Origin of the sequence: Chryseobacterium panacisoli (assembly GCF_008274625.1) — a bacterium.
Taxonomy (GTDB): Bacteria; Bacteroidota; Bacteroidia; order Flavobacteriales; family Weeksellaceae; genus Chryseobacterium; species Chryseobacterium panacisoli.
Map to the genome: position 1 here is coordinate 461,369 of NZ_VTRU01000002.1, position 115,276 is coordinate 576,644.

Sequence of the window (115,276 nt, forward strand, 5' to 3'; positions counted from 1 at the left end):
AGAATTCTGTCTCTGATTGGTTTGCTTTAATTCCTGGAACTGAATGTTTAAAGAAGAATATTCGGCGGAGATTTTAGAAAATTCACTTTTAAGATCATCCAGAAGATCCTGCTGCAGCATATTGGCTTCTTTCTCTTTGCTGATATTCTGCTGAAGTTCCTGAATCTTCAGGTTTGAATTTTCAAGATCAGACTGGGTTTTTATAGATAAGGTGTTCAGCGAATCATAAGAACTCCTTGAAACCATTGACGATTTCAGTGCAAAATATAATATAACCGCGCCAAGTATACCGCCGGCAATCAACCCAATAATTAAATAAATCATCTCCATCTTCCAAAATTATGAAAAAAGGCCGGAAACTTTATGGGCAATAAGAGTTGTTTGTTCTACTATTTTAAAATATAGATGAAATGTCTGGCCACTATTTGATAGAGCTCCATTACTTCTCTCTTCCAGCCTCCGGCTTCCCTTCTTAATTAGAATACTTATATTTATAGGAAATTTCAGAGAATTATGAATATTTTGTTGGTAGAAGATGATCAAAGAATCAGCAATTTCCTGATTAAAGGCCTTTCCGAGGCCGGATACAATCTCACCCTTGCAGATTCAGGGGAAAAAGCGCGCGAATTTCTTCATACCTATGATTTCGATATTATTTTAATGGACATCATGCTTCCCGGATTGGATGGGATGCAGCTTACGCAAATTATAAGATTTAAAGGAAATTATACTCCGATTTTAGTTTTAAGTGCATTGAACAGTCCGGACGATAAAATCAAAATGCTGGACATGGGAGCTGACGATTATTTATCAAAACCTTTTCATTTTGAAGAACTCATTTCAAGAATTAAAGCTTTAACAAGACGGAATAAACTGAGTTATCAGAAGGAAGATCAATATTTATCTTGCGGAAATATCGTCATTGATACAGACCTTCACAAAGTAACACAGAACGATAAGGAAATTGAACTTTCTCCCACAGAATATAAGCTTTTTACTTTCCTGATGGAGAATAAAAATAAAGTGCTGAGCAGAACCCAGATCTTACATAAGGTGTGGGGTATTGATTTTGATAATACAACGAATGTAGTGGATGTTTATATTTCCTATGTCCGTAACAAGATTGACGAAACGGAACAGAAAATTATTCATACGGTAAAAGGAACCGGATATTTGATCAAAGACTGAAAATGACTCTCAGAAGCAGATTTACCCTTATTTCAAGCCTTTCATTCGGCATTGTTTCTATCATCACATCTGCGGTGATATTCTTTGCCTATTACGATAGCACTAAGATCTTTTATTTTGAAAAGCTTAGAAATACGGCTCTTATTTCTGCCATTTATTATCTTGAAAAAGATGAGCTTCCAAAAGATAGACATGCCCAGATCAAAAAAGAGTATAATCATCTTATTCAAAATAACAGGGTAGCGGTTTACAATCAGAATAACGAAGTTACTTTTGGACATAATGTGAACGATAAGAATATAAAGCTTTCTCATTTGCAGGCTGTGCGCAATAATAAAGGAATACAGTTTATGTCTGATAATCAATTTTATTATGGAATTTTTTATCCGGACAATCAGGGAGACTTTGTTGTTTTTGTAAAATCATCAAACGATTCTTTTCAATCACAGATCCTGAGACTTGCCATTATTATGCTTTCTGTATTGGTGGTTGGTTTGCTGGCGATTTATTTTCTGAGCCGGTATCTTTCAAAAGTGGTTTATAAACCCATTTCCAATGTCGTAAAGCGTATCAATAAAGTAGATTACAATAATATTTCTACGGCAATTACTTCTACCAATACGAATGATGAGATTGAAGATCTTATAAAATCATACAATAAACTGCTGGGTAGAATTTCTGAAAATGTTCTTTTACAGCAGAACTTTATCAATTATGTTTCTCATGAATTTAAAACTCCTCTGGCAGCGATCTCTGGTAATCTGGAAGTTTTTGGGCAAAAAGATCGTACGCCGGAAGAATATAGAGAAGTAGTAAAAGAGTCATTAGAAAATGTTTACGAGATTGAAAATATTTTAAACAATCTTCTCCTGATGTCCGGGATGTCCAAACTGGAATCTTCCCACAAGCTAACGAGAGTAGATGAACTGATCTGGAAAATCTACGAGAAATTAGAACCTAAGGCAAAAGAAAACAATTCATCAATCAAAATACAGCTTCAGGTAACAAAACCTGCTTTGCTGGAATTTCCGGGAAATGAAACGCTGCTATATTTAGCACTATATAATATCGTTGAAAATGCAGTCAAGTATTCCTATGAAAAACCTATAACGGTTGTATTATCAGAGAAAAATAATCAGTTGTATATTGAAGTAAGAGATGAAGGGAGAGGAATTCCGTCAGATGATCTTATGAAAATATCTGAGACTTTCTACAGAGGAAAAAATGTAGATACCGTGAAAGGAAGCGGAATTGGCCTATCGCTTTCAAAAAGTATCTTTGACCATCATCATATTGTTATGAAAATTGATTCTGCTGTGAATCTCGGAACCAATGTTCTTCTGGAATTTCCTGCTCATTCCTGATTTTTTCTCTCGCAGATTTTGCTGATTGAGCAGATTCATGAGCTTAGATTAATTTAAAATCTTATTAAGAACATATTCATAATAACGAAATCTGCGTCATCTGCAAAATCTGCGGGAGTATAAAAGATTCTATAGGAGCGGGTTTTAACCCGCTTACAAAATATATTCAAATCTTCTGGCTTTAGCCAAAACATACCGAATCAAACAATTACCCAGAAATAAAAGACATTCTAATCAAACTCTAATGTTGAACTAACCGAATTTTAATTTTGTTTAAAATTCCCTCTAATATTAGACAAATAGCTTTGTGGTCTTAAATAAGAGACCCTTGAAGAAGCTATTTTTTACACTATTTTATATTCATTGTTTCAGTTTCTTTTCAGCACAGATTTCAGATACTCTGAAAATCGGAAGAAAGGAAGCTGAAACTATTTTTCTGGCTAAAAACCTAGACCTCATTGCACAGAAGCTTGAAATTTCACAGGCTGAAGCAAGAGCTGTCCAGGCTAAATACTGGCCCAATCCCAAATTAAGCATCAGTGAAGTTAATCTGTGGAGAACCTATGATATTGAAGAGCAGCCTGCGCTTATCGGAAACTGGGGAAAAAATACTCAGATTTCTGCTGAGATAGAGCAGGTGATTCAGACTGCCGGTAAAAGACGGAAAAATATCGAACTGCAGAAAATAGAAGTGGAAGGAGAGAAGTACGAGCTGCAGGAAGTTTTGCGTGAGCTTAAAAAGACACTCAGAAATACTATTACTGAGATCCTTTACAATCAGGAACAGCAGAAAATCTATCAGGGGCAGATTGCTTCCATTGAAAAATTAACAAAATCCTATAATAACCAATTAAATCTTGGCAATATCAGCAAGGCTGAATATGTCCGGTTAAAAGCACAGGAAATTGAATTCAAAAAGAAACTGGTTTCCTTAAAACAGGAAATCGAAGATCAGCAGGTTGAGCTTAAGGCTTTATTAATGCTGCCATCCCAATCTTATCTGGTAATATCAGATTCATTTGTGATGCCGGAAAAACAGCTTTCAGAGCTGGAAGTGACCCAGTGGATAGAAAAGGCAAAAGAAAACCGCCCCGATATCATGATCACTAAAAATAAAGAGAAACACGCCGCCAAGAACCTCGAAATTCAAAATGCCATGAAAACTCCAGATGTTGCAGTTTCTATAGGATATGACCGTGGAGGAAATATCATGAAGGATTTTATAGGGCTGGGTGTTTCTATGGATCTTCCCATTTTCGACCGCAACAAAGGAAATATCCAGGATGCTAAGCTTGAAATTGAGAAAAGCAAACTTGAAACCCGAAAAAATATGCTGAAATCCGAGAACGAAATTATCTCTGTTTTCAGAAACTATATCCGTACACAACAGGTTTCAGAAGAAATAGACGGCAATTATGAATCCACACTGGACAGTTTGCTGATAAGCCACGAAAAAAACTTCAGATTAAGAAATATCAGCATGCTGGAATATATGGATTTTCTGGACACCTACATCGGAAATAAAATGATCATCCTGGATACTAAAAAAGAACTTAATCAATACTACGAAAACCTGCAGTATGTTGTAGGACAAGATTTATAAGATATGAACAAGAATACTACTAAATACATTGCTGCCATCTCCCTGTCTGCCTTAGTGATTTTTACAGGATGTACCGGAGAAAAAGAAAATAAAGAAGCTGAAAAAAGCTACTGCATCAGTAAAGAGCTGAAAAAAGATATCAAACTTGTAAAAGCCGAAATGCTTCCCATAGAAGAAAGCATTACCCTCACCGGAGAGGTAGAAAGTAACTCGGATAAAACGGTTCCTTTTGTAAGCCTTGTGGACGGAGTGGTGATAGATACCTATTTTTCTCTTGGCGATTATGTGAAAAAAGGGCAAAGTCTGGCCAGTGTAAAAAGCACCGCTGTCAATGAAATGCAGGATGATACCCAAACTTTACAGGCTCAGCTGGCAGTCGCAAAAAGAAAGCTGTCTTCTGTAGAAGCGATGTACAAAGATGATATTGCCTCTCAGAAAGATTTGCAGGAAGCCCGTTCCGAAGTTGCCATCTTACAATCTAATATTTCCAAGACACAGAAAAACATGCAGCTTTATTCCGCGGGCGGAAATACCATTCAGATTAAAGCTCCTGCAGACGGATATGTTATTTCAAAGAATATTTCCAAAGGAATGCCTGTTACTGCTGGAGGAGATCAGCTGTTTACCATTTCCAATCTGGATAAAGTCTGGGTAATGGCCAATGTATATGCTACCAATATGAGACATGTCTATGTAGATCAGCCGGTAGTGGTAAAGACTCTTGCTTATCCGGACGACAGCTTTTCAGGAAAAATAAATACCATTTCACAGGTTTTCAACGAAAATGAAAGAGTGCTCAAAGCCAAAATCATTATGGATAATAATGGAATGAAACTAAGACCGGGAATGTCTGCCGATGTTGTATTGCCCATTAATTCACAAAACAAAAGTGCACTGGCTATTCCTGCGAAAGCTTTAATCTTTGATAACAACCAAAGCTATGTAGTGGTTTATAAAAAAGACTGTGAGCTTGAGATAAGACCGGTAACGGAGATTGCTTCCAATAGCCGGTATATCTATGTAGAAGGTAATTTAAAGCCAGGTGAAAATGTCATCGCTTCCAATGGGCTGCTGATTTATGAAAACCTGAAAAACCAATTAAATAATTCCACGAAGTAATGCGAAAATTTGTACAGAATATTGTTTCCTTCTCTTTAAAAAACTCATTGATTGTTCTTTTGGGAACTTTTCTTTTGCTGGCCGGAGGAATCTATTCCTATATGCATACTCCTATTGAAGCATTTCCGGATGTTACCAATACCAGAGTAAGAGTTATTACCCAGTGGCCGGGAAGAAGTGCTGAAGAGATCGAAAAATTTGTCACATTACCTATTTCCAAAGAAATGAATGCGATCCCGAACAAAACTTCGGTGCGTTCTATTTCTTTATTCGGATTGTCTGTGGTGACGGTTATCTTTGATGATCATGTCGATGATTTTTATGCTCAGCAGTATGCTTCCAATAAACTCGGAAATGTAGAGCTTCCCGCTGGAGCAGAGTACAGTATTGAACCTCCCTCCGGTGCTACAGGCGAAATTTACAGATATATTATCAAGAGTAAACTTCCGATCAAAGAAGTAACAGCCATTCAGGATTGGGTGGTAGAAAGAGAATTGCTGGCAGTTCCAGGTGTGGCTGATGTAGTGAGCTTTGGCGGAGAAGAGAAAACATATGAAATAAAAATTAATCCTACGGAATTACACAATTATGACCTTTCCCCCTTGGATGTGTATGAAGCGGTTTCCAAAAGTAATATCAATGTAGGAGGAGATGTAGTGGCAAAAGGAGACCAGGCTTATGTAGTGCGGGGGATTGGTCTTTTGGAGAAAAAAGAAGATATTGAGAATATTCAGATCGAAGTAAAAGGATCTACGCCAATTTTGGTGAAACACGTGGCTGAAGTAAAAATTTCAGCAAAACCGAGGTTGGGGCAGGTAGGATACAACAAAGATAATGATGTCGTAGAAGGAATTGTCATCATGCTTCGTGGCGAAAACCCAAGTGAAGTGATTGCAAGGCTGAAAGACAGGATAGAAGAACTGAACGGAGGTGAACTTCCCGGTGATGTGCAGATTGTTCCGATCATAGACCGTACGGAGCTTGTAAATACTACCGTACATACCGTTTCCAAAAACCTTATTGAAGGAGTAATCCTGGTTTCTATTATTGTATTTATTTTCCTTTACAACTGGAGAACAACTTTCATTGTAGCATCTGTAATTCCTTTGGCTTTCCTGTTTGCTATTATTATGCTTAAAATACAGGGATTGCCGGCCAACCTGATTTCTATGGGAGCTCTGGATTTCGGATTGCTTCTGGAAGGAACACTGGTGATTGTAGAACACGTCTTTGTTGCTCTCGAGCTTAAAGCGAAAAAGATAGGCGTGCGGAGATTTAACAAAATTTCAAAACTAGGGATTATTAAGAAAAGTGCTGGAAGTGTAGCAAGTTATATTTTCTTCGCCCTGTTGATTCTTATCGTTGCCCTGATGCCGATTTTCTCTTTCCAGAAAGTAGAAGGAAAAATGTTCTCCCCATTAGCATTTACGCTGGGATATGCATTATTGGGATCATTGATCTTAAGTTTGACCTACGTTCCGGCAATGTGTAAACTTTTATTGACTAAAAACATTGAAGAGAAAGAAAACTTTATCTCCAGATTCTTCAGAGTGAATATCTATAGAATTTACGAATTCAGCGACCGTCACAAAAAAGGATTTATTATTGGTTTTGTTGCTTTACTTACCATTTGTGGATGGAGATTCTCCAATTATGGATCTGAATTTTTGCCCAAACTGAATGAAGGTGCAATCTATGTAAGAGCAACCCTTCCCAACAGTGTCAATCTGGATGAATCTGTACGATTGACCAAAGAGATGAAAGAGATTCTCATGAAATACGATGAAGTAAAATTTGTCATGACCCAGACAGGCCGTCCGAATGACGGAACAGATCCCACAGGTTTCTTTAATATCGAATTTAATATTCAGCTGAAACCGGAAAATGAATGGAAGAAAAAAGTATCCAAAGAAGAGCTCCTTGAAGAAATGAGGGTTTCCCTTGAAAAATATCCGGGAATCAACTTCGGATTCAGTCAGCCCATACAGGATAATGTGGAAGAATATGTGGCAGGAGTAAAAGCTCCGCTGGTCATTAAGATTTTTGGAAATGATCTTTTCGAACTTGAGAATTATGCCAATAAAGTTGCTAATTCCATAAGAACTGTTCCGGGAATATCAGACGTAAATGTTTTTAAAAATATCGGACTTCCGGAATTGAGAATACAGCTTCATGATTCCAAAATGGCAAAATATGGAGTCTCCACAGCGGATGCACAGGCTGTTATCGAAATGACAATCGGAGGGCAGGCTGCTACCAAATTTTATGAAGAAGAAAGAATGTTTGACGTAATGCTTAGGTTTGAAAAAGATTACAGGGATACTCCTGAAAAGATGGGAAACATTCTCATCCCGACTCAGGATAATAAGAAAGTGCCGTTGAAAGAAATTGCCACTATTGATTATCACACCGGACCGTCATTTATTTATCGTGAAGGAAACAGCAGATATATCGGAGTTGGATTCAATATTGAAGGTCGTGACCTGGGAAGTACCATTAAAGAAGCCAAAGCTAAAGTAGAAAAAGAAGTAAAGCTTCCGAAAAATCATAAAATGACCTGGGCCGGAGAATTTGAAAGCAAAGAAAGAGCTGCAAAACAGCTGGCAATGGTAGTGCCGATTTCCTTAGTTCTTATTCTTATGCTTTTATATTTCAATTTCGGAAATATAAAAGACACGCTGATTTCTTCCATCACACTGGCATTTGCATTTATCGGAGGATTTTTATCCCTTTGGTTTACGGGAACCATCTTCGGAATCTCAGCCGGAATCGGGTTCATTATCCTTTTTGGTGTTGCAACCATAGACGGTATCGTCTTGATAGGAGTTATGAAAGAAAATCTCCAAAACAGAATGTCCCTCAAAGAATCCATTGAAGAAGGAGTGAAGAGTAGAATCCGCCCGGTAGTGATGATCGCCCTGATGGGATCTATGGGACTTCTTCCGGCAGCAATGTCAAACGGAATGGGTTCCGAAATTCAGAAACCTTTAGCCATTATGATTGTAGGCGGGCTGATCGTCTGTATGCTACTGTCATTTACAATACTACCTATCATTTTCCATTATGCCTATCGTAGAAAGCATAAGGAAGCAATATAGTTTCTTTTATTTTGTTCATTATGAGGCCGGGATCCGTGAGGAAGATCCCGGCCTTTTTTGTTAGGAGTTTTTTGTAGATTCTAAAATTTCAATATTCTTCACCACATCACTGCTTTCACATTTTTTAAGTTCTTTTAAAAGAGCAGGAGTAAGGATCTTCGGATTTAGTATTTGGGTAGCAACTTTTGCAGCCGCATAATCTACTATGCCGATCACAGATTCTCTTAAGAAATTCGGAGTATTGGATGCTATGACTGCCGTCGCCCAGGAAGTATCTCTTGCTTTCGAAATAGCAAAATCAAGTACGGCATTATCCTTTCCGTTAGAGAGTTGGTCAACAAGATCTACCGGATAACAGATTTTGTTCAGAGAGTCCTGAACGTTCTGATTAATGGAAGCAATGACGTTATTAATGGTTTCAAAATCTTTTTTCAAAGGATTTATTTTCCGGTAAGGCATGACAGCTGCTGCGGAAATACCAAGATCCAGATTAATGTGAGCGTTCATCCCAAGGAAGATATGTTGTAATATCAACAGGTTTTTATTTTTAGCTGCTTCAAAGGCAATATACCAGGAATTGGTACATTTTTCTCCTTTGCTGTAGCTTTCCCATGCCTGAAGATATCTCTGTGCAAAAGCGAGATCAAGCAAAGTCATTCTGGGATTATCTTCAAACTTTTTCTGTTGGATCCCTTTCAGAACCTGCGCGGTCATGATCCTGTATGTACAGGCAAAATAACCTGCCGGACTTTGATTTTCTTTACACCAGATGATGATTTCATCCAGTTTTTTAAGAACTTCTTCAATGGTTTTCATGGTGGTTTTTGTTTATTTAAAGATAATAAAAAAGTGAGCTGGAAAGCTCACTGTATGTATTGTTCATTCAGATTATGGAGTGATTATAATCGGATCCGGAAAAGGTTCAAGAACCAGTGGTTTGCACATTGCTGCCGGTTGACAGGTTCCTCCCATGCATATAAAATTCGTCATCGTGGTGGTGCCGTCAGGACATCTGATCATGCCTTCACCGTGGCATCCTCCGGGACATTCTGCCGGATACAAAGTTCCTCCAAGGACATCTTTCAAATCTGTTCTTGAAAGTTTTGTTAAGTTCTTTTTCATGGTTTAATTTTTTTTGTTTAGTAAATTAATTTATTCTTAACACTCTTATAATTAAATAAGTAGGTTTGAAAATATTAAACTAAAGTAGTAAATTATTCTATGATAATTGAATTATTTATGATAAATATTAAAATGAAGGTTGGATTTTGTTACAATGCCAAATAAGTTTAAAATAGAAGAATGTCAGTTGGATTTGAGATCTGACTATGAATAGTATCTTGAAGCGCTTTCTGTTTATTTGTGCTTTATTTTTGCCTCCAGTTCAGGCAAGTCTTTTTTATATTGTTCAGCATCCCATTTCATTTGCCAATTTTTTACATACTCTGCCAATGGGGGAAGGCCAACGTCTGCACGTCTTTTATCTACATTTTCAGGATCTTCTAGCGGGGATACATAATATATCTGTGTTTCAGGATCACGTCCGATCTGACTGCCGTAAATTTGTCTTTTACCTTGTCTCAGGGCCACCCTGTCCTCGAGAAGGGCCAGACTGCTGCTTTGTGCTTTACCATTTTTTACAGCATCTCTCATCATGGGTAAATATTTTTCCTGTGTTGCCTGATCTGCATGTTGGATAACAAGAAATAATGTAACGCTTCCCTGTCCGCCCACAACATCAGGACCCAGCCAGCCATATTTATCAAGAATGGCTTTTACTTCAATAAGATTTAGTGAATCTTTTTTATTGATAAGCTGCCAGTGATCATTCATTTCTTTTGAGTTTCCACCGTATTTTTTTTCAATATCAGCGATTTGTTGTCTGTACTTTTGATCTTCATTATAAATGGTACCAAGCTTTGCGACCAAGGGTTTGTTCAAATTTGCTTCTGCTTTCTCCTGATTCTGTTTGATTTTTCCGATGAGAGGCTTCCATCGTTTATCATTATGTAAAGAGCTAAGATCTGTATCTGTTGTTATATGGTTATAATTACTGAATTTTACTGCAATCCTTTCAAGCTGGGAAAATGCACTGTCGGGCCCTGATGCCATTGCCCAAGAGCATGCTGCGTTGTACCTGTCATTTACAGACGCTTTCCAGCCATTAGATTTAAATGCTTCTGAATAGTTGCTGGCAGAGTTTTTGAAATCCTTGGCCTGGTAAAGTGATTCAGCCGTTTTTACTTTTTCAGTGTATTCTTTGGGAACAGTTTGTCCGAAGAGCAGTTTTGTTGATGCTAAAAACAGCAATACAAATAGTCTTATTTTCATGGTTGATTTTGTTTATTTAAAGATAATAAAAATGTGAGTCAGAAGCTCACCTTATTTATTTTTTACTTTTTGTATAAGAAATAAACTTGATTTTATTTTCTTTAATTTCAATAATTCCTGGCTTGGGCTGCTGGAGATAAATTTTCTGATAAGTTTCTGATTCCTTTATAATTAATGGATGTTCAGAAAAAAAATCTTTATCCATTTCCTTTATTGTATAGAATTTGTTGTCCCGAAGTTCTGAAATTGTAGCTTTAGTATTGCTGTAATTTAATAGAATTGAATATAGCTTTTGTTTATATACAAAGCTTGACATGATAACGGCTCCAGCAGTATCTATCAGTTTTTTTGCTCCCTTTGAGGAATGAGATTCGTATTCCCTTGTAATAATACCAGGGTGATAAAGAGGTATTATAGTAGTCTGGCTCATTTTTTCAGGATCAGTAATTTCTAGAATATCTGAACTTCCAAAAAGATGTGACAAAGAATTGGATATATAATACTTATTATTAATTTTATTGACAGAAACAGGACAAGTTGCTTCTGCATAATATATTTTTCCCGATTTCTTATTTTTAAAATAAACAGTTCCTCCCCATTCTCCGGAACAGGTTTTCCATACTTCATATTTTGTATCATTATAAAGTAATCCGGGATGAGGTAACACTTTTATTTTTTTGATGTCATCAACAATATCCCTGTCAACCTTCTCGGTACTAAATTCAAAAAGGGTTTTCTGTTTTCCACAGCTTATTATTAATAATAAAGATAAAAGCACAAATAAAATTTGTGCTTTATATTGATTAAGGATTTTCTTTTGAGATTTCATCGTGGTGTTTAAGATACAAAGGCAGTGCTGCTGAACCATACCAAGGAAAAATTTCATAACTAAAGACTCCGGCTTGTACAGCGGGATCTGTTTTTACCCATTGTTCAGCTTCTTCCTTAGACTTGGTATTGAAAATAAACATACCACGGTAGTTTTCTTTATTCTTTTCAAGGAAAGGTCCGGCAACAACAATTTTACCCTCATCGGCCAGTTTCCCGATATTGGCCATATGACCTTTCATCAATTCACTCATTTTGGCTTTGTCTTCAATCTTGGCAGAGCCTGTTGTTAGCATGACAATTGTATAAGGTTTCATCCCATATTTGTCAGCTCCCAGTGATGTGGCCAATTCCTGATTGTACTTAGGTTTTTCTACTTTCTTTTCCTGTGCAAAGGATAATGCTGATATGAGGAGACATGCGGTTAGTAATATTCTTGATTTCATCTTTTTTTATTTTGATAAATATAATAAAACCTTAAAGATTTCGGAGAGCTGAATTTCAAAAATGATATGATACAAAAAAACCTCGATGGTTACGAGGTTATATTTAATTGTTCTGATGAAGTAATATTAATCCTTTATTCTTAAAAACTCTTTAGCCAGTTCAATCATCTTAGGATCTCCTGTGTATTTACCATGTTCATCTGAAAGTTTTACCGTTGGAATCCATTCTTTATTAGGAGCCTGTACACCAATAAGTTTCATTACGATGTTCATTGGCTTCAATCCGACATCATTGGTAAGGTTGGTTCCAATTCCGAATGAAATGCCAATTTTTCCTCTGCAGTAATTGGTGATTTCCTCTACTTTTTCAAGATTTAGCGCATCTGAAAAAATAATATATTTAAACATAGGATTGATGCCATTTCTTTGATAATGGGCAATAGTTTTGTCTGCAAATTCTAAAGCATCCCCGCTGTCGTGACGTACACCATCGAAAAGCTTCGCAAATTTTTTGTCAAACTGCTGGAAGAAAACATCTGTAGTATAAGTATCAGATAAGGCAACTCCAAGATCACCTCTGTATACATCTACCCAATGTTCCAGTGCCATTTCATTGGCCATTTTGAACCCATATTCGGCAGCATGGAACATAAACCATTCATGGGCATGCGTTCCGATAGGTTTTACACCATACTTCATAGCAAAATGAACATTTGAACTTCCAATAAAAGTTGATTCTCTTTTTTGAGTCAATGCTTCCATCACCAGGTTCTGTACCTTATAAGAATGTCTTCTTCTTGTTCCAAATTCGGCAAAGGTTACTCCAAGTCTGCCTAATGAGTCTGCTTTTTCTATCGTTTTGCTCATCACCACTTCATTGGAGTCTCTTTCCATATGGTTCATTTCATAATGCAGCTCACTGATCAAGGCCAATAAAGGAACTTCCCAGAGAATTGTTCTGTACCAAAGTCCTTCTACAACAACGGAAAGATCACCTCCTTCCTGATGTATTTTCACTTCAGAAGGATCATAATGGTATCCTTCCAGGAAATCCAGATAAGGAAGATCAATATAAGGACATGTTCTTGCCATGAACTTTTTCTCGTCTTTCGTAAGTTTAAGTTCAGCCATTTTATTAACGGCTTCCCTTAACGCAACATCAAATCCTTCCGGAAAGTGGTGTTTCCCTCTGTTGATAAATTCATATTTTACAATAGAACTAGGGAATAGCTTTACCACTGCATTCTGCATGGTTATTTTATAAAAGTCATTATCTAGGATAGAGTTCAGTCTTACGTCGTTCATGATATGTGTAATTTTAACGCAAATATAAATATAAAAAATAAAATCGCCTAAATGTAAGGCGATTTTTTTGAATTATTTCCATGCTTATGATGGAGTTATTTTCCAAGATAAGAATTGTACATCCAAACTTCTTTCTCCTGTTCGGTAATATAATCGCTCATTTGCGAATTGGTACCTTCATCTCCTGCTTCATCCGTAATATCTAAAAGTTCTCTCTGCAGATCAATGACTACTTTGAAAGAATTTAAAATCTGCTCAACACTTTTGGTGCCGTCAGTAACTTCTTTGCTTTCTTTAATGGTTGCTACCTTTAAATAATCTGAATAGTTGTGTGCAGGAGTAGCTCCCAGCGTAAGAATTCTTTCTGCAATTTCATCAATCTTTAAAACAAGACTGTTATATAATTCCTCAAACTTTGGATGAAGGGTGAAGAACTGTTCTCCTTTGATATTCCAGTGAGAACCTCTTGTATTCTGATAAAATACAGAATAGTTAGCTAAAAGTACATTTAATTTTTCTGAGATTTTTTTGCAATCGGCTTCTTTAAGGCCAATAATACTAGCATTTTTCATATGTATATATTTATTTTTTTAAGATTAGATACCATCACCGGATTCAGTTGAGATACTGTAGAGTTCCATTAAGGTGACAGATGTGTTTATCATTTTGTATACCCAAATTTACGAAATATCGTGCCGAACTCCCTTGATTATTAATAGATGATAACTATACGAAAGTTTTTTAAAATAGTTTGGATGTATCAGATGAGATCTTCAGACTTGCTTTCAAAATGAAGAATTACGCGGTCATCTTTTAGAATGTAAATTTCATAATTATTTAATACTCATTTTTTCAGCGGATAAATTTCTGTTTTTCTGTTCCTTTTCCGCATGTATATTATGCTTCTTTGATTGTCATATAGAAACATGTACGATTTCGGATGTAAGTATTTGATTTTAATTTTTATATAAGTGTTTGCAGATTAAAAAAATATTACTATTTTTGCACCCTAAAATAAAAAGCAATTAAATGCCTACTATTCAACAATTAGTAAGAAAAGGAAGAGCCACGCTTGCCAAGAAGAGCAAATCGGCTGCCCTTGATTCTTGTCCACAAAGACGTGGTGTATGTACGAGAGTATATACAACTACACCTAAGAAACCTAACTCTGCACTTAGAAAAGTTGCAAGGGTAAGACTTTCTAACGGTAAAGAAGTGAATGCCTATATCCCGGGCGAAGGACATAATCTACAGGAGCACTCGATAGTATTGGTTAGAGGCGGAAGGGTGAAAGACCTACCGGGAGTACGTTACCACATCGTAAGAGGTGCATTAGACACAGCTGGTGTAAATGGAAGAACTCAGAGAAGATCTAAGTACGGAGCTAAGAGACCTAAACCAGGACAAGCAGCTGCTGCTCCTGCAAAAGGAAAGAAAAAATAATCATTAAATAAGGTACAAAAGCAATGAGAAAGACAAAAGCGAAAAAAAGACCGTTGTTACCAGATCCGAAATTTAATGATCAATTGGTAACGAGATTCGTAAACAACTTAATGCTTGACGGTAAGAAGTCAATTGCATTCAAAATTTTCTATGATGCATTAGAGATCGTAGAAACTAAAAAAGGAGATAACGAAAAAACTGCACTTGAAATCTGGAAAGATGCACTTACAAATGTAATGCCTCACGTAGAAGTACGTTCTAGAAGAGTAGGTGGAGCTAACTTCCAAATCCCTATGCCAATCAGAGCTGATAGAAAAATTTCTATGGCAATGAAATGGTTAATCAAATATTCTAAAGCTAGAAATGATAAGTCTATGGCTTTGAAATTAGCTAACGAAGTTGTAGCTGCTTCAAGAGAAGAAGGTGCTGCTTTCAAAAAGAAATCTGATACTCACAAAATGGCGGAAGCTAACAAGGCTTTCTCACACTTCAAATTCTAATCTGAAATGGGAAGAGATCTTAAATTTACAAGAAATATTGGTATCGCTGCTCACATTGATGCAGGTAAGACTACCACTACAGAAAGGATTCTATTCTATACAGGGGTAAACCACAAAATTGGAGAAGTTCACGATGGTGCTTCTACAATGGACTGGATGGAGCAGGAAGCAGAAAGAGGTATTACCATTACTTCTGCAGCTACCACTTGTTCTTGGAACTTTCCAACAGATCAAGGAAAAGCTTTACCTGAAACTAAGCCTTACCACTTCAACATCATTGATACACCGGGACACGTTGACTTCACTGTAGAAGTAAACAGATCTTTAAGAGTATTGGATGGATTGGTATTCTTATTCTCTGCAGTAGATGGAGTAGAGCCTCAGTCTGAAACAAACTGGAGACTTGCTGACAACTACAAAGTTGCAAGAATGGGATTCGTAAACAAAATGGACAGACAAGGTGCTGACTTCCTTAACGTGGTAAACCAGGTTAAAGAAATGCTAGGATCTAACGCAGTTCCAATCGTTTTACCAATCGGTGCTGAAGAAGACTTCAAAGGTGTAGTTGACTTAATTAAAAACAGAGCGATCATCTGGGATGAAGCAGGACAAGGAGCTACTTTCGAAGTAGTGCCAATTCCTGAAGATATGAAAGATGAAGTTCTTGAATATAGAGAGAAACTAGTAGAAGCTGTTTCTGAATATGACGAAACTTTGATGGAGAAATTCTTCGAAGATCCGGATTCAATTACAGAAGAAGAAATCAATGCTGCATTGAGAGCTGCTACTATCGATTTATCTATTATCCCAATGACTTGTGGTTCTTCATTCAAGAATAAAGGAGTACAGTTTATGTTGGATGCAGTATGTAAATACTTGCCTTCTCCATTGGATAAAGATGATATCAAAGGTACTGATCCAAGAACTGACGCTGAAATCACAAGAAAACCATCTGTAGATGAGCCTTTCTCTGCATTAGCATTTAAGATTGCTACTGACCCGTTCGTGGGAAGACTAGCATTCTTCAGAGCTTACTCAGGAAGACTAGATGCAGGTTCTTATATCTTGAACACTCGTTCAGGTGATAAAGAAAGAATCTCAAGAATCTATCAGATGCATGCTAACAAGCAAAACCCAGTAGAATATATTGAAGCTGGTGATATTGGTGCAGCAGTAGGATTTAAGTCTATCAAAACTGGTGATACGATGTGTGACGAGAAAAACCCAATCGTTCTTGAATCGATGGTTTTCCCTGATCCGGTAATTGGTATCGCTGTTGAGCCTAAAACTAAAGCTGACCAGGATAAAATGGGTAACGCTTTAGCTAAATTGGCTGAAGAAGATCCTACGTTTACGGTTAGAACTGACGAAGCTTCTGGACAAACGATTATCTCTGGTATGGGTGAGCTTCACTTGGATATCATTGTTGACCGTATGAAGAGAGAATTCAAAGTAGAAGTAAACCAAGGACAACCTCAGGTAGAATACAAAGAAAACTTAACAAAAGTTGCCAGCCACAGAGAAGTTTACAAAAAGCAATCTGGAGGTAAAGGTAAATTTGCTGATATCGTATTTGAATTAGGACCTGCAGACGAAGGTAAAGTTGGTTTAGAATTCATCAATGAGATCAAAGGTGGTAACGTTCCTAGAGAATTTGTTCCTGCAATTGAAAAAGGCTTTAAAGCTGCAATGAAGAACGGTCCTTTGGCTGGTTTCGAAGTTGAAGGTATTAAAGTGACTCTTAAGGATGGATCTTTCCACGCAGTGGATTCTGATGCTCTTTCGTTTGAAATGGCTGCTAAATTAGGATTTAAAGAAGCGGGACGTGCTGCTAAGCCAGTAATTATGGAGCCTATTATGAAACTGGAAGTTGTAACTCCAGAAGAATATATGGGTAACATCATTGGTGACCTTAACAAAAGAAGAGGTACTATCAGTGGTCAGGAAGAGAAAAACGGTGCTGTTGTAATCAAAGGTTCTGTTCCACTTTCTGAAATGTTTGGATATGTAACTACTCTAAGAACACTTTCATCAGGAAGAGCTACTTCTTCTATGGAATTAGAGAAGTACCAAGCTACTCCACAAAACGTTGCTGAAGAAATCATAGCTAAAGCAAAAGGTTAATTTTTAAATTAAAGAAATGTCACAAAGAATCAGAATAAAACTAAAATCTTACGATTACAACTTGGTAGACAAGTCTGCTGAGAAAATCGTAAAAACGGTAAAGGCTACTGGTGCTGTTGTAAACGGTCCAATTCCATTGCCAACGAATAAGAGAATCTTCACAGTGTTGAGATCTCCGCACGTAAACAAAAAAGCAAGAGAGCAGTTCCAATTATCAGCTCACAAGAGACTAATGGATATCTACTCTTCTTCTTCTAAAACTGTTGATGCTCTAATGAAATTAGAACTTCCTTCAGGTGTAGACGTTGAAATTAAAGTGTGATAAATGCATACTTTGCAATGATTATACAATCCGTTCCTTTTTAGGGACGGATTTTTTTGTGCATATTTTCGATACATGAGATCAAAAGAAGAAAATCAGATTTGTAAACCAGCAGATCTGATTTTTTTGGATTGTACTTTCTATAATCATATAAAGGCTTAGGGGTATTACTCTTAATGATAGAGTAGATCTATTTAGGCATTTTAAAGAGTCCTTAAGTTGAATTAATGATCTGATATTAATACTTCTTTTCAGGGTGACATATGTCACACTTGTTTATTTATTTAGAATTAATAAAAATAATAATTTTGCCAAAAATTATCAGATGAATAAAGTAGTATCCTTTTCTCTGCTGTTGTTGGGTGGAGTTCTGGCCAATGCGCAGAAAGTAAATGATTCAGTTAAACACAAGAAAATTGAAGAAGTAGAACTGTTTGGTGAAAAAAAGAAACAACCACAAGGGTTGGATGCAATTACCAGATTGCCATTGAAAACCAGAGATCAGATTCAAAGTATTTCTGTGATTTCCCATAAAGCAATTGAAGAATTAGGAGCACTTACAGTCACTGATGTTGCCAAAAATGTTCCGGGAGTAACCTTATTTTCAAGCTATGGCGGAGGAAACGAAAGTATGTCTATCAGAGGGTATCGTGGAGTTCCAGTATTGAAAAACGGAGTTCAGCTGGATTCGGATTTCCGTACTGCAGGGATGATCACTGATATGCAGGGAGTAGAAAGTATTCAGGTTATCAAAGGATCAGCTGCTATTGGTCAGGGAATAGGTAATGGTTTGGGATCTGCAGGAGGTGTGATCAATGTTGTAACAAAAAGGCCACAGTTTATTGATCAGACTAATGTAGGATTTCGCTACGGAAGCTGGGATTTTTACAGACCTACAGTTGATTTCCAGAGAGTATTGGATTCTCAGGGAAAAGTAGCGGTGAGATTCAATGGAGCTTATCAGAATAACAATTCATTCAGAAGCCATGTACAGGGAGAAAGAATTTATGTAAACCCATCCGTCGCTTTCCGTCCGGATGATAAAACATACATCAATGTGGAAATGGATTATCTTCATGATAAAAGAACACCGGACAGAGGAACAATAAACCTTGCACCGGGAACTGTTGAAGCATTATATCATATGCCAAAAGGAAAATTTTTAGGATATACATCTGATTATTCAAAAACTGAGGCATTCAACTTTGCGACTACAATCGTACGTAACCTTACGGATAAATTAAAAGTGAGAGCAGCTTTTGTTAATTCCATAAGCAATACAGATTCTGAGGCTTCATCTGTGTCATTGCCGGCTGGAGAAACCAACTATAATATCAGACAGCGTACCATAGGAAAATCACAGGGAGAAGATATTAACAAAGTATTACAGTTAGACTTCATTGGAGAGAAAATAAAGACAGGATTTATTAATCATACATTTCAGGTTGGTTTTGACTGGAGAGAAACAGAAACATCTTCTACAACCTTTGAAGCATACAAAAATTCAATTGCACCAGAAAATTTAATTACTGCACGTGCCACAAAAATCGGAAATACAACTTATGCTGCCAATCCACTTGATATTGTTGATGTAGTGAATGGAAGCATTCCCAATCAGCTTCCTGTGAATGTCATCTATAAAAATCTGGGAAGATCAAACGCGGTATTGACGCCAAGTATCGGAGCAATGGCTCAGGATGTGATGACGATCGGAAAATATGTAAAAGCTCATTTGGGACTTCGTTACAGCAGACTCAATGGTTCTGCCAATGAATCTGTAGATACATGGAATCCTAATTTTGGATTGATTGTTTCACCACTTCCAAATGTTAATGTATTTGGATCATATACTACAACAACGTCTTTAAGGTCTTCTAATAATTTCCTTTTAGACGGTGGAAGAGTAGGTCCATCAATGACTAAACAATGGGAAGCTGGAATTAAATCAGATTGGTTTAATGAACGTTTAAGATTTAACGTAACTGTATTTGACATTAAAACAGATCACCTTTCTTTCACTATTCTTGACGAAAATTATAACCCTGTTGTGATTGACAAACAAACCATGTACGGTCTTGCGGGAAACCTTAGAAGAAAAGGAGTGGAAGTAGAATTGATCGGACGAATTCTGCCAAACCTACAGGTAATGTCTGGATGGGCATATCTTGATGCTCAGTATCAGGACAGCCCAGCGTACATGAACGGATCTGCACCAATGAACGCTCCTAAACATACTGCAAACGGATGGTTAAATTATAAATTCAATAAAGGTACTTTATCAGGACTTGATGTAGGAGCAGGAATTTATTACGTAGGAAAAAGACCGGTTGATGAATGGACTCAAAAGACATTTACAGCAGGTCACCTTAACAGCGTGAAGCCTGGAGACAAACCTTTTGATATGCCGGAATATACAACAGTAGATGCTCAGGCAGGATATACACTGAAAAATGGAATGGGAATAAGAGTATTCTTTAATAACATCTTTGATAGTGTAGGATATAGCTCTTATTTCAGAGGAGGGTACATCGATCAGATTCAGCCTAGAAACTTTGCTGTACAGGTAAACTATAAATTCTAATCAACAAAATCATACATTATGAAAAATATCAAAACTATATTCTTAGCATTGGCTCTTGGTGCAGCGGCTGTGTCATGTTCCGGAGACAAAAAGAAAGGAATAGATTATAACCAGTTTAAAACAGAAGTGAAACTTACTCCTGAACAGGAAAAGAGCTTTAACGAGATTACTGCAAAATATCAGCAGCTTCAGGAGCAGAACTTTCAGGCAGCAAAAGCTCAGGGTGGTAATATGGACCGCGTAGCTTTAGGAATAAAAAATGAAGAACTGAGAGCGCAGCAGTCTATTGAAATGGCTACCGTTTTAGATGGTCCTCAGATGGAAAAGTTCAATAAGTTTGTAGATGAAAATTCCAGAAAAAGACCAAGATATGACAATGTATTGTTAGAAAGAATCAAAACGGAAGCACAGCTTTCTGAAGATGAGTTCAAAGTAGTAAATGCTGCTAATGATGCCTTTGAAAAAGCATTCAATGATGCGCACGATGTATATCATGGGAACAACGATCTGGCTAAAGAATACTGGGAGAAATTTGATGCCCAAAGAAAAGCTGCTATTCAGAAAGCACTAAGTCCTGAGCACTATACGAAGTTTGAAACAATCGTAAAAGAAGTTCAGTTCAAAGGAAGAAAATAAACGACATTGATACCAGTGAGGGCTGGAAGCAGGAAGAAGGAGATGGATATGATATTGGGCTAAAAGTTCTTACTACTTTTAAGAAAACGTATTCAATTTGGTGAATGTAGATTAAAGTTTGGTCAGTAATCTTTTAGACTAAATAACTTCCATCAAAAGCTTCATGCTTCCTTTCCCGAATTTGTATTAACTTTTTTTAATTTATTCATATCAATTTTAATTTAAAACATTAAGACGGTACAACTGTCTTAATGTTTTTGCTGTTAAATAATGAGAGTATTACTTAAAAGCCTTTACAGGAAAAGAAGAAAAAACGAATCGGTTACAAAATACCTGATGTGGATCATCCATCTCTGGCTGGGACTTTTATCAAGTACCATTGTTTTTGTTATGTGTCTTACCGGCTGTCTCTATGCATTCAAAAATCAGATTATTGATTTTAGCAACAGGGATAAAGTATACATAAGCCCGGATTCTGGAAAAGCAATGAACCCTGACCTGATCCGGGCAGAATTATTAAAACATAATAAAGAACTTACTTCTCTGATGATTCCCGATGATAAAGGGGAAAGCTATGTAATCGGTTACCGTGAAAATAATTTGGATAAAAGTACTTACTATAACCAGTATACAGGAGAAGCTCTTGGGCAGCCTGATGTTGGTTCCGGCAGATTCTTTGAAATTGTTCTTGATCTTCATAGAAATCTGATGATGGGAAATGCAGGAAGACAGATTGTAGGAGCTTCAGTTCTTATGTTTTGCATGCTGCTGATTTCAGGATTTATTCTTTGGCTCCCAAAGAAACTGAAGTTTGTGAAACAAGGGCTCACCGTTATGATCAAAGCAAAATTTCAAAGGGTCAATTATGATCTGCACAATACACTGGGGTTTTATACTTTTCTGATGCTTTTCTTTATTGCCGTTACCGGATTATATGTGACTTATCCTTGGGTGAAAAATATGCTTATCATAAGTCTGGGAGGAACGTCAATAGAGAATATTTCAAAAGGAAAAGACAGTGGAGATGATGCGTTCGGAGGACTTCTGGAAGATATGCTTCAGAAACAGGACGAAAAGAAAAACCTGAAAGACATTACTTCCGCTTCTGTGGATAAGATTTTAAAGCTGGCAGACCACCATCTTCCTTATACTGCTGTTACAAGTATAGAGCTTCCCAATAAAGAAAATCCGCGGTATGTTGTGATCAAAACCAACAGGCAAAACTTCCTTGGAATGATGTTTCCGGATGAAGTGACATTTGATAAAACCGGAGTTTTCAAGACAAAAGAACTGTTTTCGGACAAACCTTTGAACAAACAGTTTACATCGTTAGCAAAACCCTTGCATACAGGAGAGATCATGGGACTGCCCAGTATCATTCTTTACTTTGTTGTTTCTTTTATCGGCTGCTCTCTGCCGGTGACCGGATTTCTGATCTGGTGGCACAGATTCCGAAAAATGAAATAAGAATAAATTCAGTCTGAAATATTTAGATACCTCAAATTCATCATATTTTTCCGTTTTCAGATTAATTTTTTATACATTTATTATTAAAACAACATTATGGGGCATAAGGGAAATTCTTTTTTTGAAAAATTTTCAAACTGGGCTGTAAAATTTACAGGAAGTCCATACGCTTTTATGGGAGCTTTCCTTATTGTAGTAGTGTGGGCCGTTTCCGGACCTTTTTTTGACTATTCAGAAACCTGGCAGCTGGTCATCAATACGGGAACCACTATTATTACCTTTCTGATGGTATTCCTTATTCAGAAAGCCCAGAATAAAGATTCAAAAGCTATACAAATCAAGCTTAATGAAATTATTGCTGCCCACGAAAAAGCAAGCAATCGAATCGTAGATATTGAAGATCTTACGGAAGCAGAATTGGACCAGCTTCATATCTATTATGAAAAACTGGGTGAGCTTGCTAAAAAAGATGCAGATATTCATACTTCCCATTCCATTGACGCAGCGCAGAGAAATCAGGATTACAAATACGAATTCTTCAAAAGGAAACATGAAGAATGGATGCAGAAAAAAGAACAAAAAAAGGAATCAATTTGATTCCTTTTTTATTTAATTAAACTGGTTACTTCATAAAATAGCTGAAATAACTACAGCTTCCCATCAGGCTTTTCGTTGTTTCAGTATCGGAATACTGTGCTTTCAACTGAGCAAAATAGGTTCTGTATTTTTGATTTTTAAGATTGTCCATTTCCTTTTGGCGGGCGTCTTCTTTTTCAGACCATTTCGGATCAGAATAATCAAAATCTTTTGGAGCCTTGGCTTCGTACTGATAATATTTACCCTGTTCAGCACTTGCCATCTGGAATAAGATTCTTGCTTTTTCTTCTTTATTGTTGGAAAGCTTAAGTGCCTTTTGATAATAGCTGATAGATAGATCAAAATTATCAGGTTCAATATAAGAAGTGTCCAGGAAGTTTTTATAATAATACTTGTAAGGATTCTTTCTGTCAGTATTCCAGAAGTCATATTTACCTCCGTTGCTGTTGTCAATATCCATTACAAACAGTTGACGATAGTATCCTAAAATAGAGGTATTATACAATAGGTTTCCGATAAGCTGGTTGGCTTTTGCTGCTTTTTCACCCGTTCCGTTTCCGATCTTTTTAAGCTGAATCAATACATCAGCCAGCTCAAGTTTATCCATGCTGGTTGTAATAAAAGGGAAATCGGTATAGCTCTCAGCTTTCATACTTTCCGCATCTGGACTTCCGAAACTTTCCCAAACATTATGCCCGAATACAAGATTTGATATATTTTTAAATCCATCATATTCAGTAGAAGTGTATTGCTTAGCTGTGATAGTCTGTCCATTCTTTTCAGTCCATTCATAATTCTGTCTTGGAATACCGGCAAAGCTTTTTGCTTTTTCATAATAAGATTTAGCCTTTTCAAAATCGGCAAGTCTCATGGCTCTGTCACCGTAAATAGTACTGAAGAATGCGTCTACATTTCCTACACTATCCATGTTTTTAGCAATAATCTGCTGTTCAAACTGGGTTTTGTTTGGCTTTCTGTAAAATTCTTCCACACTTTTCACGAGGCTGGAGTTCGGGTTGTACTGAAGATCTGAAAGCTTATTGTTCATCAGGAATGATTTTCCGTCTTCACCCTGAAGAAAATAACGGTTTGCCATAACATCCTTTAAGAAATCAGCAGTAGATGGCACTTCACCATAATAATCGAAATTATCTGTAGTGGCTGTGTCTTTTTCTACCTTTTTTTCCACGAAATACTCAGCATATTCTTTCATCAGATGATCTTCATAATCGGCGTCAATCCTTGGCTGGGAAACAATGTCATTCAGAACTTTCATTCGTTTGATTTCTTCCAGATATTCAGGATTTGTTGTTTTAATATCTTCCAGAATTTCTGTACTTCCTTTATAATCTTTTTTCAGGAATTTAAGATAAGCATCTGCAATCTGCCAATATTCATCCTTAGACTTTTCTTTTGTTTTATCAGTGAATTTTTGAAGGTCGTCAAGATAGTCCTTCATTTTATCATCATACCCGTAGCCGGAAGTAGTATAGAATGGAATTCTGTTTGGATTATCCAGCAATTCGTCATCGCTTTGATCCGTTTTCTTTCCGTCAGCAGATTCTTTAGATTTTGAACCTCCGAACAGGTTTTTAAAGAATCTTACAATTTTTTGCCAGAAAGAAAGCTTCTCCTCCTTTACTTCAGTGGTGGTAGCGGCTTGAGTATCTTTTGTAGCAGTATTATTATCCGCTTTTCCTCTTTGTACATAAGGATTATTGGCAGCGTCTGAAGTGTAATAATACGTAGGCAGATAACTTCTTTCCAGTTCATTGATGCTTCTTGCGGCCATTACCTTCAGGATCTCAGAATCAGGATTGATCTCATACATCTTTTCCATGGTAGGAATCGGATTGTTGAAGTCTTCATATCCTAAAAGGAAATATGCCATATTTTTTTCTTCATTGGTATTGGCTCTTTTCATAATATTGCTGAAAGATGCCGTATCAGAAAGTTTCATAGAAACAAATGCAGATTCCTTGCGGTCTTTGCTGTTCATGAATACCTGAAAGAAATTCCAGTTGGCATCACTGTTCATTTCCAATCCTCTCTGTGCTCCTGCTAATTGGTCCAGAGACATGAAGTAAACTGTTCCTTTTAATTTGATTGGGGCAACATAGGTTTTGAAAGCCTGTACTGCAGAATCATAGTTTCTGGTATAATGATTAAGACGCACCAGCTGGTATCCGTAACGTTGCTTGATCTCGGGGTTTCTTGCCGCATTGTACAAAGACGTTAAAGCAGCAATGGTTTTATTATAATCAAGAGCTGTAGCATTTTTCCTGTTGGCATCTCTGTCGTAATAAAATGAATTTTCATTTTCAACATAATTGATGCTCATGTAAGGTTCCAGATACTTAGCTTCAATCAAATAATCAAGACCTTCCTTGTATTTTTGGTAAAATCCTGTTCCTAGCTTTTGTAGAAGAGGATTTGTTGGACTTCCGTTCTTTAAGGCATTCAGGTCGTTCATACTCATCTTATACACCAGATTCTGAGTCTCGGTATAGCTAAGCTGATTGTTAAAGAATTTTTTCCATGTTTCAATATTATCATCAGGAATCAATGCCGGATTGTAACCTCCATAAAATCTGCTGGAATAATTATGCAGAAAAGGAAGATAAGCCTTGTCTTTGATGATGGTTTGCGTAAAAAGGTTGAAGTAATCATAATCAGGATCTGACCATGCGCATGCGTCAGATTTTGTATAGAAAAGTGATACAACCGCAAGTGAAAGAATATACTTTTTCATAGGGTTTGTAGTTTTTTTAGTTTCTTAATAGTTTATGTTTTGGTCTTGGCAATAGTGTACCTCAATCTCCGGGAGATTTAAAATTTTCGATCTAACACAAATTTACTATCTAATTGATAATAAATAATATTAAAATGTGGGATTTTTTTCTGTAAAAAAGAGATCACCTCTTCAAGCTGTTCTTCTGAGATTTCCTCTACCTTTATTTTGAAGCCTTTGTTTAAATAACTTCCAAAATAGAATCCATCTTTCAAAACCTGAATTTCATGATCGGATATTTTTTTGAAATTTGAATTTTCAAGATTTCTTTTGGATAAAGCATTGATCAGTTTGTGTCTGCCCAAATGATTGGTGACAATTCCCCATGAATAAATAGGAAGTGCTACTTCAATTTTTTTGATAGGGTAGTCTTCCATTTTTGAAAGATAGCTTTTTAGGATGTTGATATCCAGAATCGAGTTCTTGTCAGAATTTTCCAGTGGTGATGAAGTGGAGTAGCACATCAGATACACTTTTTCAACAGGAGGAATTCCGGTCTGCTTTTTATCTTTTACCTGATGAAGACGGAGCGTGCATGTGATTTCCTTTCCGGAGATTTTTTTGAGTTCTTTCAGAAATTTAAAATAATCATTTCGTGTCCCGGCTGTCCAGTCGCAGTCAATCTGAATTTCATTGTTGGTTTTCAGATGATACTCTTCCGCTTTCTTTTGAATCAATAGATGGATGCTTTCCGCAAGAAACCTGATCTCTTCTGCAGAAATGCCCAATAGAGTCTGATTAGTAATGAAAACGGTGGGAACAATCTGTTTATCTGTTTGGAAACTTTTGTCTTTTGTGATAATGGCTACCGGCTGAAATTTTCCGTTCACTTTATCCACATCAAAAAATCTGGTGTATAAGTAAGGAACAGTTGCTTGATCTACTGTTTTCCTTTCTTCGTGGTCCAGCTTCAGGTTGGTTTTCCAGTAATAAAATGTGTAAGGATGATTCTCTTTCCTGCCGCATGATGCAACAAGAAAAAGAAGAAATACAAATAAAATTTTAAAATGTCTCATTGATACAAATCACTCTTGAAGCCACAATTCATTGTAGCTGTATGTTTTTTTTCAAAAATAAAGATATTTAAGTAAAATGTAAACCGTAAAATCCGGTGATTAATTTTATGGGATCACTTTTCACAACAAGAAAGCCGCCCTGATGGAGCGACTCTCTTTATATACTATTTTACTACTTGTAAAGTTCACTTTCGCATTTACAGGTTTCCTGATCAATGCTCTCACTGGAAGAACAGCATCCATCAAGGTGTAGAATATTTCCCCTTTCATCGGTAAGGTAAATTTTGTCTTTGTCGAATTTCACCAAAAATGTTTCGTCATATTCTTTGAAGACTACTTTCATTACTTTATTAGGAGCATATTTTCCGGCATTGATTTCCTCTGTGGTTTCTTTTCCGTCGGCCTGATTCACCTGAATATATCCAAAATGAACGTCACCGTTTGTTTTTATATCCAGATAATAGTGAGGAGTACCGGTGCCGCTGTATCCTTTCATGATATCAAAGCTTCTGTGTCCGGTAAAAGGCACCTTTACCTGCTGGGCTAAGGTAAAAATACTGATACACAGGATCATTAAACTGAAAATCTTTTTCATTAATCTTTTTTTTCAAAAGTAAAGATATTTAAGCAAAGTGTTCTCCGTAAAAACCCGGTTATTATCGGGATTTTTACCGTATTTTAAATTTACTACATCATTCTCCTTTTAGGAAGTACAATGTAGCAAAAAACCACCCTAAAAGGAGTGGCTTATCTATAATTTAGTTTGATTCAGATTAAAAAACAGTTGCAGCAAGCTGAATTCTGGCATATTTATTAGATGGATTCCACATTGCCATCATGGATACAGGAAGACTGTAATGATCTGTGATCTTAACCACTTTTCCTGCTTTTACCCCTATATTTACAATGTCGAAGCTGTTTTTGCCATTACCATACAAAAAGGTTTTGTCGTTAAGAGCAAATCCGGCTCCTACAAAAGCATCCAGGTTTACTTTCTGTCCACTGATGACAGGATAAGTTGCCTGCACATAAGTAGAGTATTTGTTTTTCTTATAAGTTCCGTCAGCTTCCAGAATGACTTCTCCCGCATTGGCTCCTCCATACAGCATGATATCTGCTTCAATATTGATCGGAAAAGAAGGTCCGAAAGTATAATTTGTTCTTAAATCAATAATATGGGCGGTTCTTCTCTGTGAATAGCTGAAGATATCATCAGCGGCCACTGCAGTATTGATATTCCTGGAGTTATAAAGATCCCATAATCCAATATAAAAACGACCGTCGGAATATTGAATATAGTAATTGATCTCCTTATAATGGGTGTTGTCCTTGTCATCGGCTAATGCAGAAGCTCCCCAAATTCCCACTTTCCATTTCTTCTCCGCATCCAGAGCATATGACAGATTTCCCATCACAACAGGTTTATCTGTAATAATAAGACCTCTCCATAAGTGATTGTTCTGAATGTTGGCGGTAAAATCAAGTCTTCCTTCTTTGGTATCCTTAGCTTCACCATTTTCCTGTGAAAATAACCTTCCTGTGCCTATAGCAAGAAGAAAGATTCCCTTTAAGATTTTTTTCATCATTTGTTTTATTTTAAAAATCCATATATAAGTGCTGCGATAATAGCCCCTATAATAGGGCCTACAACAGGAATCCAGGCATACCCCCAATCACTGCTTCCTTTTACAGGTAAAATAGCATGCATGATTCTTGGTGCAAGATCTCTTGCCGGGTTGATGGCATATCCTGTAGTTCCTCCAAGAGATAAACCAATTGCCCAAACTACAAATGTAACAGGGATTGCTCCAATAGAACCAAGTCCTACTTTAGCGGCTGGATCTGCCTGTAAAGAAATACTTGGATCCGCAAAATAGAATACACAGAATACCAGAACAAATGTTCCGATAATCTCACTGATCAGATTAGAAGATGTTTTCCTGATAGCCGGGCCAGTACTGAAGCAGGCTAGTTTAGCTCCTTCATCTTCCGTAATTGCAAAATGATCTTTGTGGAACAGCCACACTAAAAATGCTCCCAGCATTCCTCCAATCATCTGAGCTGCGATATAAGACGGAACAAGATCCCAGGAAAATTTCCCTGCAGTGGCTAGTCCAATAGTTACAGCTGGGTTCAGATGGGCACCACTTATTGGCCCCGCAACGGTTACTCCCACAAAAACGGCTAGTGCCCAAGCGGTAGTAATAACAATCCATCCGGAATTATTTCCTTTCGTATCTTTTAAGACAACATTGGCTACAACACCGTTGCCTAGCAATATAAGAAGCATCGTCCCGATAACTTCTGCAATAAATGGGGTCATATAAGTTTTTTTATAAGTGAATTAATCTTCTATCCAGCTTTGAGAACGTGATACAGCTCTTCTCCAGGAGTGTACCATTTTATCAACATGTTCTTTTTCCAACTGAGGATGGAAATCTTTATCAACAATCCATTGAGACTGGATTTCCGCTATATCTTTCCAGTACCCTACAGCAAGGCCGGCAAGGTAGGCTGCTCCCAATGCCGTTGTTTCAAGAGTTTTAGGTCGTGTAATTTTAAAACCGAAAAGGTCAGACTGTATCTGCATCAGAAGATCGCTGGCAGAGGCACCTCCGTCTACTCTTAATTCAAGGCTTGCTCTTCCGGAATCTGCTTCCATTGCTTTTACAATATCATACACCTGAAATGCAATTCCTTCCAATGTAGCTCTTGCAATATGGGCATCGGTAGTACCACGGGTGATACCTACAATAGTACCACGGGCATATTGATCCCAATAAGGGGCACCAAGACCCGTTAATGCAGGAACGAAATATACGCCGCCATTATCTTCTACAGAAGCTGCCAGTTCGTTCACCTGATCAGAAGAATGAATAAGTTTGAGACCATCTCTTAACCATTGAATGGCCGCACCACCTACAAATACACTTCCTTCTAATGCATAGTTCACTTCTCCATTGATTTTCCAGGCTACTGTTGTAAGAAGGTTGTTTTTAGAAGAAACAGCTTCTGTTCCCGTATTCATTAATAAGAAACAACCTGTTCCATAAGTGTTTTTCACCATTCCCGGAGTGATACACATCTGGCCAAATAAGGCCGCCTGCTGGTCACCTGCAATTCCGGCGATCGGGATTTTGGTAGAGAACAGAGTAGTGGCAGTTTCACCGTATATCTCGCTGCTCTGTTTTACCGTAGGCAGAATGGTTTTTGGAATATCGAATAATTCTAATAAATCATTGTCCCATTCTAAAGTATGAATATTCAGAAGCATTGTTCTGCTGGCATTGGATACATCTGTAATAAACATTTTTCCACGGGTAAGTTTCCAGACAAGCCAGGTATCAACAGTTCCGAAACATAGTTTTCCTTCTTCCGCCTTTTGTCTAGCTCCTTCTACATTGTCAAGAATCCATTTTAGTTTGGTCGCTGAAAAATAAGCATCCAGAACAAGCCCTGTTTTTTCTTTGATCATTTCAGCATGCCCTTGTTCTTTCAGTTCGTCACAGTATTTTGAGGTTCTGCGGTCCTGCCATACAATAGCATTGTAGATGGGTTCTCCGCTTTCTTTGTCCCAAACGATTGTTGTTTCACGTTGATTCGTAATACCGATCGCGGCAACTTCCAGTCCGGAGATACCTGCTTTCGCTATACTTTCTGCAGCTACAGAGATTTGTGATGACCAGATTTCATTGGGATCGTGCTCTACCCAGCCTGGGGTAGGAAATATCTGTTCGAAATCTTTTTGCGATACATATTTGATTTCTCCACTGTGGTTGAAGAGAATCGCTCTGGAGGACGTTGTCCCCTGGTCTAGAGCGAGAATTAGTTTTTCATTCATGTATATAATGCTAATTTAGGTTGATAACTTTAGGTGAATAAGGAGTTAATAAGTACCCTTTTGCTAATTCAATAAATTCATTTTCCTGCTGCTGAGCCCATTCTTCGGAATATCCCTTTTCTTCAGCAATGATTCTTGCTACATTATGAGCGCTGTCTATAGCGGCTCTTGCATCAAGAAACAGTAAACGTACTCTTCTTGCCAAGATATCTTCAATAGTTTCTGCCATTTCCGTTCTTACAGCCCAAACTATTTCTGCCACTGTAAAAGGATGGTCCGGGTGAATTTTTTTGGCATATCGAGGATTGCTTTCCTGCAATGTTTTTATGGCTGGGATGTCAGATCCGTAAACGTACAGGTGATTCGTTCTGTCTACCTGTTCTGGTTTTACATTTCCATGGATAGACAAATGCTCGGTTTTGGACGGGCTATTACCCAATCTATGGATTTTCATGGCTTCGTTTATAGTATCTTCTGCCATTTTACGGTAGGTAGTCCATTTTCCTCCGATAATAGAAACCAGTCCTGTTTCTGAAGTAATCACTTTGTGACTTCGGGAAACTTCTTTTGTGCTTTTACTTCCGTCTTTAGGAGCGGCAAGAGGACGAAGCCCGGCAAAAACAGATTTTACATCTTCACGGGTCGGTTTTTTAGCTAAATATTGTCTTGCTGTATTTAAAACAAAGTTGATTTCTTCTTCTAAGGCACGGGGCTCGAAACTTTCATCTTTTAAAAGAGTGTCTGTAGTTCCTACTAAAGCTCTGTCATGCCATGGAACAACAAATAAGACCCTGCCATCTGAAGTTTTAGGAATCATGATGGCATCATCACTTTTCAGGAAAGATTTATCCAGTACAAGGTGAATTCCCTGGCTTGGTACAACGAGTTTACCATGCTTAGGATTGTTCATATTAAGGATGTCATTCGTAAAGACACCGGTTGCATTGATGACCACTTTACCATGAATCTGATATTGCTGTTTAGAAAACTGGTCTTCTGCAACAACACCGATTACTTTATCGGAAGCATCTTTTAGAAGGTTGATGACTTTTACATAATTGACTGCACTTCCTCCTTTTTCAATAATGGTTTGGGTAAGGTTAATCGCAAGTCTGGCATCGTCAAATTGTCCGTCCTGGTAAACAACACCACTCATCAAGTGATTTTGTTCAATAGTAGGAAGCTTTTCAACAGTTTTTGATTTGCTGATGTATTTTGTTTTTCCCAAACTTAATTTTCCGGCAAGGAAATCATAAACGGACAGTCCTATTTTATAGTAGATTCCTCCCCACCATGTATAATTTGGAATAATGAAAGACTGATTTTTTACGATATGTGCTGCATTTTTTGCTAAGAGACCTCTTTCTTTTAATGCTTCTTTTACCAATCCGACATCTCCCTGGGCAAGATATCTTACTCCGCCGTGTACCAATTTGGTACTTCTGCTGGATGTTGCTTTTGCAAAGTCATGAGATTCAATTAATAAAGTTTTGAATCCTCTGCTTACTGCGTCTAATGCTGAACCTAAACCACTGGCTCCTCCTCCTATGACTATAAAGTCCCATTCTTTTACATTGGTTAACTTACTGAGTTCTTCGTTTCGTTTCATAAATGTTTCGTTTATGTTTCGTTTTCAAATATATAAATTAAAAATGAAAGCAAAAAGAAAATAAATGAAATTTTAAGAAGTGAAAAAAAAACGGTAATTTTGATGAAATGAATAAAATGGAAAAGCTAATACCAAGACAGGATGAAATATTGAAAGAGCTTGATGAAAAAGGACATGTTCTTGTTCAGGACCTGTGTGAAAAGCTTAATGTTTCTTCAGTTACGATTCGAAAGGATTTGAACTATCTTGAAAGCCTGGGACTTCTGTTCAGAAATCATGGAGGGGCAAGTAAGCAGGTGAGGTATGCTTATGAAAAAAATGTAGTAGAGAAAGAAAGTATCAATGTAGAGGCGAAACAGGCTATTGCAAGAGCTGCTTTGCAGTTGATTCAGGAAAATGACTGTATTATTCTGGCTTCCGGAACTACGATGCATTATCTTGCCAGAATGCTGATGAATTTTGGTCCGCTTACGGTACTCACATCTTCTTTGAGGGTAGCAATTGAACTTTGCAATAATCCTAATATTAATATTATACAATTGGGTGGGGAAGTGCGAAAAAGCTCAACTTCAATAGTTGGGTCTATTTCTGAAGGAATTCTCAAGCAGTTTTCCTGTAATAAGCTTTTTCTGGGTGTTGATGGAATTGATATTGATTTTGGAATCAGCACATCCAATGCTGCGGAAGCCCATCTGAATCAGCTTATGATAGAGTGTTCCGAAAAAGTGGTCATTCTGGGTGATTCTTCAAAACTGAATAAAAAAGGTTTTGGAAAGATCGCTTCTTTGGATAAAGTGGATTATCTCATTACGGACAGCGGTATTTGTGATGAGAATAGAGTGGAACTGGAGGAAAAAGGAGTTACGGTAATTGTGAAATAGCTTCGTAGAGCTAAAGAACTTACTATATTAAAATAGAGACATTCTGTTTCCGGAAGGTCTCTATTTTAAATAAGGATTACTTGATTTATACTTTCCAGAAAAATCTTTCTTTGGTTTTTCTTTCTGCTCCGAGACGGCTATAGAATTTAATTGCTTTTGTATTGAAGCCCGGCGTTTGCCATTGAATAATTGAGCAGCCTACTGTTTTTGAATAACCTCTCACCATTTCCATTATTTGCTTGCCTATTCCGTTTCCTCTTGCATTTTCTTTTAAAAACAGACAGTCGAGATAAATGTAATAGCCTGCATCCCATGTTGAAAACTGTCTGAAAAATGTGGCATACCCAATAATTTCAGTATCGGATTCAACAATCAGACATTTTAAATTGGATTCTGATTCAAAGAGATGTTTGGAGAGTTTTCCCTTTTTGTTACCTTCATTAAAATTGCTTTTTTCGTAGAAGGCGTGAGCTTTACATAGCTCAATAATAGAATCAAGGTCTTTCTTTTCTGCAAATCTTATTTTCATGTTTTTTTGAATTAACAGGCGCATTCAAATTGGCTTCCTTTTGTAGGGTTGGTTCCTTCTGTGGCATAACCATCAAATTTCCACCATTCAATTCCTCCCATCAGCTCCATTACTTTAAATCCTAACTGTGTCATTTTTAAAGCTCCTTTTGTAGAAGCGTTACAGCCAATGCCGTCACAATAGCATACATAGATTTTGGATTTGTCGAGATGTTGAGTATTCTCTTCTGTTATTTCTCTATGAGGAAGATTAATTGCAGAAGGAATATGTTCCTTATCATATCCGTTTGATCTTCGGGTGTCTACTGCTACATAATCTGTACTATTCTGAAATACATCATATAAATCTGACGGATCCATTTCATACTTTAATTTTCTTTGGTAGAATTCAGTTTGTTCTTGCATAATTTTAAATTTGTTTATGATGCAAAGCTATACTCATGGTTCTTGTTTTTCTAAAATTGAAATTGAATGCTTTGCGGTTTTAATTGAAATATTTTCAAATATCAATTCTCATCAGATTGCTAACTTTGCGTTATGGAAATCAAGTTTTTAAGGCTTATTAAAACAATTGCAGAAGAGGGAAGTATTGCCAGTTCTTCTGAAAAACTTTTTTTAACCCAATCAGCATTGAGTCACCAGCTTAAGGATCTTGAGATTCAGCTTGGTTTTAAAGTGTTTTACAGAACCAGGAACAAATGGGAGTTGACTGAAGAGGGGGATGTGCTTTACAGAACTGCATGTACAGTGATTGACAGTATAGAGAGTGGATTGAATTCTATTCAACAAATAAGGGCTGGAGCAGCAGGTAAAATCAAAGTGAGTACAGAATGTTATTCATTCTATCAGGGACTGCCTTTCTTTATTCAGAAAATGGGTGTTCTGTATCCGGAAATTGAAGTGGACTTGGTATTGGAAGCTACTCATCAACCTGTTTTAAAAGTGATGGCTAACGAAATTGATATTGCAATTGTTACTTTAAAGCCCTCTGATAAAGAACTCATAAGCATTGAAGTTTTTGAAGATGAAATTTTTGCTGTTATTCATCAGGAGAATCTCTTGAATAATTCTGAATACCTGGAGGCTCACGATTTTCTGACTATTCACCTAATTATTCATTCTTTCCCACTAAAGACGGTTTCGGTCTATGAACAGTTTCTGGGCCCAAACGGAATAATGCCGGCGAAAATTTCTGCAGTTCCTTTAACGGAAGTCGCTTTAGAAATGGTGCAGGCTAATATTGGTATAACTTGTATGCCGAAATGGGCATTGAAATCGTTTAAGCTATCTGATGAGCTATATTTTAAAAAAATTGGAAAACATGGTTTAAAAAGAAAACATTATCTGGTGGTGAGGAAATCTGATACCGAAAAAAAATACGTTAATGATTTTCTTTTAAACTTCAAAGAGCATTTTCAAAATTTCAAATAGTTTTTGATATCAAATCGCTAATTGATTAAAAATCAAAATATTTTACTTGAAATATTTGTCAGTTATAAAATAATTCATAAATTTGCACACTCATTTTAGGAGCGTAGTATGCCTATATCAAAAGTAGAAATTACTTCAGACTTCCGAAAAATGGGGATAAATAAAGGATAAATTTTATTATAATATAAACAATGTCAGGTATTATTGGTAAAAAAATCGGTATGACGTCTTTGTTTAACGAAGAAGGAAAAAACATTCCTTGTACAGTTATTCAAGCTGGTCCATGCTCGGTTTTACAGGTCAGAACCTTAGAAAAAGACGGTTATAAAGCTGTTCAATTAGGTTTCGATGACAAGAGTGAGAAGAACGTTGGTAAAGCGTTAGCTGGTCATTTTAAAAAGGCTGGTTCTGCTCCTAAAGCTAAATTAGTAGAATTCTACAGAGAATTCGTTGATGAAGTAAAAGTAGGAGAAGAAGTAAAAGTTGATCTATTCACTGAAGGTGAATATGTTGACGTAACAGGAACTTCAAAAGGTAAAGGCTTCCAGGGTGTTGTTAAGAGACACGGATTTGGAGGTGTAATGCAGGCAACTCATGGTCAGCACAACAGACTTAGAGCTCCAGGTTCTATCGGTGCTGGTTCAGACCCTTCAAGAGTATTCAAAGGGATGAGAATGGCTGGAAGAATGGGAGGTGAGCAGGTAACTGTTCAAAACCTTCAAGTGTTAAAAGTTGATCAAGAACAAAATCTTTTAGTAGTAAAAGGTGCTGTTCCGGGAGCTAAAAATTCTTATGTAATTATCAGAAAATGGAACTAGTAGTATTAAATACATCAGGAAAAGAGACCGGAAGAAAAGTAACTCTAGACGAAACAGTATTCGGAATTGAGCCAAATCAGCACGCGGTTTACTTAGAAGTTAAACAGTATCTTGCTGCACAAAGACAGGGTACTCATAAAGCTAAAGAAAGAAGCGAAATTACTGCTTCTACTAAAAAGCTTAAGAAGCAAAAAGGATCAGGATCTGCTAGATATGGTGATATCAAATCTCCAACTTTCAGAGGTGGAGGTAGAGTATTCGGACCAAAACCAAGAGACTACAGATTCAAATTGAACAAAGCTCTTAAGAGATTAGCTAAGAAATCTGTTTTATCTCAGAAAATGAGAGACAACAGCATCAGAGTTTTGGAAGATATGAGCTTAAGCGCTCCTAGAACTAAAGATTTCATTACAGTATTAAATGCTTTGGCATTAAACGACAAGAAAGCTTTATTTATCCTTCCTGAAGCTAACAAGAATGTATATTTATCTTCAAGAAACTTACCTAAAGCTAAAGTAATGAACTTCAACGAAGTTAGTTCTTACGATTTAGTAAATGCAGGTGAAGTTGTATTCTTCGAAGGTGCAGTTGAAAAATTCCAGGAAAATTTAAAGAAATAAGTCATGTCTATTATTATTAAACCAGTTATCTCAGAAAAGGCTAATTACCTTACAGATTTAAGAGGTTCTTATTCTTTCTTAGTTGAACCTAAGGCGAATAAAATCCAGATTAAAAAAGCTGTTGAAGCAGCTTACGGTGTAAAAGTAGCAGACGTTAACACAATGATTTATGCTCCGAAGGTTTCTTCAAAGTACACTAAAAAAGGTCTTCAAGTAGGAAAGACAAACAAATTGAAAAAAGCGGTAATCAAACTTGCTGAAGGTGAGGTTATCGATATTTTTGCTGTAAATTAATTATTAATTATAAATAATAGTAATGTCTGTTAGAAAATTAAAACCTATCACCCCGGGACAGAGATTCAGAATTGTAAACAATTTTGAAGAAATTACTACCAACAAACCAGAGAAATCTCTAACAGTTGGTATTAGTAAGTCAGGTGGACGTAACCAAACTGGTAAAATGACCATGCGTTACACCGGAGGTGGACACAAAAAGAAATACAGAATTATTGACTTCAAGAGAAACAAAGCAAACGTTGAAGCCACTGTAAAAACTGTAGAATATGATCCAAACAGAACTGCATTTATCGCTTTACTAGAGTATGCTGATGGAGAGAAGAGATATATCATCGCTCCAAACGGTATCAAAGTTGATCAGAAAGTAATTTCTGGTGAAAGCGTAGAACCAAATGTAGGGAACGCAATGAAATTGAAAAACATTCCATTAGGTACTGTAATTTCTTGTGTTGAAATGAAGCCTGGTCAAGGTGCTATTTTAGCAAGAAGTGCTGGTTCTTCAGCTCAATTGACTTCAAGAGACGGAAAATATGCAATCATCAAATTGCCTTCAGGAGAATCTAGAATGATCCTTACTGAATGTATGGCAATGATTGGATCTGTTTCTAACTCTGACCACCAGTTAACTGTATCAGGTAAGGCTGGTAGAAGCAGATGGTTAGGTAGAAGACCAAGAACAAGAGCAGTTGTAATGAACCCAGTAGATCACCCAATGGGAGGTGGTGAAGGACGTTCTTCAGGAGGTCACCCAAGATCTAGAAATGGTATGCCTGCTAAAGGTTACAAAACCAGAAAGAAAAATAAAGCGTCTAACCGTCATATCATATCTAAACGTAAATAATTATGGCAAGATCACTTAAAAAAGGACCATTCATTCATCATACTTTAGATAAGAAGGTTCAGACAAATATAGAGTCTGGTAAGAAGACAGTTATCAAAACTTGGTCTAGAGCATCAATGATCTCTCCGGACTTCGTAGGACAAACTATTGCAGTACACAACGGGAAATCTTTTATCCCTGTTTATGTTACAGAAAACATGGTTGGTCACAAGCTAGGCGAATTTTCTCCAACAAGATCTTTCAGAGGTCATGGTGGTAACAAAAACAAAGGAAGTAGATAATCATGGGATCAAGAAAAAGAGAAAGTGCATTAGCACGTAAATTGACAAACCAAGATGTAGTAAAAGCAATACACAATGATTGCCCATCTTCTCCAAGAAAAATGAGATTAGTAGCTGATATCATTAGAGGAGAGCAGGTAGACAAAGCTTTATACATTCTAAAATATTCTAAAAAAGACGCATCTAACAAGTTAGAAAAAGTATTGCTTTCAGCAATGGCTAACTGGCAGACTAAAAACGAAGGTGCTGATATTGAAGAAGCAAACCTTATCGTTAAAGAAATTTTTGTAGACAGTGCAAGACAATTGAAGAGACTGAGACCAGCTCCACAAGGTAGAGGGTACAGAATCAGAAAAAGATCAAACCACATTACATTAATCTTAGGTAAAAAAGAAAATTAATCAAGGTATGGGACAGAAGACAAATCCAATTGGTAATAGATTAGGTATCATCAGAGGATGGGATTCTAACTGGTTTGGTGGAAACGATTATGGAGACAGAATCGCTGAAGACTACAAAATCAGAAGATACCTTGAGGCTAGATTATCTAAAGGTGGTATTTCAAAAATTTATATTGAAAGAACATTAAAATTAGTAACAGTTACAATTACTACTGCTAGACCGGGACTTATCATCGGTAAAGGAGGTCAGGAAGTTGATAAATTGAAAGAAGAATTGAAGAAACTTACAGGTAAGGATATTCAAATCAATATTTTCGAAATCAAAAGACCTGAATTAGATGCTGTACTAGTTGCTGATAGTATTTCTAAGCAAATTGAAAACAGAATTTCTTACAGAAGAGCTGTTAAAATGGCGATGGCAAGTACTATGAGAATGGGTGCTGAAGGTATCAAAGTTCAAATCTCTGGTAGATTGAACGGTGCTGAAATGGCAAGATCAGAATCTTTCAAAGAAGGAAGAATTCCATTATCAACTTTCAGAGCAGATATTGATTACCACTGGGCAGAAGCTCACACTACTTACGGTAGACTAGGTGTAAAAGTTTGGATCATGAAAGGTGAAGTTTATGGTAAAAGAGAACTTTCTCCACTAGTGGGACAACAGAAAAAAGGAGGTCAGTCAGACAGAGGAAACAGAGGAGGAGACAGAGACAACAGAAGACCTAGAAAAAACAACAACAATAACAATAATAATTAAAATTTTAGATTAGAAATTTTGAATTTTAAATTACCGTTACTTTTTTAAAATTAAAAAAAATCTAAAATCTAAAATCTAAAATCTAAAATTTAGAAATTATGTTACAACCAAAAAGAACCAAATTCCGTAGAGTTCACAAGATGAAGATGAAGGGGAATGCCCAAAGAGGTAGTCAACTTGCTTACGGAACTTTTGGGATCAAAGCAACGGAAGGAGCTTGGATCACTGCAAGACAGATTGAAGCAGCTCGTATCGCTGCGACAAGATATATGAAGAGAGAAGGTCAACTATGGATCAAAATCTTCCCAGATAAGCCAATTACTAAGAAACCAGCGGAAGTACGTATGGGTAAAGGTAAGGGTGCTGTTGAATATTGGGTAGCTGTAGTAAAACCAGGTAAAATTATGTTCGAAATCGGAGGTGTACCTTACGAAATCGCTAAGGAAGCTTTAAGACTTGCTGCACAAAAATTACCAGTAGTTACTAAATTCATCGTTGCTAACGATTTTGTTAAACCTCTATAATCTTTGAATACAATGAAAAATGCTGATATTAAAAATTTAAGCGCGGGTGATATTCAAGCTCAATTAACTGAAGCAAAAGCTCAATATTCTAAATTGAAATTAGCTCATGCAATCAGCCCAATTGAAAACCCGATTCAAATCAGAGATTTGAGAAAAACAATCGCAAGACTAAACACTGAGTTAACTAACAAACAATAATTTCATTTTACAATGGATAGAAATTTAAGAAAAGAAAGAATCGGAGTGGTTTCCAGCAATAAAATGGAAAAAACTATTGTTGTTAGTGAAACTACAAGAGTAAAGCACCCGATGTACGGTAAATTCGTTTTGAAAACGAAAAAATATACTGCACACGACGAGAACAACGAATGCACAGAAGGCGATACAGTTTTGATCCAAGAAACTAGACCTATGAGCAAGAGCAAGAGATGGAGATTAGTAAGAATCATTGAAAAAGCTAAGTAATAATGTTACAAACAGAATCAAGATTAAAAGTTGCTGATAACACAGGTGCAAAAGAAGTACTAGTTATCAGAGTTCTGGGAGGAACCAGAAGAAGATATGCTTCAGTTGGTGATAAAATCGTTGTTACTATCAAGGATTCTACACCATCAGGAAACGCTAAAAAAGGTCAGGTATCTAAAGCTGTAGTAGTAAGAACTAAAAAAGCAGTAAGAAGAAAAGATGGTTCATACATCAAATTCGACGACAATGCTTGTGTATTACTAAACGCAGCGGGAGAAATGAGAGGAACGCGTGTTTTCGGACCAGTTGCTCGTGAGCTGAGAGACAAAGAATATATGAAAATCATTTCATTAGCTCCTGAAGTACTTTAATTTTAAAAATTTTTAAAAGAAATGTCAAAGTTAAAAATAAAAAGAGGAGATAACGTAATCATTACTACTGGTAAGAAAGATATCAAAGGTAAGACTGGTGAAGTTATTGAAGTGATCAAGAAAGAAGGAAAAGACCCTAGAGTAATCGTTGCAGGACTTAACATCGTTAAAAAACACGTTAAGCCTTCAGCTTCAAATCCTCAAGGAGGAATTACTGAAAAGGAAGCTTCTATTCATATCTCAAACGTAGCTTTAGTTGGTAAAGACGGAAAAGCTATCAAAATCGGTTACAAAATCGAAGGAGATAAGAAAGTGAGAGTTAACAAAAAAACGGGTGAAACTTTATAATTTGAATTAACATGGAATTTATAGCAAGACCCAAAAAAATATACAAAGAGCAAATTGTTCCTGCAATGATGGAAGAATTTGGGTACAAGTCTATCATGCAAGTACCTAGATTAGAGAAAATTGTTGTATCACAAGGTTTAGGAGATGCTACTGCAGATAAGAAAATTATTGATTATGCTGTAGAAGAATTGACAAACATTACAGGTCAGAAAGCAGTAGGTACAATCTCTAAGAAGGATGAAGCTGCATTCAAACTAAGAAAAGGAATGCCTGTAGGAGCAAAAGTAACATTGAGAGCTCACAGAATGTATGAGTTCTTAGACAGACTTACTTCTTCTGCTTTACCACGTATCAGAGATTTCTCTGGTATCAAAGCAGATGGTTTCGATGGTAGAGGTAACTACAACTTAGGTATTACTGAGCAAATTATCTTCCCTGAAATCGTAATTGACAAAGTGAAAAAAATCCAAGGGATGGACATTACTTTCGTTACAACTGCGAAGACAGATAAAGAAGCTAAAGCATTATTAACTCACTTCGGTTTACCATTTAAAAAGAACTAAGAAATGGCTAAAGAATCAATGAAAGCGCGTGAGCGCAAAAGAGAAGCACTTGTTGCTAAATACGCTGACAAAAGAAAAGCTTTAAAAGAAGCAGGTGATTACGAAGGACTTCAAAAATTACCAAAAAATGCTTCTCCTGTAAGATTACACAACAGATGTAAACTAACAGGTAGACCAAGAGGATACATGAGAACGTTTGGTATTTCCAGAGTAACTTTCAGAGAAATGGCAAATAACGGTCTTATCCCAGGTGTAAGAAAAGCTAGTTGGTAATAATTACTAATTAAAAATCGGGACAATTAAGTTGTCAGGATACTAAAGAACAATAATATCAGACTGAAGTTTTCTGAAGTCTGATATTTTTCTCTTCAAGTCTTTTCAATACTGATTGTCTTTAACCAATAATTTATAAAAGAAAAATGGTAACAGATCCAATTTCAGATTTCCTAACAAGAGTAAGGAACGCACAAAGCGCAGGCCACAAAGTGGTGGAAATTCCTGCATCGAAAATCAAAAAGGAGATTACTAAGATCCTATTTGATCAAGGGTATATCTTAAACTTCAAGTTTGAAGATAACGCTGTTCAAGGAGTGATCAAAATCGCTTTAAAGTACGATAAGCAAACTAACAAACCTGCTATCAAGTCTATTCAAAGAGCTTCTAGACCAGGTTTGAGACAGTACAAAGGTTCTACTGAACTTCCAAGAGTACTAAACGGTTTGGGTATTTCTATCATCTCTACTTCTAAAGGAGTAATGACTGACAAGAAAGCTAGAGAAGAGAAAGTAGGCGGTGAAGTAATCTGCTATGTTTATTAATTTTTAATCAGAGGAAAATGTCAAGAATTGGTAAAGCAATTATAACAATTCCAGCTGGAGTTACAATCACTGAAAATAACGGTGTAGTAACTGTAAAAGGAGCAAAAGGAGAACTTTCTCAGGAGCTTACGGCAGGAATTACTTTAGAACAAAAAGATGGTGAGCTTAATGTAAACAGACCATCTGATTCTAAACAACACAAAGCGCTTCACGGTTTATACAGAGCGTTGATCGCCAACATGATCGTAGGTGTATCAGAAGGTTTCGAAAAGAAACTAGAACTAGTAGGGGTAGGATACAGAGCTTCTCACGCAGGTCAAAAACTTGAGTTAGCTTTAGGATTCTCTCACGGTATCGTATTAGAACTTCCAAGTGAAGTAAAAGTTGATACATTGACTGAAAAAGGTAAAAACCCAATTATTACTTTAGCGTCTCACGACAAGCAACTTCTAGGAATGGTTACTGCAAAGATCCGTTCTTTCAGAAAGCCTGAGCCATACAAAGGAAAAGGTGTAAGATTCGTAGGAGAAATTGTTAGACGTAAAGCTGGTAAATCTGCTTAATAAATTATAAGTATTATGGCATTAAGTAAATTAGAAAAAAGAATAAGAATCAAAAGAAGAGTAAGAGGGAAAATCTCTGGATCTTCTGAATTGCCAAGATTATCTGTATATAAAAGTAATAAGGAAATTTACGCTCAGTTAATCGACGATAAAAATGGTAAAACTTTAGCATCAGCTTCTTCTAGAGAAAAAGGTGTAGACGCTAAAGGTACTAAGACTGAAGTTTCTGCTGCTGTTGGTAAAGCTATCGCTGCTAAAGCTATCGCTGCAGGAATCGAAAGTATTGTATTTGACAGAAACGGTTTCGTATATCACGGTAGAGTAAAAGCTCTAGCTGATGGTGCGAGAGAAGGTGGACTTAAATTCTAATCATTAAATTTCGGAAAATATGTTAGGACTAGATAATATAGAAAGAGTAAAACCGGGAGGATTAGAATTAAAAGATCGTCTCGTAGCTGTTAACAGAGTAACAAAAGTAACTAAAGGGGGTAGAGCTTTCGGATTTTCTGCTATTGTTGTAGTAGGTAATGAAGAAGGTATTATCGGTTTTGGTTTAGGAAAATCTAAAGAGGTAGCTTCTGCAATTGCTAAAGCAGTTGAAGATGCTAAGAAAAACCTTGTGAAAGTTCCTGTAATGAACCATACTATTCCTCACCAAACTACTGCTAGATACGGTGGTGCAGATATCTTCTTAAGACCTGCTTCTCACGGTACAGGACTTATTGCCGGTGGTGCAGTAAGAGCGGTATTGGAATCTGCTGGTATTCACGATATCCTTTCAAAATCTAAAGGATCTTCTAACCCTCACAACGTGGTGAAAGCTACTTTCAAAGCGTTATTGGATATCAGAAGACCTGAAGAGATCGCAAGAATGAGAGGAATTTCTCTAAGTAAAGTGTTTAACGGTTAATATTAAAACAATGGCAACAATTAAAGTAAAGCAAGTAAGAAGCGCTATTGGTAGAACAAAAACCCAAAAGAGAACGCTTGAAGCATTAGGATTAAAAAAACTTCACCAAGTTGTAGAACATGAAGCTACTCCTTCTATCTTAGGAATGGTAGCTGCAGTAAGCCACTTACTTGAAGTTCAAAAATAATTTTATAAAAGAGAATTAAAATGAATTTAAACAATATACAACCTGCTGCAGGATCTACTTTCAACTCAAAAAGAATTGGTAGAGGTCAAGGTAGTGGAAAAGGAGGTACTTCAACAAAAGGACACAAAGGTCAGAAAGCTAGAGCTGGTTATTCTCAGAAAATCGGTTTCGAAGGTGGACAGATGCCTTTACAAAGAAGATTACCTAAATTCGGATTCAAAAACGTAAATAGAAAAGAGTTTAGAGGAGTTAACCTTGATACTATTCAAACTTTAATCGAGAACAAATCCATCACTGGAGATATCACGAAAGAAGTTTTAGTAGAAAACGGGATAGTTTCTAAAAACGAATTAGTGAAAATTATGGGTAGAGGAGAATTGAAATCTGCGGTTTCAATCTCTGCTGACAAATTCACTAAATCTGCTGAAGAGCTTATTGCTAAAGCAGGTGGAAAAGCAATTACCTTATAATACTTACTAATGAAAGAATTTATACAAACACTTAAAAATATATGGAGCCTAAAGGAATTAAGAGATAAAATTCTCTTTACGTTAGGTATTATCCTTGTGTATAGATTCGCATCTTATATCTCACTTCCTGCAATTAACCTTGCAGAGGTGGGAGATCTCTTAGAGCATTATAAAAATCAAGGCGGTAACAAGCAAGGAGCAGGTCTCCTTGGCTTGCTTTCGTCGTTTACGGGGGGAGCTTTCAGCCACGCTTCCGTAATGGCGTTGGGAATCATGCCTTATATTTCTGCTTCTATTATTGTTCAGTTGATGGGAATGGCTATTCCTTATCTTCAGAAGCTTCAGAAAGATGGAGAGTCAGGTAGAAATACATTGAACCAAATTACAAGATGGTTAACAATTGGAGTTTGTCTGGTACAGGCACCTTCTTATTTAACTTCTATTACTCAATTATTCTTACCGTATGCTCAGTTCCAATCTGCATATTTTGTAGAGCCAAATTCTATCATGTTCTGGTTACCAAGTATTGTTATCCTGGTTGCTGGTTCAGTATTCGCAATGTGGTTAGGTGAAAAGATTACCGACAAAGGAATCGGAAATGGTATTTCCATTCTTATTATGGTAGGGATCCTTTCAAGATTACCTGAAGCATTCGTACAGGAGATGGCCGTGCAGAACGGAAAAGGAGGAATGGGATCTATCATGATCCTTATTGAAGTATTATTCTGGATGGTAGTTGTTCTTCTAGCCGTGATTTTATCTGTGGCTGTTAGAAAAATTCCAATTCAGTATGTAAGCAGAGCTCAAGCAAGAGGAGGTGTAAACAAGAATCTTATGCAGGGCGCAAGACAATGGATTCCGTTGAAAGTAAATGCTGCTGGTGTAATGCCGATTATCTTTGCTCAGGCATTGATGTTCGTACCAGGATTATTAACAAAATTCGATGAGTCCAACACTTTTCTTGCAGGTTTCAAGAATGTTTTTAGCTGGCAGTACAATGTATTGTTTGCGCTATTAATTATTATCTTCTCGTTTTTCTATACTGCAATTACAATTCCGGTAAACCAGATGGCTGATGATTTGAAGAGAAATGGAGGTTTAGTACCGAAAGTAAGACCAGGGAAAGAGACAGCAGATTACTTAGATGATATTTTATCAAAAATTACCTTGCCAGGTGCAATTTTTTTATCTATCTTTGCAGTCCTTCCAGCAATTGTGCATGGAAGCTTTGTTCAGACAGATGCGTTTGCCTTATTTTTCGGGGGAACGTCACTATTAATTATGGTAGGTGTAATTTTAGATACTGTTCAACAGATTAATACATATCTGCTGAATCATCACTATGATGGCTTAATGCAGTCTAAACTGTCTAGAACGACTGGATATTAATTTATGGCAAAACAAAAACATATTGAACAAGACGGCGTTATAACGGAAGCACTTTCGAACGCTCAGTTCCGTGTAGAACTTGAAAATGGGCATATTCTTATTGCTCATATTTCCGGTAAAATGCGAATGCACTATATTAAACTTTTACCTGGTGATAAGGTAAAACTAGAAATGTCTCCCTATGATTTAACAAAAGGGAGGATCACATTTAGATATTAAAACAATTAGCCAAATGGAATACACTTTCCATTTGGCATTTGTAAAAAATAAATACTATCAAAATGAAAGTAAGAGCATCAATTAAAAAAAGAAGTGCTGATTGCAAAATCGTACGCAGAAAAGGTGTACTATTCGTAATCAACAAGAAGAACCCAAAATTTAAACAAAGACAAGGCTAACATTAAATTATGGCGAGAATTGCAGGTATTGATTTACCAAAAAACAAAAGAGGTGTTATCGGTTTAACTTACATCTATGGAGTAGGAAGAAATACTTCTTCCGAAATCCTTAAAGCTGCCGGTATCAGCGAAGACAAGAAAGTCAACGAATGGAATGACGATGAATTGGCTGCAATCAGAACATATATCTCTGAAAACGTAAAAGTAGAAGGAGAATTAAGATCTGAAGTGCAATTGAACATCAAGAGATTGATGGACATAGGATGCCAACGAGGAATACGTCACAGACTAGGATTACCTTTAAGAGGCCAGAGAACGAAAAACAACTCTAGAACCCGTAAAGGAAAGAGAAAAACAGTTGCTAACAAGAAAAAGGCAAGTAAATAATCGTTAGGAATTATGGCAAAACAAAGTAAAGTAGTTAAAAAAAGAAAAGTAAAAGTTGAAGCTATTGGTGAAGCACATATTCAAGCTTCTTTCAATAACATCATCATTTCTTTAACAAATAAAAGTGGAGAGGTTATCTCTTGGGCATCTGCCGGTAAAATGGGATTCAGAGGTTCTAAAAAGAACACTCCTTTTGCTGCTCAAATGGCAGCTGAAAATTGCTCTGCTGTAGCTCATGAAGCTGGATTAAGAAGAGTAAAGGTGTTTGTGAAAGGTCCAGGTGCAGGTAGAGAATCTGCAATCAGATCTATTCACAATTCAGGAATTGAAGTTAGCGAAATCATTGATGTGACTCCAATGCCGCACAATGGATGTAGACCACCAAAAAGAAGAAGAGTTTAATTTTTAGAATTTACCCATTATGGCAAGATATATTGGACCTAAAACTAAGATTGCTAGAAAGTTTGGTGCTGCAATCTACGGAGATGATAAAAACTTCGAAAAAAGAAAAAACCAACCGCCAGGACAACACGGTCCTAACAAAAGAAGAGGTGCTAAAAAATCAGAATATGCAGTTCAGTTAGCTGAAAAACAAAAAGCTAAATATACTTACGGTATTTTAGAAAGACAGTTTGCTAACTTATTTGAAAAAGCACACAGAAGCAAAGGAGTAACAGGTGAAGTTCTATTACAACTTTGCGAATCAAGATTGGATAATGTAGTGTACAGATTAGGTTTTGCTAAAACCAGATCTGGTGCAAGACAATTAGTTTCTCACAGACACATCACTGTGAACGGAGAAATTCTTAATATCCCTTCTTACTTGGTAAAAGCTGGTGATGTGATCACTGTAAGAGAAAAGTCTAAGTCTCTTGAAGTTGTTACCAATGCATTGGCTTCTAAGTCAAACTATGAGTGGTTACAATTCAACGATGAGAAGAAAGAAGGTACTTTCATTTCTGCTCCTGAAAGAATCCAAATTCCGGAGGACATTAAGGAGAACCTTATCGTGGAACTTTACTCTAAATAATTTTTTAATCAAATTTTTGCTCAACCCAATAATATGGCAATTTTACAATTCATAAAACCCGATAAAGTAATTTTACTTAACTCTGATGAATTTAAAGGTCAATTCGAATTCAGACCTTTAGAACCAGGTTTCGGGCTTACAATCGGTAATGCTTTGAGAAGAGTGTTGCTTTCTTCTCTGGAAGGATACGCTATTTCATCTATCAAAATAGAAGGTGTAGAGCACGAATTTTCAACTATTCCAGGAGTAATCGAAGATGTTACCGAAATTATTCTTAACCTTAAGCAGGTAAGATTAAAAGCTGCAGCAGAAGGCCAGGCTAACGAGCAGGTTGTTGCTAAAGTTTCAGGTCAGACGGTTATTACTGCTGGTGATTTAGGAAAGTCTATCAATGGATTTGAGGTTTTAAACCCAGATTTAGTGATTTGCAACCTAAACAGTGATGTAACTTTCGAAATTACTTTCAATATTGAAAAAGGTAGAGGGTATGTGCCTTCTGAACAAAATAAGTCAAACAATGCTCCTGTAGGAACTATTGCTATCGACTCTATTTTTACGCCGATCAAGAAAGTACAATATAGCATTGAAAATTATCGTGTAGAGCAAAAAACAGACTACGAAAAACTTGTATTAGATATAGAAACTGATGGGTCTATCAGCCCTCAGAATGCTTTAACTGAAGCTTCTAAGATATTAATTTATCACTTCATGCTATTCTCTGATGAGAGAATCACGCTTGAAACTGAAGCTGTAAAAGCATCTATCCAGTACGATGAAGAAACTCTTCACACAAGACAACTTCTTAAGTCTAAATTAGCAGATATGGATCTTTCTGTAAGAGCCCTTAACTGTCTAAAAGCAGCTGAAGTAGAAACTCTTGGAGAATTGGTTTCTTACAGTAAGTCTGATTTGATGAAATTCAGAAATTTTGGTAAAAAATCTTTGACAGAACTAGAAGAATTAGTGCATTCAAAAGGTCTTAACTTCGGTTTCGACGTTGCAAAATATAAGTTAGACGCTGATAAATAATTAATAATGAGACACGGTAAAAAATTCAATCACTTAGGAAGAACAGCTTCTCACAGAAGTGCTTTACTTTCTAATATGGCTTGTTCTCTAATTGAGCATAAAAGAATCAACACTACTGTAGCTAAAGCTAAAGCTTTAAGAGTATATGTTGAGCCTCTATTAACAAAAGCAAAAGAAGATACTACACACAACAGAAGAATAGTATTCTCTTACCTTCAAAATAAATTTGCGGTTGCTGAATTATTCAGAACTGTAGCTCCTAAAATCGCTGAAAGAAACGGTGGTTATACAAGAATCATTAAGACAGGTTTCAGACCAGGTGATGCTGCTGATATGGCTCTTATCGAATTAGTAGATTTCAACGAGCTTTACAACCCTAATGCTGAAGAGAAAAAAGCTACAAGAAGAAGCAGAAGATCAACTGCTACTACAAAAAAAGCTGAAGCAGTAGTTGCTGATGCTCCTGTAGTAGAAGAAAAAGTAGAAGAAGCTAAAGCTGATACTACTGAAGAAAAAACTGAAGAATAATATTCATTCAGATATATAAAAAGCCATCCGGAATCCGGATGGCTTTTTTATTTTCTTTACATAGAATAATTTGGGCCATCATATTCTTGTTGATAGGAACGGCAGCTCAAAGATGTAAAGTGTATGAAAATAAAATGTCCCTCAATATTGAGGGACATTGCTATTTTAGATCTTTGTTCTTTTCAATTCAATAAGATTATTACCCTGTTCAAGATGAAGGCTGTCCCCTTTTACCCTGGCTGTCATATCATCTTTCTTGTAAATCGTTTCATCACCTTTGGTCTCTGTTTTAGGTAATGTAAAAGTTTTCTTGTTGCTGGTAATGGCTACTGTACTTTCTTTCGGATCGTTTTTGAATACTACTTTCACCAATGTTCCGTCTGTTGCCTTATAAACAAAATCTGTTTTTTCAATTTTCTGTCCGTTTATATCTACTGTTGAAGAACCTTGTGTTACCGAGTCTATTTTTCCATTGTTATCCGTAACTACAGTTGTTGAGCTGTCTGTTTTAATAACACTTTTATTTCCACTTTCACTTTTTTTACAGCTTACAGCCGTTAATGCAAGTACAGCACCTAGTGCTAAAAGACTTTTTTTCATGATTATATTATTTGATAGTTACAATGATTTTGTTCTTTAAATTTTACAAAAATCATGCCTGACAATATCAGAAATTTCTGTTGATTTTGAAATATATTTTTCTTCTTTTTCTCTTCAAGTAAAGTTGTTTTTCAAAAAAAGAAATATTAAAAATGAAATGAATATTATCTTATAAATGAATATTCATTTAGCATCTGTTCAAACGAAATAACTTTTCTTGTATGAATATCTGATTTTTAAATATTAAATTATCATATGTTTACTGTTTGTTTTATTATGTTGATATTAATTTAAATTAATATTGGTTTTTAAATGAAAAATTGATTAAATTTAGTAAAACTTAAAAGACTAAACCACACTATAAACTCAAATGTCAATATTACCCAAAGGTGTAATTGATTTCAATTCGTTTTCTGTTGAAATTTGCTAGAAACAAACAAAGTCATGAATATTTCCATCGCCATAGTAGAAGACGAAAAAAACTACAACAATGCGTTGAAGAAAGTAATCAATTACCAACAGGATATGAAGGTAATTGCTCAGTTCTTTGATGGAAATGATGCCATGCAAAACCTTCCCGCCATTTCACCGGATGTTGTGATGATGGATATTCAGTTGCAGGATATGCTCGGAATCGAAATCATCGAAAAGCTGCGAAAAGAGATGCCCAATACACAATTTATCATGTGTACCAGTTTTGATGACGATGAAAAAATCTTTAATTCCTTAAAAGCCGGTGCAATGGGTTATCTCGTAAAAGGAGAAAGTATGGACAAAATCCTCTCTTCTATCCGGGATGTATACCAGGGCGGAGCTCCTATGAGTTTTTCCATTGCCCGAAGAGTTCTCAGACATTTTGAAAGAAAGCTTCCGGAAATTAAAGGTTTCGATGAACTTACAGAACGTGAAAAGGAAATTCTTGAACTTCTTTCAGAAGGACTCCTTTACAAAGAAATTGCAGACAAAAAATGTATCAGTATTGATACGGTAAAAAAACACGTCGGAAATATCTACAGAAAACTTCACGTAAACAATAAAGTGGAGGCTATTAATAAATTTAACCAATCAAAAAACTAAGAAACAATGGAAAAAGAACTGCATGATTTTAAATGTGCTTTGGAAGCTGAGATTATTGCTAAGCAAAAGGCAGGAGCAATTAAGGATTTCTATGAAATGGAAGAGTTTACAGAACGTGAGCAATGGATAAAGGATTATATTACCAAGAACGGTGTGAAATTTTTCGTAACACATCCTATAGGAGATGAAGAATTTTTAAGAAACAGAGCGTTGTTTGAGCAGCGGGCTCCTGATATTACTCAAGAATTGTACATAGATTTTAATTTATTTGAAACCCTTGTCAGAGACCATTTGAATGAGGGGTATACAATAATGAAGATCTCTTTTAGACAACTTCCAGAGAGTAAGATTAGTGAGTTTTCCAGAATGATGCCTGAAAATCAATCATCACTGAAAAATATAGAAGGATATTTATATGCAAGCCTTTCCTTCCATGAGGCATCAGATACAACCAAACTGGATAAACACTATTTTGTTTTTAACCTGGATAGATATTATGAGGTAGATGAAAACCACTTGGGACGCTTTGATAGTACAGATTTAGGGAGAATCCTCACTAATGTATCCAATGACGCTTATGTAGCAAACTCTATACGCTATGAGTTGATTCTTGTAAAACAGTACATTGATAGAATACACATGTATTTGGAAGGTTGCCTTAAAAAAAATATTTCTAGACTTGACTTCATACCATGTATTGGAAGAAAAAAGACGGTAAGTTTTGGAAGTGGGAAACAGTCAATATATCTTGCAACTATGCCATCAGATAATAATAAACAATTACTTAGTGCAGATTTTCCATATTACGATCAGGGAAGTTTAGAGCCATAAGATGCTTATTACAGCTTACTATATAATTTCTTTTATTGTTTTAATAAAAGGTCTAATAGTTTTGAGAGGAAGGAAATTATCCTCTCAAGACTATTTTTTGTTGTATCTGGGTGTAAATTTTTTTGTAGATTTTTTTTCAGAAATTAATATTATTTCAACCAGATCAATTCAGTATAATTATCTGAATCTTTTCAATACTTTCTATTTTATCATTTTTTATTTTCGACGTATTAAAAACAAGAAAATAGCTTTTATATTATCTGCCATCGCTTTAATGGTAATACTATTGAATATCGAGCTTTTTTATGTTGATAAATATAATTTGAATATTGCTATCATGTATTGTGTTATCAATATACTACAGGTATTGTATTGGTGCAGTTACAAATTAAACAATATTAATAAATCGAAAATTACAGACGATCCTGTCTTTTGGATCTCAACCTCGATACTTCTATGGAGTTGTTTTTTTCTTTTCAGAATTATTCCCATGTACCTGCTGAATGAAATTGATAAGCCATTTCTAAAATTGCTGAAACAAATATTAAATGTAATCAATATTGTATGCAGTGGTTTATTTTATATTGCTTTACATAAATATAACCCAATGGATAAAAAATGAAGTCCTTACCTTCAGAAATAAAACTTATTTTTTTAATTGCATTACTTTTAGTTGTGCTTTTGGCTGCTTTTACAATTTTCGTTGTATTAATGTACAACAGAAAACAGCTTTTGTATCTGAAAGAACAACAGCTTAAAGAAGCCGAACATCAGAACCAACTCCTTCAGAAAGAGCTTGAAAAGCAAAAAGTTCTTGAACAGGAACGCGAACGCATTTCCCACGATATGCATGATGACCTCGGAGCAGGGATTTCAGCATTAAAACTTCAGGCAGAATTTTTAAAACAGAAAGCAGAAGATGGTGATCTGCAAAGTGATATTGATGAACTTCTGAAAACTTCTGAAGAAATGAATATTTCTATGCGTGAAATGCTCTGGAGCCTTAATTCAGGGAATGATACACTAGGCCGTTTTATTGACTATGCAATACTATATACCGGAAACTTTTTAAAGAAAACAAAAATAGTATTGCATTCGGAATGTAATGATATCATTGCTGAAACCTCTGTTTCCACAGAAATGAGGTGTAATCTTTTTCTCTGTTTAAAAGAAGCGGTGAATAATGTATACAAACACAGCCATGCAGATCAATTGAAACTTTCATTTTCACAGGAAAAAAATAACTTTTCTATGAAAATATCAGATAACGGAATCGGAATTCCGGATGACCAGCCAAAAGGAAATGGCCTCAGAAATATGAAAAGAAGAATGAATGAATTATCCGGTGAATGTCATATTTCATCCGAAACCCCTGGAACATGCCTGGTTTTTAAAATAACAGTATAAAAATTACCCCTTTGTGTAATTGACTGGTGTGTTTTTTAGAGGGAAATTTGATCTATAAAAACCAAAAGCCATGAAAACTCTTATTAATGACAGTATTGGAGATTTGGAAGCTGCTTTAAAAAACAACACTGATCTTCAGGAGAAATTTAAAACCAATCCTATGGAAGCTATAAAAAATGTAGAAATAAAAAATCCTAAAGACACAGATTACTGGATCTACAGAATTATAGTACTTATGCTCGGCCTGGCAGTGATTGGTATAATAGCAGGACTTATCCTCATTGCTTACTGGAATGATGGTGCTGCTAAAGATAATCAGCTGGTAACAATCTTTGCTACCATTTCGTCAGGGGCTATAGGAGCCTTAGCGGGGCTTTTATCTCCTTCACCGAGAAAATAAACAACTTAAAAACTAGATATTATGAAAACTATAACATTGAATATTACAGTAACGGGCGGAGCTTCAATTTTAGGAATTATTTATAAAATTTTTAAAAAAGGAAGCACAGTCCCTCTTTTTGAAAAAACAGAAAATGGAACTTTTTCTGAGGAATTTGAGTTAAAAGAGGAGACAGAATATGATCTTTATATAATTGGATCGAATCCTTTATCAGCAGAAAGAAATACAAGAATAAAAATCGATGGAGATATTACTCTTAGTGAAGATTCTGATTTAAATCCTGCAAATAGAAAAGGGAACGGGTATCTGTTAACGTATCATTTTAAAGTAAATAATAAAAAAGGATCATGAAAACACTTATATATAAATTAGGGATTATTCTGGTTTTCTTTAATGCATTATTGGTTTGTGCCCAAAATGCAGGTTTCGCAAAAAAAGATTTAAAATCAGATGGTTTTTATAATAAAATAGAAGAAACAAAATCAGGAAACTGGAAAGACGTATTGACTGATTATATGCAGGCTTCTTTTAAAGGATTAACAAGTGAAAACAAATCTTTTCAATTTAAAGCAAACATTTTTTCATTGAGATCAAAAGTTGATAGTACTTTATTAATTGATTATAACTATACAAGTAAACGAGAGATCTTTTATAGGAATTTTCAAGTACAAATAGGATTGAACCTTGATAATGATTATAAATTTAAGGGATTTAATTATGGCTTTGACTGGGCAATCATTAACAAAAGAGATACAACCATAGCCAGTTTAGCCAGAGAAGAGTATGAATCCGGTAAATATTTTGCCAAGTTAAGTTCTGCTTTAATTTTTGCTTTACAAAAATATAGAAACGTAGCAACTTCTACAGACTATCAAAAAATTGAAAAACTAGCAAAGGCTTCTATTGAAAAACAATATTACTTGCCCATAGATAATCTGCCGGAAGATTTTAAAAAGATATTGCTTGAAGAGCAGGATGGAATAGAAGCTAAAAAATTTTTAGATACTTTTCAAGATGAATTAGGAAAATTAAAAAGGCGACCTTTACTAACTGTAGGATTCCATAGTAATTTTCAAAAGGATTCTAAATTTTTAGACGAGTTTGATGCCAATTTGGTTTATCTGCAAGGATTGAAATCTAAGAAGGGAAGTAAATTGGAAATAGACTTCCGAAATCAGTTTAAAGCAAAAGATAGCATCACAACATCGGTTATAAAACGGAAAGAATTTTCGTCACAATTAGGATTGAATATTTCGATTTGGGAAACTAAAGAGAGATCTATCGTAGAACTTAAACCTAATTTTGAATATAAGAGAATTGTTTCAGGAATAATGACAGATGAAAAAAATGACCAGTTCTTAGCTAATGCAGATTTAAGAATAAGAATTTTAAAAAACCTTTGGGTTCCATTGATTTTAAAATATGATATTAAAAACAATAATCTTTTTGGGTTCTTAAATGTCAGTTTCAATTTTGATGCAATGAAAAAAGAATAGCATAATAATTAGATAATGAAAACTCACCTTTACAATTTTAAAAGGTGAGTTTTTTTATCATTCTTTCCCTATTTTAAATCTGCAATTCTGCATAAAGAAATTGTGGAATTATCATAATATAAATTAACTAAAATTTAACTTGGATTTATTTCAAAAAAATCCCTCGAAATACCCCTAAAAGTTAAATTTTGATTAAATTTGTCTAAACTAAAAAAAATAAAAAATGAGTGCAATTTCTTATATAGAAGCAAGACAGATTTTAGATTCCAGAGGTAACCCTACCATTGAAGTAGATGTATTTACAGAAAGCGGTGCAATGGGCCGTGCTGCTGTACCTTCAGGAGCATCTACAGGAGAACACGAAGCGGTAGAATTACGTGACGGTGGTTCAGAATATCAGGGGAAAGGAGTTCTGAAAGCTGTTGAAAATGTAAAAGAAGTAATTGCAGAGAATTTAGTTGGACAGCCGGTTTTTGAACAAAACTATATCGATCAGATTATGATTGATCTTGACGGAACGGCTAACAAAGGAAATCTTGGTGCTAATGCTATTCTTGGTGTTTCTTTAGCCGTAGCAAGAGCTGCAGCTGCAGAATTGGGAATGCCGCTTTATAAATATGTAGGAGGAGTGAATGCAAACACACTTCCTGTTCCAATGATGAATGTAATTAATGGTGGATCTCACTCAGATGCTCCTATCGCATTCCAGGAATTCATGATCATGCCGGTAAAAGCAGATTCTTTCTCTCATGCATTGAGAAAAGGAACTGAAATTTTCCACAATCTGAAATCTATTCTTCATTCAAGAGGTTTATCTACTGCTGTAGGTGACGAAGGTGGTTTTGCTCCTACTTTCAAAGGAACTGAGGATGCTTTGGATACCTTACTTCAGGCAATTGAAAAAGCAGGTTATAAGCCTGGTGACGATATTATGTTAGCGCTTGACTGTGCGGCTTCTGAATTCTATAAAGACGGAATTTATGATTACAGAAAATTCCAGACTCCGGATGCAGCTCAGTTTTCAAGCAGCGAGCAGGTTTCTTACTTAGCTGAACTGGCTGCAAAATACCCAATCATTTCCATTGAAGACGGTATGCAGGAAAATGACTGGGAGGGTTGGAAAATGTTAACTGATAAAATCGGTGACAGAGTACAGCTTGTAGGTGATGATTTATTTGTGACCAATGTAGAAAGACTATCCAGAGGAGTAAAAGAAAATATTGCGAACTCTATCCTTGTAAAAGTAAACCAAATCGGTTCTCTTTCTGAAACAATGGCTGCTGTACAAATGGCTCAGAACAACAGGTTCACATCAGTAATGTCTCACAGATCAGGAGAAACTGAAGATTCTACAATTGCTGATTTAGCGGTAGCAATGAACTGCGGACAAATCAAAACAGGTTCAGCTTCAAGATCAGACAGAATGGCTAAATACAACCAGTTATTAAGAATTGAAGAAGCTCTTGGTGAAACCGCAATTTTCCCAGGGTTAGAAGCATTTAAAATAAAAAGATAATTGAATTTATAAATAACGGCAAGCGATAATTTTTGTTTGCCGTATTTTATGGAAAGTGGTATATTTAAAAAAAATAAATAAATAATGTCAGACAACAAAGTAATATTGAATTACGACGGTAATTCATATGAATATCCTATCGTGGATAGTACTATCGGAGACAGAGGGATTGATATTTCAAAATTAAGAGACCAGACAGGTTTGATCACTCTGGATTTAGGTTACAAAAATACAGGAGCTACTATTAGTGACATCACTTACTTAGACGGAGATAAAGGAGAATTATTCTACAGAGGTTATCCAATTGAGCAGATTGCTGAAAAATCTAACTTCACAGAAGTAATGTATCTTTTATTACATGGAGAATTACCTACTCAGGATCAGTTTACTTCATTCGACAACAATATTAAAAAATATAACTTCATCGCAGACGAAATGAAAAAAATCATTGATGTTTTTCCTCGTTCTGCTCACCCTATGGGAGTTTTATCTTCTTTAACTTCTGCTTTGACAGCTTTCAACCCGAAGGCAGTTAACGTAAATTCTAAAGAAGAAATGGATCATGCTGCAGAGCTGATGATCGCTAAGTTCTCTCACCTTTGTGCTTGGACTTACAGAAAAACTCAAGGTTTACCATTGAACCACGGGGATAACAACCTAAACTATGTAGAAAACTTCTACAAAATGGCATTCAGATTACCAAACGCTGATTTCGAAATCGATCCGGTAGTTGTAAATGCTTTAGATAAATTATTAATCCTTCACGCAGACCACGAACAAAACTGTTCTACTTCTACAGTAAGAATGGTAGGTTCTGCGCACACAGGTCTTTTCGCTTCTATCTCTGCTGGGGTATCTGCACTTTGGGGACCACTTCACGGTGGTGCTAACCAGGCGGTAATCGAAATGCTTGAATTGATCGAGAAAGATGGAGGTGACGTATCTAAATATGTTGCTAAAGCTAAAGATAAGAATGATAGCTTCCGTCTGATGGGATTCGGACACAGAGTTTACAAAAACTTCGACCCAAGAGCGAAAATCATCAAGAAAGCTGCTGACGATATCCTTACTGCACTAGGTATTCAGGATAAAGCTCTTGACATTGCAATGCAGTTAGAAAGAGTAGCACTTGAAGACGAGTATTTCATCGAAAGAAAACTATATCCAAACGTAGATTTCTATTCAGGAATCATCTACAGAGCGTTAGGAATTCCTACAGAAATGTTTACAGTAATGTTTGCATTAGGAAGACTTCCGGGATGGATTTCTCAGTGGAAAGAAATGAGACTGAAAGGAGACCCGATCGGAAGACCAAGACAGGTTTACCAAGGTGCTCAGGAAAGAAATTATATCGACATCGCAAGCAGATAATATTTGCTTTCACCATACAAAAAAAATCCCAAAGCTTGCTTTGGGATTTTTTATTTTACAGCTTATCCCGTAATGATTAAAGCGGTAATAAGGCTGTCATCAGTTCTGAAATAAAAGTTAAGTAATGCCGGGCTTCCATCGAAGGAACCGGAAATGTTGATCTTTAAAAGAATGGTATGCTCTCTCGTTGAAAAATCCTGTACTTCAAATAACGTTTGAAATTCATTATTGGACTTCTCGTTCCAATGTTTTATTTCCTCCTTTCCTTTATAGATTTTTCCTTCATCAAAAACGGTCGCCTGATTCGAAAAACAATTGGAAAAAGCTGTACTGTCAAAAAGCTTCTGTGCTTTTAAAAATTCTTGTAAAATGTTAGGTAGGTTCATATTGTCATTTTAAATAATTAAATAGTAGGAATGGTACCACCGTCTATTACATATTCGGTTCCTGTTAAATATTTTGCTCTGGGAGAAACCAGAAAGCCAACAAATTCTGCAATATCTTCGGGTTGTGCCGGCTTCCCGATAGGAATTCCTCCCAGTGCATCCATCACACTTTGCGTAGCCTCTTCAACAGTGATTTTTGAACTGTCAGCAATTCGTTCCATCATTCGGTTTGCAGATGAAGTCATGATCCAGCCGGGAGAAACCGTGAGTACGCGAATCCCTTTGGAAGAAACTTCTTTCGACAGGCCTTTACTGTAGTTAACTAATCCGGCTTTGGCAGCTGCGTAAGGAAGCGTAGAATCAAATAATGGTAATCTTCCCTGAATAGAGGCGATATGAATGATTACTCCATTTTTCCGTTCCAGCATTTGGGGCAAAAATCCTCTGTCTAAACGGACTGGTGCCAGAAGATTCGTCTGAATAGTGTTTTCCCAATCTTCATCACTCAGTACTGCAAAACCACCGCCAGGTGTCTCTGAGCCCCCCAAAGTATTAATCAGAATATCCAGCCTGCCAAACCTGGAAAGGACTTTTTTTACCAGTTTTTCAGTTTCTTTTGCCTGGCTCAGATCGCCTGCGATAAAATGAAGCTGACTGTTAATATTTTCAGGTTGATTCCTTGCAGTGACAATTACAATGGCACCTGCAACTAACAATCTTTCGGCAATTGCTTTTCCGGTTCCTTTTGTTCCGCCTGTTACCAAAGCTATTTTACCTGATAACTCATGATTGAAATTGAATGGCTCTGTCATTATTTCTTTTTTGTACAAATTTCAGGAGTATGACAGGCTCGTACAAGTACGGATGTACGAATCACATAGGGATAAATTAATCCCCTATTGTGTTCTCATCTCATTGTGTTACATTTGTTTTTATGTATGAAAGAAAAATCCCACCCAATCTGAATTGCGGGCTGGATCTTATTGCTGAAGTGCTTTACGGCAAATGGAAAATCCGTTTGCTGTGGTTTATTAATGAAGGAATTCAAAGACCAAGCGAGCTGCAGCGAAAAATTCCTGATGCTTCCCGCAGAGTTTTGAATGTGCAGTTGAAAGAACTGGAAGAACATGAACTTGTTATGAAGAAGATTTATCCCGTTGTACCTCCAAAGGTAGAATACAGTCTTACAGAATTGGGTCAGACCTTAATTCCGGTCATTGCAGCACTGGGAAAATGGGGTGATGATCATGAACAACGCTTACGGGTACTAATTCTGAAAAGGCTGGAAGGCATATCTCGAACAGGAATAGAATAAATATTGTTACTAGAATTTTGATATTTACAGATATTTTCCAAAATTGAATATAATAATTTGATTAAATTTACTGTGTAAAAAATTAATACTCAATGACTTTTGGACAACAGATGCTATTTTTCTTCAGCGCAGTAGGAGCATTCAACGGACTTTTGCTGGGAATTTATCTGCTGTTTGTTAAAAAACTAAAATACCTTCCGGATTTTTTCCTTGGAATTCTTCTCTTAATGCTAAGCTCAAGAGTAATGATTTCAGTATGCTTTTATTTTTATCCAGATTTACCCAGAATTATCGCGCATTTAGGGCTGTCAGCCTTATTTTTTACCGGACCGGCTTTATATTATTATGTGAAATCTTCCTTCCAGCAGGATCAGTTTGATTGGAATGACTGTCAGAAATGGTTTGGGATATTAACCCTTATTTTAGGAGTTGTTGGTTTATTGTATCTGGTGTTTCCCATCACATGGGATAACTATTTTGGTACTTTTATCTATACCATTTGGTCTGTATTTATATTTCTTACGGTCTATCAGTATTATATTTTGCTTAAGCGGAACCATAAAAGTCCAAATAACTTTGTACTTCCGATTCTGGTCAGCAATGTGATTATCTTTTTGACTTATCAGCTGATTTCAACGGGTTGGGTACAGATATACTGTGCAGGAGGAAGCCTGGTGTTTTCATTTGTGTTATATGCCAACTTTTTGATTTTATTTAACAAAAAATATCAGCAGCTTCCGGTAAAAGAAACAGAAAAATATTCCAATAAAAAGATTTCCGGAGAACAGGCGGATACTTTTGTAACAAGATTAGAAAGGGTAATGGATACGGAAGAGCTCTATAAAAATCCGAATTTAAAATTGAGCGATCTTGCTTCAAGAATGAATATGCCTGCTCATCAGCTTTCCCAGCTTCTGAATGATAATTTGGGAAAAAGTTTTGCGACCTGCATCAATGAGTACAGGATCAATGCAGCTTGTGAAAAAATAGAAAACGGGTCTTATTTAAAGATTGAGGAGATCGGGTACGAAGTAGGATTTAATTCCAAATCAACTTTCTTTTCAACCTTCAAGAAAATAAAAAATACAACTCCTCTTTTGTATAAACAATCTCAAACCCTTACTGAACCTAGGTTTCAGAGTTCAAATTTATAATTCAGTACTGCGGAATTTCAATTTCAAAACCGCTTTTTTACGACAAGCCTATACTTTTGATTTCATAAAATTTTAAATCTATGATCATCAAATTGTGGCTTTTGTTATTCCTGCTATTTCTCTCAGTTTTTGGAAAAGCACAGGAAATGGTAAAAAGAAAAGTTCCGGATTCTCTGGCTCAGGCAACATCTTCCACCACGAATATTTCAGAAGTTATTCTTCAATCAGCTCCGCGAAAGATGAAATTGAACGATGGAAACCTGGTGGTCTCTGTTGCCGGAAACAGAGACTTTAAAACCTCTACCCATCTTCTTGATGTTTTAAGAAAAACACCCGGTGTTACAGTAGATCAGGAAGACGGAATTTTTATTGGAGGGAGAATTGCTCCGGCTGTGCTTATTGATGGAAAACCTGTTGTGATGAGCAATCAGGAGCTGCAGGCCTATTTGCGGTCTTTATCCCCGGATATGGTGGAATCTGTAGAAGTGAATACCAATCCGTCTTCAAAATATGATGCAGAATTTAAAGGAATTATTGATATTAAATTAAAAAAGAATACCAGTCTCGGCTGGAAGGCAAGCTATAATGGGAATGTGTATATTAATAAATTCAACTACAGGGAAAATGCATTCAATACATCTTATCATACGGGAAAAGTGACTTACAGTCTTCAGGCAGGCTATAATGAAGGTATTTCAACCTATCGTTATCAGGCTTTGCAGCGATTGGCAAATACGAATATGATGCGCACTCATACCTATCAGGAAGATTTTGGAAAGGTGTACAGTATTCAGACGGGAGCAGATTTCAGACTGAATGATAAAAACAGATTGGGAATCAATCTGAGAGGGAATTTCAGGAATAATGACCGTTCACGAAACGGATCACTTTTTACTACCGATCAAAATGAAACCCAAACAGTATTGAATACCGCCAGTGAAAATCCCACCCGTTATTCACAATATAATTATGGAATTACCACCGATTATTCTTTTCAAAATAAAGGTTTTAAACTCAGTTTTTTAGGAAACTATCTTTCAGTTAAAAATAAACAGAAGGATGATTTTATCAATAGAGATCAGGCTGTAACAAATCTTCTGTCTTACTGGAAATCTGACTTGATTAATAAAATAAATATCTATACTGCCCAAATAGATGTTTCGCAGAAAATTGATCATGCAGATCTTGAAGCAGGAGTTAAATACAGCAGTTCAGACACTCAAAATAATATCAGGTATGATACATTATCTGCCGGAAGTCAATTTGTCTTTGATCCTGCGAGAAGTAACGTGTTTTCATATAAAGAAAAAATATGGGCAGGCTATCTGGCGTACAGACAGAAAATGGGAAACTTACAGATTAATGCAGGATTAAGATTTGAAAATACAAACAGTATTTCCAATGCAATTACTGTGGATTCTGTTGTTGCAAGAAACTATCTGAAATGGCTGCCTTCACTAAGTGCAAACTATACTTTTAACAAGTCCAGTGAATTTTCCCTTTCCTACAGCAGGAAAATAACGAGACCGGTATTCTCTCAGCTTAATCCGTTCCGATTTTATTTCAGTCCGTTAAATTACTGGATAGGAAATCCTTATCTGCTTCCTTCCTTTACAAGCCAGATCAAAGCAACCTACCGCTACAAAAACTGGATCACAAGCTTTACAGTCGGAAAGGAAAAAGATGTGATGACACGTTATCCTCTGTACAATCCGGAAACGAATGTATTAGAATATCTGGGAACGAATCTTCCGTACCGGAACTTTGCTGTTCTGGAAACCAGTTTTCCAATCAGAATTACAAAATGGTGGAATGTTACCAGTCAGATCACAGGATATTATAATTACGAATTCAGGCCTTATTTGGATGAGGTTTTTGCATTGAAAATCTACAATTATGAGGTCAGGCTCAATCAGGTATTTTCCCTTCCAAAAGGATTTACGGTGAATGTATTTGCCAATTATGAATCTAAAACGGGGAACAGTCTTTACATTATCAAACCAAGATATACCATAGATGTATCGGTTCAAAAGTCATGGCTTGATCATAAACTGAACACTAAATTGGGTTTTAATAATCTCTTAGATTCTTACGAACAGAGGCTGGAATTCCGTCATAAACAGATCATGGATAATCGGTTTACCCATTGGTGGGACAGCAGTAGATTGGTATTTTCACTCAGTTATACTATGGGAAGTTCAAAATATCAGGTAAAAGAAACCCAGAAAACAGAAGAAGAAAACAGAACGAGATAAGAAAGCCTGCTTGAAAAGCAGGCTTTCGTTTTTATTATGGACATTGGCATCTGTCGCATGTCCAGATATAACAGTTTCCTGCATCATCCCACTCACAGCATCTTCTGCCTGTTGAGATTGGTGCACCTCCCATTACGGATTTTTGTTGCTCTCTTCCTAATTTTTGTGCGTTTTTCAGCACCGGATTGTTCTTGTTCATAACTTTGATTTTTGGTGTTAATAGTTAAGTTTTAAGATTTATAATTTCGCGAAAATTATATCACTAATATAGGAAATTAAATAATAGGATTATCTGTTTTTTTGTTCTTATGTAGATGGAAAATAGTAAGTTGTAGATGTTTTTGGAACTATTCACTACAGTTGGCAGTGCAGGCAAGGAAATTTTGTTGAAGGGTGTTGATTTTGGATGTCAAATTTAATGCATAAAATAATCCAAAAGTTTTATAGGTAGAGACCTTTACTTATATTTGTAGTATTGCATAAATCTTTATGAGACTAAACATTAAAAATGAAACGGGTAGGCTGAAGTCAGTAGTTCTAGGCCAGCCTAATTCACTGGGAGCAGTTCCTACACTAGAGGAAAGTTATGACGCAAAGTCATATTACTCAATCGAACACAATATTTATCCTAAAGAAGAGGATATTATCAATGAAATGAACGCTTTTGAAGCGGTTCTAAAAAAGTATGACGTTGAAGTACTGCGTCCAAGTATCATCAAAGACTACAACCAGGTTTTCTCAAGAGATGTAGCCTTTGTGATTGATGACAAGATGATCATTTCCAATGTGATCGCAGACAGAGCAGACGAGCAGGAAGCATACAAAAGCGTTTTTGAGAAAGTAGCATGGAGAAAGATCATTAACCTTCCGGAAACAGCACATATTGAAGGAGGAGATGTGATCGTATGGAATGATTTTATTTTTATCGGAACCTGCTTTAGCGAAGATTACAGAAACTATAAGACGGCAAGAACCAATGAGTATGCCATTGAAATCTTAAAAGAATATTTTCCAAAGAAAAGAATTATCGACCTGGAATTGAAGAAAAATGATAAAGTTCCGTTTGAGGGAATTCTGCATTTGGATTGTACATTTAATCCCGTAGGAGAAGACAAATGTATCATTTATAAAAACGGGTTCGTAGACGAGAGTGACTACCGCTTGATTATCGACATTTTCGGAGAAGAAAACTGTTTCCATATCAATGATGAAGAAATGTTTGAAATGTTCCCGAATATCTTCTCTATTGCTCCTGATATAGTAGTTTCAGACAAAGCATTCACCAGAATGAATGATCACTTAAGAAACGAATGGGGAATGACCGTTGAAGAAATTCCTTACAGAGAAATCTCTAAAATGGGTGGTTTGTTGAGATGTTCCACAATGCCGCTTGTGAGAGAATAATCAGGTGGGAGAGTTTTTAGTGTTTGAGAGTGAGAGAATTCTTAATCTTTCAATTTTTTAATTTTTCAATCTTTTAATCAAAAAAAATGCAGACAACAGATACAGTATTAATGATAGAACCGATTGCATTCGGTTACAACGCTGAGACAGCAAAAAACAATTACTTTCAGGTAGAACAGACAGGTTCCGATATCCAGCTCAAAGCTTTGGCTGAGTTCAACACCTTTGTCGGAAAGCTGAGAGGAAAAGGAATTAATGTGATCACCATAAAAGATACATTGGATCCACATACTCCGGATTCTATTTTCCCGAATAACTGGGTGAGTTTCCATAAAGACGGAAAAGTGGTATTATATCCGATGTTCGCTTCCAACAGAAGAGTAGAAAGAAGAGAAGATATTATTGAAAGCATCAAAGAGCAGGGCTTTGAAGTTGCTGAAATTGATGACTGGTCTTTTCCTGAAACTCAGGGGCATTTTCTGGAAGGAACGGGAAGTATGATTTTCGATCACGATAATAAAATTGCTTACGGTTCTGTTTCTTTGAGACTGGACGAAAAACTGTTCAGAGAATTCTGTGCAAAATTCGGATTTACTCCCATTGTTTTCCATTCATTTCAGACAGTAGGAACAGAAAGACTTCCTATCTATCACACTAATGTTATGATGTGTGTGGCAGATAAATTTGTAGTGATCTGCCTTGATTGTATTGATGATGAGCTGGAAAGAGAAAAGGTAGTTGAAACCATTAAAGGTTCCGGAAAAGAAATCATCGAAATTTCAGAAGACCAGATGCAGCAGTTTGCAGGAAATATGCTTCAGGTTCAGAATAAAGATGATAAGAAATTCCTGGTGATGAGCCAGACAGCTTACCAGTCTTTAACTACAGAACAGGTAGCCGCTATTGAAAAATACTGCGAAATTATCTATTCAGACCTGAATACCATTGAAGTAAATGGAGGAGGAAGCGCAAGATGTATGCTTGCTGAGGTTTTTCTTCCAAAAAAATAATATATTTACGAAAAAATTAATTGAACCCATTATCAAGTAAAGGTTTACATATTCTTCTGACTTTGGAAACAGAGTCAGAAGATTTGTTATTAGACAGCAAAGGTTTTCTGGCGTTTACAGAAGAGATTCTGAAAACCAAAGAGGTGGAAATTGTAGGCGTTACCAATCATATTTTTGAGAATGATAGCTTTACTTCTGCAGTGATCCTTAAAGAGTCTCACCTTTGTATCCACACGTGGCCGGAATTTAAACAGCTTACTTTTGATGTTTTTCTTTGCAATTATACACAGGATAATACCGGAAAAGTAGAGCAGATTGCAGATGAGGTGGTTCAGTATTTTAAAGCTAATACCATTCAGAAACACAAAATTTACAGATAAAAATGCATTATGTCTGCCCAGCATGCGAATCAGAAAATAAATTAGATCTCACCTTTCCCGTAGAAGAATATGTTTGCCAAACCTGTTCTCATCTCATTGATGCAACAGGAAACAAACAAATCAAACATTTGAAGGTTCCAACGGAAAACGTTGTGTTAGATGTCGGACAAAAAGGAAAAATTAAAGGTGTAGAATATACCGTCGTGGCAATTGTTGTCAAGAAATACGGAAACAGTATTTTCTGGCGTGAATACTCTTTAAAAGACAGTAAAGGAAATGATGCTTTCCTGAGTGAGAGTGACGGGCATTGGGTTTTCCTTATCCCGATACATCCTGACGATTTTAAAAGTAAAAACTCAAAGTTACCAACCTATGCCGGACGAACGTATCGCTGGTACGAAAATTCTCAATGCAGTATTGATGCAGCAGCTGGTTTTTTTGATGAACATCTGGATTTCAGCATTGCTACCTATAAAGAATACGTCAATGGTACACGCATGATCTCCCAGGAGAAAACCAGCAAAAAAAGCCAGTACTTTTATGGGGAACATATTTCAAAATATGAGGTGAAAAGAGCCTTTAAAATAGCTCATCTGCCTTATTATACAGGAATAGGGATTGTGCAGCCTTATTATTTCGATACCAGACAGGCTTTAAACATCTTTTGTGTGGCAGCATTAATGATATGCCTGCTTCAGTTGTATGTGTATACCTCAAGAACAAACGAAACCGTTTTTGAGCAGTCTATTAATTTTACTGATGTAAAAGACAAGGAACTGGTCAGCAAAAGCTTTACCTTATCAGGAGGCTCAGCACCATTAAAAGTAAATGCTTTTTCAGCTGTTGATAATTCATGGGCGAATGTTCAGCTAAGCCTTGTGAATGAGAGTACCAACGAAGTTGTATATACCTCAAAAGATATTGAACAGTACCATGGCTATGAAGATGGCGAAAGCTGGTCAGAAGGAAACCAGTCCGAAGACTTTAATCTTTGTGGAGTAACTTCCGGGCAGTATCACTTTCTTATTTCTGCAGAGAAGGATGGTACTTTACCTAGCTTTTCCGGTCTTATGTCTCCGGATTCAAAGGTTACGGTATCACGGGATAGATCAGGAATTATAGGGATTACCGACCTGCTTAGCGGGCAAACCACAACTTTTACAGATGGAAAGATACTGGAAAAAGATTCATCGGAAGTTGCCAGACTTGCTAAAACGTCTTTCGGTACTCAAAAGCTGGATTCCCTGATTAATGCTGAAGCACTTAGACTCACTTCAGATCCCATTTCAAGCAATACTTATGTACAGCTCAAAGCAACATGGCTTCCTGTTTCATTCTGGAACTTTGGGTTTATTTTATTCATTATGGTTGCTCTCTTTGTAGCTATGTGGATAGGAAAACATTTCTTTAATGTGAATAAATGGAAGAATAGTTCAAATACCCCTTATACCACATCATGATAACTAATATTTTACATTACATAAGACAAAACTGGATTCTCTGTCTGATCGGAGGATTTTTCATGACCTGGTTTGTATATCTTACTTATCAGGGAAATCAGGTCTGCGACTGTGCCAAGACAGAAACATACCGTGACGGAACTACAAAAAGCCACTCCAGAGGAGGAGTAGGATTCTACAGATACTATCACAAATAAAAATATAAAACTATGGACAACATCAATTTCTTACCCATATTAAACTCGGTTCTTTATTCATTCTTAGGAATCGCGATTCTTATCGTGTGCTATTTTATCATCGAAAAACTTACACCGGAAAAAACATGGCATGAGATCGCTCAGAACAAAAATATAGCACTGGCTATCGTCTTCGGAGCATTTATCATCGGAATTTCAATGATTATAAGCGCGGCAATTCATGGATAAGAAGAGGATTCCTCTTGAGCTGCTTTTATTGTTTTCGGTATTCGTCATTGCTACATGCGGATTGATTTATGAATTGGTGGCTGGAGCCTTGGCAAGCTATCTTTTAGGAGATTCTGTAAAGCAGTTTTCATTCATTATTGGGGTGTATCTGTTTTCCATGGGAGTAGGTTCCTATTTTGCGAAATTCATCAAAGGAAATCTGATTGATAAATTCATTGAGATTGAGATCCTGGTAGGAATCGTAGGCGGAATCAGCTCTGTTGTGCTCTTTACTTTGTTTAATACACTGGCACATTTTGAAAGCGTTCTCTATCTCTTTGTCTTCTTCACAGGATGCCTCGTTGGTGTGGAAATTCCGCTTTTAATGAATATTCTGAAAGACAGGGTACAGTTTAAAGATTTAGTTTCAAATGTCTTTGCATTCGATTATATCGGAGCCTTGCTGGCATCCATTCTATTTCCGCTGGTTTTGATTCCGAAGCTGGGGATTGTAAAAACCCCATTGTTTTTCGGACTCATTAATATTTCTATCGCGATATTCCTGTGTTATTACCTCAAAAGAGAATTGTCAAAGCCGCTTTCATTAAAAGTAAAATCAATTTCAGCGTTTATTCTATTGGTGGGACTTTTTATTTTTTCTGATACTATTTTGTCTTATTCTGAAGAAAAACTATATGGTGAGAATGTGGTTTATACCAAAAGCTCACCCTACCAAAGGATTGTTCTCACCAGAAATACCCACGAATTTCGTCTCTATTTAAATAACAACCTGCAGTTTTCTTCTACCGATGAATACCGTTATCATGAAGCTTTGGTACATCCTGCTATGTCTATGGCCAAAAATATTGATAACGTTCTGATTCTGGGAGGAGGAGACGGTTTTGCAGCAAGAGAAGTATTAAAATACAAAGACGTTAAAAAAATAATGCTCGTAGACCTCGATGGGGAAATGACGCAATTTTTTAAGACCAATGAAACCATGCGAAGGCTGAATCAGGGATCTTTCTCCAATCCTAAAGTGGAAGTGATTAATAAAGACGCTTACATTTGGGTAAAAGAAAACAAAAAAAAGTTTGATGTCATCATTATAGACTTTCCGGATCCATCCAATTACAGCCTGGGAAAACTCTATTCACTGCAGTTTTATAAAGAACTGGAGAAGCTGACGACGCTGGACACTAAAATAGTGGTTCAGACCACTTCTCCTTATTTTGCTCCCAAATCGTTCTGGTGTATAGAAAAAACGATCAATCAGATTTTTCCTTTCACAGCAGCATACCATACCTATGTTCCGTCTTTTGGAGAATGGGGATTTTCTATGGCTTCATTTGAACCTGTCAACAACAGAATCTACAGAAAGCTTCCGGGTTTAAAATTTTATGATTACAACTTTTCACAGATGTCTTATTTTAATAAAGATATGAAAGTGAAAGACGTAGAAGTTAACCGTCTGGATAACCAGATACTAGTTCGTTATTTCGATGAAGAGTGGGGGAAAGTACAGTAGAAAAGAATTTATTAAAACTATATTTTTAGGTAGTCTAATGCTTCCTTTTTTGCAGTATTGCAGAAAGAAGGCAAAATCATTGTTACTAATAATCACCGGTACCAATTATGTTCTCGGACATCGGCTGTGGGCAAAAGATTTTCCACCGTTTTCAGAAGTTATCCACACAAAGTATCTTATTGTCGGTGGTGGTATTTCCGGGCTTTCTGCATGCCGGTTTTTTAATTTAAATAATGAAAATGATTACCTTCTCCTTGAAATGGAAAATCATCTGGGGGGAAATTCTTCCAACGGGCAGAATTCATTTTCGAAGTTTCCGTTAGGTGCTCATTATTTACCGTTACCCAACAAAGAGAATACAGAAATCATCGAATTTTTGAAAGAATGTGAGATCTGCTTAGGAGTTGAGGATAACGGAGAACCCATTCTTGATGAGTACCAAATGACTTTTCCGCAACAGGAAAGATTGTTTTATAAAAACTCCTGGCAGAATGATATTGTTCCTCAAAAAGGGGTATCAAGAGAAACCCAGCAGGAACTTAACCGCTTTTTCAAGTTGATGGATGAGTTTCGTACAAAGAAAGATGCACAGGGAAAATATTGGTTTGCTATTCCGGTGCATGATTCAAGCAGAGAAGATGAGGTTTTAAAACTTGAAAGGCTCATCTTTAAAGACTGGCTCAAAGATAATAACTATCACTCTGAAGAACTTCTCTGGCTGCTAGACTATTCCTGCAGAGACGATTTCGGATTAGGGATAGACTACGTTTCAGCATGGGCGGGAATTCATTATTTCGCCGGAAGAAAAAATAACTGGAGTACACAATATAAAGATCAGGTATTTACATGGCCGGAAGGCAATGCAAGGCTGGCAAAACATTTTTCAAAATATACCGAAGGGAAACATATGTCCGGTAATCTTGTCTTTGATGTAAAACTTAATGATAACGTTGAAGTACTGAGTTTCGACAATACCGAAAAGAAAACCAAAAAAATTATAGCCAATAAAGTACTGTTTGCATCACCACAGTTTGTAAACGAAAGGATTTTTAATCATAAAAAAGCATCCTCATTCAATTATGTGCCCTGGCTTTTAACAACCATTACTTTGAAAAATGAGTTCGGAGGAGATGAAGAACTGGCCTGGGATAATGTAATTTATGGATCTTCCGGATTGGGTTATATTTTTGATCAGCATCAGAATCTTAACCAGATTATGGGAGAAAAAGTGATTACCCATTACAAAAGCTTTTCAACCGGAGACTGTAGAAAAGCAAGAAAAAAGCTGTATGCGATGAAAGATGCTGAACTGAAAACTTTAGTTTTGGATGATCTTAAGAAGGCACATCCTCTGATAGAAGATTTTATTCTGGAAATGCAGTTTCATAAAATAGGACATGCGATGATTGCGCCGGTTCCTGACCAAATCTTTGGAGAAAAAACCAGAGCAGCAAAAGAACCTATTGATGATAAAATTTTCTTTGCCCATTCTGATCTTTCCGGAATATCTATTTTTGAAGAAGCCTTTTATCAGGGAATCCGGACTGCAGAAAAAATGATATAAAATAATACAATGAAGCAACCCTGGATACATAATGCAAAAACAGACTGGTGGTTTATTCTATCACCGCCTTTTGTTATATTGTTAATTATTTTTCTCTTTCAGAAACAGATTCAGGGGCTGGAAAATCATTATTCTTTTTATACATGGCTTTTCCTGATTGTTTTTGTGGATGTGGCTCATGTTTATTCTACCTTGTTCAAAACCTATTTTGTAAAAGGTGAAATCCAGAAAAATAAACTGCTTTATCTCGGAATTCCTGCCTTAAGCTGGGTTTTGGGTATTGTTCTGTTCCAATTCGGAAATCTGACATTTTGGTCGGTACTTGCTTTAATAGCCGTATTTCATTTTATACGCCAGCAATACGGATTTATGAGGATTTATGCACGTTTTGAACCGAATAACTTGAGCAAGAAAATAGATGAGGTGGCCGTTTATTCGGCAACAATCTTTCCCATGTTATACTGGTTCAGAACACCTCGTGCCTTTACCTGGTTTGTCAATAATGAGTTTGACTGGCTTCAAAATCTTCCCAACTACATTCCTCTGATTACTGTAATATATTTTGTAATTCTTATCGTTTGGCTTTTTAAAACTGTAATTGAAGTTTTTAAAACAAAAAATATTAATATCCCGAAAACGGCATTGATCACCGGAACTTTCCTTTCCTGGTATTTCGGAATTGTGTACTTTAACAATGATCTTCTTTTTACTTTTCTGAATGTAGTCTCCCATGGAATCCCTTATATCGCATTGATCTATATCCGGGAAATACAGCAGAAAGAAAATAGTATGTTGAATGGAATGCTGATTTTTAAATCTTTTTCCGGAATAGTTTTGTTCATAGGAGTTATTTTAGGATTTGCTTTTGTAGAAGAATTTTTGTGGGAAACTCTGGTCTGGAACGAGCATTTTTCCCTGAATGTGATGATCTCAGAAAAATGGTTTCAGTTTCTGGTTCCGTTATTAGTCGTGCCACAGCTTACTCATTATCTCCTGGACGGCTTTATTTGGAGAAAACCCAAAAAAGTTAGCTAACTTTGCGGTAATCTTTAAAATCTAAAAATGAGACAATACTTTCTGGCATTAGCAATCTTTCTCGGAATCTTTGCAGGAGCACAGCAGAAGACGTTCTGTAATCCTATTAATATTGATTATGGCTATACTCCTTTTGAAGTTTTTTCTAAACAGGGAAAACACCGTGCTACGGCAGATCCGGTGATTGTTAATTTTAAGAATAAATTGTTTCTTTTTTCTACAAACCAAGAAGGGTATTGGTACAGTGATGATATGCTGGACTGGAAGTTTGTAAAAAGGAAATTTTTAAGAGACAATAAATATACCCATGACCTAAATGCTCCGGCAGTTTGGGCCATGAAAGATACTTTGTACGTTTATGGTTCTACCTGGGAACAGGATTTTCCGATCTGGAAAAGTACAAACCCAACCAAAGATGACTGGAAAATTGCAGTAGATACTTTAAAAGTAGGAGCGTGGGATCCTGCATTCCATTATGATGAAGATAAGAATAAATTATATCTGTACTGGGGCTCCAGTAATGAATGGCCATTGCTGGGAACAGAAGTGAAAGTAAAAAACCTTCAGTCCGAAGGTTTTGTAAAACCGATTATTAAACTAAAACCGGAAGACCACGGATGGGAACGTTTCGGTGAGTACAATGATAATGTTTTTCTTCAGCCTTTTGTAGAAGGAGCTTGGATGACAAAGCACAACGGGAAATACTATATGCAGTACGGTGCACCGGCAACAGAATTCAGTGGATATTCTGATGGAGTATATGTCAGCAAAAATCCTTTAGAAGGTTTTGAATATCAGCAGCATAATCCATTTTCCTATAAACCGGGAGGTTTTGCCAGAGGAGCGGGTCACGGAGCTACGTTTGAAGACAATTATAAAAACTGGTGGCACATTTCAACCATTTTTATTTCCACTAAAAATAATTTTGAGAGAAGACTGGGAATCTGGCCGGCAGGTTTTGATAAAGACGATGTGATGTACTGTAATACAGCTTATGGTGATTATCCTACATACCTTCCGCAGTATGCACAAGGCAAAGATTTTACAAAAGGTCTTTTTGCCGGATGGATGCTGCTGAATTATAATAAACCGGTTCAGGTTTCATCAACTTTAGGTGGTTATCAGCCCAATTATGCTGTAGATGAAGATATCAAAACATACTGGAGTGCCAAGACGGGAAATTCAGGAGAATGGTTTCAGACAGATCTTGGTGAGGTTTCTACTATTAATGCCATTCAGATCAATTATGCTGATCAGGATGCAGAGTTTATGGGGAAAACTCTAGGAAAGATGCACCAATACAAAATCTATGGTTCCAATGACGGAAAGAAATGGAATGTGATTGTGGATAAAAGCAAAAACGCGAAAGACGTCCCTCATGACTATGTAGAATTGGAGCAACCTGCAAAAGCCCGTTTCCTTAAAATGGAAAATCTGAAAATGCCTACCGGGAAATTTGCACTGAGCGGTTTCAGGGTATTTGGAAAAGGAGCAGGGAAGCAGCCCGCCAAAGTAGAAGGTTTTGTACCTCTAAGAGCTGACCCTAAGAAATATGGTGAAAGAAGAAGTATCTGGATGAAATGGCAGCAGAATCCTGATGCAGACGGCTATGTAATCTATTTCGGAAAGTCTCCTGATAAATTGTACGGAAGTATTATGGTCTACGGAAAGAATGAATATTTCTTTACAGGTGCAGACAGAACAGATGCTTACTACTTCCAGATAGAAGCTTTCAATGCAAACGGTGTTTCAGAAAGAACAGCTGTTGCAAAATCTGAATAAATCAAATTAAGAAATAAAAGAATGACACGTTTTGAATCATCAGAACGTGTTATTTTTTGTCAAAATTATTATTTCTTAAACAAAAAATCCGCTGAAAAGAATCAGCGGATACTGTAAGAATAATTAATTGAATATGAAGAAAGATAATCTTTTATCTTGTTCTGCTTTTGATAGCATCTGATGCGCCTTCAATGTCTCGTACTTTTTTCACTTTCTGATTTCCGAAATTATAGGTAAGGCTTACCATTACATTTCTGTTGTACCGGTTTTGGTGGATATAATTATAATTGCCATTATCCTGGAAGTCTTCAATCTTCACGATATTGGTATTAAGAATATCATTGGCATTAACTGCGAAGGTCCATTCGTTCCACACTTTCTTGATACTGAGGTCTAAGCTCATTAAACTTTTCAGTAATCCAAGTTCGATCTGCTGCTTATCTACGAAGAAATAATTAACACCAAAGAACCAGGTTTTCTTTTTATCAAGACGGATCGTGTTGTTGGTCTGAATCAAAAGACTGGTAGAATTTGTTTTGTTGGTATAAACAATATCCTTACCCTCCTGATTTCTGAATCGGTCTCCGGTAGTAGGATCCATATCAAGGCTTCCGTTATTGATATTATGCTGTACTCCGATATTGAAGTTGGTGGTCCAGTATTGCTTAAAGAATGATTTCTGAATACCTACCATTGCAGACATTTCCTGTTTATTCCCGAAATTGGTTCTGATATACCTCAATACAGGATTGGGACCTACCGTACCATCAGGAGATACCGGATATCCCTGCAGCGGAACTTGAGTAATGGCATCCTGAATATATGAATGGTTTAAAATCAGGAAGTATGAATTTCTGTACATATAAGTCAACTCCTGATTATAGGTGGATGAAGCCTTTACAAAAGGATTGTTCTGAGTATAATTATCATCTGTCAGAATGTTTCTTACCGGATTGATTTCCCAGAAACTAGGTCTTCTCATTCTGCTTGAAAAGGAATACGAAATGTTGTTTTTATCATTGATTGCATAGTTGAAGCTCAAATAGGGAAGAAGGTTGTTATAATTTCTTTCAATCCTTTTAAGTTCGTCTGTAGGAGCATTGTCTGAAGTTCCCAAGCTGTTTGTAATTTCATATCTTGCTCCGATTTTTCCGGAAATTTTATCCGATAGCTTCTTTTCTATCGTCAGATAAGCACCATAAATATTTTCATCATAGATGAAGTGGTTCGGCCTTGAATCCGGAGCTTCTACGGGATTAAAAGAATACGTTATGTTTTTAGAATCGTTGTCTGTTTTGGTTTTATTGTAATTTCCCCCTATTGAAATGGTCAGATCATTTTTAAATTTCTGATTATAATCTACCATTCCTGAGAAGTTATTAATGATCTGAGGAAGATCCTGGAATACCTGTGTTGTCATTTTTCCGACTCCCATATTCGCATCAGACATATGCGTTCTGTTGTCTGTAAACTGGAATCTTTTATAATTAAGATAAGCAGCATTTACATTAAGCTTACTGCCTAAGGAATCAGTCTTTAATTCATAATTTAAATTCACGGAATTGTTGTAAGATCTTGCATCTTCTTTATTTTTGGACCACGTATATTTTGTTCCGTCTTCCGTCTTGATGGTATTGAAAAGATTTACGGTAGAATTATAACTTTTATTAGCCCATGTGTTCCATGATAATGCCAGGTTGCTTTTATCGTTCAGCTGATAGTCAATATTCAGATACCCTCCGATGTTTTTGTTCGGATCATCAATATCTCCCGTAGATTCGTTAGATGTTTTGGCAGTTCCGTTTCTTAACGTGTAGGTTTGTGCCTCTATATTTTCACCACCGCTAAGATTGGCGCTCACTCCCAGTTTACCTTTTCGGTAGTTGGCAGAGAAACTTGCCTGGCTTCCGTTGTATTTACCGGTTGTATTAGACATTCTCATATTTCCATTGAGACCGTCACTCATTTTTTTCTTTAAAACGATATTGATGATCCCATCCGATGATTCTACCTGATACTCACTTCCCGGAACAGTAATCACTTCAATTTTCTGGATATTTTCTGCCGGAGTATTTTTCAGGAACTGAGCCAGAGACTCCGCATCCATATTGCTTTTTCTTCCGTTGATATAGATCAGGGCATTGTTTTTTCCTGCGATTTTTAATGTTTTATCATCTGTGGAAGATAACAGAGGAGTCTGTTTCAGAAGGTCAAAAGTAGTATTTCCTTTAGCTACAGGAGATGCTGCCACATCATATACAAAACGGTCACTTTGCTTTTTGAAAACCTGTTTTGTAATCGTAATACCTTCTATATTTTTTGTTTTTGCCGTATCAGATTTCTTCTCCTGGGCAAATGCACAAGTACCGAATACGATAGCCATTGACAAAATTATACGTTTCATGTTGTTTTTATTTAAGAGTGGTTGAGTGATATAAGTTTTTATAGATTAGGTTCTTGATTTTACAGCATCATTAGCTGATTTCATCTCCCTTGCTTTTTTCAGTTTCTGATTTCCGAAATTGTAAGTAACTCCGATGCTCATTAACCTTGGATAGTTGAAGTTGGTGATGTTATTATATTTTCCGTTAGGCTGTACCCCTTTAACGCTGTAAAAGCTTTGGTTGAATAAGTCGCTTACTTCCGCCACGATAGTCCAGTCACCTATGATTTTTTTCAGACTGAAATCAAAACTTTGTCTTGTTCCTATCATTCCTCCTTCCATTGCAGTTTTGCTTGCATAAAAGTAATTGACTCCTAAGAACCAGTCTTTTTTGGATGAAAGTCTGATGATATTGTTGATCGTTGCAGACATATTATAGTTTTTAACATCAATGATATAAGGATCTACAACTTCCGTTTCTCCCGGAACCGGCATAGAAGTAGGATCTTCCCACACTCCGCCTGAATAAGTGACATATCCTAAGTTCACAGAATAATTGGTAGTCCATATATCATTAAACCATGATTTGTTCATTCCCAGCGTCAGTGCAATCTCTCTGTTTTTCCCGTAATTTGTTCTGATATATCTGAGAAATCTTGTGGTTTCCATGATTTTATTACCCTTGATATCGTAAATGATGTTTCCCTTAGAATCTTTTTTGGGAGCAGTTACGGTTCCCTGTAATGGAATCAGGTCTGAAGCAGCAGCATCTTCCACCATATTAAAACTAAGATTAGCATAGAATGCATTTTTGTACATATAATTGAGTTCCTGATTGTAATATTTGGAAGCCAATATAAATGGATTGTTCTGCGTATAATTGGTTGGCGTAAAGTATGTTCTCGAAGGATTCAGCTCCCAGAATCTCGGTCTTCTGATTCTGCTGGAAAATGTATAACTCAAATTATGATCGGAATTGATGGCATAATTTAAATTCAGATAAGGTAAAAGGTTATTATAATTTCTTTCAAATCCTGTTTTATCTACAATATCTCCCGTACTTCTTGTCATTTCATAACGTGCTCCTATTTTTCCTGAGATCTTTTCTGTCAGTTTACGTTCATAGTTCAGATAAATTCCCAGTATATTTTCTTTATAAATGAAGTGATTGGTTTGATTGGGATCTATTATAAATTCTCCGTTTTTCAGTTTATCCTGCTGAGTATCGTTATCTGTATTCGTATGGTTGTAGCTGATTCCCATTAACCATGTTGCGCCTTTAGCTGTTTTTTTCAGATAGTCAATATTAGCAGCATAATTGTTAATAATTTGGGGTACTGATTGATGAAGTGCTGAGTACTTGTTGATGGTATCATTAGTCAGAGGAAAACTTTCATTAAAACTTACTTTATTTCTATTGAACCATAGGTAAGAAACGTTTGAAGTAAGCTTGCTTCCCAGAGAATCGGTTTTCATTTCATAATTTAAATTGAAAGAATGATTTCTGGTTTGTGCATCTTCATTATTGACCGTTCTGTTATTTAAAACTCCATTTTGCCAGTTGGTAATATCCAGTACAGAATTGAAACTTTTATTATATCTCATATTGTAGGAGAAACCAAGACTATGCTTTTTATTGATCTCATAATCAATGTTAAAACCTCCGCCAAAATTTTTATTAGGGTCATCATTAAATCCAAATGATTCATTTTTGAATGTAGGATCTCCGTTAGAGAGCGTATATCTTTGTCTGTCTGTCCAGCTTCCCGTTCTGAAGTTTGAATTACCGGACCACTTTCCTTGTCTGAAGTTAAAAGAAGCTCCCGCATTAGGATTGTTGTAATAAGCTTGCTCATTCTGCATTTTCAACGTTCCGTTGTAACCGTTGTTTTTGCTTTTTTTCATTACAATATTGATCACGCCTTCTTTGGATTCAACCTGAAATTCACTTCCCGGAACTGTAATCACTTCGATTTTCTGGATATCCTCTGATGGAGTAGATTTCAGCATTTCGATTAATGCCTCAGAATCCATATTTGTTTTCTTATTGTTGATGTAGATCACCGCATCATTTTTTCCTAAAATCTTCAGTGTTTTTCCATCAATGCTGGAAATCATCGGAGTTTGTTTCAAAAGATTAAAGGTGTTGGTTCCTTTAGCAATAGATGAAGAAGCTACATCATAAACTAACCGGTCTCCCTGTTTTTTGAAAACCTGCTTCTTGATATTTACTGCATCAATAGCATTTACTTTCAAACTGTCTTTTTTCTGCTGGGCAGTTACAAGTCCACCGAAAAATAGTGCTGCAATAAGAATTTGAGTTTTCATGATATTATTTTTTAATTAATAGCTTGTATGGTTTGTTATTTTACATTACAAAGATATATAATAAATTTAGTATCATGCAATGCAAAGTACTTAAAATGTTTTTAATTTATATTTAAGTGCTTGGTTATCAGTAACTAAAATTTTATATCAATTTTAAGTTCTAATAACTTTATTACTTAATTAGACAATTTAAAGTTCATTTTTGTTACATGACAAAATGAAATTGATGCCAATTTTAAAAATATTTGATGATAAATCAGAAAAGATAATAATGAATGCTGGGTGTTAATGCAAGTTTTACCAGAGGCTATTTGTTTGAATTCTCAGGAGCTTCTATTACATCAAATAATGGGAATTTGGTTGTCTATAACTGCTTTTTGAGCTTTGGGAGACTACATTGATTTTACAGTTAACGGAACTTTTACAGATAGTTCAGGAAATCATACCTTCACAGCAACAGGACATGTAAAACGAAATATGTAATACTACTAAAAATAAAAAGGACCGAAAAGGTCCTTTTTTTATGCAATATATTTATTATTTATTCTCTGTCGAATCGGGCCAGTTTTTTGTCTACCCAAACCGTTGCAAAAGGGAAAAATGCGGATAATAAGGCAAAAACAAAATCTTCATCATCCCAATTATAAATTTTTCTTGCAGGAAGGCAGAGTAAAAGGTAAAGCGTAAAAAATAATCCATGTAAACTCCCAATAACGCTGATGAAGATAATGGAATATAAATTTTCATCATATCGGATCCAGATCATCGCAATACCATAGAGTAAAAGACATGAAATGGCTTCTGCAAGACAAATCTGCTTAAACCATTTGATGATTTTTTCCTGAGAATATTTTGAGAATATTTTTTCGATGAAGTCCATTTCTTGAGTTATGAGGTGAGAGTTAAAAGGTAAGAGTCTTTCTCCGGCTTTTAGTTTTAATTTCTCATTTCTGATTTGCAAAATTACTTATAAAAACTGCTACCATCCAAATATTCAAAAACTTCAGGAGGCAACATAGGTCTTACGTTTTTGCCGTCTTTAATCATATTTCGGATTTCAGTGGCAGAAAGCTCTATGACCGGTGCCTTTATCAGAGAAATATTTTCATGCTGTAAATAGTCAGAATCTGCTTTTTCTCCCTCAAATACTCTTGGATAAACAATGATATGATGATTTTTGATCAGAACATCAGAATTTTTCCACTTGTGAAGATTCTTCAGATTGTCTTCTCCCATGATCAGGCTGAAAGAATATTCAGGATATTTCTCATGAAGGTAAGTAAGGGTATCGATCGTATAGCTGGGTATCGGAAGAGAAAATTCTACATTGGAAGCTCTCATATTCGGATAATGCTTTACCGCAAGCTGTACCATATCCAGTCTGTTATGATCTTTCAGTAAAGATTTTTTGTCTTTAAACGGATTTTGTGGGCTCACTACAAACCAAAGCTCATCCATATCAGAATTTTCCAGAATATAATTCGCCAGAATAAGATGTCCGATATGAATAGGATTGAATGACCCGAAAAATAAACCGATTTTTTTCATGTGTAGGTAGCAGATGATAGGGCAATAGGTAGCAGTAATTACTCCCTGAATTTCACATCCTTAATATTTAGATAATGAGTGACATTGCCCTTCCAGTGATTTTCTTCAAGGGTAAAAGCAAGGTCAAAATTTTTATTTTTAAAATCTTCAACAAATGTTCCTAGCTTGAATCCTACACACTCAATGTTTCGTCCTGTGGATTCCTGCTTGATATAAAACTTCAGGTGGTTATTATCTTTCCCCATTGTTTTTACATACCCAGAGAGTTTCTGATCTGTCAATGTAAAAATAGGTTTCATATTATGGGGCCCGAATGGAGCCAGTTTTCTGTGGAAATTGATAAACTCTCTGTTGATTTCATCAACTGTAATTTCAGTATCAATGGCAATGGAAGGTTCTTTTTGATGGTCTTTAATTTTTTCAGAAACAATTTTTTCAAACCTTTCTTTGAAAGCATCAAACTTATCTTTCTCCATAGAAAGTCCGGCAGCCGCGTGATGGCCCCCAAACTTAAGGAAGTATTCAGAACACATATCAAGAGCTTCATGCACATCGAAATCAGAAACAGATCTCGCAGAAGCTACCATTTCCCCGTTATTCCCATCAGTAAATACCAGGGTGGGTTTGTAATAAGTTTCAATAAGTCTGGAAGCTACAATACCAATCACTCCTTTATTCCATTCAGGATGATAAACGATGGTTGTGTGCCTGGTTTCTTGCTGGGACTCTATAATTTGGTTCAATGCAGAAAGAGTGGAGTTCATATCCAGTTCCCTTCTTTCATCGTTGAGGTTCATGATATCGCTCACAATCTGGTTGGCATGTTTCAGATTGTCTGAAACCATAAGCTCTACGGCCGCTTTACCATGAGAGATTCTTCCGGCTGCATTAATTTTAGGAGCTATTTCAAAAACAATATTTGAAATTTCAAAATGAGAAAGTTTATCCTCCGGAATCAACAGTCTTAATCCCAGATTTCTGGTCTTTCTAAGGGTTTTTAATCCCATTTTAGCCAGCACTCTGTTTTCTCCTGTCATGGAAACAATGTCAGCTGCAATGGAAATGGCCAGAAGATCAGTCAGTTCAAATAATTCTGCTTCCGGTAATTTATAAATTGTATTTAATCCCTGGCAGAGCTTAAAACCAACCCCGCATCCTGAAAGTTCTTTGAAAGGATACCGGCAGTCATTTCTTTTAGGATCAAGTACAGCCGCTGCATCCGGAATTTCTTCACCCGGAAGGTGATGGTCACAGATAATAAAATCTATTCCAAGGTTACTGGCATAGCTGATCATATCAAGTGCCTTTATTCCACAATCCAAAGCGATAATAAGTGAAAATCCATTTTCTTTGGCAAAATCGATTCCTTCAGTAGAAATTCCATATCCTTCAGAGTTTCTGTCCGGAATATAATAGTCTAAATATTTTTTCTCAACAATTTTGCTGAGATAAAGGTACATCAAAGCAACTGCTGTGGTTCCGTCCACATCATAGTCACCATATACCAATATTTTTTCACCATTTTCAATAGCCGTTGCAATACGCTCTACAGCTTTTTGCATATCTGCCATTAAAAAAGGATTATGTATATCGTTAAGGTTCGGTTTGAAGAATTCTCTGGCCTTTTGATAGTTGTCAATCCCTCTTAAAACGAGGATTTTAGATTCAAAAGTACCAAAACCAAGTGACGAACTTAGTCTGTCCACAACTTCCTCATCGGGTTCAGGCTTATAAATCCATTTTTGACTCATTTCACAAAAATAAGGAAAAAAAATAGCATTCTAGAAAGAACTGGAACGAAGTTTCGACTTAATAATTGTTAAAAAAAGGCTATCTTCGTGCTCCAAATTTTAAATGACTATGAAAAAAATTACGCTATGCCTTATGCTATTGGGGGCAATGTATTCGATCAACGCACAGAAAATTAACCTTGGCAAAGCTGCCGGAATGGTTTCAAATGGTGCAAAAGCCCTAACATTTACGAACGAAGATGCGGTTAAATTATCCAAAGAATCAGTAGACTGGATGGATAAAAATAATACCGTAGCAGGACCTAAAGATCCATATACCGTGAGACTCAACAAACTGTTTGGAAAACACAAATCTCAGGACGGTCTTAATTTGAATTATAAAGTTTATAAAGTAAAAGATATCAATGCATTTGCCTGTGCAGACGGAAGTGTACGTGTGTTCTCTTCTCTGATGGATATCATGACAGACAATGAACTGCTTGCCGTTATCGGACATGAAATAGGACACGTGAAAAATCAGGATACAAAAGATGCTATGAAATCTGCTTATTTGAAAGCAGCGGCATTGGATGCTGCATCATCAGCTTCTTCAGCAGTAGCTACCCTTAATGAGAGCCAGGTTGGGAAAATGGCTAATGCATTTTTAGATGCTTCCCACAGTAAAAAGCAGGAGTCAGAAGCAGATACGTACTCATATGATTTTATGAAAGCTAATAAATATGATGTGGTAGGAGCTTATACAGCATTCAAGAAATTGGCTTTGCTTTCAGAAGGAAGTACTCAGACTAATTTTGAGAAAATGTTCAATTCTCATCCCGACAGTAATAAAAGAGCGGAATCTATTAAAAAGAAAGCTGAAAAAGAAGGTTTATGGAAAGATCCGGGAACGGTTTCTTTACCTACAGCAAAACTAACGAAATAATTATTTTATTTATTGTTTAAACAAAAAACCTCAAAGCAGTACTTTGAGGTTTTTTTTATCAATTTTAATGTTGCTCGATTAAGAATACATTTTTTCTCTTAATTCTTTTACCTTTTTGTCAGCAAGGTATTCGTCATAAGTCATTTCTCTGTCAATAATTCCGTTAGGAGTCAGTTCAATGATTCTGTTACAGACTGTTGAAAGCATTTCGTGGTCATGAGATGCCAGTAAAAGATTTCCTTTGAAGTTAGATAAAGAGTTGTTCAAAGTGGTGATACTTTCAAGATCTAAGTGGTTGGTAGGTTCATCTAATAAAAGAACATTGGCTTTCTGAAGCATCATTCTGCTGAACATACATCTCATTTTTTCACCTCCTGAAAGTACTTTACAAGACTTTAAAGCTTCATCACCTGAGAAAAGCATTCTTCCAAGGAATCCTCTTACAAACTCTTCGTGACGCTCTTCGTCATTTTTTGTAAATTGTCTCAACCAGTCAACCAGGCTTAGGTCTTCCTGGAAGAAATTGGTGTTGTCCAAAGGCATGTGAGACTGATTCGTTGTAACTCCCCAGGCAACATTCCCTTTATCAGCTTCTACATTTCCTGCTAAAATTTCGAAGAATTCTGTAATTGCTAAAGAGTTTTTGGAAAGTACAGCTACTTTATCTCCTTTCTTAAGATTCAAATCAATATTAGAGAATAGAAGCTCTCCGTCTTTTGTTTTCTCAAGACCTTTTACATCCAAAATCTGATCTCCTGCTTCTCTTTCCATTTCGAAAATAATAGCCGGATATCTTCTTGAAGACGGTTTAATATCGTCAATATTTAATTTGTCGATCATTTTCTTTCTTGCGGTAGCCTGTTTTGCTTTAGCAACGTTCGAGCTGAATCTCGCAATGAAATCCTGAAGTTCTTTTTTCTTCTCTTCAGCTTTCTTATTGGCCTGAGCTCTTTGTCTTGTTGCCAATTGAGAAGCCTGGTACCAGAAAGAGTAGTTACCTGTGTAAAGGTTAAGTTTAGCATAATCCAAGTCACCGATGTGGGTACAAACCGTATCTAAGAAGTGACGGTCGTGAGATACAACGATTACTGTGTTTTCATAATCTGCAAGGAAATCTTCCAGCCATGAGATGGTATCAATATCAAGGTCATTGGTAGGTTCATCCAGAATCAGTACATCCGGATTTCCGAAAAGAGCCTGAGCCAAAAGAACCTTTACTTTGTCTTTATTCTCAAGTTCGCTCATCATCTGCCAGTGCATATCATCTTTTACCCCTACGTTTGAAAGCATTGTCTGTGCATCAGATTCTGCAGTCCAGCCTCCCATTTCATCATAGATTACACCTAGTTCACCGGCTTTTATTCCGTCTTCGTCAGAGAAATCTTCTTTTGCGTATAACGCATCCATTTCCTCTTTTATCTCAAATAATTTCTTGTTACCTCTCAAAACAGCTTCAAGAACAGTATACTGATCATATGCAAAGTGATCCTGTTCCAAAACTGACATTCTCTTCCCTGGTTCCAGAGATACATGTCCTGTTGTAGGATCTTGCTTTCCTGTTAATATTTTAAGGAATGTAGACTTTCCCGCACCGTTTGCTCCGATGATTCCGTAGCAGTTTCCTTTGGTAAACATAATATTTACCTCGTCAAAAAGAACTCTTTTCCCGAATTGTAAAGATAAGTTAGATACTGTTAACATATAGTTTTGTAAATTTGGCGCAAAAATACGAAAAGAATTTGGGTATTTTGTAATAATATAATAGTCAAGTTTTTAATTGTATGGTATTTTTTATATATTTCATTAACGAAATTTTAAAATGATGAAGATTGAGAAAACAGTTAGTATATTAAACAGAAGAGCCCGTTTTGAATATGAAATTCTTGAAGAATATGAAGCAGGAATGGTTTTGACGGGCACCGAAATAAAATCTTTACGTTCATCCAAAGCATCTATCACAGAATCGTTCTGTCAGTTTATTGATGGGGAATTGTACATCATTAACATGATGATTGATGAGTATAAATTAGGCACTTTTTACAATCATAAAACAAAAAGGGAACGGAAATTGCTCTTGCACAAAAAAGAATTACAAAAACTTGAAAAAAAGTTAAAGGATGCTGGGAACACCATAATACCTTTAAAATTATATATCACTGACCGAGGTAAAGCAAAGGTGCTGATAGCGCTGGGAAGAGGGAAAAAGCTTTTTGATAAAAGAGAGGCGATAAAAGATAGAGAAAACAAACGGAACCTGGACAGAATATTAAAGAAAAGTTAAAAATCATTTGAAAAACTTTGTATATAAAGAAAAATTATATTTATTTTGCATTATCAATTATTTAATCATTTAATTCTATGAAAAATCTAAAATTAGGAATTTCAGCATTGGCGCTTACTGTTGCCTCTACTGTTTTCGCACAGACTACCAACAATCCGTGGTTAATCGGAGTTGGTGCTCATGCTGAAAACCATGTAGCAGCAAGAGGTACTTTTAGTAATACGTTCTCTGCTAACAATTTGACGAAAAATATGTTCAATGTGAACAATTTTTCTATTACACCTCCATTATCTAAGTTAACAGTTGCTAGAAATGTTGGTAAAGGTTTAGTAATTGACTGGCAGACTTCTGTTGGGAATGTTGAAAACAAAAGATTCAACATGGGGAAAGAATTTTTCCTAATGACAGGTCTTGGTTTCCAGGCTCACGCTGCAGGTCTTTTATGGAACGAAGAATCTTGGTTTGATCCATATTTAAGAGTTGGTGCTAACTACTTAAGACATGACTATACTGCTCTTACTTTCCCAAGAACTGCTGTTGACGCTAATGGTAACCCAATCGAAAACATTGTTAACGGAAAAGACGGTAATGAGAATGGTAAAGCTAACCACTTTACTGTAGCTACAGGTGCTGGTGCTAACTTCTGGGTAACTAAGAACTTCGGTCTTGGTATTCAAGGGGATTATGTATCAACTCCAGGTGACCACTCTACAGTGGCTAACTTCTGGCAAGCTTCTGCTTCTATCTTATTCAGATTCGGAAACAGAGATAGAGATAAGGATGGTATCCTAGATAAAGACGATCTTTGTCCAGATACTCCAGGTCTACCAGAATTCCAAGGATGTCCTGATACTGACGGTGACGGAGTTCCAGATAAAGACGATCAATGTCCAGAAGTGGCAGGTCCAGTTGAAAACAACGGATGCCCTTGGCCAGATACTGACGGTGATGGTGTAATCGACAAAGATGACGCTTGTCCTACAGTAGCAGGTCCTGCTGAAAACAACGGTTGTCCTTGGCCAGATACAGACGGTGACGGTATCTTAGATAAAGATGATGCTTGTCCTACTGTTCCAGGTCTTCCTGAATACAACGGATGTCCTAAGCCTAAGAAACAAACTGCTATTGAAACTACAGAAGCTCTTAAAGGTATCTTCTTTGATTTCAACAAAGCGACTATCAGACCAGAATCTAGCGCTAAGTTAGATAACGCTGCTAAGATCATCAAAACTGACGGTGGTAACTACCTAGTTGAAGGTCAAACTGATGCTAAAGGTGCTGCTGAGTATAACTTGAAACTTTCTAGACAAAGAGCTGCTTCAGTAGTTGCTGCTTTAGAAGCTAGAGGTGTTGATGTAAATGCTCTTAAGTCAATCGGTGTTGGTGAAACTAAAGCTACAGTTTCTGAAAAAGCTTCTGATGCTGAAAGACAAGCTGATAGAAAGGTTATCGTAACTGCTATCGAAGATGCTAACGAGTGGAACGCAATCAAGAAAAAAGATTACGAAGATGCTCCTGTGAAAAAAGCTACTAAAAAAGCTACTAAAAAAGCTCCAGCTAAGAAAAAAGCTGTTGCTAAAAAGAAAAAATAATTAATTTTTCTAAATAATGAATACCTCCAAATTTTTTGGAGGTATTTTTTTTTTGTTGACTTTTGAGTAATTTTGTTGGAAATTTAAAAATTAAAATGGGAAGAGCATTTGAATATAGAAAAGCTTCTAAAATGGCCAGATGGGATAAAATGGCCAAAACATTCTCTAAAATAGGTAAAGACATTGCATTGGCTGTAAAAGCTGGTGGAACAGATCCGGAAGCCAATCCGGCCCTGAGAAGATGTATCCAGAATGCGAAAGGGGCAAACATGCCTAAGGATAACGTAGAACGTGCAATTAAAAAAGCGAGTGGTGCTGATGCAGAGAACTATGAAGAAATCACGTATGAAGGTTACGGGCAAGGGGGTGTTGCCTTTTTTGTAGAATGTACTACAAACAATACAACAAGAACTGTAGCGAATGTAAGGGCAGTTTTTAACAAGTTTGATGGTAACCTTGGGAAAAATGGTGAATTGGCATTTATCTTCGATAGAAAAGGAATTTTCACAATTGATTTGGCTCAGATCAAAATGGATTGGGATGATTTTGAAATGGAAATGATTGATGGAGGTGCAGAGGATGTGGAAAAAGATGAAGAAGAAGTAATGATTACAACTGCTTTTGAAGATTTCGGTTCTTTATCTCACAAATTAGATGATTTGGGAATTGAAGCAAAAAGTGCAGAACTTCAAAGAATTCCAAACAATACAAAAGAAGTAAATGCAGAACAGTTCAAAGCTAATATGAAAATGCTTGAGCGTTTTGAAGAGGATGATGACGTTCAAAACGTTTACCACAATATGGAAATCACAGAAGAGCTGATGGACTCTTTATAAAAAATAATATAGCATTCATATACAGTTAACTTTCAATTAGTTTCTTTGTACAAAACTATGAAAAGAAACGTTGAATTAGTTGTTATATCGGATGTTCATTTGGGAACTTATGGATGTAAGGCTAAAGAATTGCTGAGATATCTCAATTCTATCCAGCCTAAAACTTTAGTTTTGAACGGTGATATTATTGATATCTGGCAGTTTAAAAAGTCTTACTTCCCTAAACCTCATTTGAAAGTAATCAGAAAGATTCTTTCACTGGCAACCAAGAACACAGACGTCTATTACATCACGGGTAATCATGATGAAATGTTTCGAAAGTTCACAGATTTTGAACTTGGAAAACTTAAAGTCTGTAATAAAATCTGTCTGAATATTGATCAGAAAAAAACCTGGATATTTCATGGTGATGTTTTCGATGCATCCGTCCAGCACTCAAAATGGATCGCCAAACTTGGCGGAAAAGGTTATGACCTCCTGATTATTATCAATAATGTTGTAAATTGGTTCTTAGAAAAAATGGGTAAAGAGAAATACTCGTTTTCGAAAAAGATCAAAAACAATGTGAAAAAAGCGGTGAAATATATCGGAGATTTTGAACTTACAGCTTCTGAGCTGGCTATTGACAATAATTACGATTATGTAGTTTGCGGACATATCCACCAGCCACAGATCCGTGAGGTTGTTAATAAAAAAGGATCCTGTACTTATTTGAATTCGGGAGATTGGATTGAAAATCTCTCTGCCTTAGAATACAATAATAAAGAATGGTCAATTTTTTATTATGATGAGCATAAACATTTGCTGAAAGATGATGAAGTGGAAGAAATTCAGGAAATGGATAATTCTGCTCTTTTAAAAATTGTAACCAACTTTTCCTAGATGAAGATTTTATATGCATTCCAAGGTACAGGAAACGGTCACGTTGCCAGAGCACAGGAAATTATTCCTCTTCTCAAAAAATATGCATCTGTTGATACACTCATCAGTGGACATCAGTCGCAATTAAAGGCCGATTTCGCCATTAATTATCAATACAGGGGTATTTCCCTGCTTTATAATAAAACAGGTGGTTTATCCTACCGAAAAACATTTACAGAGAATAAATTCTTTGAAGCAGCCAAAACAATAAGAGAATTGGAGCTCTCACAATATGATTTAATCATTAACGATTATGAGCCTTTGACGGGCTGGGCTTCCAAACTGAAAAAGCTTCCGATGATAGAATTGAGCCACCAGGCTTCCATGAGCTTTCCGGAAACACCAAAGCCAAAGAAAAAAGACTTTCTGGGAGAAATGATTTTAAAATACTATGTTCCCAGTGAAAAAAAAATAGGATTTCATTTTGAAAATTATCATCCCCAGATCAAAAAACCTGTGATTAGAAAAAAAATAAGAAATCTTAATCCTTATAAACATGGGTATTATCTTGTCTATCTTCCCAGCTTTGCAGATGAAAACATCATTAAGGTTTTGAGAAAAATTCCTGTGGAATGGAAAGTGTTTTCAAAATACAGCAAGGTACAGGTTAAAGTAAAAAATGTGGAAGTATTTCCTATTGATGAAATGCAGTACCTGAAGTACTTTGAAGGCTGTGACGGAGTTTTGTGCAACGCAGGTTTTGAAAGTCCGGCAGAAGCATTGTTTATGGACAAAAAACTATTTGTTATTCCTATCCACAATCAGTATGAACAGGAATGTAATGCATGTGCTCTTGACAAAATGGGAATACCCAATTCCAAGGTTTTAAATCTTCAGGAAATTATGGAATGGGTAGCTTCTGATCATCATCTTAAAGTAGATTATCCGGATGATATAGAAGATATCCTGCTCAATGAGGTTTTAATTCTTTAAAAATATATCGTCCACATCACTCATTCTCATCATCACAGATCTTGCATAGGAACAGTGCGGATATACTTTCCAGTTGTTTTCTCTGGCAAATTTGATGGCTTCTTCCACTAAAAATTTCCCCATTCCTCTCCCTTCAAATTCAGGATGTACCAATACAAAAGAGATAATGAATTTATGATCTTCAGGGAAAATAGTATAGGTAAGCCTGCCTACTTCTTTTATTTCGTTATTTAGGGTAAGAACTCCGCCGTTTCCGGATTTATTGTTTTCAAATTTCATAATGCTGAACTTTAAGATTAAAGATACAAAAATTGCACCGACCTTTGCATAAGCAATAAGCAATGGTCAATTTATGATACTGCAACTTCTCGATTGACAATTCACTTGCGAAGCAAAATTGACTATTGACTTTAATTGTCTTTCCCTGTATAGTAGTTGTAATCTTTAATAATCACATTGATAAACTGTCTTTCCGTCATTTTAGTAGCATCTATTTCCAGTTTCAGAATACTTTTAATTTTCTCAGACAGCTTACTGATGATCTGGCGGTCGTCTACTTTCAACGCTTTGGTATAATTATCTTTGATGATTCTCATATCGTTATCGCTCAAAGCAATGACTTGTGGAAAAGAAGGAATATAATCTTCGTGGATATTCTCAAGGATTGTATGCGAGATGTTGATATTGTTTTTGAGGGAAATGACAGCAGTTCCGGAAGCAATATCACCTAAGCGCTGGTTGTTTTTAGAAACAATCATAGAGATAAGCCCTATAACTCCGGCGAATGAAACATCAACAATTCTGAAAACCCAGCGGATCATATAATCGGCAAAACTGGCCTGATAACCGTCAATCTTTACCACTTTGATTTTCATCAGCTTTTTACCGGGTGTCTGGCCTTCCATTAAGCTTTCCAATACAAGAGGGTAAATGTAAATGGGGAAAGTAAGAATAACATATACAGCTCTTATAGACCATTCATCAAGGCCGTTTAATAAATATCCCAGGTCAAAAACATTGAAGAACAGATACAGGATAATTACCACATAAGCAATCCTGATCAGAAGATCAATAATGAAGGCAAGCATCCTTTCTCCTACGCCTGCAATATTAAAATTAATATTTACATTTTGTGAGGTATTTATCGCAATTTGAGACATATTTTTTATTATTTTAGCCTTAACAATTATGAGAGAGGTTTATTTCATTAAACAAAATAAAGAAAAATGGTTGGGAATAGAACAGGTTATTCAAGGTAAAATTAAAAAAAATCCTGATGACCTGTCTTCATTGTATATTAATCTGATCAATGATCTTTCTTTTGCCCAGACCTATTACCCGAAAAGCAATACGACAGTTTACCTGAATCATTTATCTGCCCAGATTTTCCAGAAGATCTATAAAACGAAAAGGGTAGAGGAGAACAGGCTGGTTTATTTTTTCAAAACTGAAGTTCCGCTGCTGATGTATCAATATAGGAGATATCTGATGTATGCTTTTCTCTTTTTCATTTTATTTACCTCCATAGGAGTGCTTTCTGCCATTTATGATAAAGACTTTGTCAATATTATTCTGGGTGAAGGCTACGTAAATGAAACCATTGAAAATATTAAGCATAATAATGCAGTAGGAGTTTATCAGAGTGGTAGCACATGGGGAAGTACCATCGGGATTATTTTTAATAATATCCAGGTAGGAGCAAAACTGTATATTTACGGAATTGCAGGAGGAGTAGGAACATTGTTTGCATTGCTCTCCAACAGTGTGATGCTGGGCGCTTTCCAATACTTTTTCTATGATTACGGAGCATTGAAAGACAGTGCGAGAGGAATATGGCTTCACGGAGTTTTTGAAATTTTTGCAATGGTTGTGGAAGCAATGTGCGGACTGATCCTGGGAGCATCTATTTTATTTCCGAGAACGTTTTCAAGGTTTAATTCTTTTAAAAAAGGATTTAAAGATTCATTTAAAATATTTTTAAGTACAGTTCCTTTTACTATTTGTGCTGGGATTATAGAAGGTTACGTTACAAGACATGCTTTGAAGATGCCTTTGTTTCTGAACCTGGTCATTATTTTTGGCTCACTGGCAATTATAGGATTTTACTATTTTGTATATCCGTCTATTGTTTACAAAAAAACTAATAAACACATCAATGATACAATTGTATAAAAAAAGAGATTTTGGAAACTTTATCAGCGATAGTTTTAATTTCTTCAAAATATACGGGAAGAATTATTTTAAAAACTATATTCTGATCAATGGCTTGCTTTTGATTTTAATGGTAACCGTTATGATCTTCGGATATAAAGAACTCTTTTCTCAGATCTTCGGTTCCAATCTGGGAGGCGAAACGTATTATTTTGAACAGTATTTTTCGGATAATGCCGGTATGCTGATTACAGTAGGATTACTCACTTTCCTGCTTTTTATGGTTCTGATGATTGTCAATTATCTGTATCCCGTTTTTTATTTAAAAAGAATTGCGCAAGGTGCACAAAAAATAAAAGCCGATGAAATTCTGAATGATTTTAAAAGCAATGCAGGGAGAATCGCTAAGCTGTGCCTTGGGATGATCTTTATTGTTACCCCGGCGATTTTGTTTGTGGTAGGGTTTTCTTACCTTCTTATTTTCATTATTATCGGATTGTTTCTGATCCTGCTTCTTTACCCAACGATATTCAATTTCACTACATTTTTAATGTATGATTATTTTAATTCGGACAGGGGTTTCTGGGGAAGTTTGAGCTATGCATTAAGATCACAGTTTTCTTATCCGAACGGGAGTGAGAAATCACCCTACTGGAAATATTGGGGATCCGCTTTTGTGATGTTTATTATTATTTACATGATAACATCTATATTCACATTTATTCCGATGATATTCTTTTACGGATCGCTTCTTACCTCTACACCGGACGGAAATTTTGAGCAGAACCCTTTTACCGGAACTGCCGGTATTTTGTTTTTTGTATTCTATGGAGTTTCAATGCTGATTTCATTTTTTCTTTCAAATCTGATGTATGTAAATGCGGGATTGATGTATTACGACAGCAGAACAGATCTTCATCAGAAAGTAGAACTTGCAGAAATAGACACGATTGGAATCAATGAATAAAATTTTCCTTTTTTTATTGTTTTTTCTTTCTCTTGGGCTGGTTCAGGCTCAGGACGATAATCCTGCTGATGATCTGGTAGATTCATTGTATACAACCGGGCATTACAGAAATATGCTGAGGGCAGATTCTGTGCTGATGAAAAACCCGGTATCAGAGAACGCAGCTTATCCAAAAACATTCAAAGAAAACATTCCATCAAGATATAAAGGAAATGAATTTGATTATTCGGTATCAAAGCCGCGAGAATCTTTCTTTCAAAAGCTGATGCGAAAGCTCAATCAGATTATACAGGGGATTTTTGGTGAAACAGCATTGACTAAGTCTGCAGAATTTACAACAGTCCTTATCCGTCTGTTTGCGATTATCCTTGTAGGATTTCTGCTTTATTTCATTATCAAATATATAATGGGAAAAGACGGGAATTTTATTTTTGGTAAAAAGAATAAAAAGCTCGACCTCAATGTGCAGGAACTCCATGAGAATATCCATGAAATCAATTTCCCTGAAAGTATTGCGAAGTTTGAACATGCAGGAGATTACCGTTCAGCGGTCCGTTACCAGTTTCTGTTTATCCTTAAAAAACTGAGTGACAAAAAACTGATCAACTGGAATCCGGAAAAAACGAATAAAGATTATGCCACAGAGCTGAAAGCTCTCCATCTGAAAAATGATTTTTCTAATCTGTCTTATATTTTTGATTATGTCTGGTATGGAGAATTCAGTATTGAAGAAGAAAGCTATCAGAAATTTAAAAATCAGTATCAGGCATTTAAACCATAACAATAATAACCATGAATAAAACTTTCAAAACATATGCTGTAATTTTCGTCATTGTGATGATTGTTCTGGCATTGCTTGAAGTTAACAAAAAAGAAACGACAGACTGGCGTAAGAATTTTGATATCAATGAAAAGTCTCCGTTCGGACTCTTTGTTTTTAATAATGAAGCTAAGAATCTTTTTAAAAATAATCTGAAGAAGATTGAACAGATTCCCTATGAATACTACAGTCAGCATAAAAAGGATCCTCACAATATTATTGTTATTGAAAATAATTTTGACAAAGAATCCTGGAATAAAATCCTGACCCAGGTATCTGAAGGTTCAGATGCATTCTTAATGGTAGCTCGGATGCCGAAAGAAATTTCAGACAGCATTGGATATTATGATTCCGAGATCTCTTTTGAAGAAGAAAATGTACTGAAACTTACCGACAAAAAATATCAGAATGATTTTGCTAAGCTGGACAAATTTCCATCGGGAAGAGGATTTTCATTCATTAAACCTAAAGTTGAAGTCCTTGGAAAAACGGTGGAGAAAAAGAATACCGATCAGGCCAACTTTATCAAAGTAAAGTTTGGAAAAGGATATATTTATGCTCATACCGAACCTCTTTTTCTCACCAATTATTATCTTCTGAAACCCGGGAACGTCAAATATGCACAGGATGTGTTTTCATATCTTCCGGATAGAGAAACCATTTGGTTTGTATCCAGCAAGAGTTCAACATCACGGTTCTTTATGAGATTTGTATTGTCAAATCCGGCTTTAAAGTATGCCTGGTGGGTGCTTTTAGGGGGGCTTATCCTTTTTATTTTCTTTAATGCCAAAAGAAAACAGAGAATAGTCCCGGTAACAGAGCCATTAAGGAATACATCTCTGGATTTTGTGAAAAGCATTGGAAATCTGTATCTTCAGGAAGGTGATTTTCATGATATGATGGCCAAGAAGGCACAGTATTTTCTGAACAAAGTGAGAATGGATCTGTTGATAGATACCCAGAATTTAGATGAAGAATTTGCAAAAAAATTACAGCTGAAAACCGGAAAACCCATGGAGATGATCAATGAAGCAATAACGCTTGTGAAAAAAGCTCAGGACCCTTACGCCAGCGTAATGAAGGAAGACCTTACAAGGATCAATAAGCTCCTTGATGAAATATTTAAATAATACAACAATATAATGATGTAACAATTACCAATGCTGATAATGACTTTTCTAGGAAAAGATTTAATTATTACATTGACACCATTGTTAGATCGGCAAATTAAAATTTATTATGGAAAACTTTGATAACCAAAATATAGAAAACCAAAGCGCTATCAATCTTAACAAACAGGAAGAACAGTTTCAGTCAAGAATCGATATGATTGAACTTCGTGCAAGCCTGGAGAAAGTGAAATCTGAGATCGGAAAAGTAATTGTAGGGCAGGAGAAGATGATTGAACATCTTTTGGCAGCACTACTTTCAAACGGTCACGTTTTGATTGAAGGAGTTCCGGGAGTAGCAAAGACAATCACCGCAAAATTATTAGCCAAAACCATTGATGTAGGTTTCAGCAGAATTCAGTTTACTCCGGATCTGATGCCTTCCGATATTTTGGGAACCTCTGTATTCAATGTGAAAAATTCAGAATTTGAATTTAAAAAAGGACCAATCTTCTCCAATTTTATCCTGATTGATGAGATCAACAGATCGCCGGCAAAAACACAGTCTGCATTATTTGAAGTAATGGAAGAACGGCAGATTACGATGGATGGGACCCGCTATGTTCTGGAAGAACCTTTTCTTGTTATCGCTACACAAAACCCTATAGAGCATGAGGGAACGTACAGACTTCCGGAAGCTCAGCTGGATCGTTTCTTATTCAAAATTAATGTAGGATATCCTACTCTTGAGCAGGAAATCGCGATCATTAAGAATCAGCACGAAAGTAAGAAAGAAGATAAAACAGAAGGGGTAAACCGCGTGATCACAGCTGGACAGCTGAAAAACTACCAGCATCTGGTAAAAGAAATCATTGTGGAAAGCCAGCTGATGGAATATATTGCGAAGATTATCATCAACACAAGAGAAAACCAATTCTTATATCTGGGGGCTTCACCGAGAGCATCACTGGCACTTCTTACTGCATCAAAAGCATTTGCAGCTCTGAGAGGACGAGATTTCGTGACTCCTGAAGATATTAAAGAAGCAAGCTACGCTGTTTTAAGACACAGAGTAATTGTATCTCCGGAAAGAGAAATGGAAGGTCTTACTGCAGATGAAATTATCCGTCAGATTTTAGAAGGAATAGAGATTCCTAGGTAGGGAGCAGATAATAGGTGGCAGGTAGCAGGTGATAGTGAGTGAGTGCTTAAATAGTTACAAAATTATTATATATGGCAAACTTTAAAGAGCTTGTAGTCTGGCAAAAATCTATTGATTTTGTGACTGAAATTTATAGAATTACTGAAGCTTTTCCTAAAACTGAAATCTATGGATTAGTATCACAAATCAGACGAGCTGCAGTTTCTATACCATCTAATATTGCCGAAGGAAACTCAAGACGAAGTAAACCAGATTATCTACAATTTTTAAAAATATCAAGAGGCAGTTGTGCAGAAGTGGAAACACAATTAATTATTTCAAAAAATCTTAACTTTTTACATGAAAGTGAGTACTTAGAATTAAATGAAAGGATTATTGAAATATCTAAAATGTTGAATGGCTTAATAAACGCTCTCCAAGAATAATAATGAAAGAGATCAAGCTAATAAACGTCCACCTAAAACCTTTTATCTGCAACCTGCAACCCAACTAATGAAAAACTTATACATCAATACACGTTTCTTTTTTACACTCATCGGAGTGGGGATTCTGTATGTCCTGGCATTTTTCTTTCCGGTACTGATGTGGGCAGCCCATATCGCACTCCTGATTTGTTTTCTGGCCGCAATGGTAGATTTTCTGTTGCTTTTTAATCAAAAGAATGCATTACAGGTTCAAAGAATTCTGCCGGAAAAACTCTCCAACGGAGATGAGAATTTTGTGAAAATTGATATTAAAAATAATTACAGCTTTACCATATCCACTAAGATTATTGATGAAATTCCGTTCCAGTTTCAGAAAAGAGACTTTTTGATTGAAAAGCAGATTGCTTCAGGTGCAAATACATTCTTTCAATATTCATTAGAACCTAAGGAAAGAGGAGAATATCATTTCGGAGGTTTGAATATTTATGCATCTTCACCATTAGGTTTGATTTCAAAAAGATTTGTTTTTCAGAAGGATGCTATGTTGCCATCTTATCCATCGTTTATCCATCTCAGAAAATATGAGCTGATGGCCATTCAAAGTGAATTTTTATTGGGTGGAATCAAAAGAGTCAGAAAGCTGGGACATACCATGGAATTTGAGCAGATCAAAGAATATGTTCCCGGAGATGATATCAGAACGATCAACTGGAAAGCGACATCAAAGACGAACCGTTTGATGGTTAATCAGTTTCAGGATGAAAAATCACAGCGTATTTTTATGCTGATTGATAAAGGAAGAACTATGAAAATGCCTTTCAATGGATTAAGCTTACTGGATTATTCCATTAATGCAACAATGGCACTCTCTCACATTATTTTGAGAAAAGGAGACAGAGCCGGTATGATGACCTTTTCCAAGAAAGCTGAAAATAAAATTGCCGCCGATAATAAATCAGGACAGCTTAAAAAAATCTCCGAAGCACTTTATAATATTAAAACAGATTTCTTTGAAAGTGATTTCAACCGTTTGTATCAGGATGTAAAATATTCCATTAATCAAAGAAGCCTAATTCTGCTTTTTACCAACTTTGAAACATTGGACGGATTGAACCGGCAGCTGAAATATCTACGTGGAATTGCTAAAAATCATTTGCTGGTAGTTGTATTCTTCAAAAATTCGGAATTGCAGACGCTGATCAACAAAAATCCTGAAAATATGCAGGAAATCTATGATGAGATCATTGCTGAGAAATTTGAATTTGAAAAGAAACTGATCATTCAGGAACTTCGCAAATATGGAATCTATACCGTATATACACTTCCGGAAAATTTGAATATCGATGTTATTAATAAATATCTTGAGATAAAAGCGAGAGGAATTTTATAACTTTGCAGAAGCAATAAGCAATAAATAATGAAAATTACACTTAACAGAATAAACGACGATTTTTTATTTGAATGTACAAATGCACAAGGGAATTCTATTCTTTTGGATAATACTTCCCAGCCGGGAGCAAAAGGCGTTTCTCCAATGGAAAGTGTACTGATGGCAGTCGCGGGCTGCAGTGGAATTGATGTGGTTTCTATTTTAAAGAAGCAGCGTCAGGATATCAAAAGTTTTCAGGCAGAAGTAGAAGGTGAAAGAGTACAGGTAGATGAAGCAAAACCTTTTAAATCCATTAATGTTAAGTTCCTTTTAGAAGGAGAAATTGATCCTAAAAAAGCATTAAAGGCAGCAGAGCTTTCTTTTGAAAAATACTGTTCCGTATCAAAAACGCTGGAACCGAATGTAGAAATCGGATATGAAGTCTATGTGAACGGAGAAAAAATTTAATCTCTTATTAAAAAAATAGGAAAAGCCGGATGATTCATCCGGCTTTTTTATGGCTCATTACCTATTATTCATTACCTATTATTCATTGCTGATTAGAAGGTAAGTCTAGGCTTTATCAGTTTCGCCACGGTGGCAGTCCATCCTGTCTGGTGGGAAGCACCTACACCACGGCCATTATCTCCATGGAAATATTCAAAGAAGGTAATATAATCTCTGAAATGTTCATCATAATTAAATTTCGGATTGCCTCCGTTGAAAGCTCTTTGCCCATGTTCATCCTTTAAAAATATAGAGCAAAGCCTTTTGCTGATATTCTGGGCCACTTCATCAAGGTTTCTTTTGTCGCCACTTCCTGTTGGGAGTTCTACTTTAAGACTGTTTCCATAATAATAATGGAAACGTTGTAAACTTTCCACGATCAGGAAATTGATAGGAAACCATATGGGGCCGCGCCAGTTGCTGTTCCCTCCAAACATCCGGCTGTCGCTTTCTGCGGGAGTATAATATACCATATTTTCAGCTCCATGCACAGAGAATACAAAAGGATTTTCTTCATATACTTTAGACATCGCACGGATTCCGTAAGAACTTAGAAACTCTTTTTCATCAAGCATTCTTGTGAGAACTTTTGTTAATCTGTTTTTACGTAAAATACTCATCAGATGTTTTCTGCCCTGGCCTTCCTCATCCCAATGAGAAACGAGCTTGGTGAGTTCCGGTTTGTTTTTTAGAATCCATTCCATTCTGGTTTTAAAATTGGGCATCTTTTCCAACAACCTGTGGTCTACAATTTCTACCGCGAATAATGGAATTAAGCCAACAATACTTCTTAATTTCAAAGAAACACTGTCTCCGTTTCCAAGTTGCAATACATCGTAGAAAAATCCGTCTTCTTCATTCCACAAACCTTTCGTTCCTTCACCCAGATTTTCCATAGCTTCAGCGATATAAAGATAATGTTCAAAAAACTTGATCGCCATATCTTCATATACCTGATAGTATTGGGCAAGTTCCATGGCAATACGCATCATATTCAATGCATACATCGCCATCCAGCTTGTTCCGTCTGCCTGCTCAAGATGTTGACCGTCTTTTAATTCCATATTCCGGTCAAAGGCTCCGATATTATCAAGACCAAGGAAACCTCCACCAAAGATGTTTTTACCATTTTTATCCTTTCTGTTGACCCACCATGTAAAATTGAGTAACAACTTCTGAAAAACTTTCTCTAAGAATAGCAAATCCGGTTTGCCATTATTCTTTTCATCAATCTTAAAAACACGGAAGCAGGACCATGCATGTACAGGCGGATTCACATCGCTCATGTTCCACTCATAGGCGGGAAGTTGTCCGTTAGGATGCATGTACCATTCTTTAGTAAGCAATAAAAGTTGCCCTTTGGCAAATTCTGCATCTATGATAGAAAAAGGAACACAGTGAAAAGCAAGATCCCAGGTAGCATACCATGGATATTCCCATTTGTCAGGCATAGAAATAATGTCCTTATTGTGAAGGTGGTTCCATTCCGTATTTCTTACATATTCATTGAAGTTTCTTGGTGCTTCAAAGTTGGGATCACCTTTCAGCCATTTTCCGATATTGTAATGATAGAATTGTTTATTCCAGAGAAGCCCGGCAAAAGCCTGTCTCTGAACATTTCTTTCGTCTTCATTGACGGTATCATTCTGAATGTCATTATAAAATTCTTCCGCTTCAGCTTGGCGGATATTAAAAATAGTATCAAAATTTTCAAACGGTGCATCCGTTTCGTCAGGGCATAGTCTGAATTCAAAAATTTTAGATTCTCCTGCTTCTACAACTTCATCAATCAGAAAAGAAGCTTTTGTACCCTTTTTTTCAGGGTTTATAGTGTCTCCCTGATGAATAATGAAATTATTGATGCCATCTTTAAAATACATTCCCTCCGTTTTAGGAGTTCCGTAAAGCCTGGCCGTATTGGTTTCGTTGTTACAAAATATACTTTGTGCGTTTGAATGTCGGGAATAGAATTTTTTGATAGAAATGCTGTCATGTCCAATATTAATACTTCCGTCCTGAGAAGCATTCATTTCTGCTTTATAAGTATTGTATCCCCATTTCCAGTTGTTTCTGAACCATGCAGTAGGGGCTACTACAATGGGAGCATCATGCTGGCTTCGGTTACAGACGGTTACTCTGGCCAGGATATCGTTGTGATCAGCTTTACAATACTCAATGAAAATATCAAAATACTCGTCATTATCAAAAATTCCGGTATCGAAAATCTCATATTCCGGTTCCTTTTTACTTCGTCTTCCGTTTTCCGTTAGAAGTTCATCATAAGGAAACTCATTGATAGGATATTTGTACACCATTTTCATGTAGCTGTGAGTAGGTGTATTATCCAGATAATAAAAGATTTCTTTGATGTCTTCACCATGATTTCCCTGAGGGTTGCTCAGTCCGAAGAACCGTTCTTTTATCATTTTATCTTTTCTGTTCCAAAATGAAAAAGCAAAACAGAACAATTGTTTTACGTCAGAAATTCCAGCGATGCCTTCCTCTCCCCAGCGGTAAGCATAGCTCTCGGCATTATGATGATTGGTAAAATCCCAGGCATTCCCGTTTGAGCTGTAATCTTCGCGTACATTTCCCCACTGTCGGTTGCTTACATACGGTCCCCAGTTTTTCCATTTGGTATCTTGTAATCTTTCTTTTTCGGCGGTCATATCTCATCATTTTTCCATACGAAGTTAGTTTTTTTGAAAAATAATTCCAATTTTTTTCATCTGAACAATTATTAACATGGTCTTGAAATACTTGTATTTAAAGGCTTTTTTAAATATTAAAATAATTTTTTTTTGAAATTAAAAGAAAAGAACTACCTTTGCATCATTCGTTCATTCAAATATTGAAAATGTTATCAAGAAAGGTTGAGGGATTAGACCCTATGAAACCTTAGCAACCCTTTGCGCAAGCAAAGAAGGTGCTACGTTCTACCAAAGTATTTTGGACAGATAACTTACTGAAGTTCTTTTCAGCCATTTCCTGTGGCATTTTCAATTGTATTTGTATTAAAATATAATAGAATTGAAAACAGAACTAAACTATATAAATCTTTCGTATCAAACTTATTCCCAAAAGGAATACGATATCCCGTTGAGCTATCAGCTCTTTGGGAAAGACCTGTTTACAGCACCCATTATTTTAATCAATCATGCACTTACCGGAAACTCAGATGTATCCGGTGAAAAAGGCTGGTGGAAACAATTGGCAGGAAACAATCAGGTGGTTGATACCGATCAATATACAGTTCTGTGCTTCAACATACCCGGAAACGGATATGATGATTTTTTAATTGAAAACTATGAAGATTTCACACCTGCAGATATCGCTGCGATATTTCTGAAAGGGCTTGAAGCTCTGCATATCAAAAACCTATACGCCATTATTGGAGGCTCTCTGGGAGGAGGGATTGCCTGGGAAATGCTTGCTAAGCAGCCGGATCTCGCAGAAATATTTATTCCCATTGCCTGTGATTACAGAACACACGACTGGCTTCATGCACAATGCCTGGTTCAGAAATTTTTATTGAATGATAAAGAAGAACCATTACAAAAAGCAAGAATTCATGCTATGCTGTGTTACAGAACGCCGCAGTCGCTCAATGACAGATTTCAAAATCAATATAACCAGGACAAGCAACGCCTGGAATCAGAAGACTGGTTGGTTTATCATGGTAATGCACTAAACGAAAGGTTTAGTTTAAAAGCATACAGACTGATGAATCATCTCTTAATGAATATAAACACTGAAGAAACAGCACTGGAGATAATAGAGGCACGAATGCACATGATCTCCGTAGATACAGACTTATTCTTTCCTGCTTCTGAAATCCGAATGTGTTTTGAAAACCTAAAAGAGAAAAATAAGGATGTTTCTTATCATGAGATCCAATCTATACACGGGCATGATGCCTTCCTAATGGAATATCAACAATTAAATAATATCATTAAAAACATTTTACAGAAGTAATGAAAAATGCTAACGAAATAAAATTTTTGAAGAACAGATCAATCATCAAATTTGAAGGAGAAGATTTCTTGGGAGAAATCGGGATTGACGGACGAATTTTTAAAGCGCTTACCTTAGCGCGTATCAGTGTAGGAGTAATTTCCCAGCAAGCCGTAGAAAACGGGATTTCTATCTTGGTTCAGGCAAATGATGCAGAAAAAGCAGTAGCTTGTCTTATTGATGAATTTGAAGCAGAAAGAAAATCTGGAAAAGTTTCTCAGATCTATAGTATCAATAATGTTTCTGTGATCGGTTTTGTGGCAGAAGATTTCAATAAAGTCTTTGCTGAGCTGGCAAGAAACAATGTTTTCCCATTGCTTTTAAACCAGGTGGCAGGAGAAAACAGAGTCAACATTGTCGTAACTTCTTCACAGGATGAAAAAACAAAAAACATCATAGAATCTGAAATTTTCAAAAAGCCCAAAACCGTTCATCTGGCGATCATTGGTCACGGAAATGTAGGAAAAACTTTGATAGAGCAGGTTCTGGAATCTTCAGAAGAGATTAAAAGACGCAAAAAAATAGACCTTAAAGTTGTGGCAGTAGCCAATTCAAAGAAAATCGCTTTCAACAAAAAAGGATTTGATGCGAATTGGAATGATGAGGTTTTAACTGCAGAACATCCTTCGAGTGTTCAGGAGCTAATTAATTTTTCCAACGAAAACCAGCTGGAGAACCTTATTGTTGTAGATAACACAGCAAGTAAGGATTTTGTGAAAAACTATCATGCTTTGGCAGAAAACGGATTCGATCTGGTTTCTTCAAACAAGATTTTTAATACCCTTCCGATTGAAGAATACAGAAAACTAAGATATACGTTGAATAAAAACAACAGGCGTTATCTGTACGAAACCAATGTGGGAGCAGGTTTACCATTAATTGATACCATCAAATTATTACACCTTTCAGGAGAAAATATCACGAGAATAAAAGGAGTATTCTCCGGAACATTAAGCTATGTTTTCAACAATTTTTCTTTGAGAGACGATAAATTTTCAACCATCATCAACGAAGCTTTGGAAAAAGGATACACAGAACCGGATCCGAGAGAAGATTTATCAGGAAATGATGTAGCAAGAAAATTATTGATTCTGGCAAGAGAATTAGACTTAATCAATGAATTCGGAGATATCAAGATTCAAAATCTGGTTCCGGAAAGTCTGCTTGAGGTTTCAAAATCGGAATTCCTTTCAAGACTTGAAGAACTGGACGAAGAGTATCAGAAAATAAAAGAAAATCAGGAGCCTGGACATGTACTGAGATATGTGGGTGATTTGCATGGTGATCTGCAGAAAGATAAAGGCGAGTTAGATGTAAAACTGATTTCTGTTCCGGCAACTTCAGCTTTAGGACAGTTAAAAGGCTCCGATTCAATTTTTGAGATTTACACAGAAAGCTATGGCGAAAATCCTATTGTTATTATGGGAGCCGGAGCCGGAGCACAGGTAACAGCCAGAGGAGTATTCGGAGATATTTTAAGAGTAAGTGAAACAAAATAATTTGTACAAAGTAAAATGTGCAATGTATCAATGCCGAAAGATTTATTTAACCACGTTTAAAATACGGACCACAGATACATTGTGCATTATTTAAATTAAAACTATATGGAAAATTTTGAAACATCAGCAATAAGAACCCAGACTGAAAGAACCCAGTTTGATGAGCATTCTACCCCATTATACCTTACTTCCAGTTTTATATTTCAGGATGCCGAGGATATGAGAGCAAGCTTTGCAGAAGAAAAACCTAAAAATTTATACAGCCGCTTCTCTAATCCAAACGTAACAGAATTTACAGATAAAATCGCTAAAATGGAAGGGGCAGAAGCCGGATATGCTTTTGCAACGGGAATGGCTGCCATCTATTCTACATTTGCTGCTTTATTGAATGCCGGAGATCATATCGTCAGCTGCCAGTCAGTTTTCGGATCTACACATACTTTATTTACCAAATATTTCCCGAAATGGAATATTGAAACCTCTTACTTCAAAGCAGAAGATGCAGAGAATGTTGAACAATATATCAAGCCCAATACAAAGATCTTATATCTTGAAACTCCTACCAATCCGGCTATTGAAATCCTGGATCTTGAGTTTTTCGGACAGATTGCAAAAAAGCATAACCTTATCTTTATTGTAGACAACTGTTTTGCAACACCTTATCTTCAGCAGCCGATAAAATATGGGGCAGATATCGTAGTACACTCAGCAACAAAACTGATTGACGGGCAGGGAAGAGTGCTGGGAGGAATAGCAGTAGGAAAAGAAGATCTGATCAGAGAAATTTATCTTTTCGCAAGAAACACAGGACCTGCATTATCTCCTTTTAATGCCTGGGTATTATCAAAAAGTTTAGAAACATTGGCGATCCGTGTAGAAAAGCACTGTGAGAACGCATTGAAAGTAGCTGAGTTTTTAGAAAGCCACCCGAATGTTGAACTGGTAAAATATCCATTCCTGAAATCCCATCCCAGTTATGAAGTAGCCAAAAAGCAAATGAAGCTTGGAGGAAATATCGTAGCATTTGAAATAAAGGGCGGAATAGAAGGCGGAAGAAACTTTTTAGATAAGATCCAAATGTGTTCGCTGTCTGCTAATTTAGGTGACACAAGAACGATCGTTACCCACCCGGCATCTACAACCCATTCTAAATTATCAGATGAGGAAAGGAATGAGGTAGGTATTACGGCAGGATTGGTTCGTTGCTCAGTAGGTTTGGAAAATGTAGAGGATATCATCGCAGATCTGAAACAGGCTTTAGATTAGTTAATCGTTGACAGTTTATGAAGAGCCAAATGGATAGAAACTACACAGAATTGGCAATTTGGATGGAAGGAAGAAAGTTGGTTAATCTAACGTATATCCTCACCACCAAATTTCCTAAAGAAGAATTATTGGCTTTAACGGGCCAGATAAGAAGATTGGCAACTTCCGTTTCGTTCAATATAACGGAAGGAAGTAAAAGGCAGAATCCCGAAGATACTTTACAGTTTCTACATATTGCCGGGAAATCTCTTTATAAACTGGAATCTCAATTCCATTGGGCTTCAGAGCAACAATATATCTCTAAAGAAGATTTTAAAATAATCAATAAAAAAATCCTCTTATGTAAAAAACTGGTCAGCGGATTTATAAACTGTTACAAATTGATAGAAAATGAAAAATAATATGCAAGACGCTCAGCTTTCAGCACTCAACGCCCAACTTCAGAAGAGAATTCTCGTTCTTGACGGAGCTATGGGAACAATGCTTCAGAGATACAAGTTTGAAGAAGAAGATTATCGTGGAGAGCGTTTCAAGGATTGGGAGCATCCGGTAAAAGGAAATAATGACCTTCTTTCTCTCACACAGCCTCAGGCGATTGAAGAAGTGCACAAGAAATACCTGGAAGCAGGAGCCGATATTATTGAAACCAATACATTCTCAGGAACTACCATTGCGATGGCAGATTATCACATGGAAGATCTGGTATACGAACTGAACTATGAATCTGCAAAAATTGCAAGAAAAGCCTGTGACGAATATACCGCGAAAAATCCGGACAAACCGAGATTCGTAGCAGGATCTATAGGGCCTACAAACAGAACAGCAAGTTTAAGTCCGGACGTTAATGATCCCGGATATAGAGCCATCACTTTTGAAGAATTGAGAGTCGCTTACAAGCAGCAGTGTGAAGCATTATTGGACGGAGGTTCAGATATTCTTTTGGTAGAAACCATCTTTGATACCCTGAATGCAAAAGCTGCTTTGTTTGCCATTGATGAACTACAGGATGAAAGAGGAATAAAAATTCCGATCATGGTGTCAGGAACCATTACCGATGCTTCAGGAAGAACGTTGAGCGGACAAACGGCAGAAGCTTTTCTGATCTCTGTTTCCCACCTGAATTTATTAAGTGTAGGTTTCAATTGTGCATTGGGAGCAGATCAGCTGACTCCTTATCTTGAAACTCTGGCTCATAATTCAGAATTCTACGTTTCAGCATACCCGAATGCAGGATTACCTAATGCTTTCGGAAAATATGATGAAACTCCTGAAGATATGGCAAGACAGATCAAAGAATATGTGGAAAAAGGATTGATCAATATTATCGGTGGATGCTGTGGGACAACTCCTGAGCATATAAAAGCGATTGCTGACCTGGTAGAGCAATATCCACCAAGAAAATTGAAGGAATTTGTGTGATTTGATAGATTTTTTTAATTAAAATCAAGAATGAAGGCTAAATTATAAATAGTAACTTTATGTAAACCACAAAGTTAAATATAATGGAAAAGCCAATTTACTTAAAAGATTCGGAGGATGTCAGATTATTTAATGAGTTGAGAAAGAAAGTGAACCAAAGAGTAGAAACCATTTCTGAGAACAGAGATATTTACATTCAGATCAAAGCGGTGGTACTGCCGCTGATCTATATTGGTTTGTATTTTCTGGCTGTTTTGAATGCTGAAAAACATTGGATCTATATTCTGAGTTTTGTTTTCATGGGAATTTCTTTGGTTTTAATTTATTTAAATCTAATCCACGAAGCGGCCCATAATAATATTTATAAAAGTAAAAAGCTGAATAATTTAGTCCTGCACATTTTTGATTTTATAGGGGCCAACTCCTATATCTGGAAAAAAAGACATATCGCAAGTCACCATGCCTATCCTAATGTGGATGGATGGGATACAGATATTGAGCAAAGCGGATTACTGTTAATCGTACCTTGGATCAAAGCAAAAGGAGTACAGAAGTATCAGGATAAGTTTTTCTTTTTAGTATATCCGTTGTATTTGTTCAATTGGATGTTTATAAGAGACTTCAGAGACTTCTTTGATAAGGAAAGAGTGATTTTAAAGACCCAGGGAAGAATACCTGTTGCAGAGAAAGTAAAAATGATAAACTATAAGCTGTTTTATTTCTTTTATCAGATTATAGTTCCTGTGATGTTCTTTAAAGTATCAATAGGGTTGGCTTTAGGAGCGTGGTTTTTACAGGTAATTTCAGCAAGTATTTTTGCATTGTTTGTTTTACTGCCTTTGCATCCGCTTCCTGATAATGCCTTTCCAAAATTAAATAAAGAAAATGGTCTGCCGTTTAGCTGGCTTCGTCATCAGTTTGAAGTGACCAATGATTTAAAAGAAAATAACTGGTTGGTAAGGAATATGTTGGGAAATTTTAATTTTCATGTAGCACATCATCTGTTTCCAAACTACAGTTATATGTATTACAACGAGATCACAGAGGAAATTGAAGAATTTGCCAGAAAATATGATCTGGCATATAAAAGATTTCCATTGTTGACAGCTTTAAGCAAGCATAGGGATTTATTGAGACAGAATGCCAATAATGCCTACTATATTTTAGAAGAATAAAATGAAATATTTAAGATTATCAGGCCTTGAGCCTCTTATCATAACGCCGGAGAGTAATTTCATCAATGTTGGTGAAAGGACGAATGTTGCCGGGTCCAAAAAATTTTTAAGACTGATCAAAGAGGAAAAATTCTCTGAAGCATTAGATATTGCCCGCCATCAGGTAGAAGGAGGTGCCCAGATTCTGGATGTTAACTTTGATGATGGATTGATTGATGGAAAAGCGTCCATGATCAAATTTCTGAACTTAATCGCCTCTGAACCGGATATCGCAAGAATCCCGATCATGGTAGACTCTTCCAAATGGGAAATTCTTGAAGCCGGTCTTCAGGTAGCGCAGGGAAAATGTGTGGTAAATTCTATCAGCTTAAAAGAAGGCGAGGAAGAATTTATCAAACATGCCAAAGCGATTAAAAGATACGGAGCTGCAGTTATTGTAATGGCATTTGATGAGGTAGGGCAGGCTGACAGTTTTGACCGGAGAATTGAAATTTCAAAACGTTCTTATGATATCTTAGTCAACCAGCTTGGCTTTCCGGCAGAAGATATCATTTTCGACTTGAATATCTTTCCGGTGGCAACGGGAATGGATGAGCACAGAAGAAATGCCATCGACTTTATTGAAGCTACACGCTGGGTAAGACAAAATCTTCCTTATGCATCCGTAAGTGGAGGAGTGAGCAATGTTTCCTTCTCTTTCCGTGGAAATGATACCGTGAGAGAAGCCATGCACTCAGTATTTCTTTATCACGCCATTCAGGCAGGAATGAACATTGGTATTGTAAACCCAGCGATGCTGGAGGTTTATGACGAGATCAATAAAGAATTACTTGAGCTTGTAGAAGATGTAATCCTGGATAAAAGAGAAGATGCTACAGAAAGACTTCTCGATTATTCAGAAAAGCACAAATCGGTTAAAAAAGAAAAAACCGAAGATTTAGAATGGAGAAACAATCCATTACAGGAAAGAATTACGTATGCACTGGTAAAAGGTATCGACCGTTTTATTGAAGAAGATGTAGAAGAAGCAAGACAATCAGCAGCAAGACCACTTCATGTTATAGAAATCAATCTGATGACCGGAATGGGAGTTGTAGGAGATTTATTTGGAAGCGGAAAAATGTTCTTACCTCAGGTTGTAAAGTCAGCAAGGGTAATGAAAAAAGCGGTGGCTTATTTACAGCCTTTTATTGAAGCAGAAAAAGACGGATCAAGACCGGCTAATGGTAAAATCTTAATGGCAACTGTAAAAGGAGACGTTCATGATATCGGTAAAAATATTGTGAGCGTTGTTCTGGGGTGCAATAACTATGAGATTGTTGACCTTGGAGTAATGGTTCCTGCTGAAAAGATTATTCAGACAGCTATTGCAGAAAAAGTAGACGTTATAGGATTAAGCGGGTTGATTACACCAAGCTTGGATGAGATGGTGTATATCGCTTCAGAATTAGAAAGACAAAATTTAGATTTTCCTCTATTAATTGGGGGTGCTACAACTTCAAAGGCGCATACCGCAGTGAAAATCGATTTAAAATATAAAAATGCAGTCGTTCACGTGAATGATGCATCAAGAGCTGTAAACGTAGTAAGTTCATTATTGGGTGACAGAAATAAAGAATATGTTTCAGATTTAAAGAATGACTATTCCGACTTCAGAGAAAAGTTCCTGAACAGACAGGTTGATAAAGATTATGTTTCCATAGAAGAAGCAAGAGAAAATCATTTTAAAATAGATTGGGAAAATGAAGAAATTTTCACCCCGAACTCTATAGGAATAAAGGTTATCGAAAATCAGGATTTGAGGGAACTTCTTCCTTTCATCGACTGGTCACCGTTTTTCAGAAGCTGGGATCTTCACGGTAAATATCCGAATATCCTGGAAGATGAGGTGGTAGGAGCTCAGGCGAAAGAATTATTCAAGGATGCTCAGGTTATTCTAAAGAGAATTCTCGATGAAAAGCTATTGACGGCAAAAGCCATCTTCGGAATTTTTAAAGCCAATTCAAACGAATCTGATGATATCTTAATTTTTGATGAAAATAATAATGAACAGGCTAAGTTCTTAACCTTAAGACAGCAGGCTCAAAGATCAAAAGGAAAAGAATATCTGGCTCTAAGTGATTTTATCGCTCCTCAAAGCTCAGGAAAGACTGATTACGTGGGAGCATTTTGTGTAACCACCGGATTTGGAACCGATGAATTGTCCAGTGAATATGAAAAAGCTAATGATGACTATAATTCCATTATGGTAAAAGCATTGGCCGACCGTTTTGCAGAGGCCTATGCTGAATTCTTACACAAAAAAGTAAGAACAGAATACTGGGGATATGCCAATCAGGAAAACTTAAGCAACGAAGAGCTTATTGCTGAAAAATACAAAGGAGTGCGCCCGGCGCCAGGATATCCGGCTTGTCCTGACCATCTGGAAAAGAAAACAATCTGGGATCTTTTAAAAGTGGAAGAAAATACAGGAGTTTTCCTTACAGAAAGCCTTGCCATGTTTCCAACAGCATCCGTTTCCGGATATTATTTCGGAAGCCCGCATGCCAAATATTTCGGATTAGGAAAAATTACAGAAGACCAGCTTAAAGATTATGCAGCAAGAAGAGGTTGTAGCATCCAGGAAGCGAGAAAATGGTTGTCACCCAATTTAGCAGATTAACATTGACATGAAGATAACAGAACACATTAAAAACGCAAATGGAAAAACTTTGTTCTCCTTAGAAGTTGTTCCGCCACAAAAAGGAATCGGGATTGAAGACCTTTACACTAATATAGATCCGTTGATGGAATTCAAACCACCTTTCATTGATGTTACAACATCCAGAGAAGAATATATCTATCTGGACAAAGGAAATGGTCTGATGGAACGCCGCATCACAAGAATGCGCCCTGGAACCTTAGGAATTTGTGCTGCCATTCAGCATAAATATAATGTTGATACAGTACCACACCTTCTTTGTGGAGGATTTACGAAAGAAGAAACAGAATATCTGTTGGTAGACTGTATGTATCTCGGGATAGATAATGTGATGGCTCTAAGAGGAGATGCTATGAAAGGACATCAGTATTTTGAACCTACCCAGGGAGGACATGCGAGTGCTATGGATCTTGTGGACCAGATCAATAATCTTGGAAGAGGAAAATATCTTCATAATGAAGAGCAGGTTTGTGATGAGCTTAATAAGTTCTGCATCGGTGTTGCCGGATACCCTGAAAAACATATGGAAGCCCCTTCCATGAATTACGATCTGAAATGGTTGAAACAAAAAGTAGATGCCGGAGCAGATTATATCGTTACCCAAATGTTTTTCGACAATAAAAAGTATATTGAATTCGTTCAGAAAGCAAGAGAAATGGGAATTACCGTTCCTATTATTCCGGGGATAAAACCCATTGCGACCAAAAAACATTTGAAAATCCTTCCGCAGGTCTTCAAAATAGATCTTCCCGAAGAGCTGATCAATGAGGTAGAAAATGCAAAAAATAATGAGGCTGTAAAGCAGATCGGAGTAGAGTGGGCCATTGCTCAATGCAAAGAATTGCTGGATTTTGGAGTTCCTGTTCTGCACTTTTACTCAATGGGAAAGAGTGATAACATCAAAAAAGTAGCTGGTGAGCTATTCTAATAAAAGTACCAAAATGAAGGAACCCCTGTGAATTTTCACAGGGGTTTATTTTATAATATAGGATGTCTCTCAAACTCCTTATTTCTGTCAAACAGATACCGGTAGGTAGCCAGCTTTCGCGTTACTGTGGTATCCAGAGTTTCTGCAATCTTAATCATTTTAGGATTGAAATCACCAATCCACTGTAGTTCTGTAATCTTAAAATCCGTATGTTTTCTCAAATACTGGGTTCCTTCCCAGATCATATATCCGTCAATACCCTTTTTTTGCCATTCCGGAACTACACCAAAAACAAGTCCAACCATTTTCTCATTCTTCTTAAATCGTTTTAGGAACAAGAACTTGAGTTTTTCAAAAAGTCCGAACTTTCCATTCAAATATTTAAACCACTGGTTGAGGTCAGGAATGTTGATCCACATGGCAATCGGTTTCTCATTTTCATATACAAACCAGGAGATATGCTCATTGATAATAGGTTTCATGGTATTGAACATTTTCAGAACCTTTGCCTCTTCCAGATGTTTTCCTTCCCCGTGGCAAGCCCATGCCTTATTATAGACTTCAGTGAAATCTTTTGCAAACTTGGCCAGGTTATTCTTTTTCATAGGCTGGGCTGAAATAGCAGGATTTCTTCTGTTCTTTTCATGGGCAATGGTAAAGATCCTCGAAACCTCTGCAAAAACAGGTCTGGTAAAACAAAGCTGCTCAAAATAAATCTCAAACCCATAATTTTCAAAAAGATCTTTATAGTAAGGGAAATTGTAATTCATTCCAAACAAAGGCTCAATATACCCTTCAATGAGAAGTCCCCAGAATTTGTCCCTTTCCCCAAAATTAATTGGGCCGTCCATAGCTTCCATTCCTTTTTCCTGAAGCCAGTTTTTACAATAGTCAAAAATAAAATTGGCTGTTTCCTGATCATTGATACAGTCGAAAAAACCAATTCCCCCGGTAGGTTGCTTCTGCTCATAACAATGGTTAATGAAAACAGCTACTTTACCAATCGTTTTATGATTCTTTTTAAATAGGAATCTTTTACACTCTCCATTTTTAAAGAATTTATTCTTTTCAGGATCAAAAATCTCCTCAATATACTTATCTAAAGGACGGATATAATTTTTGTCGTGTTTATAAAGTTGAGCAGGGAATTCCAGAAATTCCCTTTTATGGTGTTTATTTTGTACTTCCTCGACAATAATCATAGGCTTTTTAATCAGAAATGGCTATAAAAGATAATGTTTTTCACCTTATTTGAAATAGAGAAATAGATATTATCCGTATTTTTGCTGCAAATTAAATAAAAATGGTTGATTTTACTGATAACGACGATGATATTTTCACAGGAAAAGAACATACGCCTATAAGGAAAGATGCTTTTGATAAATCGCCACAGGAAAAAATAGAAAAAATTACTGAGCTTTTTGGCGAGATTATGGAAACATTGGGTATGGATATGACAGATGATTCTCTGAAAGATTCTCCCAGACGTGTTGCCAAAATGTATGTGAACGAGATTTTCGGAGGACTTCTTCCCGAAAATAAACCGGGAATTTCCACTTTTTCCAATAAATACAAATACCGCCAGATGCTGGTGGAAAAAGATATCACTGTATATTCTTTCTGTGAACATCACTTCTTACCTATCATAGGAAGAGCCCATGTTGCTTATATTTCCAATGGAGAAGTAATAGGCCTTTCAAAAATCAATAGAATTGTTGATTATTATGCGAAAAGACCACAGGTTCAGGAAAGACTTACCATGCAGATTGTAGATGCTTTGAAAGAAGCTTTGGGAACAAAAGACGTTGCTTGTATTATTGATGCAAAACACCTTTGTGTCAACTGCAGAGGAATAAAAGATACAGCAAGTTCTACTATTACTGCTGAGCTAAGTGGTATTTTCAGAACAAATCCTATTACAAGACAGGAATTCCTGCATTACGTAGGAAGCCATGCAAAACTAGATTATTAATCAATGAACTACCAAATTCTTAAAAATATTATTGATGCCGAACTTCAGAGATTTCAAAATATCCCTGAAGAAGAATGGTCATACAAAAGCTCTCAAGAAAAATGGTCTAAAAAAGAAATTATAGGCCATCTTTGTGACAGTGCTTTAACAAATATCCGTAGATTTGTCGTAACCCAATATAAAGAGAACGAAAATATCGTATATGATCAGAATATCTGGGTAAAAGCTCAGAATTATCAGAATGTTCCTACTTTTGATCTTATTGATCTGTGGAAGTCTTTGAACTATCAGATTGTTCATGTAGTAGAAAATATTCCCGATGAAGCATTACAGAGAACCTGTGATACAACCAAAACAGAATCTCAGGTTTTTACATTGGAGTTTATTGTTAATGATTATGTAGATCACCTACAACATCATTTAAAAGCGATTTAATTATGATAAAATTTAAAAAAGTTTCAAATAAGATTTTTATCACAACAATTATTTGTTGTGACAAAAGTAATTTTTAACTAATTTTTGAATCTTTAAAACTATTAAATCTTTTAACTTAAAAATAAATGCAATTAAAAATATATAACTCCCTTACAGCGGAAAAAGAAATATTCAAACCTATTTTAGAAGGAAATGTCGGAATGTATGTCTGTGGACCTACAGTGTACAGCAATGTGCATTTAGGAAACGTGAGAACTTTCCTTTCCTTCGATTTTATCTACCGTACCCTGACCCATTTGGGGTATAAAGTAAGATATGTAAGAAATATTACTGATGCTGGGCATCTTACCGATGATGGGAATGTAGATAACGACAGATTCGTAAAGCAAACCAGACTTGAAAAGCTGGAGCCCATGGAAATTGTACAGAAATATACAGTGGATTTCCATAAAGTCCTGGATATGTTCAATCTTTTACCACCCAATATCGAGCCTACAGCAACAGGACATATTGTAGAACAGATTGAATTGACTCAAAAGCTGATTGAAAGAGGCTTTGCTTACGAAAGCAATGGTTCAGTATACTTCGATGTATTAGAATACAACAAAAGAGGATTGAACTATGGCGAACTTTCAAAACGTAATATAGAAGAACTTTTCGCCAATACAAGAGACCTTGACGGGCAGGGAGAAAAGAAAAACCCGCAGGATTTTGCATTGTGGAAAAAAGCATCTCCGGCTCACATTATGAGATGGAATTCCCCTTGGGGAGAAGGTTTTCCAGGATGGCACCTTGAATGTACTGCAATGAGTACGAAGTATTTAGGTGAAACATTTGATATCCATGGAGGAGGAATGGACCTTAAATTCCCTCACCACGAATGTGAAATTGCACAAGGAAAAGCTTGTAATGATGCAGCACCGGTAAACTACTGGATGCATGCCAATATGTTGACAATGAATTCTCAGCGTATGAGCAAATCTACAGGGAACTATATCCTTCCGATGCAGTTGGTTACAGGAGATAATGACTTCTTTGAAAAACCTTTCCACCCTTCAATTGTACGTTTCTGCTTCCTGCAGGCACACTACAGAAGTGTTTTGGATATTTCAAACGACGCAATGATAGCCAGCGAAAAAGGATTCATCAGATTGATGGAAGCGGTGAAAGTATTGAACTCAATTACCCCTTATGATACCAAACAATCCGGTTTTAGTCTGAAAGAATGGAAAGATAAAGCATATGAAGCTTTAACAGATGATTTCAATTCACCAATCCTGATTGCTCACCTGTTTGAAGCAGTGAAATATATCTTTGCTTTGAACGATGGTAAAGAAACAATTTCAACTGCAGATCTTGAAGATCTAAAGTCAACATTAAATGCCCTTATCTTTGATGTTTTAGGATTGCAGACTGTAGAAGAAAATAATAATGAAAAGCTTGATCAGACCCTGAAGGTTTTGATCGAATTGAGAAATCAGGCTAGAAAATCCAAAAATTTTGATCTTTCAGATCAGATCAGAGATAAATTGCTTGCAGAAGGAATCGAGTTAAAAGACGGAAGAGACGGAACATCATACGTTCTGAACTAAAATATAACTTCGTTTTATACCCATTCCGTAGGAGTCCCACATTTAGGATTCTTACGGAATGTTTTTTTTTGGAACCATCTCGGAAAATATATCTTATATTATATATGATTTTTTTTTTCAGGAGCATTTTCCTGCTATCCATTCATACTCCTCGCGCCCGTGCTTTCCCACATCCAACCCGATTCCTTTCAAAGACAAGCTGTGGGGTACCCATTTCTATCAGGGCTAGGGGTGAGACGAATTATAAATTATGAGTTATGAATTATGAGTTGTGGACTCCGGGGTTCGAGTTCCGGGTTTCGCGTTACGTTTTCTGGAGTTCTGCTTAATACAGGTTCATTATATTCAATAGGAATGATTTTATCCTTTTTTCATTAAAAGCTCTCCATGATCATCTGCGCAAATCTGTGTCCTCTGTGGTTAAACCAATTCAATAGAAATGGTCTTTGGTCTGTTTTCATCAAAAGCTCTCCATGATCATCTGCGAAAATCCGTGCCCTCTGCGGTTAAACCAATATTCATTCAATAGGAACGGGCTTTAGCCCGTTTTCATCAAGCATTCCCTCTTCCTATGGCTTTAGCCCAACTTATTTTTTATCCTATATAGTAGAATGTATCTTTCGTTACCCATTACCATTACCCATGATTCCCTTCACGCTCCAACCCTCAAATTCTCCCACTCTCCAACCCATCCTTCATTCTTCCAAACAAATGTTTAAAATTTTTGTTCCTGCGTTCCAGTGGATTAGGGATTAATATTACGTAAAGGTAAAATTTATGTTAAATAAAGTTGTTTTGCGTTGTTATAAGTTGTTATCTTTGCCCCACTGAAAAACGAGAGAGATTCGGTA

General features: G+C 36.3%; 120 protein-coding genes and 1 riboswitch (1 of these 121 only partly in view). Of the genes, 89 read left to right on the forward strand and 31 right to left on the reverse strand.

What is annotated here, in order from left to right; all coding sequences use genetic code 11:
• A protein-coding gene (rmuC, locus tag FW781_RS12535; RefSeq protein WP_149387738.1) for a DNA recombination protein RmuC crosses the window boundary here: on the reverse strand, nt 1–330 show its 5' portion. Its footprint begins 1,176 nt before the window's first position; only the first 330 of its 1,506 coding nucleotides appear in the window; it begins with the start codon at nt 328–330; its stop codon lies beyond the left edge, outside the window.
• Nucleotides 331–513: 183 nt separating this feature from the next.
• Between rmuC and FW781_RS12540 the strand changes: the two genes are divergently transcribed.
• The 5 genes from FW781_RS12540 (at nt 514) to FW781_RS12560 (ending at nt 8,372) form a co-directional block, all read left to right on the forward strand.
• Nucleotides 514–1,188 carry a response regulator transcription factor gene (locus tag FW781_RS12540; protein ID WP_149387739.1) on the forward strand — a complete coding sequence of 225 codons (675 nt, stop codon included), beginning with the start codon at nt 514–516 and terminating at the stop codon, nt 1,186–1,188.
• Nucleotides 1,189–1,190: 2 nt separating this feature from the next.
• Entirely contained in the window at nt 1,191–2,552 is a 1,362-nt protein-coding gene (locus tag FW781_RS12545) for a sensor histidine kinase (protein ID WP_149387740.1), read from the forward strand.
• Between the two features lie 328 nt (nt 2,553–2,880).
• Nucleotides 2,881–4,155: a TolC family protein gene (locus FW781_RS12550; RefSeq protein WP_228720194.1), complete on the forward strand. Its 1,275-nt coding sequence runs from the start codon at nt 2,881–2,883 to the stop codon at nt 4,153–4,155.
• Nucleotides 4,156–4,158: 3 nt separating this feature from the next.
• Complete coding sequence (locus FW781_RS12555; protein ID WP_149387742.1) at nt 4,159–5,274, forward strand: efflux RND transporter periplasmic adaptor subunit; 1,116 nt, start codon at nt 4,159–4,161, stop codon at nt 5,272–5,274.
• Nucleotides 5,274–8,372, forward strand: coding sequence for an efflux RND transporter permease subunit (locus tag FW781_RS12560; protein ID WP_149387743.1), 3,099 nt, complete (start codon nt 5,274–5,276; stop codon nt 8,370–8,372). Before FW781_RS12555 ends, FW781_RS12560 begins: the two co-directional genes overlap by 1 nt.
• Nucleotides 8,373–8,432: 60 nt before the next feature.
• Here FW781_RS12560 and FW781_RS12565 read toward each other — a convergent pair whose 3' ends face one another.
• From FW781_RS12565 to FW781_RS12595, 7 genes are all read right to left on the reverse strand, one after another.
• Nucleotides 8,433–9,188 (reverse strand): DUF5995 family protein, encoded by a 756-nt coding sequence (locus FW781_RS12565; RefSeq protein ID WP_149387744.1) that lies wholly within the window; start codon nt 9,186–9,188, stop codon nt 8,433–8,435.
• A gap of 72 nt (nt 9,189–9,260) precedes the next feature.
• Complete coding sequence (locus FW781_RS12570; protein ID WP_149387745.1) at nt 9,261–9,494, reverse strand: bacteriocin-like protein; 234 nt, start codon at nt 9,492–9,494, stop codon at nt 9,261–9,263.
• Between the two features lie 234 nt (nt 9,495–9,728).
• The gene (locus FW781_RS12575) at nt 9,729–10,703 is read right to left on the reverse strand and encodes a DUF6624 domain-containing protein (protein WP_149387746.1); all 975 of its coding nucleotides are present in this window, start codon (nt 10,701–10,703) and stop codon (nt 9,729–9,731) included.
• 55 nt (nt 10,704–10,758) lie between these two features.
• A complete protein-coding gene (locus tag FW781_RS12580) occupies nt 10,759–11,532 on the reverse strand; it encodes a hypothetical protein (protein WP_149387747.1) in 774 nt (257 codons plus the stop codon).
• Nucleotides 11,507–11,977, reverse strand: coding sequence for a YciI family protein (locus tag FW781_RS12585; RefSeq protein ID WP_149387748.1), 471 nt, complete (start codon nt 11,975–11,977; stop codon nt 11,507–11,509). Before FW781_RS12585 ends, FW781_RS12580 begins: the two co-directional genes overlap by 26 nt.
• Nucleotides 11,978–12,103: 126 nt before the next feature.
• Complete coding sequence (gene pncB / locus FW781_RS12590; RefSeq protein WP_077413579.1) at nt 12,104–13,282, reverse strand: nicotinate phosphoribosyltransferase; 1,179 nt, start codon at nt 13,280–13,282, stop codon at nt 12,104–12,106.
• Between the two features lie 95 nt (nt 13,283–13,377).
• Nucleotides 13,378–13,854 (reverse strand): Dps family protein, encoded by a 477-nt coding sequence (locus FW781_RS12595; protein WP_110366432.1) that lies wholly within the window; start codon nt 13,852–13,854, stop codon nt 13,378–13,380.
• Nucleotides 13,855–14,311: 457 nt separating this feature from the next.
• Here FW781_RS12595 and rpsL point away from each other — a divergent pair, with 457 nt between their 5' ends.
• The 8 genes from rpsL (at nt 14,312) to FW781_RS12635 (ending at nt 22,952) form a co-directional block, all read left to right on the forward strand.
• On the forward strand, nt 14,312–14,725 hold the full coding sequence (gene rpsL / locus FW781_RS12600; protein WP_002983146.1) for a 30S ribosomal protein S12: 414 nt from the start codon (nt 14,312–14,314) through the stop codon (nt 14,723–14,725).
• A gap of 23 nt (nt 14,726–14,748) precedes the next feature.
• A complete protein-coding gene (rpsG, locus tag FW781_RS12605) occupies nt 14,749–15,225 on the forward strand; it encodes a 30S ribosomal protein S7 (RefSeq protein WP_034694654.1) in 477 nt (158 codons plus the stop codon).
• A gap of 6 nt (nt 15,226–15,231) precedes the next feature.
• The gene (fusA, locus tag FW781_RS12610; protein WP_149387749.1) at nt 15,232–17,349 is read left to right on the forward strand and encodes an elongation factor G; all 2,118 of its coding nucleotides are present in this window, start codon (nt 15,232–15,234) and stop codon (nt 17,347–17,349) included.
• A 16-nt stretch (nt 17,350–17,365) separates the two neighbouring features.
• Nucleotides 17,366–17,671 carry a 30S ribosomal protein S10 gene (gene rpsJ / locus FW781_RS12615; protein ID WP_002661363.1) on the forward strand — a complete coding sequence of 102 codons (306 nt, stop codon included), beginning with the start codon at nt 17,366–17,368 and terminating at the stop codon, nt 17,669–17,671.
• A 325-nt stretch (nt 17,672–17,996) separates the two neighbouring features.
• Nucleotides 17,997–20,252 carry a TonB-dependent siderophore receptor gene (locus tag FW781_RS12620; protein WP_149387750.1) on the forward strand — a complete coding sequence of 752 codons (2,256 nt, stop codon included), beginning with the start codon at nt 17,997–17,999 and terminating at the stop codon, nt 20,250–20,252.
• A gap of 18 nt (nt 20,253–20,270) precedes the next feature.
• Nucleotides 20,271–20,888, forward strand: a complete 618-nt coding sequence (locus FW781_RS12625) for a hypothetical protein (protein WP_149387751.1) — start codon at nt 20,271–20,273, stop codon at nt 20,886–20,888.
• 270 nt (nt 20,889–21,158) lie between these two features.
• Complete coding sequence (locus FW781_RS12630; RefSeq protein ID WP_149387752.1) at nt 21,159–22,355, forward strand: PepSY-associated TM helix domain-containing protein; 1,197 nt, start codon at nt 21,159–21,161, stop codon at nt 22,353–22,355.
• Between the two features lie 96 nt (nt 22,356–22,451).
• Nucleotides 22,452–22,952: a low affinity iron permease family protein gene (locus FW781_RS12635; RefSeq protein ID WP_149387753.1), complete on the forward strand. Its 501-nt coding sequence runs from the start codon at nt 22,452–22,454 to the stop codon at nt 22,950–22,952.
• 25 nt (nt 22,953–22,977) lie between these two features.
• Here FW781_RS12635 and FW781_RS12640 read toward each other — a convergent pair whose 3' ends face one another.
• The 7 genes from FW781_RS12640 to FW781_RS12670 form a co-directional block, all read right to left on the reverse strand.
• Nucleotides 22,978–25,704 carry a hypothetical protein gene (locus tag FW781_RS12640; protein ID WP_149387754.1) on the reverse strand — a complete coding sequence of 909 codons (2,727 nt, stop codon included), beginning with the start codon at nt 25,702–25,704 and terminating at the stop codon, nt 22,978–22,980.
• 77 nt (nt 25,705–25,781) lie between these two features.
• On the reverse strand, nt 25,782–26,759 hold the full coding sequence (locus FW781_RS12645; protein ID WP_149387755.1) for a hypothetical protein: 978 nt from the start codon (nt 26,757–26,759) through the stop codon (nt 25,782–25,784).
• 172 nt (nt 26,760–26,931) lie between these two features.
• Nucleotides 26,932–27,354 carry a hypothetical protein gene (locus tag FW781_RS12650; RefSeq protein ID WP_149387756.1) on the reverse strand — a complete coding sequence of 141 codons (423 nt, stop codon included), beginning with the start codon at nt 27,352–27,354 and terminating at the stop codon, nt 26,932–26,934.
• Between the two features lie 178 nt (nt 27,355–27,532).
• Entirely contained in the window at nt 27,533–28,345 is an 813-nt protein-coding gene (locus FW781_RS12655) for a hypothetical protein (protein WP_149387757.1), read from the reverse strand.
• Nucleotides 28,346–28,350: 5 nt separating this feature from the next.
• Nucleotides 28,351–29,082 carry an MIP/aquaporin family protein gene (locus FW781_RS12660; RefSeq protein WP_149387758.1) on the reverse strand — a complete coding sequence of 244 codons (732 nt, stop codon included), beginning with the start codon at nt 29,080–29,082 and terminating at the stop codon, nt 28,351–28,353.
• Nucleotides 29,083–29,103: 21 nt separating this feature from the next.
• Nucleotides 29,104–30,600: a glycerol kinase GlpK gene (glpK, locus tag FW781_RS12665; protein WP_149387759.1), complete on the reverse strand. Its 1,497-nt coding sequence runs from the start codon at nt 30,598–30,600 to the stop codon at nt 29,104–29,106.
• A gap of 10 nt (nt 30,601–30,610) precedes the next feature.
• Nucleotides 30,611–32,209 carry a glycerol-3-phosphate dehydrogenase/oxidase gene (locus FW781_RS12670; RefSeq protein ID WP_149387760.1) on the reverse strand — a complete coding sequence of 533 codons (1,599 nt, stop codon included), beginning with the start codon at nt 32,207–32,209 and terminating at the stop codon, nt 30,611–30,613.
• Nucleotides 32,210–32,325: 116 nt separating this feature from the next.
• On the opposite strand from FW781_RS12670, the gene FW781_RS12675 reads away from it, so the two are divergent.
• Nucleotides 32,326–33,090 carry a DeoR/GlpR family DNA-binding transcription regulator gene (locus FW781_RS12675; RefSeq protein ID WP_149387761.1) on the forward strand — a complete coding sequence of 255 codons (765 nt, stop codon included), beginning with the start codon at nt 32,326–32,328 and terminating at the stop codon, nt 33,088–33,090.
• An 85-nt stretch (nt 33,091–33,175) separates the two neighbouring features.
• Here the strand turns inward: FW781_RS12675 and FW781_RS12680 are convergent, their stop codons facing one another.
• A complete protein-coding gene (locus FW781_RS12680; protein WP_149387762.1) occupies nt 33,176–33,619 on the reverse strand; it encodes a GNAT family N-acetyltransferase in 444 nt (147 codons plus the stop codon).
• A gap of 11 nt (nt 33,620–33,630) precedes the next feature.
• Complete coding sequence (locus FW781_RS12685; RefSeq protein ID WP_149387763.1) at nt 33,631–34,023, reverse strand: rhodanese-like domain-containing protein; 393 nt, start codon at nt 34,021–34,023, stop codon at nt 33,631–33,633.
• A 132-nt stretch (nt 34,024–34,155) separates the two neighbouring features.
• On the opposite strand from FW781_RS12685, the gene FW781_RS12690 reads away from it, so the two are divergent.
• The 29 genes from FW781_RS12690 (at nt 34,156) to rplQ (ending at nt 49,044) form a co-directional block, all read left to right on the forward strand.
• Complete coding sequence (locus FW781_RS12690) at nt 34,156–35,049, forward strand: LysR family transcriptional regulator (protein ID WP_149387764.1); 894 nt, start codon at nt 34,156–34,158, stop codon at nt 35,047–35,049.
• A gap of 191 nt (nt 35,050–35,240) precedes the next feature.
• The gene (gene rplC / locus FW781_RS12695; RefSeq protein ID WP_027371722.1) at nt 35,241–35,867 is read left to right on the forward strand and encodes a 50S ribosomal protein L3; all 627 of its coding nucleotides are present in this window, start codon (nt 35,241–35,243) and stop codon (nt 35,865–35,867) included.
• The gene (gene rplD, locus FW781_RS12700) at nt 35,858–36,487 is read left to right on the forward strand and encodes a 50S ribosomal protein L4 (protein ID WP_149387765.1); all 630 of its coding nucleotides are present in this window, start codon (nt 35,858–35,860) and stop codon (nt 36,485–36,487) included. Before rplC ends, rplD begins: the two co-directional genes overlap by 10 nt.
• Before the next feature lie 3 nt (nt 36,488–36,490).
• Nucleotides 36,491–36,781, forward strand: a complete 291-nt coding sequence (rplW, locus tag FW781_RS12705) for a 50S ribosomal protein L23 (protein WP_047380577.1) — start codon at nt 36,491–36,493, stop codon at nt 36,779–36,781.
• A 22-nt stretch (nt 36,782–36,803) separates the two neighbouring features.
• On the forward strand, nt 36,804–37,625 hold the full coding sequence (rplB, locus tag FW781_RS12710; protein WP_105683334.1) for a 50S ribosomal protein L2: 822 nt from the start codon (nt 36,804–36,806) through the stop codon (nt 37,623–37,625).
• A 2-nt stretch (nt 37,626–37,627) separates the two neighbouring features.
• The gene (gene rpsS / locus FW781_RS12715; protein WP_034702850.1) at nt 37,628–37,906 is read left to right on the forward strand and encodes a 30S ribosomal protein S19; all 279 of its coding nucleotides are present in this window, start codon (nt 37,628–37,630) and stop codon (nt 37,904–37,906) included.
• Nucleotides 37,907–37,908: 2 nt separating this feature from the next.
• Complete coding sequence (gene rplV / locus FW781_RS12720) at nt 37,909–38,307, forward strand: 50S ribosomal protein L22 (RefSeq protein WP_034694674.1); 399 nt, start codon at nt 37,909–37,911, stop codon at nt 38,305–38,307.
• Between the two features lie 7 nt (nt 38,308–38,314).
• Entirely contained in the window at nt 38,315–39,064 is a 750-nt protein-coding gene (rpsC, locus tag FW781_RS12725) for a 30S ribosomal protein S3 (RefSeq protein ID WP_034694675.1), read from the forward strand.
• A gap of 98 nt (nt 39,065–39,162) precedes the next feature.
• Nucleotides 39,163–39,588: a 50S ribosomal protein L16 gene (rplP, locus tag FW781_RS12730; protein ID WP_042720939.1), complete on the forward strand. Its 426-nt coding sequence runs from the start codon at nt 39,163–39,165 to the stop codon at nt 39,586–39,588.
• A 12-nt stretch (nt 39,589–39,600) separates the two neighbouring features.
• Nucleotides 39,601–39,786, forward strand: coding sequence for a 50S ribosomal protein L29 (gene rpmC, locus FW781_RS12735; protein ID WP_034694678.1), 186 nt, complete (start codon nt 39,601–39,603; stop codon nt 39,784–39,786).
• Between the two features lie 12 nt (nt 39,787–39,798).
• Nucleotides 39,799–40,053: a 30S ribosomal protein S17 gene (gene rpsQ / locus FW781_RS12740; protein WP_027387210.1), complete on the forward strand. Its 255-nt coding sequence runs from the start codon at nt 39,799–39,801 to the stop codon at nt 40,051–40,053.
• A gap of 2 nt (nt 40,054–40,055) precedes the next feature.
• Complete coding sequence (rplN, locus tag FW781_RS12745) at nt 40,056–40,424, forward strand: 50S ribosomal protein L14 (protein WP_002983226.1); 369 nt, start codon at nt 40,056–40,058, stop codon at nt 40,422–40,424.
• A 21-nt stretch (nt 40,425–40,445) separates the two neighbouring features.
• Nucleotides 40,446–40,772, forward strand: a complete 327-nt coding sequence (gene rplX / locus FW781_RS12750; RefSeq protein WP_047376572.1) for a 50S ribosomal protein L24 — start codon at nt 40,446–40,448, stop codon at nt 40,770–40,772.
• An 11-nt stretch (nt 40,773–40,783) separates the two neighbouring features.
• A complete protein-coding gene (gene rplE / locus FW781_RS12755) occupies nt 40,784–41,335 on the forward strand; it encodes a 50S ribosomal protein L5 (protein WP_047376573.1) in 552 nt (183 codons plus the stop codon).
• Nucleotides 41,336–41,338: 3 nt separating this feature from the next.
• Complete coding sequence (gene rpsN, locus FW781_RS12760) at nt 41,339–41,608, forward strand: 30S ribosomal protein S14 (RefSeq protein ID WP_047376574.1); 270 nt, start codon at nt 41,339–41,341, stop codon at nt 41,606–41,608.
• A 146-nt stretch (nt 41,609–41,754) separates the two neighbouring features.
• Nucleotides 41,755–42,153, forward strand: a complete 399-nt coding sequence (rpsH, locus tag FW781_RS12765; RefSeq protein ID WP_047376575.1) for a 30S ribosomal protein S8 — start codon at nt 41,755–41,757, stop codon at nt 42,151–42,153.
• A 17-nt stretch (nt 42,154–42,170) separates the two neighbouring features.
• Nucleotides 42,171–42,716, forward strand: coding sequence for a 50S ribosomal protein L6 (gene rplF / locus FW781_RS12770; protein WP_047376576.1), 546 nt, complete (start codon nt 42,171–42,173; stop codon nt 42,714–42,716).
• Nucleotides 42,717–42,731: 15 nt separating this feature from the next.
• The gene (gene rplR / locus FW781_RS12775) at nt 42,732–43,085 is read left to right on the forward strand and encodes a 50S ribosomal protein L18 (RefSeq protein ID WP_034694689.1); all 354 of its coding nucleotides are present in this window, start codon (nt 42,732–42,734) and stop codon (nt 43,083–43,085) included.
• A gap of 19 nt (nt 43,086–43,104) precedes the next feature.
• Nucleotides 43,105–43,626: a 30S ribosomal protein S5 gene (rpsE, locus tag FW781_RS12780; protein WP_047376577.1), complete on the forward strand. Its 522-nt coding sequence runs from the start codon at nt 43,105–43,107 to the stop codon at nt 43,624–43,626.
• A 10-nt stretch (nt 43,627–43,636) separates the two neighbouring features.
• Nucleotides 43,637–43,813 (forward strand): 50S ribosomal protein L30, encoded by a 177-nt coding sequence (gene rpmD / locus FW781_RS12785; RefSeq protein WP_047376578.1) that lies wholly within the window; start codon nt 43,637–43,639, stop codon nt 43,811–43,813.
• A 20-nt stretch (nt 43,814–43,833) separates the two neighbouring features.
• Entirely contained in the window at nt 43,834–44,283 is a 450-nt protein-coding gene (gene rplO, locus FW781_RS12790; RefSeq protein ID WP_089692683.1) for a 50S ribosomal protein L15, read from the forward strand.
• A gap of 9 nt (nt 44,284–44,292) precedes the next feature.
• Nucleotides 44,293–45,672: a preprotein translocase subunit SecY gene (gene secY / locus FW781_RS12795; RefSeq protein WP_047376580.1), complete on the forward strand. Its 1,380-nt coding sequence runs from the start codon at nt 44,293–44,295 to the stop codon at nt 45,670–45,672.
• A 3-nt stretch (nt 45,673–45,675) separates the two neighbouring features.
• The gene (gene infA / locus FW781_RS12800; protein WP_034684855.1) at nt 45,676–45,891 is read left to right on the forward strand and encodes a translation initiation factor IF-1; all 216 of its coding nucleotides are present in this window, start codon (nt 45,676–45,678) and stop codon (nt 45,889–45,891) included.
• Nucleotides 45,892–45,953: 62 nt separating this feature from the next.
• Nucleotides 45,954–46,070, forward strand: a complete 117-nt coding sequence (gene rpmJ, locus FW781_RS12805; protein WP_007839480.1) for a 50S ribosomal protein L36 — start codon at nt 45,954–45,956, stop codon at nt 46,068–46,070.
• Between the two features lie 9 nt (nt 46,071–46,079).
• On the forward strand, nt 46,080–46,457 hold the full coding sequence (rpsM, locus tag FW781_RS12810) for a 30S ribosomal protein S13 (protein ID WP_034738759.1): 378 nt from the start codon (nt 46,080–46,082) through the stop codon (nt 46,455–46,457).
• Between the two features lie 12 nt (nt 46,458–46,469).
• On the forward strand, nt 46,470–46,859 hold the full coding sequence (gene rpsK, locus FW781_RS12815; RefSeq protein ID WP_047376581.1) for a 30S ribosomal protein S11: 390 nt from the start codon (nt 46,470–46,472) through the stop codon (nt 46,857–46,859).
• A 19-nt stretch (nt 46,860–46,878) separates the two neighbouring features.
• Nucleotides 46,879–47,487, forward strand: coding sequence for a 30S ribosomal protein S4 (gene rpsD, locus FW781_RS12820; RefSeq protein ID WP_047096812.1), 609 nt, complete (start codon nt 46,879–46,881; stop codon nt 47,485–47,487).
• A gap of 33 nt (nt 47,488–47,520) precedes the next feature.
• Entirely contained in the window at nt 47,521–48,516 is a 996-nt protein-coding gene (locus FW781_RS12825; protein WP_047376582.1) for a DNA-directed RNA polymerase subunit alpha, read from the forward strand.
• Between the two features lie 6 nt (nt 48,517–48,522).
• Nucleotides 48,523–49,044: a 50S ribosomal protein L17 gene (gene rplQ, locus FW781_RS12830; protein ID WP_077413599.1), complete on the forward strand. Its 522-nt coding sequence runs from the start codon at nt 48,523–48,525 to the stop codon at nt 49,042–49,044.
• 165 nt (nt 49,045–49,209) lie between these two features.
• Here rplQ and FW781_RS12835 read toward each other — a convergent pair whose 3' ends face one another.
• On the reverse strand, nt 49,210–49,644 hold the full coding sequence (locus FW781_RS12835; RefSeq protein ID WP_149387766.1) for a hypothetical protein: 435 nt from the start codon (nt 49,642–49,644) through the stop codon (nt 49,210–49,212).
• Nucleotides 49,645–50,088: 444 nt separating this feature from the next.
• On the opposite strand from FW781_RS12835, the gene FW781_RS12840 reads away from it, so the two are divergent.
• The 8 genes from FW781_RS12840 to FW781_RS12875 all read left to right on the forward strand — a co-directional run bounded on the left by FW781_RS12840 (nt 50,089) and on the right by FW781_RS12875 (nt 57,742).
• Nucleotides 50,089–50,721: a response regulator gene (locus FW781_RS12840; RefSeq protein WP_149387767.1), complete on the forward strand. Its 633-nt coding sequence runs from the start codon at nt 50,089–50,091 to the stop codon at nt 50,719–50,721.
• Between the two features lie 6 nt (nt 50,722–50,727).
• Nucleotides 50,728–51,552: a hypothetical protein gene (locus FW781_RS12845; RefSeq protein WP_149387768.1), complete on the forward strand. Its 825-nt coding sequence runs from the start codon at nt 50,728–50,730 to the stop codon at nt 51,550–51,552.
• A 618-nt stretch (nt 51,553–52,170) separates the two neighbouring features.
• Complete coding sequence (locus tag FW781_RS12850) at nt 52,171–52,959, forward strand: sensor histidine kinase (protein WP_149387769.1); 789 nt, start codon at nt 52,171–52,173, stop codon at nt 52,957–52,959.
• Between the two features lie 70 nt (nt 52,960–53,029).
• Nucleotides 53,030–53,359, forward strand: coding sequence for a hypothetical protein (locus FW781_RS12855; protein WP_149387770.1), 330 nt, complete (start codon nt 53,030–53,032; stop codon nt 53,357–53,359).
• 36 nt (nt 53,360–53,395) lie between these two features.
• On the forward strand, nt 53,396–53,710 hold the full coding sequence (locus FW781_RS12860) for a hypothetical protein (protein WP_149387771.1): 315 nt from the start codon (nt 53,396–53,398) through the stop codon (nt 53,708–53,710).
• Nucleotides 53,707–54,855, forward strand: a complete 1,149-nt coding sequence (locus tag FW781_RS12865; protein ID WP_149387772.1) for a hypothetical protein — start codon at nt 53,707–53,709, stop codon at nt 54,853–54,855. The genes FW781_RS12860 and FW781_RS12865 overlap by 4 nt, the downstream gene beginning before the upstream one ends.
• 223 nt (nt 54,856–55,078) lie before the next feature.
• The gene (eno, locus tag FW781_RS12870) at nt 55,079–56,371 is read left to right on the forward strand and encodes a phosphopyruvate hydratase (protein ID WP_047380609.1); all 1,293 of its coding nucleotides are present in this window, start codon (nt 55,079–55,081) and stop codon (nt 56,369–56,371) included.
• A gap of 84 nt (nt 56,372–56,455) precedes the next feature.
• A complete protein-coding gene (locus FW781_RS12875; RefSeq protein ID WP_149387773.1) occupies nt 56,456–57,742 on the forward strand; it encodes a citrate synthase in 1,287 nt (428 codons plus the stop codon).
• 62 nt (nt 57,743–57,804) lie between these two features.
• Here the strand turns inward: FW781_RS12875 and FW781_RS12880 are convergent, their stop codons facing one another.
• Both FW781_RS12880 and FW781_RS12885 read right to left on the reverse strand, forming a co-directional pair.
• A complete protein-coding gene (locus FW781_RS12880; protein WP_149387774.1) occupies nt 57,805–58,128 on the reverse strand; it encodes a nuclear transport factor 2 family protein in 324 nt (107 codons plus the stop codon).
• Nucleotides 58,129–58,145: 17 nt separating this feature from the next.
• Nucleotides 58,146–58,940 carry an SDR family oxidoreductase gene (locus FW781_RS12885; RefSeq protein WP_149387775.1) on the reverse strand — a complete coding sequence of 265 codons (795 nt, stop codon included), beginning with the start codon at nt 58,938–58,940 and terminating at the stop codon, nt 58,146–58,148.
• 122 nt (nt 58,941–59,062) lie between these two features.
• Here FW781_RS12885 and FW781_RS12890 point away from each other — a divergent pair, with 122 nt between their 5' ends.
• The 3 genes from FW781_RS12890 to FW781_RS12900 all read left to right on the forward strand — a co-directional run bounded on the left by FW781_RS12890 (nt 59,063) and on the right by FW781_RS12900 (nt 62,852).
• Nucleotides 59,063–59,443, forward strand: a complete 381-nt coding sequence (locus FW781_RS12890; RefSeq protein ID WP_149387776.1) for a winged helix-turn-helix transcriptional regulator — start codon at nt 59,063–59,065, stop codon at nt 59,441–59,443.
• Between the two features lie 92 nt (nt 59,444–59,535).
• Nucleotides 59,536–60,597, forward strand: a complete 1,062-nt coding sequence (locus tag FW781_RS12895; protein WP_149387777.1) for a helix-turn-helix domain-containing protein — start codon at nt 59,536–59,538, stop codon at nt 60,595–60,597.
• An 80-nt stretch (nt 60,598–60,677) separates the two neighbouring features.
• Complete coding sequence (locus tag FW781_RS12900) at nt 60,678–62,852, forward strand: TonB-dependent receptor domain-containing protein (protein WP_149387778.1); 2,175 nt, start codon at nt 60,678–60,680, stop codon at nt 62,850–62,852.
• A 34-nt stretch (nt 62,853–62,886) separates the two neighbouring features.
• Here FW781_RS12900 and FW781_RS22445 read toward each other — a convergent pair whose 3' ends face one another.
• The gene (locus tag FW781_RS22445; protein ID WP_156121012.1) at nt 62,887–63,051 is read right to left on the reverse strand and encodes a hypothetical protein; all 165 of its coding nucleotides are present in this window, start codon (nt 63,049–63,051) and stop codon (nt 62,887–62,889) included.
• Nucleotides 63,052–63,341: 290 nt separating this feature from the next.
• On the opposite strand from FW781_RS22445, the gene FW781_RS12905 reads away from it, so the two are divergent.
• The 10 genes from FW781_RS12905 to FW781_RS12950 all read left to right on the forward strand — a co-directional run bounded on the left by FW781_RS12905 (nt 63,342) and on the right by FW781_RS12950 (nt 73,419).
• Nucleotides 63,342–64,256, forward strand: coding sequence for a dimethylarginine dimethylaminohydrolase family protein (locus FW781_RS12905; protein ID WP_149387779.1), 915 nt, complete (start codon nt 63,342–63,344; stop codon nt 64,254–64,256).
• Nucleotides 64,257–64,342: 86 nt separating this feature from the next.
• Nucleotides 64,343–65,266, forward strand: a complete 924-nt coding sequence (gene ctlX, locus FW781_RS12910) for a citrulline utilization hydrolase CtlX (RefSeq protein WP_149387780.1) — start codon at nt 64,343–64,345, stop codon at nt 65,264–65,266.
• Between the two features lie 20 nt (nt 65,267–65,286).
• The gene (locus tag FW781_RS12915) at nt 65,287–65,646 is read left to right on the forward strand and encodes an S-adenosylmethionine decarboxylase family protein (protein ID WP_149387781.1); all 360 of its coding nucleotides are present in this window, start codon (nt 65,287–65,289) and stop codon (nt 65,644–65,646) included.
• Between the two features lie 152 nt (nt 65,647–65,798).
• A complete protein-coding gene (locus FW781_RS12920) occupies nt 65,799–67,106 on the forward strand; it encodes a DUF4178 domain-containing protein (RefSeq protein ID WP_394349729.1) in 1,308 nt (435 codons plus the stop codon).
• Nucleotides 67,103–67,303, forward strand: a complete 201-nt coding sequence (locus tag FW781_RS12925) for a hypothetical protein (RefSeq protein ID WP_172625719.1) — start codon at nt 67,103–67,105, stop codon at nt 67,301–67,303. Before FW781_RS12920 ends, FW781_RS12925 begins: the two co-directional genes overlap by 4 nt.
• 12 nt (nt 67,304–67,315) lie before the next feature.
• The gene (locus tag FW781_RS12930; protein WP_149387783.1) at nt 67,316–67,531 is read left to right on the forward strand and encodes a DUF350 domain-containing protein; all 216 of its coding nucleotides are present in this window, start codon (nt 67,316–67,318) and stop codon (nt 67,529–67,531) included.
• Nucleotides 67,524–69,038, forward strand: a complete 1,515-nt coding sequence (locus FW781_RS12935) for a polyamine aminopropyltransferase (RefSeq protein ID WP_149387784.1) — start codon at nt 67,524–67,526, stop codon at nt 69,036–69,038. The genes FW781_RS12930 and FW781_RS12935 overlap by 8 nt, the downstream gene beginning before the upstream one ends.
• Nucleotides 69,039–69,117: 79 nt before the next feature.
• The gene (locus FW781_RS12940) at nt 69,118–70,602 is read left to right on the forward strand and encodes a flavin monoamine oxidase family protein (RefSeq protein ID WP_228720195.1); all 1,485 of its coding nucleotides are present in this window, start codon (nt 69,118–69,120) and stop codon (nt 70,600–70,602) included.
• Nucleotides 70,603–70,611: 9 nt separating this feature from the next.
• Nucleotides 70,612–71,637, forward strand: a complete 1,026-nt coding sequence (locus FW781_RS12945; RefSeq protein ID WP_149387786.1) for a hypothetical protein — start codon at nt 70,612–70,614, stop codon at nt 71,635–71,637.
• Nucleotides 71,638–71,664: 27 nt separating this feature from the next.
• Entirely contained in the window at nt 71,665–73,419 is a 1,755-nt protein-coding gene (locus FW781_RS12950) for a discoidin domain-containing protein (RefSeq protein WP_149387787.1), read from the forward strand.
• A 151-nt stretch (nt 73,420–73,570) separates the two neighbouring features.
• On the opposite strand, the gene FW781_RS12955 is transcribed toward FW781_RS12950, so the two are convergent.
• The 5 genes from FW781_RS12955 to recJ all read right to left on the reverse strand — a co-directional run bounded on the left by FW781_RS12955 (nt 73,571) and on the right by recJ (nt 81,429).
• Nucleotides 73,571–75,823 (reverse strand): outer membrane beta-barrel family protein, encoded by a 2,253-nt coding sequence (locus tag FW781_RS12955; RefSeq protein ID WP_149387788.1) that lies wholly within the window; start codon nt 75,821–75,823, stop codon nt 73,571–73,573.
• 45 nt (nt 75,824–75,868) lie between these two features.
• Nucleotides 75,869–78,130: an outer membrane beta-barrel family protein gene (locus FW781_RS12960; protein ID WP_149387789.1), complete on the reverse strand. Its 2,262-nt coding sequence runs from the start codon at nt 78,128–78,130 to the stop codon at nt 75,869–75,871.
• A 541-nt stretch (nt 78,131–78,671) separates the two neighbouring features.
• Complete coding sequence (locus tag FW781_RS12965; protein ID WP_149387790.1) at nt 78,672–79,010, reverse strand: DUF3817 domain-containing protein; 339 nt, start codon at nt 79,008–79,010, stop codon at nt 78,672–78,674.
• Between the two features lie 83 nt (nt 79,011–79,093).
• Nucleotides 79,094–79,678 carry a nicotinate (nicotinamide) nucleotide adenylyltransferase gene (nadD, locus tag FW781_RS12970; protein WP_149387791.1) on the reverse strand — a complete coding sequence of 195 codons (585 nt, stop codon included), beginning with the start codon at nt 79,676–79,678 and terminating at the stop codon, nt 79,094–79,096.
• Nucleotides 79,679–79,716: 38 nt separating this feature from the next.
• The gene (recJ, locus tag FW781_RS12975) at nt 79,717–81,429 is read right to left on the reverse strand and encodes a single-stranded-DNA-specific exonuclease RecJ (protein WP_149387792.1); all 1,713 of its coding nucleotides are present in this window, start codon (nt 81,427–81,429) and stop codon (nt 79,717–79,719) included.
• 109 nt (nt 81,430–81,538) lie between these two features.
• On the opposite strand from recJ, the gene FW781_RS12980 reads away from it, so the two are divergent.
• Nucleotides 81,539–82,351: a M48 family metallopeptidase gene (locus FW781_RS12980; protein WP_149387793.1), complete on the forward strand. Its 813-nt coding sequence runs from the start codon at nt 81,539–81,541 to the stop codon at nt 82,349–82,351.
• Nucleotides 82,352–82,429: 78 nt separating this feature from the next.
• Here FW781_RS12980 and FW781_RS12985 read toward each other — a convergent pair whose 3' ends face one another.
• A complete protein-coding gene (locus FW781_RS12985) occupies nt 82,430–84,052 on the reverse strand; it encodes an ABC-F family ATP-binding cassette domain-containing protein (RefSeq protein ID WP_047376614.1) in 1,623 nt (540 codons plus the stop codon).
• Between the two features lie 121 nt (nt 84,053–84,173).
• Here FW781_RS12985 and smpB point away from each other — a divergent pair, with 121 nt between their 5' ends.
• The 5 genes from smpB (at nt 84,174) to FW781_RS13010 (ending at nt 88,914) form a co-directional block, all read left to right on the forward strand.
• Nucleotides 84,174–84,632, forward strand: a complete 459-nt coding sequence (smpB, locus tag FW781_RS12990) for an SsrA-binding protein SmpB (protein ID WP_045501613.1) — start codon at nt 84,174–84,176, stop codon at nt 84,630–84,632.
• A gap of 77 nt (nt 84,633–84,709) precedes the next feature.
• A complete protein-coding gene (locus tag FW781_RS12995; protein WP_149387794.1) occupies nt 84,710–86,224 on the forward strand; it encodes an OmpA family protein in 1,515 nt (504 codons plus the stop codon).
• A 95-nt stretch (nt 86,225–86,319) separates the two neighbouring features.
• Entirely contained in the window at nt 86,320–87,060 is a 741-nt protein-coding gene (locus FW781_RS13000; protein WP_047422445.1) for a YebC/PmpR family DNA-binding transcriptional regulator, read from the forward strand.
• Between the two features lie 57 nt (nt 87,061–87,117).
• A complete protein-coding gene (locus FW781_RS13005; RefSeq protein WP_047380663.1) occupies nt 87,118–87,942 on the forward strand; it encodes a UDP-2,3-diacylglucosamine diphosphatase in 825 nt (274 codons plus the stop codon).
• The gene (locus tag FW781_RS13010; RefSeq protein WP_149387795.1) at nt 87,943–88,914 is read left to right on the forward strand and encodes a glycosyltransferase family protein; all 972 of its coding nucleotides are present in this window, start codon (nt 87,943–87,945) and stop codon (nt 88,912–88,914) included.
• Here FW781_RS13010 and FW781_RS13015 read toward each other — a convergent pair.
• Together FW781_RS13015 and FW781_RS13020 are read right to left on the reverse strand one after the other, a co-directional pair.
• Nucleotides 88,903–89,193 carry a GNAT family N-acetyltransferase gene (locus tag FW781_RS13015; RefSeq protein WP_089692650.1) on the reverse strand — a complete coding sequence of 97 codons (291 nt, stop codon included), beginning with the start codon at nt 89,191–89,193 and terminating at the stop codon, nt 88,903–88,905. The two genes, FW781_RS13010 and FW781_RS13015, sit on opposite strands and share 12 nt — an antisense overlap.
• Before the next feature lie 131 nt (nt 89,194–89,324).
• Nucleotides 89,325–90,074, reverse strand: a complete 750-nt coding sequence (locus FW781_RS13020) for an RDD family protein (protein ID WP_149387796.1) — start codon at nt 90,072–90,074, stop codon at nt 89,325–89,327.
• A 28-nt stretch (nt 90,075–90,102) separates the two neighbouring features.
• On the opposite strand from FW781_RS13020, the gene FW781_RS13025 reads away from it, so the two are divergent.
• The 8 genes from FW781_RS13025 (at nt 90,103) to FW781_RS13060 (ending at nt 97,385) form a co-directional block, all read left to right on the forward strand.
• On the forward strand, nt 90,103–91,086 hold the full coding sequence (locus FW781_RS13025) for a stage II sporulation protein M (RefSeq protein WP_149387797.1): 984 nt from the start codon (nt 90,103–90,105) through the stop codon (nt 91,084–91,086).
• Nucleotides 91,070–92,032: a DUF4013 domain-containing protein gene (locus tag FW781_RS13030; protein ID WP_149387798.1), complete on the forward strand. Its 963-nt coding sequence runs from the start codon at nt 91,070–91,072 to the stop codon at nt 92,030–92,032. The genes FW781_RS13025 and FW781_RS13030 overlap by 17 nt, the downstream gene beginning before the upstream one ends.
• A complete protein-coding gene (locus FW781_RS13035; protein WP_149387799.1) occupies nt 92,025–92,813 on the forward strand; it encodes a DUF4129 domain-containing protein in 789 nt (262 codons plus the stop codon). The genes FW781_RS13030 and FW781_RS13035 overlap by 8 nt, the downstream gene beginning before the upstream one ends.
• A gap of 11 nt (nt 92,814–92,824) precedes the next feature.
• The gene (locus tag FW781_RS13040) at nt 92,825–93,982 is read left to right on the forward strand and encodes a DUF4350 domain-containing protein (protein WP_149387800.1); all 1,158 of its coding nucleotides are present in this window, start codon (nt 92,825–92,827) and stop codon (nt 93,980–93,982) included.
• 109 nt (nt 93,983–94,091) lie between these two features.
• Nucleotides 94,092–95,123, forward strand: a complete 1,032-nt coding sequence (locus FW781_RS13045) for an AAA family ATPase (RefSeq protein ID WP_394349726.1) — start codon at nt 94,092–94,094, stop codon at nt 95,121–95,123.
• Between the two features lie 71 nt (nt 95,124–95,194).
• Nucleotides 95,195–95,548 (forward strand): four helix bundle protein, encoded by a 354-nt coding sequence (locus tag FW781_RS13050; protein ID WP_149387801.1) that lies wholly within the window; start codon nt 95,195–95,197, stop codon nt 95,546–95,548.
• Between the two features lie 67 nt (nt 95,549–95,615).
• A complete protein-coding gene (locus FW781_RS13055; RefSeq protein ID WP_149387802.1) occupies nt 95,616–96,938 on the forward strand; it encodes a DUF58 domain-containing protein in 1,323 nt (440 codons plus the stop codon).
• A gap of 27 nt (nt 96,939–96,965) precedes the next feature.
• Entirely contained in the window at nt 96,966–97,385 is a 420-nt protein-coding gene (locus FW781_RS13060; protein ID WP_077413642.1) for an OsmC family protein, read from the forward strand.
• Between the two features lie 92 nt (nt 97,386–97,477).
• Here FW781_RS13060 and FW781_RS13065 read toward each other — a convergent pair whose 3' ends face one another.
• Complete coding sequence (locus tag FW781_RS13065; protein ID WP_149387803.1) at nt 97,478–100,093, reverse strand: MGH1-like glycoside hydrolase domain-containing protein; 2,616 nt, start codon at nt 100,091–100,093, stop codon at nt 97,478–97,480.
• Between the two features lie 188 nt (nt 100,094–100,281).
• A riboswitch (SAM riboswitch) is annotated at nt 100,282–100,388 on the forward strand.
• A 66-nt stretch (nt 100,389–100,454) separates the two neighbouring features.
• Between FW781_RS13065 and FW781_RS13070 the strand changes: the two genes are divergently transcribed.
• The 8 genes from FW781_RS13070 to metF all read left to right on the forward strand — a co-directional run bounded on the left by FW781_RS13070 (nt 100,455) and on the right by metF (nt 110,426).
• Nucleotides 100,455–101,399: an alpha/beta fold hydrolase gene (locus FW781_RS13070; RefSeq protein ID WP_149387804.1), complete on the forward strand. Its 945-nt coding sequence runs from the start codon at nt 100,455–100,457 to the stop codon at nt 101,397–101,399.
• Nucleotides 101,399–102,937, forward strand: a complete 1,539-nt coding sequence (locus tag FW781_RS13075; protein ID WP_149387805.1) for an ACT domain-containing protein — start codon at nt 101,399–101,401, stop codon at nt 102,935–102,937. The genes FW781_RS13070 and FW781_RS13075 overlap by 1 nt, the downstream gene beginning before the upstream one ends.
• Before the next feature lie 105 nt (nt 102,938–103,042).
• The gene (locus tag FW781_RS13080; protein ID WP_149387806.1) at nt 103,043–104,203 is read left to right on the forward strand and encodes an O-succinylhomoserine sulfhydrylase; all 1,161 of its coding nucleotides are present in this window, start codon (nt 103,043–103,045) and stop codon (nt 104,201–104,203) included.
• A 29-nt stretch (nt 104,204–104,232) separates the two neighbouring features.
• Nucleotides 104,233–104,604, forward strand: a complete 372-nt coding sequence (locus tag FW781_RS13085; RefSeq protein WP_149387807.1) for a four helix bundle protein — start codon at nt 104,233–104,235, stop codon at nt 104,602–104,604.
• Nucleotides 104,594–105,622, forward strand: a complete 1,029-nt coding sequence (locus tag FW781_RS13090) for a homocysteine S-methyltransferase family protein (RefSeq protein WP_394349727.1) — start codon at nt 104,594–104,596, stop codon at nt 105,620–105,622. The genes FW781_RS13085 and FW781_RS13090 overlap by 11 nt, the downstream gene beginning before the upstream one ends.
• 83 nt (nt 105,623–105,705) lie before the next feature.
• Nucleotides 105,706–106,797 carry a fatty acid desaturase family protein gene (locus FW781_RS13095; RefSeq protein WP_149387808.1) on the forward strand — a complete coding sequence of 364 codons (1,092 nt, stop codon included), beginning with the start codon at nt 105,706–105,708 and terminating at the stop codon, nt 106,795–106,797.
• A gap of 1 nt (nt 106,798) precedes the next feature.
• Nucleotides 106,799–109,459, forward strand: a complete 2,661-nt coding sequence (metH, locus tag FW781_RS13100) for a methionine synthase (RefSeq protein ID WP_149387809.1) — start codon at nt 106,799–106,801, stop codon at nt 109,457–109,459.
• A gap of 7 nt (nt 109,460–109,466) precedes the next feature.
• On the forward strand, nt 109,467–110,426 hold the full coding sequence (gene metF, locus FW781_RS13105) for a methylenetetrahydrofolate reductase [NAD(P)H] (protein WP_123320601.1): 960 nt from the start codon (nt 109,467–109,469) through the stop codon (nt 110,424–110,426).
• 50 nt (nt 110,427–110,476) lie between these two features.
• On the opposite strand, the gene FW781_RS13110 is transcribed toward metF, so the two are convergent.
• Entirely contained in the window at nt 110,477–111,628 is a 1,152-nt protein-coding gene (locus FW781_RS13110; protein WP_149387810.1) for a hypothetical protein, read from the reverse strand.
• 101 nt (nt 111,629–111,729) lie between these two features.
• Between FW781_RS13110 and folE the strand changes: the two genes are divergently transcribed.
• The 3 genes from folE to cysS all read left to right on the forward strand — a co-directional run bounded on the left by folE (nt 111,730) and on the right by cysS (nt 114,425).
• Nucleotides 111,730–112,398 carry a GTP cyclohydrolase I FolE gene (gene folE, locus FW781_RS13115; protein ID WP_047376638.1) on the forward strand — a complete coding sequence of 223 codons (669 nt, stop codon included), beginning with the start codon at nt 111,730–111,732 and terminating at the stop codon, nt 112,396–112,398.
• Between the two features lie 3 nt (nt 112,399–112,401).
• The gene (locus tag FW781_RS13120) at nt 112,402–112,833 is read left to right on the forward strand and encodes a DinB family protein (protein WP_149387811.1); all 432 of its coding nucleotides are present in this window, start codon (nt 112,402–112,404) and stop codon (nt 112,831–112,833) included.
• A 125-nt stretch (nt 112,834–112,958) separates the two neighbouring features.
• Nucleotides 112,959–114,425 (forward strand): cysteine--tRNA ligase, encoded by a 1,467-nt coding sequence (gene cysS / locus FW781_RS13125; protein ID WP_149387812.1) that lies wholly within the window; start codon nt 112,959–112,961, stop codon nt 114,423–114,425.
• Nucleotides 114,426–115,276 lie beyond the last annotated feature (851 nt).

Excerpts from the sequence above, each read along its gene's own strand:
- FW781_RS13025 (WP_149387797.1), top strand. The coding sequence starts at position 90,103 with ATGAGAGAGGTTTATTTCATTAAACAAAATAAAGAAAAATGGTTGGGA.
- ctlX (WP_149387780.1), top strand. The coding sequence starts at position 64,343 with ATGCAGACAACAGATACAGTATTAATGATAGAACCGATTGCATTCGGT.
- FW781_RS12900 (WP_149387778.1), top strand. The coding sequence starts at position 60,678 with ATGATCATCAAATTGTGGCTTTTGTTATTCCTGCTATTTCTCTCAGTT.
- FW781_RS13035 (WP_149387799.1), top strand. The coding sequence starts at position 92,025 with ATGAATAAAATTTTCCTTTTTTTATTGTTTTTTCTTTCTCTTGGGCTG.
- rpsM (WP_034738759.1), top strand. The coding sequence starts at position 46,080 with ATGGCGAGAATTGCAGGTATTGATTTACCAAAAAACAAAAGAGGTGTT.
- rpsH (WP_047376575.1), top strand. The coding sequence starts at position 41,755 with ATGGTAACAGATCCAATTTCAGATTTCCTAACAAGAGTAAGGAACGCA.
- FW781_RS12980 (WP_149387793.1), top strand. The coding sequence starts at position 81,539 with ATGAAAAAAATTACGCTATGCCTTATGCTATTGGGGGCAATGTATTCG.
- FW781_RS12650 (WP_149387756.1), bottom strand. The coding sequence starts at position 27,354 with ATGAAAAAGATTTTCAGTTTAATGATCCTGTGTATCAGTATTTTTACC.
- recJ (WP_149387792.1), bottom strand. The coding sequence starts at position 81,429 with ATGAGTCAAAAATGGATTTATAAGCCTGAACCCGATGAGGAAGTTGTG.
- FW781_RS12580 (WP_149387747.1), bottom strand. The coding sequence starts at position 11,532 with ATGAAATCTCAAAAGAAAATCCTTAATCAATATAAAGCACAAATTTTA.
- rpmC (WP_034694678.1), top strand. The coding sequence starts at position 39,601 with ATGAAAAATGCTGATATTAAAAATTTAAGCGCGGGTGATATTCAAGCT.
- FW781_RS13075 (WP_149387805.1), top strand. The coding sequence starts at position 101,399 with ATGAAAAATGCTAACGAAATAAAATTTTTGAAGAACAGATCAATCATC.
- FW781_RS12660 (WP_149387758.1), bottom strand. The coding sequence starts at position 29,082 with ATGACCCCATTTATTGCAGAAGTTATCGGGACGATGCTTCTTATATTG.
- rplE (WP_047376573.1), top strand. The coding sequence starts at position 40,784 with ATGGAATTTATAGCAAGACCCAAAAAAATATACAAAGAGCAAATTGTT.
- FW781_RS12570 (WP_149387745.1), bottom strand. The coding sequence starts at position 9,494 with ATGAAAAAGAACTTAACAAAACTTTCAAGAACAGATTTGAAAGATGTC.
- rpsS (WP_034702850.1), top strand. The coding sequence starts at position 37,628 with ATGGCAAGATCACTTAAAAAAGGACCATTCATTCATCATACTTTAGAT.
- FW781_RS13040 (WP_149387800.1), top strand. The coding sequence starts at position 92,825 with ATGAATAAAACTTTCAAAACATATGCTGTAATTTTCGTCATTGTGATG.
- FW781_RS12670 (WP_149387760.1), bottom strand. The coding sequence starts at position 32,209 with ATGAAACGAAACGAAGAACTCAGTAAGTTAACCAATGTAAAAGAATGG.
- FW781_RS12630 (WP_149387752.1), top strand. The coding sequence starts at position 21,159 with ATGAGAGTATTACTTAAAAGCCTTTACAGGAAAAGAAGAAAAAACGAA.
- FW781_RS12645 (WP_149387755.1), bottom strand. The coding sequence starts at position 26,759 with ATGAGACATTTTAAAATTTTATTTGTATTTCTTCTTTTTCTTGTTGCA.
- FW781_RS12565 (WP_149387744.1), bottom strand. The coding sequence starts at position 9,188 with ATGAAAACCATTGAAGAAGTTCTTAAAAAACTGGATGAAATCATCATC.
- rplC (WP_027371722.1), top strand. The coding sequence starts at position 35,241 with ATGTCAGGTATTATTGGTAAAAAAATCGGTATGACGTCTTTGTTTAAC.
- FW781_RS12845 (WP_149387768.1), top strand. The coding sequence starts at position 50,728 with ATGGAAAAAGAACTGCATGATTTTAAATGTGCTTTGGAAGCTGAGATT.
- rplF (WP_047376576.1), top strand. The coding sequence starts at position 42,171 with ATGTCAAGAATTGGTAAAGCAATTATAACAATTCCAGCTGGAGTTACA.
- FW781_RS12545 (WP_149387740.1), top strand. The coding sequence starts at position 1,191 with ATGACTCTCAGAAGCAGATTTACCCTTATTTCAAGCCTTTCATTCGGC.
- rplN (WP_002983226.1), top strand. The coding sequence starts at position 40,056 with ATGTTACAAACAGAATCAAGATTAAAAGTTGCTGATAACACAGGTGCA.
- FW781_RS13110 (WP_149387810.1), bottom strand. The coding sequence starts at position 111,628 with ATGATTATTGTCGAGGAAGTACAAAATAAACACCATAAAAGGGAATTT.
- FW781_RS13120 (WP_149387811.1), top strand. The coding sequence starts at position 112,402 with ATGAACTACCAAATTCTTAAAAATATTATTGATGCCGAACTTCAGAGA.
- FW781_RS12625 (WP_149387751.1), top strand. The coding sequence starts at position 20,271 with ATGAAAAATATCAAAACTATATTCTTAGCATTGGCTCTTGGTGCAGCG.
- FW781_RS12540 (WP_149387739.1), top strand. The coding sequence starts at position 514 with ATGAATATTTTGTTGGTAGAAGATGATCAAAGAATCAGCAATTTCCTG.
- FW781_RS13095 (WP_149387808.1), top strand. The coding sequence starts at position 105,706 with ATGGAAAAGCCAATTTACTTAAAAGATTCGGAGGATGTCAGATTATTT.
- FW781_RS12875 (WP_149387773.1), top strand. The coding sequence starts at position 56,456 with ATGTCAGACAACAAAGTAATATTGAATTACGACGGTAATTCATATGAA.
- FW781_RS12995 (WP_149387794.1), top strand. The coding sequence starts at position 84,710 with ATGAAAAATCTAAAATTAGGAATTTCAGCATTGGCGCTTACTGTTGCC.
- FW781_RS12685 (WP_149387763.1), bottom strand. The coding sequence starts at position 34,023 with ATGCAAGAACAAACTGAATTCTACCAAAGAAAATTAAAGTATGAAATG.
- rpsE (WP_047376577.1), top strand. The coding sequence starts at position 43,105 with ATGTTAGGACTAGATAATATAGAAAGAGTAAAACCGGGAGGATTAGAA.
- FW781_RS13000 (WP_047422445.1), top strand. The coding sequence starts at position 86,320 with ATGGGAAGAGCATTTGAATATAGAAAAGCTTCTAAAATGGCCAGATGG.
- FW781_RS12955 (WP_149387788.1), bottom strand. The coding sequence starts at position 75,823 with ATGAAACGTATAATTTTGTCAATGGCTATCGTATTCGGTACTTGTGCA.
- FW781_RS12835 (WP_149387766.1), bottom strand. The coding sequence starts at position 49,644 with ATGAAAAAAAGTCTTTTAGCACTAGGTGCTGTACTTGCATTAACGGCT.
- FW781_RS13010 (WP_149387795.1), top strand. The coding sequence starts at position 87,943 with ATGAAGATTTTATATGCATTCCAAGGTACAGGAAACGGTCACGTTGCC.
- secY (WP_047376580.1), top strand. The coding sequence starts at position 44,293 with ATGAAAGAATTTATACAAACACTTAAAAATATATGGAGCCTAAAGGAA.
- rplO (WP_089692683.1), top strand. The coding sequence starts at position 43,834 with ATGAATTTAAACAATATACAACCTGCTGCAGGATCTACTTTCAACTCA.
- fusA (WP_149387749.1), top strand. The coding sequence starts at position 15,232 with ATGGGAAGAGATCTTAAATTTACAAGAAATATTGGTATCGCTGCTCAC.
- FW781_RS12840 (WP_149387767.1), top strand. The coding sequence starts at position 50,089 with ATGAATATTTCCATCGCCATAGTAGAAGACGAAAAAAACTACAACAAT.
- rpmJ (WP_007839480.1), top strand. The coding sequence starts at position 45,954 with ATGAAAGTAAGAGCATCAATTAAAAAAAGAAGTGCTGATTGCAAAATC.
- FW781_RS12935 (WP_149387784.1), top strand. The coding sequence starts at position 67,524 with ATGGATAAGAAGAGGATTCCTCTTGAGCTGCTTTTATTGTTTTCGGTA.
- FW781_RS12690 (WP_149387764.1), top strand. The coding sequence starts at position 34,156 with ATGGAAATCAAGTTTTTAAGGCTTATTAAAACAATTGCAGAAGAGGGA.
- FW781_RS12890 (WP_149387776.1), top strand. The coding sequence starts at position 59,063 with ATGTATGAAAGAAAAATCCCACCCAATCTGAATTGCGGGCTGGATCTT.
- FW781_RS12960 (WP_149387789.1), bottom strand. The coding sequence starts at position 78,130 with ATGAAAACTCAAATTCTTATTGCAGCACTATTTTTCGGTGGACTTGTA.
- FW781_RS12965 (WP_149387790.1), bottom strand. The coding sequence starts at position 79,010 with ATGGACTTCATCGAAAAAATATTCTCAAAATATTCTCAGGAAAAAATC.
- rpmD (WP_047376578.1), top strand. The coding sequence starts at position 43,637 with ATGGCAACAATTAAAGTAAAGCAAGTAAGAAGCGCTATTGGTAGAACA.
- FW781_RS12585 (WP_149387748.1), bottom strand. The coding sequence starts at position 11,977 with ATGAAATCAAGAATATTACTAACCGCATGTCTCCTCATATCAGCATTA.
- FW781_RS13055 (WP_149387802.1), top strand. The coding sequence starts at position 95,616 with ATGAAAAACTTATACATCAATACACGTTTCTTTTTTACACTCATCGGA.
- FW781_RS12865 (WP_149387772.1), top strand. The coding sequence starts at position 53,707 with ATGAAAACACTTATATATAAATTAGGGATTATTCTGGTTTTCTTTAAT.
- FW781_RS12675 (WP_149387761.1), top strand. The coding sequence starts at position 32,326 with ATGGAAAAGCTAATACCAAGACAGGATGAAATATTGAAAGAGCTTGAT.
- FW781_RS12680 (WP_149387762.1), bottom strand. The coding sequence starts at position 33,619 with ATGAAAATAAGATTTGCAGAAAAGAAAGACCTTGATTCTATTATTGAG.
- FW781_RS13045 (WP_394349726.1), top strand. The coding sequence starts at position 94,092 with ATGGAAAACTTTGATAACCAAAATATAGAAAACCAAAGCGCTATCAAT.
- FW781_RS12595 (WP_110366432.1), bottom strand. The coding sequence starts at position 13,854 with ATGAAAAATGCTAGTATTATTGGCCTTAAAGAAGCCGATTGCAAAAAA.
- rpsC (WP_034694675.1), top strand. The coding sequence starts at position 38,315 with ATGGGACAGAAGACAAATCCAATTGGTAATAGATTAGGTATCATCAGA.
- eno (WP_047380609.1), top strand. The coding sequence starts at position 55,079 with ATGAGTGCAATTTCTTATATAGAAGCAAGACAGATTTTAGATTCCAGA.
- FW781_RS13090 (WP_394349727.1), top strand. The coding sequence starts at position 104,594 with ATGAAAAATAATATGCAAGACGCTCAGCTTTCAGCACTCAACGCCCAA.
- FW781_RS13080 (WP_149387806.1), top strand. The coding sequence starts at position 103,043 with ATGGAAAATTTTGAAACATCAGCAATAAGAACCCAGACTGAAAGAACC.
- rplR (WP_034694689.1), top strand. The coding sequence starts at position 42,732 with ATGGCATTAAGTAAATTAGAAAAAAGAATAAGAATCAAAAGAAGAGTA.
- rpsL (WP_002983146.1), top strand. The coding sequence starts at position 14,312 with ATGCCTACTATTCAACAATTAGTAAGAAAAGGAAGAGCCACGCTTGCC.
- metF (WP_123320601.1), top strand. The coding sequence starts at position 109,467 with ATGAAGATAACAGAACACATTAAAAACGCAAATGGAAAAACTTTGTTC.
- FW781_RS12945 (WP_149387786.1), top strand. The coding sequence starts at position 70,612 with ATGAAGCAACCCTGGATACATAATGCAAAAACAGACTGGTGGTTTATT.
- rplP (WP_042720939.1), top strand. The coding sequence starts at position 39,163 with ATGTTACAACCAAAAAGAACCAAATTCCGTAGAGTTCACAAGATGAAG.
- glpK (WP_149387759.1), bottom strand. The coding sequence starts at position 30,600 with ATGAATGAAAAACTAATTCTCGCTCTAGACCAGGGGACAACGTCCTCC.
- metH (WP_149387809.1), top strand. The coding sequence starts at position 106,799 with ATGAAATATTTAAGATTATCAGGCCTTGAGCCTCTTATCATAACGCCG.
- FW781_RS13050 (WP_149387801.1), top strand. The coding sequence starts at position 95,195 with ATGGCAAACTTTAAAGAGCTTGTAGTCTGGCAAAAATCTATTGATTTT.
- FW781_RS12575 (WP_149387746.1), bottom strand. The coding sequence starts at position 10,703 with ATGAAAATAAGACTATTTGTATTGCTGTTTTTAGCATCAACAAAACTG.
- rpsG (WP_034694654.1), top strand. The coding sequence starts at position 14,749 with ATGAGAAAGACAAAAGCGAAAAAAAGACCGTTGTTACCAGATCCGAAA.
- FW781_RS12895 (WP_149387777.1), top strand. The coding sequence starts at position 59,536 with ATGACTTTTGGACAACAGATGCTATTTTTCTTCAGCGCAGTAGGAGCA.
- rplD (WP_149387765.1), top strand. The coding sequence starts at position 35,858 with ATGGAACTAGTAGTATTAAATACATCAGGAAAAGAGACCGGAAGAAAA.
- FW781_RS12640 (WP_149387754.1), bottom strand. The coding sequence starts at position 25,704 with ATGAAAAAGTATATTCTTTCACTTGCGGTTGTATCACTTTTCTATACA.
- nadD (WP_149387791.1), bottom strand. The coding sequence starts at position 79,678 with ATGAAAAAAATCGGTTTATTTTTCGGGTCATTCAATCCTATTCATATC.
- FW781_RS12555 (WP_149387742.1), top strand. The coding sequence starts at position 4,159 with ATGAACAAGAATACTACTAAATACATTGCTGCCATCTCCCTGTCTGCC.
- rplX (WP_047376572.1), top strand. The coding sequence starts at position 40,446 with ATGTCAAAGTTAAAAATAAAAAGAGGAGATAACGTAATCATTACTACT.
- FW781_RS13030 (WP_149387798.1), top strand. The coding sequence starts at position 91,070 with ATGATACAATTGTATAAAAAAAGAGATTTTGGAAACTTTATCAGCGAT.
- FW781_RS22445 (WP_156121012.1), bottom strand. The coding sequence starts at position 63,051 with ATGAACAAGAACAATCCGGTGCTGAAAAACGCACAAAAATTAGGAAGA.
- FW781_RS12850 (WP_149387769.1), top strand. The coding sequence starts at position 52,171 with ATGAAGTCCTTACCTTCAGAAATAAAACTTATTTTTTTAATTGCATTA.
- FW781_RS12855 (WP_149387770.1), top strand. The coding sequence starts at position 53,030 with ATGAAAACTCTTATTAATGACAGTATTGGAGATTTGGAAGCTGCTTTA.
- FW781_RS12880 (WP_149387774.1), bottom strand. The coding sequence starts at position 58,128 with ATGAACCTACCTAACATTTTACAAGAATTTTTAAAAGCACAGAAGCTT.
- rpsQ (WP_027387210.1), top strand. The coding sequence starts at position 39,799 with ATGGATAGAAATTTAAGAAAAGAAAGAATCGGAGTGGTTTCCAGCAAT.
- FW781_RS13005 (WP_047380663.1), top strand. The coding sequence starts at position 87,118 with ATGAAAAGAAACGTTGAATTAGTTGTTATATCGGATGTTCATTTGGGA.
- FW781_RS12635 (WP_149387753.1), top strand. The coding sequence starts at position 22,452 with ATGGGGCATAAGGGAAATTCTTTTTTTGAAAAATTTTCAAACTGGGCT.
- pncB (WP_077413579.1), bottom strand. The coding sequence starts at position 13,282 with ATGAACGACGTAAGACTGAACTCTATCCTAGATAATGACTTTTATAAA.
- rpsN (WP_047376574.1), top strand. The coding sequence starts at position 41,339 with ATGGCTAAAGAATCAATGAAAGCGCGTGAGCGCAAAAGAGAAGCACTT.
- FW781_RS13015 (WP_089692650.1), bottom strand. The coding sequence starts at position 89,193 with ATGAAATTTGAAAACAATAAATCCGGAAACGGCGGAGTTCTTACCCTA.
- rpsJ (WP_002661363.1), top strand. The coding sequence starts at position 17,366 with ATGTCACAAAGAATCAGAATAAAACTAAAATCTTACGATTACAACTTG.
- FW781_RS12925 (WP_172625719.1), top strand. The coding sequence starts at position 67,103 with ATGATAACTAATATTTTACATTACATAAGACAAAACTGGATTCTCTGT.
- rplW (WP_047380577.1), top strand. The coding sequence starts at position 36,491 with ATGTCTATTATTATTAAACCAGTTATCTCAGAAAAGGCTAATTACCTT.
- FW781_RS13065 (WP_149387803.1), bottom strand. The coding sequence starts at position 100,093 with ATGACCGCCGAAAAAGAAAGATTACAAGATACCAAATGGAAAAACTGG.
- rpsK (WP_047376581.1), top strand. The coding sequence starts at position 46,470 with ATGGCAAAACAAAGTAAAGTAGTTAAAAAAAGAAAAGTAAAAGTTGAA.
- FW781_RS12985 (WP_047376614.1), bottom strand. The coding sequence starts at position 84,052 with ATGTTAACAGTATCTAACTTATCTTTACAATTCGGGAAAAGAGTTCTT.
- smpB (WP_045501613.1), top strand. The coding sequence starts at position 84,174 with ATGAAGATTGAGAAAACAGTTAGTATATTAAACAGAAGAGCCCGTTTT.
- FW781_RS13060 (WP_077413642.1), top strand. The coding sequence starts at position 96,966 with ATGAAAATTACACTTAACAGAATAAACGACGATTTTTTATTTGAATGT.
- FW781_RS12950 (WP_149387787.1), top strand. The coding sequence starts at position 71,665 with ATGAGACAATACTTTCTGGCATTAGCAATCTTTCTCGGAATCTTTGCA.
- FW781_RS13085 (WP_149387807.1), top strand. The coding sequence starts at position 104,233 with ATGGATAGAAACTACACAGAATTGGCAATTTGGATGGAAGGAAGAAAG.
- FW781_RS12905 (WP_149387779.1), top strand. The coding sequence starts at position 63,342 with ATGAGACTAAACATTAAAAATGAAACGGGTAGGCTGAAGTCAGTAGTT.
- FW781_RS12560 (WP_149387743.1), top strand. The coding sequence starts at position 5,274 with ATGCGAAAATTTGTACAGAATATTGTTTCCTTCTCTTTAAAAAACTCA.
- rplB (WP_105683334.1), top strand. The coding sequence starts at position 36,804 with ATGTCTGTTAGAAAATTAAAACCTATCACCCCGGGACAGAGATTCAGA.
- folE (WP_047376638.1), top strand. The coding sequence starts at position 111,730 with ATGGTTGATTTTACTGATAACGACGATGATATTTTCACAGGAAAAGAA.
- rplQ (WP_077413599.1), top strand. The coding sequence starts at position 48,523 with ATGAGACACGGTAAAAAATTCAATCACTTAGGAAGAACAGCTTCTCAC.
- FW781_RS12825 (WP_047376582.1), top strand. The coding sequence starts at position 47,521 with ATGGCAATTTTACAATTCATAAAACCCGATAAAGTAATTTTACTTAAC.
- FW781_RS12655 (WP_149387757.1), bottom strand. The coding sequence starts at position 28,345 with ATGATGAAAAAAATCTTAAAGGGAATCTTTCTTCTTGCTATAGGCACA.
- FW781_RS12885 (WP_149387775.1), bottom strand. The coding sequence starts at position 58,940 with ATGACAGAGCCATTCAATTTCAATCATGAGTTATCAGGTAAAATAGCT.
- FW781_RS12930 (WP_149387783.1), top strand. The coding sequence starts at position 67,316 with ATGGACAACATCAATTTCTTACCCATATTAAACTCGGTTCTTTATTCA.
- rpsD (WP_047096812.1), top strand. The coding sequence starts at position 46,879 with ATGGCAAGATATATTGGACCTAAAACTAAGATTGCTAGAAAGTTTGGT.
- FW781_RS12620 (WP_149387750.1), top strand. The coding sequence starts at position 17,997 with ATGAATAAAGTAGTATCCTTTTCTCTGCTGTTGTTGGGTGGAGTTCTG.
- FW781_RS13020 (WP_149387796.1), bottom strand. The coding sequence starts at position 90,074 with ATGTCTCAAATTGCGATAAATACCTCACAAAATGTAAATATTAATTTT.
- rplV (WP_034694674.1), top strand. The coding sequence starts at position 37,909 with ATGGGATCAAGAAAAAGAGAAAGTGCATTAGCACGTAAATTGACAAAC.
- infA (WP_034684855.1), top strand. The coding sequence starts at position 45,676 with ATGGCAAAACAAAAACATATTGAACAAGACGGCGTTATAACGGAAGCA.
- cysS (WP_149387812.1), top strand. The coding sequence starts at position 112,959 with ATGCAATTAAAAATATATAACTCCCTTACAGCGGAAAAAGAAATATTC.